The 115,343-nt window shown below is 43.1% G+C and carries 104 protein-coding genes, 4 tRNA genes and 1 pseudogene (2 of these 109 only partly in view); 53 read left to right on the top strand and 56 right to left on the bottom strand.

Annotated elements, in window-relative coordinates:
* Together glgP and P0M11_RS07920 are read right to left on the bottom strand one after the other, a co-directional pair.
* A protein-coding gene (glgP, locus tag P0M11_RS07925) for an alpha-glucan family phosphorylase (RefSeq protein WP_275625189.1) crosses the window boundary here: on the bottom strand, positions 1–952 show its 5' portion. 716 nt of this gene lie to the left of the window's left edge; the window shows 952 of its 1,668 coding nt (coding positions 1–952); the start codon lies at positions 950–952; its stop codon lies off the left edge, out of view.
* 82 nt (positions 953–1,034) lie between these two features.
* Positions 1,035–1,874 (bottom strand): DUF3667 domain-containing protein, encoded by an 840-nt coding sequence (locus tag P0M11_RS07920; RefSeq protein WP_275625188.1) that lies wholly within the window; start codon positions 1,872–1,874, stop codon positions 1,035–1,037.
* 288 nt (positions 1,875–2,162) lie between these two features.
* Here P0M11_RS07920 and P0M11_RS07915 point away from each other — a divergent pair, with 288 nt between their 5' ends.
* From P0M11_RS07915 to P0M11_RS07905, 3 genes are all read left to right on the top strand, one after another.
* On the top strand, positions 2,163–2,732 hold the full coding sequence (locus tag P0M11_RS07915; protein ID WP_275625187.1) for a hypothetical protein: 570 nt from the start codon (positions 2,163–2,165) through the stop codon (positions 2,730–2,732).
* Between the two features lie 123 nt (positions 2,733–2,855).
* Positions 2,856–4,205, top strand: coding sequence for a tRNA (N(6)-L-threonylcarbamoyladenosine(37)-C(2))-methylthiotransferase MtaB (gene mtaB, locus P0M11_RS07910; protein WP_158063523.1), 1,350 nt, complete (start codon positions 2,856–2,858; stop codon positions 4,203–4,205).
* A gap of 111 nt (positions 4,206–4,316) precedes the next feature.
* The gene (locus P0M11_RS07905; RefSeq protein WP_158063524.1) at positions 4,317–5,831 is read left to right on the top strand and encodes an FMN-binding glutamate synthase family protein; all 1,515 of its coding nucleotides are present in this window, start codon (positions 4,317–4,319) and stop codon (positions 5,829–5,831) included.
* Positions 5,832–5,935: 104 nt separating this feature from the next.
* Here P0M11_RS07905 and P0M11_RS07900 read toward each other — a convergent pair whose 3' ends face one another.
* Complete coding sequence (locus P0M11_RS07900) at positions 5,936–6,664, bottom strand: hypothetical protein (RefSeq protein WP_275625186.1); 729 nt, start codon at positions 6,662–6,664, stop codon at positions 5,936–5,938.
* Positions 6,665–6,720: 56 nt separating this feature from the next.
* On the opposite strand from P0M11_RS07900, the gene P0M11_RS07895 reads away from it, so the two are divergent.
* A complete protein-coding gene (locus P0M11_RS07895; RefSeq protein WP_275625185.1) occupies positions 6,721–7,158 on the top strand; it encodes an RNA-binding S4 domain-containing protein in 438 nt (145 codons plus the stop codon).
* On the opposite strand, the gene P0M11_RS07890 is transcribed toward P0M11_RS07895, so the two are convergent.
* A complete protein-coding gene (locus tag P0M11_RS07890; protein WP_275625184.1) occupies positions 7,155–7,667 on the bottom strand; it encodes a shikimate kinase in 513 nt (170 codons plus the stop codon). The genes P0M11_RS07895 and P0M11_RS07890 overlap by 4 nt on opposite strands.
* A 101-nt stretch (positions 7,668–7,768) precedes the next feature.
* Between P0M11_RS07890 and P0M11_RS07885 the strand changes: the two genes are divergently transcribed.
* From P0M11_RS07885 to P0M11_RS07875, 3 genes are all read left to right on the top strand, one after another.
* A tRNA-Lys gene (locus P0M11_RS07885) sits at positions 7,769–7,841 on the top strand.
* 36 nt (positions 7,842–7,877) lie between these two features.
* Positions 7,878–7,960: transfer RNA gene (locus P0M11_RS07880), tRNA-Leu, on the top strand.
* A gap of 39 nt (positions 7,961–7,999) precedes the next feature.
* Positions 8,000–8,072, top strand: a tRNA-Lys gene (locus P0M11_RS07875).
* 99 nt (positions 8,073–8,171) lie between these two features.
* Here the strand turns inward: P0M11_RS07875 and panC are convergent.
* Entirely contained in the window at positions 8,172–9,020 is an 849-nt protein-coding gene (gene panC, locus P0M11_RS07870) for a pantoate--beta-alanine ligase (RefSeq protein ID WP_275625183.1), read from the bottom strand.
* Between the two features lie 193 nt (positions 9,021–9,213).
* Here panC and P0M11_RS07865 point away from each other — a divergent pair, with 193 nt between their 5' ends.
* The 9 genes from P0M11_RS07865 to P0M11_RS07825 all read left to right on the top strand — a co-directional run bounded on the left by P0M11_RS07865 (position 9,214) and on the right by P0M11_RS07825 (position 19,465).
* Positions 9,214–9,984 carry a glycogen/starch synthase gene (locus P0M11_RS07865; protein ID WP_158063529.1) on the top strand — a complete coding sequence of 257 codons (771 nt, stop codon included), beginning with the start codon at positions 9,214–9,216 and terminating at the stop codon, positions 9,982–9,984.
* Between the two features lie 10 nt (positions 9,985–9,994).
* The gene (locus P0M11_RS07860) at positions 9,995–11,503 is read left to right on the top strand and encodes a DUF4270 family protein (protein WP_275625182.1); all 1,509 of its coding nucleotides are present in this window, start codon (positions 9,995–9,997) and stop codon (positions 11,501–11,503) included.
* Between the two features lie 19 nt (positions 11,504–11,522).
* On the top strand, positions 11,523–13,373 hold the full coding sequence (gene glmS / locus P0M11_RS07855; RefSeq protein ID WP_158063531.1) for a glutamine--fructose-6-phosphate transaminase (isomerizing): 1,851 nt from the start codon (positions 11,523–11,525) through the stop codon (positions 13,371–13,373).
* A gap of 105 nt (positions 13,374–13,478) precedes the next feature.
* A complete protein-coding gene (gene gldK / locus P0M11_RS07850) occupies positions 13,479–14,903 on the top strand; it encodes a gliding motility lipoprotein GldK (protein WP_275625181.1) in 1,425 nt (474 codons plus the stop codon).
* Positions 14,904–14,939: 36 nt separating this feature from the next.
* Positions 14,940–15,644 (top strand): gliding motility protein GldL, encoded by a 705-nt coding sequence (gene gldL, locus P0M11_RS07845; protein WP_275625180.1) that lies wholly within the window; start codon positions 14,940–14,942, stop codon positions 15,642–15,644.
* A gap of 43 nt (positions 15,645–15,687) precedes the next feature.
* On the top strand, positions 15,688–17,277 hold the full coding sequence (gene gldM, locus P0M11_RS07840) for a gliding motility protein GldM (protein WP_275625179.1): 1,590 nt from the start codon (positions 15,688–15,690) through the stop codon (positions 17,275–17,277).
* A gap of 29 nt (positions 17,278–17,306) precedes the next feature.
* A complete protein-coding gene (gene gldN / locus P0M11_RS07835; RefSeq protein WP_275625178.1) occupies positions 17,307–18,242 on the top strand; it encodes a gliding motility protein GldN in 936 nt (311 codons plus the stop codon).
* A gap of 53 nt (positions 18,243–18,295) precedes the next feature.
* Entirely contained in the window at positions 18,296–19,333 is a 1,038-nt protein-coding gene (locus P0M11_RS07830; RefSeq protein ID WP_275625177.1) for an FAD-dependent oxidoreductase, read from the top strand.
* A gap of 45 nt (positions 19,334–19,378) precedes the next feature.
* Positions 19,379–19,465, top strand: a tRNA-Ser gene (locus P0M11_RS07825).
* Between the two features lie 112 nt (positions 19,466–19,577).
* Here the strand turns inward: P0M11_RS07825 and P0M11_RS07820 are convergent.
* Together P0M11_RS07820 and P0M11_RS07815 are read right to left on the bottom strand one after the other, a co-directional pair.
* On the bottom strand, positions 19,578–20,117 hold the full coding sequence (locus P0M11_RS07820) for a hypothetical protein (RefSeq protein ID WP_275625176.1): 540 nt from the start codon (positions 20,115–20,117) through the stop codon (positions 19,578–19,580).
* Positions 20,118–20,302: 185 nt separating this feature from the next.
* Positions 20,303–21,328 carry an asparaginase gene (locus P0M11_RS07815; RefSeq protein ID WP_275625175.1) on the bottom strand — a complete coding sequence of 342 codons (1,026 nt, stop codon included), beginning with the start codon at positions 21,326–21,328 and terminating at the stop codon, positions 20,303–20,305.
* A gap of 126 nt (positions 21,329–21,454) precedes the next feature.
* Here P0M11_RS07815 and P0M11_RS07810 point away from each other — a divergent pair, with 126 nt between their 5' ends.
* On the top strand, positions 21,455–22,420 hold the full coding sequence (locus P0M11_RS07810) for a L,D-transpeptidase (protein ID WP_275625174.1): 966 nt from the start codon (positions 21,455–21,457) through the stop codon (positions 22,418–22,420).
* Here P0M11_RS07810 and P0M11_RS07805 read toward each other — a convergent pair.
* Together P0M11_RS07805 and P0M11_RS07800 are read right to left on the bottom strand one after the other, a co-directional pair.
* A complete protein-coding gene (locus P0M11_RS07805) occupies positions 22,404–22,943 on the bottom strand; it encodes a hypothetical protein (protein ID WP_275625173.1) in 540 nt (179 codons plus the stop codon). The two genes, P0M11_RS07810 and P0M11_RS07805, sit on opposite strands and share 17 nt — an antisense overlap.
* On the bottom strand, positions 22,940–24,277 hold the full coding sequence (locus P0M11_RS07800) for a PDZ domain-containing protein (RefSeq protein ID WP_275625172.1): 1,338 nt from the start codon (positions 24,275–24,277) through the stop codon (positions 22,940–22,942). Before P0M11_RS07800 ends, P0M11_RS07805 begins: the two co-directional genes overlap by 4 nt.
* Positions 24,278–24,764: 487 nt before the next feature.
* Here P0M11_RS07800 and P0M11_RS07795 point away from each other — a divergent pair, with 487 nt between their 5' ends.
* Positions 24,765–26,477, top strand: coding sequence for a tetratricopeptide repeat protein (locus tag P0M11_RS07795; protein ID WP_275625171.1), 1,713 nt, complete (start codon positions 24,765–24,767; stop codon positions 26,475–26,477).
* On the opposite strand, the gene P0M11_RS07790 is transcribed toward P0M11_RS07795, so the two are convergent.
* A complete protein-coding gene (locus P0M11_RS07790) occupies positions 26,478–27,017 on the bottom strand; it encodes a hypothetical protein (RefSeq protein WP_275625170.1) in 540 nt (179 codons plus the stop codon).
* A 76-nt stretch (positions 27,018–27,093) separates the two neighbouring features.
* Positions 27,094–28,407, bottom strand: a complete 1,314-nt coding sequence (ahcY, locus tag P0M11_RS07785; RefSeq protein WP_158063544.1) for an adenosylhomocysteinase — start codon at positions 28,405–28,407, stop codon at positions 27,094–27,096.
* A gap of 224 nt (positions 28,408–28,631) precedes the next feature.
* Between ahcY and P0M11_RS07780 the strand changes: the two genes are divergently transcribed.
* The 3 genes from P0M11_RS07780 to P0M11_RS07770 all read left to right on the top strand — a co-directional run bounded on the left by P0M11_RS07780 (position 28,632) and on the right by P0M11_RS07770 (position 30,310).
* Positions 28,632–29,219 (top strand): hypothetical protein, encoded by a 588-nt coding sequence (locus P0M11_RS07780; protein WP_275625169.1) that lies wholly within the window; start codon positions 28,632–28,634, stop codon positions 29,217–29,219.
* Between the two features lies 1 nt (position 29,220).
* Positions 29,221–29,553 (top strand): hypothetical protein, encoded by a 333-nt coding sequence (locus P0M11_RS07775; protein ID WP_275625168.1) that lies wholly within the window; start codon positions 29,221–29,223, stop codon positions 29,551–29,553.
* A 97-nt stretch (positions 29,554–29,650) separates the two neighbouring features.
* Positions 29,651–30,310, top strand: coding sequence for a 4'-phosphopantetheinyl transferase superfamily protein (locus P0M11_RS07770; RefSeq protein ID WP_275625167.1), 660 nt, complete (start codon positions 29,651–29,653; stop codon positions 30,308–30,310).
* On the opposite strand, the gene P0M11_RS07765 is transcribed toward P0M11_RS07770, so the two are convergent.
* From P0M11_RS07765 to porU, 3 genes are all read right to left on the bottom strand, one after another.
* Positions 30,307–32,577, bottom strand: coding sequence for an FUSC family membrane protein (locus P0M11_RS07765; RefSeq protein WP_275625166.1), 2,271 nt, complete (start codon positions 32,575–32,577; stop codon positions 30,307–30,309). The two genes, P0M11_RS07770 and P0M11_RS07765, sit on opposite strands and share 4 nt — an antisense overlap.
* An 81-nt stretch (positions 32,578–32,658) precedes the next feature.
* Complete coding sequence (gene porV / locus P0M11_RS07760; RefSeq protein ID WP_275625165.1) at positions 32,659–33,828, bottom strand: type IX secretion system outer membrane channel protein PorV; 1,170 nt, start codon at positions 33,826–33,828, stop codon at positions 32,659–32,661.
* Positions 33,829–33,872: 44 nt separating this feature from the next.
* Positions 33,873–37,745, bottom strand: a complete 3,873-nt coding sequence (porU, locus tag P0M11_RS07755; protein ID WP_275625164.1) for a type IX secretion system sortase PorU — start codon at positions 37,743–37,745, stop codon at positions 33,873–33,875.
* A 163-nt stretch (positions 37,746–37,908) separates the two neighbouring features.
* On the opposite strand from porU, the gene gldJ reads away from it, so the two are divergent.
* Both gldJ and murF read left to right on the top strand, forming a co-directional pair.
* Positions 37,909–39,519 (top strand): gliding motility lipoprotein GldJ, encoded by a 1,611-nt coding sequence (gldJ, locus tag P0M11_RS07750; protein ID WP_275625163.1) that lies wholly within the window; start codon positions 37,909–37,911, stop codon positions 39,517–39,519.
* Positions 39,520–39,585: 66 nt separating this feature from the next.
* Positions 39,586–40,857 carry a UDP-N-acetylmuramoyl-tripeptide--D-alanyl-D-alanine ligase gene (murF, locus tag P0M11_RS07745; protein ID WP_275625162.1) on the top strand — a complete coding sequence of 424 codons (1,272 nt, stop codon included), beginning with the start codon at positions 39,586–39,588 and terminating at the stop codon, positions 40,855–40,857.
* On the opposite strand, the gene P0M11_RS07740 is transcribed toward murF, so the two are convergent.
* Positions 40,854–41,462: an NUDIX domain-containing protein gene (locus P0M11_RS07740; RefSeq protein WP_275625161.1), complete on the bottom strand. Its 609-nt coding sequence runs from the start codon at positions 41,460–41,462 to the stop codon at positions 40,854–40,856. The two genes, murF and P0M11_RS07740, sit on opposite strands and share 4 nt — an antisense overlap.
* A 32-nt stretch (positions 41,463–41,494) precedes the next feature.
* Here P0M11_RS07740 and P0M11_RS07735 point away from each other — a divergent pair, with 32 nt between their 5' ends.
* Positions 41,495–41,887: an SRPBCC family protein gene (locus tag P0M11_RS07735; RefSeq protein WP_275625160.1), complete on the top strand. Its 393-nt coding sequence runs from the start codon at positions 41,495–41,497 to the stop codon at positions 41,885–41,887.
* 80 nt (positions 41,888–41,967) lie between these two features.
* On the opposite strand, the gene dnaK is transcribed toward P0M11_RS07735, so the two are convergent.
* The 3 genes from dnaK to P0M11_RS07720 form a co-directional block, all read right to left on the bottom strand.
* Positions 41,968–43,866 carry a molecular chaperone DnaK gene (gene dnaK / locus P0M11_RS07730; protein WP_158063554.1) on the bottom strand — a complete coding sequence of 633 codons (1,899 nt, stop codon included), beginning with the start codon at positions 43,864–43,866 and terminating at the stop codon, positions 41,968–41,970.
* A 189-nt stretch (positions 43,867–44,055) separates the two neighbouring features.
* A complete protein-coding gene (locus P0M11_RS07725) occupies positions 44,056–44,403 on the bottom strand; it encodes a hypothetical protein (protein WP_275625159.1) in 348 nt (115 codons plus the stop codon).
* Between the two features lie 32 nt (positions 44,404–44,435).
* The gene (locus P0M11_RS07720) at positions 44,436–44,822 is read right to left on the bottom strand and encodes a c-type cytochrome (RefSeq protein ID WP_158063556.1); all 387 of its coding nucleotides are present in this window, start codon (positions 44,820–44,822) and stop codon (positions 44,436–44,438) included.
* A 143-nt stretch (positions 44,823–44,965) separates the two neighbouring features.
* Here P0M11_RS07720 and P0M11_RS07715 point away from each other — a divergent pair, with 143 nt between their 5' ends.
* The 8 genes from P0M11_RS07715 (at position 44,966) to P0M11_RS07680 (ending at position 51,959) form a co-directional block, all read left to right on the top strand.
* Complete coding sequence (locus P0M11_RS07715) at positions 44,966–45,448, top strand: cytochrome c (RefSeq protein WP_275625158.1); 483 nt, start codon at positions 44,966–44,968, stop codon at positions 45,446–45,448.
* A gap of 29 nt (positions 45,449–45,477) precedes the next feature.
* The gene (gene nosZ / locus P0M11_RS07710; RefSeq protein ID WP_275625157.1) at positions 45,478–47,475 is read left to right on the top strand and encodes a Sec-dependent nitrous-oxide reductase; all 1,998 of its coding nucleotides are present in this window, start codon (positions 45,478–45,480) and stop codon (positions 47,473–47,475) included.
* Between the two features lie 62 nt (positions 47,476–47,537).
* Positions 47,538–48,107: a hypothetical protein gene (locus P0M11_RS07705; protein WP_275625156.1), complete on the top strand. Its 570-nt coding sequence runs from the start codon at positions 47,538–47,540 to the stop codon at positions 48,105–48,107.
* Between the two features lie 35 nt (positions 48,108–48,142).
* Positions 48,143–48,553 (top strand): nitrous oxide reductase accessory protein NosL, encoded by a 411-nt coding sequence (locus tag P0M11_RS07700; RefSeq protein WP_158063560.1) that lies wholly within the window; start codon positions 48,143–48,145, stop codon positions 48,551–48,553.
* Positions 48,554–48,560: 7 nt separating this feature from the next.
* Complete coding sequence (locus tag P0M11_RS07695) at positions 48,561–49,787, top strand: nitrous oxide reductase family maturation protein NosD (RefSeq protein ID WP_275625155.1); 1,227 nt, start codon at positions 48,561–48,563, stop codon at positions 49,785–49,787.
* Between the two features lie 33 nt (positions 49,788–49,820).
* On the top strand, positions 49,821–50,534 hold the full coding sequence (locus P0M11_RS07690; protein ID WP_275625154.1) for an ABC transporter ATP-binding protein: 714 nt from the start codon (positions 49,821–49,823) through the stop codon (positions 50,532–50,534).
* A complete protein-coding gene (locus P0M11_RS07685) occupies positions 50,531–51,298 on the top strand; it encodes an ABC transporter permease subunit (protein WP_275625153.1) in 768 nt (255 codons plus the stop codon). Before P0M11_RS07690 ends, P0M11_RS07685 begins: the two co-directional genes overlap by 4 nt.
* 109 nt (positions 51,299–51,407) lie before the next feature.
* Positions 51,408–51,959, top strand: coding sequence for a fasciclin domain-containing protein (locus P0M11_RS07680; protein ID WP_275625152.1), 552 nt, complete (start codon positions 51,408–51,410; stop codon positions 51,957–51,959).
* A gap of 75 nt (positions 51,960–52,034) precedes the next feature.
* On the opposite strand, the gene P0M11_RS07675 is transcribed toward P0M11_RS07680, so the two are convergent.
* Both P0M11_RS07675 and P0M11_RS07670 read right to left on the bottom strand, forming a co-directional pair.
* Positions 52,035–53,249 (bottom strand): hypothetical protein, encoded by a 1,215-nt coding sequence (locus P0M11_RS07675; protein WP_275625151.1) that lies wholly within the window; start codon positions 53,247–53,249, stop codon positions 52,035–52,037.
* Positions 53,249–53,845, bottom strand: a complete 597-nt coding sequence (locus P0M11_RS07670; RefSeq protein ID WP_275625150.1) for a Crp/Fnr family transcriptional regulator — start codon at positions 53,843–53,845, stop codon at positions 53,249–53,251. The genes P0M11_RS07675 and P0M11_RS07670 overlap by 1 nt, the downstream gene beginning before the upstream one ends.
* Before the next feature lie 251 nt (positions 53,846–54,096).
* Here P0M11_RS07670 and P0M11_RS07665 point away from each other — a divergent pair, with 251 nt between their 5' ends.
* The gene (locus P0M11_RS07665) at positions 54,097–55,509 is read left to right on the top strand and encodes a T9SS type A sorting domain-containing protein (protein WP_275625149.1); all 1,413 of its coding nucleotides are present in this window, start codon (positions 54,097–54,099) and stop codon (positions 55,507–55,509) included.
* A gap of 81 nt (positions 55,510–55,590) precedes the next feature.
* Here P0M11_RS07665 and P0M11_RS07660 read toward each other — a convergent pair whose 3' ends face one another.
* Complete coding sequence (locus tag P0M11_RS07660) at positions 55,591–56,022, bottom strand: DUF1801 domain-containing protein (RefSeq protein WP_275625148.1); 432 nt, start codon at positions 56,020–56,022, stop codon at positions 55,591–55,593.
* Between the two features lie 503 nt (positions 56,023–56,525).
* On the opposite strand from P0M11_RS07660, the gene P0M11_RS07655 reads away from it, so the two are divergent.
* Positions 56,526–57,308 carry a type 1 glutamine amidotransferase domain-containing protein gene (locus P0M11_RS07655; RefSeq protein WP_275625147.1) on the top strand — a complete coding sequence of 261 codons (783 nt, stop codon included), beginning with the start codon at positions 56,526–56,528 and terminating at the stop codon, positions 57,306–57,308.
* A gap of 188 nt (positions 57,309–57,496) precedes the next feature.
* Here P0M11_RS07655 and P0M11_RS07650 read toward each other — a convergent pair whose 3' ends face one another.
* On the bottom strand, positions 57,497–57,790 hold the full coding sequence (locus P0M11_RS07650) for an antibiotic biosynthesis monooxygenase (protein ID WP_275625146.1): 294 nt from the start codon (positions 57,788–57,790) through the stop codon (positions 57,497–57,499).
* Between the two features lie 400 nt (positions 57,791–58,190).
* Positions 58,191–58,967, bottom strand: a complete 777-nt coding sequence (locus tag P0M11_RS07645) for a copper resistance protein NlpE (protein WP_275625145.1) — start codon at positions 58,965–58,967, stop codon at positions 58,191–58,193.
* A 502-nt stretch (positions 58,968–59,469) separates the two neighbouring features.
* Between P0M11_RS07645 and P0M11_RS07640 the strand changes: the two genes are divergently transcribed.
* The 7 genes and pseudogenes from P0M11_RS07640 to P0M11_RS07610 form a co-directional block, all read left to right on the top strand.
* On the top strand, positions 59,470–59,616 hold the full coding sequence (locus P0M11_RS07640; protein WP_275625144.1) for a hypothetical protein: 147 nt from the start codon (positions 59,470–59,472) through the stop codon (positions 59,614–59,616).
* 162 nt (positions 59,617–59,778) lie between these two features.
* Positions 59,779–61,185, top strand: coding sequence for a TolC family protein (locus P0M11_RS07635; protein WP_275625143.1), 1,407 nt, complete (start codon positions 59,779–59,781; stop codon positions 61,183–61,185).
* 33 nt (positions 61,186–61,218) lie between these two features.
* Positions 61,219–62,175: a biotin/lipoyl-binding protein gene (locus P0M11_RS07630; protein WP_275625142.1), complete on the top strand. Its 957-nt coding sequence runs from the start codon at positions 61,219–61,221 to the stop codon at positions 62,173–62,175.
* A gap of 26 nt (positions 62,176–62,201) precedes the next feature.
* Positions 62,202–63,455 (top strand): ABC transporter permease, encoded by a 1,254-nt coding sequence (locus P0M11_RS07625; RefSeq protein ID WP_275625141.1) that lies wholly within the window; start codon positions 62,202–62,204, stop codon positions 63,453–63,455.
* Positions 63,456–63,580: 125 nt separating this feature from the next.
* Positions 63,581–64,579 carry an alpha/beta hydrolase gene (locus tag P0M11_RS07620; RefSeq protein ID WP_275625140.1) on the top strand — a complete coding sequence of 333 codons (999 nt, stop codon included), beginning with the start codon at positions 63,581–63,583 and terminating at the stop codon, positions 64,577–64,579.
* 82 nt (positions 64,580–64,661) lie between these two features.
* On the top strand, positions 64,662–65,222 hold the full coding sequence (locus tag P0M11_RS07615) for a Crp/Fnr family transcriptional regulator (protein WP_158063574.1): 561 nt from the start codon (positions 64,662–64,664) through the stop codon (positions 65,220–65,222).
* Between the two features lie 205 nt (positions 65,223–65,427).
* A pseudogene (locus P0M11_RS07610) lies at positions 65,428–65,580 on the top strand (transposase); the annotation flags it as partial.
* Here the strand turns inward: P0M11_RS07610 and P0M11_RS07605 are convergent.
* Entirely contained in the window at positions 65,581–65,859 is a 279-nt protein-coding gene (locus P0M11_RS07605) for a GIY-YIG nuclease family protein (protein ID WP_275625139.1), read from the bottom strand.
* A gap of 53 nt (positions 65,860–65,912) precedes the next feature.
* Between P0M11_RS07605 and P0M11_RS07600 the strand changes: the two genes are divergently transcribed.
* Positions 65,913–66,266: a transposase gene (locus P0M11_RS07600; protein ID WP_275625138.1), complete on the top strand. Its 354-nt coding sequence runs from the start codon at positions 65,913–65,915 to the stop codon at positions 66,264–66,266.
* A 282-nt stretch (positions 66,267–66,548) separates the two neighbouring features.
* Here P0M11_RS07600 and P0M11_RS07595 read toward each other — a convergent pair whose 3' ends face one another.
* From P0M11_RS07595 to P0M11_RS07515, 17 genes are all read right to left on the bottom strand, one after another.
* Positions 66,549–66,992, bottom strand: a complete 444-nt coding sequence (locus tag P0M11_RS07595) for a hypothetical protein (RefSeq protein WP_275625137.1) — start codon at positions 66,990–66,992, stop codon at positions 66,549–66,551.
* Positions 66,993–67,168: 176 nt separating this feature from the next.
* Positions 67,169–67,549 carry a hypothetical protein gene (locus tag P0M11_RS07590; RefSeq protein ID WP_209815118.1) on the bottom strand — a complete coding sequence of 127 codons (381 nt, stop codon included), beginning with the start codon at positions 67,547–67,549 and terminating at the stop codon, positions 67,169–67,171.
* Positions 67,550–67,956: 407 nt separating this feature from the next.
* On the bottom strand, positions 67,957–69,162 hold the full coding sequence (locus tag P0M11_RS07585) for a HEPN domain-containing protein (RefSeq protein WP_275625136.1): 1,206 nt from the start codon (positions 69,160–69,162) through the stop codon (positions 67,957–67,959).
* Positions 69,163–69,296: 134 nt separating this feature from the next.
* Positions 69,297–70,298, bottom strand: a complete 1,002-nt coding sequence (locus tag P0M11_RS07580) for an AAA family ATPase (protein ID WP_275625135.1) — start codon at positions 70,296–70,298, stop codon at positions 69,297–69,299.
* On the bottom strand, positions 70,291–70,920 hold the full coding sequence (gene pnuC, locus P0M11_RS07575) for a nicotinamide riboside transporter PnuC (RefSeq protein ID WP_275625134.1): 630 nt from the start codon (positions 70,918–70,920) through the stop codon (positions 70,291–70,293). The genes P0M11_RS07580 and pnuC overlap by 8 nt, the downstream gene beginning before the upstream one ends.
* Positions 70,920–72,917 (bottom strand): TonB-dependent receptor, encoded by a 1,998-nt coding sequence (locus P0M11_RS07570; protein WP_275625133.1) that lies wholly within the window; start codon positions 72,915–72,917, stop codon positions 70,920–70,922. Before P0M11_RS07570 ends, pnuC begins: the two co-directional genes overlap by 1 nt.
* A gap of 222 nt (positions 72,918–73,139) precedes the next feature.
* Positions 73,140–73,565: a hypothetical protein gene (locus P0M11_RS07565; protein ID WP_275625132.1), complete on the bottom strand. Its 426-nt coding sequence runs from the start codon at positions 73,563–73,565 to the stop codon at positions 73,140–73,142.
* A 338-nt stretch (positions 73,566–73,903) separates the two neighbouring features.
* Positions 73,904–74,401 (bottom strand): tyrosine-type recombinase/integrase, encoded by a 498-nt coding sequence (locus P0M11_RS07560; RefSeq protein WP_275625131.1) that lies wholly within the window; start codon positions 74,399–74,401, stop codon positions 73,904–73,906.
* A 430-nt stretch (positions 74,402–74,831) separates the two neighbouring features.
* Entirely contained in the window at positions 74,832–76,016 is a 1,185-nt protein-coding gene (locus P0M11_RS07555) for a hypothetical protein (protein WP_275625130.1), read from the bottom strand.
* Positions 76,017–76,101: 85 nt separating this feature from the next.
* Complete coding sequence (locus P0M11_RS07550; protein WP_275625129.1) at positions 76,102–76,932, bottom strand: GMP synthase; 831 nt, start codon at positions 76,930–76,932, stop codon at positions 76,102–76,104.
* Positions 76,933–76,966: 34 nt separating this feature from the next.
* The gene (locus P0M11_RS07545; protein ID WP_275625128.1) at positions 76,967–78,094 is read right to left on the bottom strand and encodes a carboxylate-amine ligase; all 1,128 of its coding nucleotides are present in this window, start codon (positions 78,092–78,094) and stop codon (positions 76,967–76,969) included.
* 57 nt (positions 78,095–78,151) lie between these two features.
* Entirely contained in the window at positions 78,152–79,111 is a 960-nt protein-coding gene (locus P0M11_RS07540) for a hypothetical protein (protein ID WP_275625127.1), read from the bottom strand.
* A gap of 252 nt (positions 79,112–79,363) precedes the next feature.
* Entirely contained in the window at positions 79,364–79,492 is a 129-nt protein-coding gene (locus tag P0M11_RS07535) for a four helix bundle protein (RefSeq protein WP_275625126.1), read from the bottom strand.
* Positions 79,493–79,675: 183 nt separating this feature from the next.
* Entirely contained in the window at positions 79,676–80,410 is a 735-nt protein-coding gene (locus tag P0M11_RS07530) for an alpha/beta hydrolase-fold protein (protein WP_275625125.1), read from the bottom strand.
* A gap of 54 nt (positions 80,411–80,464) precedes the next feature.
* Positions 80,465–81,676 carry an ATPase gene (locus tag P0M11_RS07525; protein ID WP_275625124.1) on the bottom strand — a complete coding sequence of 404 codons (1,212 nt, stop codon included), beginning with the start codon at positions 81,674–81,676 and terminating at the stop codon, positions 80,465–80,467.
* A 139-nt stretch (positions 81,677–81,815) separates the two neighbouring features.
* Complete coding sequence (locus P0M11_RS07520) at positions 81,816–83,237, bottom strand: leucyl aminopeptidase family protein (RefSeq protein WP_275625123.1); 1,422 nt, start codon at positions 83,235–83,237, stop codon at positions 81,816–81,818.
* A gap of 8 nt (positions 83,238–83,245) precedes the next feature.
* A complete protein-coding gene (locus tag P0M11_RS07515; RefSeq protein ID WP_275625122.1) occupies positions 83,246–84,382 on the bottom strand; it encodes an alpha/beta hydrolase-fold protein in 1,137 nt (378 codons plus the stop codon).
* A 167-nt stretch (positions 84,383–84,549) separates the two neighbouring features.
* Between P0M11_RS07515 and glgB the strand changes: the two genes are divergently transcribed.
* The 7 genes from glgB to apaG all read left to right on the top strand — a co-directional run bounded on the left by glgB (position 84,550) and on the right by apaG (position 95,496).
* Entirely contained in the window at positions 84,550–86,838 is a 2,289-nt protein-coding gene (gene glgB / locus P0M11_RS07510) for a 1,4-alpha-glucan branching protein GlgB (RefSeq protein WP_345774357.1), read from the top strand.
* A gap of 102 nt (positions 86,839–86,940) precedes the next feature.
* Positions 86,941–88,350, top strand: coding sequence for a glycogen/starch synthase (locus P0M11_RS07505; protein ID WP_275625121.1), 1,410 nt, complete (start codon positions 86,941–86,943; stop codon positions 88,348–88,350).
* A 57-nt stretch (positions 88,351–88,407) separates the two neighbouring features.
* The gene (locus tag P0M11_RS07500; RefSeq protein ID WP_275625120.1) at positions 88,408–89,676 is read left to right on the top strand and encodes a glucose-1-phosphate adenylyltransferase; all 1,269 of its coding nucleotides are present in this window, start codon (positions 88,408–88,410) and stop codon (positions 89,674–89,676) included.
* 90 nt (positions 89,677–89,766) lie between these two features.
* Positions 89,767–90,807 carry a polyketide cyclase gene (locus P0M11_RS07495; protein WP_275625119.1) on the top strand — a complete coding sequence of 347 codons (1,041 nt, stop codon included), beginning with the start codon at positions 89,767–89,769 and terminating at the stop codon, positions 90,805–90,807.
* A 121-nt stretch (positions 90,808–90,928) separates the two neighbouring features.
* Entirely contained in the window at positions 90,929–93,730 is a 2,802-nt protein-coding gene (locus P0M11_RS07490) for a 2-oxoglutarate dehydrogenase E1 component (protein WP_275625118.1), read from the top strand.
* A 30-nt stretch (positions 93,731–93,760) separates the two neighbouring features.
* Positions 93,761–95,029, top strand: a complete 1,269-nt coding sequence (gene odhB, locus P0M11_RS07485; RefSeq protein ID WP_275625117.1) for a 2-oxoglutarate dehydrogenase complex dihydrolipoyllysine-residue succinyltransferase — start codon at positions 93,761–93,763, stop codon at positions 95,027–95,029.
* A gap of 80 nt (positions 95,030–95,109) precedes the next feature.
* On the top strand, positions 95,110–95,496 hold the full coding sequence (gene apaG, locus P0M11_RS07480) for a Co2+/Mg2+ efflux protein ApaG (RefSeq protein ID WP_187695257.1): 387 nt from the start codon (positions 95,110–95,112) through the stop codon (positions 95,494–95,496).
* Positions 95,497–95,504: 8 nt separating this feature from the next.
* Here apaG and P0M11_RS07475 read toward each other — a convergent pair whose 3' ends face one another.
* From P0M11_RS07475 to P0M11_RS07450, 6 genes are all read right to left on the bottom strand, one after another.
* Positions 95,505–96,062 (bottom strand): 3'-5' exonuclease, encoded by a 558-nt coding sequence (locus P0M11_RS07475; RefSeq protein ID WP_229723841.1) that lies wholly within the window; start codon positions 96,060–96,062, stop codon positions 95,505–95,507.
* A gap of 16 nt (positions 96,063–96,078) precedes the next feature.
* A complete protein-coding gene (locus P0M11_RS07470) occupies positions 96,079–96,855 on the bottom strand; it encodes an alpha/beta fold hydrolase (RefSeq protein ID WP_275625116.1) in 777 nt (258 codons plus the stop codon).
* Between the two features lie 2 nt (positions 96,856–96,857).
* Positions 96,858–98,141: a hemolysin family protein gene (locus P0M11_RS07465; RefSeq protein WP_275625115.1), complete on the bottom strand. Its 1,284-nt coding sequence runs from the start codon at positions 98,139–98,141 to the stop codon at positions 96,858–96,860.
* Positions 98,142–98,190: 49 nt separating this feature from the next.
* Positions 98,191–99,051, bottom strand: coding sequence for an alpha/beta fold hydrolase (locus P0M11_RS07460; protein WP_275625114.1), 861 nt, complete (start codon positions 99,049–99,051; stop codon positions 98,191–98,193).
* Positions 99,052–99,127: 76 nt separating this feature from the next.
* A complete protein-coding gene (locus P0M11_RS07455) occupies positions 99,128–100,096 on the bottom strand; it encodes a glycosyltransferase family 2 protein (protein WP_275625113.1) in 969 nt (322 codons plus the stop codon).
* Complete coding sequence (locus tag P0M11_RS07450; RefSeq protein ID WP_275625112.1) at positions 100,093–100,995, bottom strand: lysophospholipid acyltransferase family protein; 903 nt, start codon at positions 100,993–100,995, stop codon at positions 100,093–100,095. The genes P0M11_RS07455 and P0M11_RS07450 overlap by 4 nt, the downstream gene beginning before the upstream one ends.
* 81 nt (positions 100,996–101,076) lie before the next feature.
* Between P0M11_RS07450 and P0M11_RS07445 the strand changes: the two genes are divergently transcribed.
* Positions 101,077–101,631, top strand: a complete 555-nt coding sequence (locus tag P0M11_RS07445) for a thioredoxin family protein (protein ID WP_275625111.1) — start codon at positions 101,077–101,079, stop codon at positions 101,629–101,631.
* A 50-nt stretch (positions 101,632–101,681) separates the two neighbouring features.
* On the opposite strand, the gene P0M11_RS07440 is transcribed toward P0M11_RS07445, so the two are convergent.
* The 5 genes from P0M11_RS07440 to porQ form a co-directional block, all read right to left on the bottom strand.
* Positions 101,682–102,179, bottom strand: a complete 498-nt coding sequence (locus P0M11_RS07440; RefSeq protein WP_275625110.1) for a phosphoribosyl-ATP pyrophosphatase — start codon at positions 102,177–102,179, stop codon at positions 101,682–101,684.
* Positions 102,179–102,493: a phage holin family protein gene (locus tag P0M11_RS07435; RefSeq protein WP_158063602.1), complete on the bottom strand. Its 315-nt coding sequence runs from the start codon at positions 102,491–102,493 to the stop codon at positions 102,179–102,181. The genes P0M11_RS07440 and P0M11_RS07435 overlap by 1 nt, the downstream gene beginning before the upstream one ends.
* A 67-nt stretch (positions 102,494–102,560) precedes the next feature.
* On the bottom strand, positions 102,561–102,941 hold the full coding sequence (locus tag P0M11_RS07430) for a YtxH domain-containing protein (RefSeq protein WP_158063603.1): 381 nt from the start codon (positions 102,939–102,941) through the stop codon (positions 102,561–102,563).
* A 93-nt stretch (positions 102,942–103,034) separates the two neighbouring features.
* Positions 103,035–103,706 carry a (d)CMP kinase gene (cmk, locus tag P0M11_RS07425; RefSeq protein ID WP_275625109.1) on the bottom strand — a complete coding sequence of 224 codons (672 nt, stop codon included), beginning with the start codon at positions 103,704–103,706 and terminating at the stop codon, positions 103,035–103,037.
* Positions 103,707–103,775: 69 nt separating this feature from the next.
* A complete protein-coding gene (gene porQ, locus P0M11_RS07420) occupies positions 103,776–104,765 on the bottom strand; it encodes a type IX secretion system protein PorQ (protein ID WP_275625108.1) in 990 nt (329 codons plus the stop codon).
* A 162-nt stretch (positions 104,766–104,927) separates the two neighbouring features.
* Between porQ and pyrH the strand changes: the two genes are divergently transcribed.
* Positions 104,928–105,635 carry a UMP kinase gene (pyrH, locus tag P0M11_RS07415; RefSeq protein ID WP_275625107.1) on the top strand — a complete coding sequence of 236 codons (708 nt, stop codon included), beginning with the start codon at positions 104,928–104,930 and terminating at the stop codon, positions 105,633–105,635.
* Positions 105,636–105,659: 24 nt separating this feature from the next.
* A complete protein-coding gene (gene frr / locus P0M11_RS07410) occupies positions 105,660–106,214 on the top strand; it encodes a ribosome recycling factor (RefSeq protein ID WP_275625106.1) in 555 nt (184 codons plus the stop codon).
* A gap of 78 nt (positions 106,215–106,292) precedes the next feature.
* Here the strand turns inward: frr and P0M11_RS07405 are convergent, their stop codons facing one another.
* From P0M11_RS07405 to P0M11_RS07395, 3 genes are all read right to left on the bottom strand, one after another.
* Positions 106,293–107,753 (bottom strand): LptF/LptG family permease, encoded by a 1,461-nt coding sequence (locus P0M11_RS07405; RefSeq protein ID WP_275625105.1) that lies wholly within the window; start codon positions 107,751–107,753, stop codon positions 106,293–106,295.
* 67 nt (positions 107,754–107,820) lie between these two features.
* Entirely contained in the window at positions 107,821–108,468 is a 648-nt protein-coding gene (locus tag P0M11_RS07400; RefSeq protein ID WP_275625104.1) for an outer membrane lipoprotein carrier protein LolA, read from the bottom strand.
* A gap of 86 nt (positions 108,469–108,554) precedes the next feature.
* The gene (locus P0M11_RS07395) at positions 108,555–111,065 is read right to left on the bottom strand and encodes a DNA translocase FtsK (RefSeq protein WP_275625103.1); all 2,511 of its coding nucleotides are present in this window, start codon (positions 111,063–111,065) and stop codon (positions 108,555–108,557) included.
* A 273-nt stretch (positions 111,066–111,338) separates the two neighbouring features.
* On the opposite strand from P0M11_RS07395, the gene ccsA reads away from it, so the two are divergent.
* On the top strand, positions 111,339–114,632 hold the full coding sequence (ccsA, locus tag P0M11_RS07390; RefSeq protein ID WP_275625102.1) for a cytochrome c biogenesis protein CcsA: 3,294 nt from the start codon (positions 111,339–111,341) through the stop codon (positions 114,630–114,632).
* A gap of 163 nt (positions 114,633–114,795) precedes the next feature.
* On the opposite strand, the gene P0M11_RS07385 is transcribed toward ccsA, so the two are convergent.
* Positions 114,796–115,343, bottom strand: the final stretch of a protein-coding gene (locus tag P0M11_RS07385; RefSeq protein WP_275625101.1) for an acyl-CoA dehydrogenase family protein. It continues 634 nt past the right edge of the window; 548 of the gene's 1,182 nt are visible here — the last part of the coding sequence; its start codon lies beyond the right edge, outside the window; it ends in the stop codon at positions 114,796–114,798.

The raw sequence follows: 115,343 nt of genomic DNA, 5'->3' as shown, positions 1-115,343 counted from the left end.
CGTGATCGTTATTTTGCCTGGCATCGTAAAGAGGTTTGTCTGACCAGTACCTGAATTCCTGGGCATTGGTAATGGACGTTATTTCGCAGATTCCCTGATACTTGCCCCACATGGCGCGCGAAACATGACCATGCAACTCGGAAACTCCGTTGGCGATTCTTGCAAGCCTAAGCGCACAAAGTGAATGGTTAAATAACTCAGGATCACTACCTCCCTCTATCTCTTTTACCTTTTCCTTACTGAGACCGGAAAAATAAGACATGTCATAACACATCTGGAAGTTGTGCTTTTCATTACCTGCTTCTTCGGGGGTGTGGGTAGTGAAGACCAACTTTTCCTGAACCTTGCCAAGATCACCACCATATTTTTTCAGCAGGTGAAAAGCAGCGGGCAGTCCGTGTGCTTCATTCAGGTGATAGACATCTCTGTCAAGATTCAGTTCTTCCAGGAGTCGGGCCCCACCTTTACCAAGTAAAATATACTGCGCGATTTTTGTGGATTCGTTGGCGTCGTACAGTCTGTGACAGATCGTTTTTGAAAGATGATCGTTTTCCGGCACATCTGTAGAAAGAAAGAATATGGGCGCGGTGTTAAAGATTTCAGGATCCAGATAAAATACTTTAACCCACACCTTGGCCGAATGTATTTCGATCTGGAATTTCAGTTCGGTGTCTGTAAGAAAGGTGTACATTTTCCGGGTCCACGTGGGCTGAAGGGTTTGGTCGTGATTTCTTGCCTGATCGTAATATCCGAATTTCCACAGGATTCCTATACCAACGAGATTCTGTTTCAGGTTGTACGCACTTCGCATATGGGAGCCTGCAAGAAAACCAAGTCCACCGGAATAGATTTTAAGCGCCTGGTCAATCGCGAACTCCATTGAAAAATAGGCTGTCTTTTTCGAGTATTCGCTGTTTACCTCATACGGTATTACGTAGTTCTTAAAATCCATAGTTCGGTTCTTTTGTGTAATTAGACCTGCAAATATAAATAATTAATGGAGCCGGCCGCTTTAGAATGCGACTGTACACTGGTTACCATGTCTTAATAAGTTCGGGAAGCAGTCCCGTATATCCGTAACGCAGTAAGCCAATAAATGCCAGGAGGAAGATCGCCAGAATAATATAAATTAAGGCAATGATGTAGGAAAGGAACATGGACCAGAACGACCGCAAAACGATGTAGCGTTTTTTGGTACCTTGGCAGAACTGAATCAGTGAAGCCGTAATCAGCAGCCAGGAAATAAAATAGAACCAGAATATGCTGATGCCTGCGAGCACTCGAAAAGGTATAAAGAATACATACACAGCCAGTGACTGCGCTGTAAGGAAGAGCAGGATTAACAGCCACTCTGCGTAATTATATTTATATTTCCGGAATCCCAGATAGAATCCAAATGCTGCGGCGGGCAGCATCAGTAGGACGGTAATGGCAAAATGGCCGCCCAGCCAATTGAAAATTTCTCTGAAATATTCAATAAAACCCTGGAAGTCCATATAATCGCCCGCAGAATTCTCGGTAATTTCCGTTGTGATCAGGTCATTGTCCTCAACCTTCGATTTTTCAGGTTTAAGAAGATATTGAATAAGAGAACAAAGGGATCCCAGAATGACCACTAGAAGCAACGGTTTAAAATGCTGCTGTCTTTTGCCGTTCAGATAATCCCTCAGCATATGTCCGGGCCGCGTGAAAAGCTGTTTCAGGGTATAGAAGATACCGCCGTCTACGTGGAAAATTCCGTGCTGAATTTCGTGAATGAGAAAATGAAAATCAATGCGTTGTGTGGAAGTCTTTTGGCCGCATTGGTGGCAGAACTTCTGATGCAATAGCAGGTGTTGCCCACAATTCTTGCATCTTTTTTCAGGTTGGATCATCAGTTTGTTTTTATCAAAATTAATAAAAGTGATGCAACACTGTTGTGATATTTTGATGAATTATGGGATTATAATGAAGATTAATCAGTAATGCAGTTATATAATAGGTTCGGAAAGGATACATTTTTGTGTCATCAGCTCACACCGCCCCGGTCTTGCCTGAAATGCGCCCCATGTCTGGTCGGTGAAATTGACGTGTTGATAAATATCACAACTGATTTAAATCACTAACTATTAAAGTATTATGAGAGGCTTCAGCTGTAAATTTACATACCTAAACCTGTAGCAATGAAAAGTGCTGAAAAGAGTGTGCGCCTGGCAGAAATTCTCGGGCAACTCGCAGACCGCGCCCCACAGGATTTTGAGGAATTCTGTAATATGTTTTTGAATCTCAGTTATGCTGATTTTGATGACTGCTATGGGCTGTCTGACATCAGTATCAAAACTGAAGAATGCCTCGCGGTTCCGGTTTTCCGTGGTCCCTATATCGCTGAGGTGCTCCTCTGGGGTCCGGACGCTTATACCCCTGTTTTCGATTTCCGCAAATTCAAATTCAGAATTATGGTGCTGCAGGGTGCAATTACAAAAGTGCGCTATCGTAAAAATGAAACCTATTTAGACTATGACGGTGTGGACTCCTGGTTTTGCGGTCAGCGTTTCCAGGTAAACGGTAATTTCGTACAATCCCTTCTGAACAATTTTTATGGAAGGTCTGTCACTCTTCATTTGTATGATACCTCTGAATTTAACCTGTCTGATATACGGGTTTTTGATACTTTACAGAGGAAGGTTTTTCAGTTAAGTGGCGGGTCCTTTTCCTGTCCGTGGTATCAACCCGATGCTTTAACTGCAACCTAGCTGCCTTTTGAGGTGGATCAGGTTGTTAATGTGAATGTTAGGCCAAATTGACCATTGTGCTGTTTTTGTGAGATATAAGGTGGTGAATAGAGAATAAATTGCTAAATTTGCAGTCCAGAAAGAATGAGGTCCATGATCACCAAAACAGCAGCGTATCATACATTGGGTTGCAAGCTCAATTTTGCTGAAACATCAACGATAGCCAGGCAGCTTACGGCGGCAGGTTATACGCGGGTGGATTTTGACCAGGCGGCGCAGGTCTATGTTATTAATACCTGCTCTGTTACGGAGAATGCGGACCGCGAATGTAAACTGCATGTAAAGCGTGCTATGAAAGCCAATCCGGAAGGTCTGGTGGTTGTGGTAGGTTGCTATGCACAGCTTAAGCCCGGGGAAATCTCACGGATAGATGGAGTAGACCTCGTTTTGGGTGCGCGCGAAAAATTCAATATTCTGAGTTATCTGGATGATCTGCAGAAAACTGCACAGGAAGGTATTGTACATTCCTGCGAAATTGAAGAGGCAGATTTCTTTATCGGAAGCTACTCCATCGGCGACCGTACGCGTGCTTTCCTGAAGGTGCAGGACGGCTGCGACTATAAGTGTACTTACTGTACCATCCCTCTCGCTCGTGGCATTTCCCGTTCTGATACCATTGAGAATGTGGTGCGGAACGCTGAAGAGATTTCCCGCCGGGGGATTAAGGAAATTGTTCTTACTGGCGTTAACATTGGCGATTATGGAAAAGGTGAATTCGGCAATAAAAAACACGAACATACTTTTCTGGACCTTATTTCGGAACTGGACTGTGTGGACGGTATTGAAAGAATTAGGATTTCATCCATCGAGCCCAATTTACTGAAGGATGAGAGTATTGCGTTAGTGGCTGCCAGCCGCAGTTTCGTACCGCATTTCCATATTCCGCTGCAGTCGGGCAGCGATGACGTGCTGAAGAAAATGAAGCGGCGTTATCTTACCGGACTGTATGAAGACAGAATAAACAGCATCCGTAGCCTCATGCCCGATGCTGCAATAGGTGTGGATGTTATTGTAGGCTTCCCCGGAGAAACCGAGGCTCATTTTATGGAAACATATCAGTTTATAAACAGGTTGCCGGTGAGCTATCTGCATGTGTTTACCTATTCTGAAAGAGAAAATACCGAAGCTGCATCAATGGAAGGTGCAGTGCCCGTACAGGAACGCAAAAGACGTAATAAAATGCTCAGAATCCTTTCTGAGAAAAAGAAGATGGCTTTTTATGAAAGTCAGCTTGGGAAGTCCTTCCCGGTGTTGTGGGAGCATGAAGAAAAGGACGGAATGATGTTCGGTTTTACCGAAAACTATATCCGTGTAAAAAAACCGTTTGACAAAAACTCTGTTAATCAAACAGAGACTGTAAAACTGTTCAGAACAGAACAGGATGGAACAGTTACAGTCATTCCGACATTCGAGAATTTCCTGGTCAGCGTTTAAAATTAATTTATTTACTTTTATTCCGCTGGACTATACCAGCGGAATTTTGTTATATACCAAAACCATTCAATGAAAATCAGTTTATTAATCAATACCAATTTTATTTAAATCATGAGAGATAAGTTTTTAGTCTGGGGAGCCGTACTGGTAGTCGGAACACTGGTAGTATCACTGCTGATCCGGGCACATTACTGGATTCCCATTTTGCTGTTGTGCTTATATCTGCTGGGGCTGTATAATATTACCCAGTCCAAACATGCCATACTGCGTAACTTTCCTGTTTTGGGTTATTTCCGTTATTTTTTCGAGGGTATTTCACCGGAAATGCAGCAGTATTTCATCGAAAGAGAAACAGATGGAAAGCCTTTTCCGCGCAATGAGCGTTCAGCTGCTTACCGCCGGGCCAAAAACCTGGGTGATACCGTTGCATTTGGAACACAGCTGGACATCAACCACAGAAAATATGAAGGTATTAAGCACTCTATCTATGCAAAATCGCCTAAAGAGGAACTGCCAAGGGTTATTGTAGGTAATGAACAGTGCTCAAAGCCATACAGCGCTTCACTTTTCAATATTTCCGCAATGAGTTTTGGCTCGTTGAGTGACCGAGCCCAGCTTTCCCTGAACAGAGGAGCAAAGAAAGGTCAATTTTACCACAATACCGGTGAGGGAGGTATATCATCGTATCACATGGAAGGCGGCGACCTTTGCTGGCAAATAGGTACCGGCTATTTTGGATGCCGGGACGAACATGGGAAATTCTCGCCTGAACTTTTCGCGCAGAAGGCCAGTATTGAAAATGTAAAGATGATTGAAATTAAACTGTCGCAGGGAGCCAAGCCTGGTCATGGTGGTGTTCTTCCCGGAGTTAAAAATACACCGGAGATTGCAAAGATCAGACACGTTATGCCGGGTATGACCATTATTTCGCCACCGGGACACTCTTCCTTCTCGGATGCTGCCGGTCTTCTGAGGTTTGTGCAGCAGCTTCGTGACCTTTCCGGAGGTAAACCTATTGGTTTTAAACTTTGTATTGGTGATACAAAAGAGTTTGAAGACATCTGTGTGCAGATGAACGAACTGAAAATTTATCCGGATTTTATAACCGTAGACGGCGCGGAAGGTGGAACGGGAGCAGCCCCACCGGAATTTTCCGACGGTGTGGGAATGCCTCTGGAGCCTGCTCTTATATTCGTAAATTCTACACTTACCAATTTTGGTTTGCGTGATAAATTAAGAATCATTGCCAGCGGTAAGGTGCTTACCAGTCTGGATATCCTGCGTGCAGTAGCCATGGGTGCCGATATCTGCAACAACGCGCGCGGTTTTATGTTCGCGCTGGGCTGTATACAGGCGCTGAGATGTAATACGAATGCTTGCCCTACTGGGGTGGCTACACAGGATAAGATGCTTATTAAGGGTCTTGATGTTACGGATAAATCCGAGAGGGTATATCACTTCCATAAAAATACCTTGAGAACCTGTAATGAGCTTATAGCAGCTGCCGGCCGTGAAACCTACGAAGAGGTGGATGCCAGCATGTTCATGCGCGGTGATGAGTTTGAACATCTGTCCGATATTTATTTCCCGGATATTTTGGGTAATGTGAAGAAGAGAAACCACTGAGAAGTTTATTCTGCTCTAGACAATCCCAGGTAAATGAACCTGAGAGTAAATAAAAAAGGCTGTTTCACCCGGTGAAACAGCCTTTTTTATTTACATATTGTTGCTTAAGGTCTTGGCGTGGTTTTATACACCTGGAAATTGAAAACGACACTGCGGTTACGCATAGAATACCCGCTGTGGTTATAATGTGGATCTCTTGCAAAAGCCGCGCGCGAAGGAACAATAATGACACCCTGCAGATTATATCCGCTGTCATCAGTGAGGTCAAAAGCTCTGAAATGCTGCAGTGCCTCACGGAATCCTTCAATCTCATAATAGCTTCTCTGCTTTGCTACATCAGCAGTCGCGGCATCCAGCACCGACTGTTTAACATAGTAGTAGGAGGGATCAACCTCAGGCACACCTGCGCCGTCTATTGTGCTTTTAAAAGAAAAAGGTGAAGCAAACGTTACATTTCCATCGGTGCTGATTCCCACATAGGAAATGGATCGGGACATCAGTCTGATAATATCTGAAGAACCAATGGCTGTGCCAGGATCAGGCTGAGCGCCTGGACGAACAATATATACCACACCAGACGGGAGGGTCACGGGGCCCATATCGCTCAGTTTGGTGTAATTATCGTCAGCCGCATCAGTCTCGCTAAAAGCTTTAATGTTTCCCTGAGTGTCCAGATAGTGAGCGGTCAGGAATTTCTGAATGGCCTGATCGTCATAGGAATTCTGAACTTCCAGAGATTCGGGTTCCTTATAGGTTTCCGTAGGCTCATCCTCTTTTCTGCATGAGGATAGGGCCAGCAGGAGCGCAGTACAATATAACAGGATTTTTTTCATTTTAAATTATTGGTTAAATTGCTGAAAATTTGTTTGACACAAAAGTATAAAAAATAATGAGAATCGATAAGTTTTTGTGGAGTGTGCGCTTTTACAAGACCCGGAGCATAGCGGCAGATGAGATAAAGAAGAACAGAGTTTCCGTGGGGGAGAATATTGTAAAATCTTCCCGTGAGGTGAGGGAAGGCGATGTGATAAAAATCCGCAAAAATCAGATAAACTATAAGATTAAGGTGCTGCAGATTCCTAAAAGTCGCCTGGGTGCAAAGCTTGTACCGCTGCATATAATAGACCAGACGGATAAACAGGAATACGAATTGCTGAAACTCCGGCGGGATGAGCAGAATTATTACCGATTAAAAGGTGAAGGAAGGCCAACCAAAAAAGACAGACGGGATATAGACGGATTCACTGTGGACGACAGCAGCAATTCTGAGGATACCGAATGGAACGACTTCTTCAGCGGTTTGGAAGATGATGGAGAAGAAAATTAGAAAACCAACGAGGTAATCTCCTCTGATATCTGTTCCGGCGTTTTGGAAGTACAGTTTACAATGTATCTGGCCTGGCTGTAGTAGGGATTACGTTCAAAAAGATGTTTGGCAATGAATTCCTGCAAATCTTCATCAGGTATATTTGCAATCAGAGGTCTTTTGTGTTTATGTCTGCGCAGGCGCTCAGCAAGTACAGGTACGGATGTCATAAGAAAGAAGCTGAGGGAACCGTGATTTATTGCTTCCATATTATTGTAGTAACATGGTGTTCCGCCACCCAGGCTGAGTACGGTGTCTGTTTTGGAGGCTAAAAGTTCCTCCAACACCTCCCGTTCCTGTTTGCGGAAGTATATTTCACCTTTTTTTTCAAAAATCTCACTTACCGGCATCCTGTTCTTTCTGGATATTTCAAAATCAAGGTCCACATACTCAAAATCCATTTTTTTGCTTACTAATTTGGATATGTGAGTCTTACCGCAACCCATGTAGCCTAGCAGACTTATGATCATATTTTTAATTTGTACAAAGTTGTAAATTTATTTTGAGAGTTTAAAAAAAATCATATCTTTGCACCACTTTTTAGAACAGGATATCTGTGATGAAAATGGAAGACTTGGTAGCTCAGTTGGTAGAGCAATACACTTTTAATGTATGGGTCCTGGGTTCGAGCCCCAGCCAAGTCACAAACAGGAAATTCCCGCAGTAATAACGGATTTTTTGCCTGTGTGGTGAAATTGGTAGACACGCCATCTTGAGGGGGTGGTTTCCTATGGATGTGCTGGTTCGAGTCCAGTCGCAGGCACACAAATAAAATGACGGTAAACCGTTCAGATTACAGACCGACCTGGTAGCTCAGTTGGTAGAGCAATACACTTTTAATGTATGGGTCCTGGGTTCGAGCCCCAGCCAGGTCACAGATTTGCTGCAAAGTAAATTTTTTTCATATTAATATTTTGTGATTTGGTGTTCAAAAGCCTTCCTAACGGGAGGCTTTTGATATTTTGGTACTTGATTTAATCCAGATGCATATTGTCGATTAAGCGTACATTCCCTACAAAAACAACGATGAACGCACGGTAGGAACGGTCCCTGTAAAAGAAATCTGTTTCCCTCAGTGTTTCCTCATCCGCAATCATAAAATATTCCATCACCATGCCCGGAGTACTGTTAAAAATGTCAGTTACCCGGCTGTTTATTTCGCTTACACTTACCACCCGGAACCAGTCTTTCACCTTAAGAAGGGTTTCATAAATGATTTTGGCTGCGTCGCGCTGCGCTTCTGTTAGCCTGGTGTTACGCGAACTCATGGCGAGGCCGCTCTCATGTCTTTGTGTGGGTATGCCTTTTATTGTTACCGGCAGGTTTTTCAGCTTTACCAGTTTCTTTACGATTGCCAGCTGCTGAAAATCTTTTTCTCCAAAATACGCATTATCCGGCTGTACCTGCCGCAAGAGTTCTTCCACCACGGTACCAACACCGTCAAAATGTCCCGGCCGTGAAGCGCCCTCCATCTGGTCCTCAAGACCGTCAAAGGAATAATGTTTACTTACTACGCCTCCGGGATATATATCCTCTGCTTCCGGCAGGTAAACCGCGTGAACAAATCCCGAATTTTCGAGTTTCTTAATGTCCGCCTCAACGGTGCGCGGATACTTTATAAGGTCTTCATTGTTATTGAACTGTGTAGGATTTACAAAAATGGAAGAGATCACCAAATCGTTTTCTTCGGCTGCTGCCGCATACAGCGAAATATGTCCGTCATGAAGCGCACCCATAGTAGGCGCAAATCCAACTACTTTTCCCATCTCCCGGTTTCTTTCTACATAAGCAGTAAGCTGTGATCTGTTTCTGAATATTTCCATAGTTTTTAGTCTGGAGGTAAAAATATAAAATAATTGGAAATTGAGGATGTCTGTACTGCAAAATTGAATCTGCCTTAATTATAAGGCCGGAACAGTATTAATATGTGTTAATAAAAATGTTTTAACTCAGAAATTTGTAAATTTGCAGAATAACGTGTTTTGAAACTACTCAAGGCACATACGAAAAAAAATTATGCCCAATCAGAAAATTTTGTACATTACGACCGAAATGTCTCCTTATCAGGAAGATAGCAATATAGCGGCTATGGCCAGCAAGATGGCGCTTAAGATGCATGGTGCCGGAAATGATGTACGGGTCTTTATGCCCAGGTTTGGAATTATCAGCGAAAGAAAATTTCAGCTTCATGAAGTAATCCGGCTGTCCGGTATGAATATCATTATAAACGACCTCGACCAGCCGCTCATCATCAAGGTGGCTTCCCTGCCGGGTGAAAGACTGCAGGTGTATTTCATCGACAATGAAGAATACTTTAAGCGGAAGACCTTCTACAAGGATGAGGATGGTCAGAATTACGAAGACAACGGCGAACGTGCGATATTCTTTGCCCGCGGTGTAATTGAGACCATTAAGAAGCTTAACTGGGTGCCGGATGTTATTCACCTTAATGGCTGGATGTCTTCCATGATTCCGATCTACCTGAAAACCTACTACAAAAACGATAATTATTTCAAAGATACCAGGATAGTAATGTCCCTTTATAATGAGGAGAATTTACCGCTTGAAAACAATCTTGCCGAAAAACTGAAGTTTGACAGTATCTCCGACTTTGATAAATTGGAGGCACCTGCATTCAGGGACGTTGTAGTAGAGAGCCTTAAATATGTAGATATGGTGATCAAAGGGGATGAGTTTCTGGATGCAGACCTTAACCAGGCGTTCGCCGATACTAAAACCGAAAAATCTGAATACCTGGATTCGCAGTCCATTGAAAATATATACTAAACCTGAATTGATGATAAGTACTATTAAAAACATTACAAAAATCGCTTCTGTAATTGCATTCGGAAGTGTTTTTTTATATAGCTGTGAACCCGAAGCAGATAACCTGGGCGAGCAGCTCTTCTCCGGAGCACAGCTGAATGAGGAGAACTTTGATGTGATTGCCTATAACATTAATAATAATGACACCATACGCACCGATGCGTCCGAACTGAGTCTGGCGCCGCTGGGTGCTTTCTCGGAAGCTTCATTTGGCACACAGAAGGCTGCTTATGTATCTCAGGTCAGACCCATGGAGTACAATCCGGTGTTTGGAGACAATGCGGTGGTGGATTCTGCTGTACTGGTCATCAAGCCCCTGTTCGCCTCGGATTCATCGTCCGTAACTACAGACGAGAATTATCTGTATTCAGAAGAGAACATCCCTGCCAAGAAAGTGGTTACTTCTTATCCGGTATTAAAATATGGCAAGCACAACAGGGACTTAACTCTTCGTGTTCATGAAGTGGCGGACTTCCTTGGTGGAGCAGAGCAAATGAGTTTTTCTAACAGAGCGGTGGCTTTGGGTGCCGAACTTGGCTCTAAGGCCTTTAAAGGAAGAATCAGTTCTACGGTAATTACCAAAGATTCTGACAACAGCAACCTATGGAGCAACGATGCAAGTCTAAGGATACCACTAAGCGCTTCTTTTTTTCAGCAGAAAATTGTTGACGCAGAAGGATCGGCAGACCTGAAAGATGCGGCAAGTTTCATAAGATATTTCAGGGGCGTTAGAATTTCAGTAGATGAAAATGACGGTTATATCTTCAGGTTCACACCAACCAATGCTGAGATCGTTTTATATTACAAATATGACAAAGTGGAGAACGGTACTACAACACGTCCGCAACTCACGAAAAAATTCACCCTTGGCGATCCTAATGTCCGTTTTGGGCAATACACCTTCAACCGTACTGATGCACCTGTGAGCGCGGCGCTGGCATCCAGCAATTCTGTAACCGGCGATTCCAGACTTTTTGTGCAGGGAATGGGTGGTCCCGGTTTCGGCTTCAGGATCCCGGATTCGGAAATTGCAGTTCTGAAAGAGAAATTCAGTAAAGACAAAATCGGAATCATGGGTGCGAAAATCCGAGTATATACAGATGAGACCATTTGGAACAGCAACTACGACAAACCTTCGGCCTTTGTATTCCTGCAGAAAGATGCTACAGGCTTCCTGCCTGAGCTCAGCGCACTCTCAGCTGTACCTAACTTCAGCCTTGTGAGCGCTTTTGACCTTAAGAAAAATCCGGCTTATTATGAATTCACGGTAACCAAATCCTTAAAAGACATCGTGGAAAGTGAGGCGGCCAATAAAGATTTTGTGGTAAACGTGGGTGCCTTTAAATCCAGTGAAACCAACCAGCTGCTGGGTTACCGTGCAGACACGCGCTCTTTTGTGCCGAACAGGGTAGTACTTGTGGGGACAGATGCTTCCCGTGCCAACAGAATTCAGCTCAAAGTAATTTACGGAACCAAATAATAAAAAAAAACTTATAACTATGTGTGGAATTGTAGGATATACAGGATTTCAGGACGCTTATTCTGTAGTAATCAACGGTTTGCGGAGGCTTGAATACAGAGGATATGACAGTGCAGGCATCGTGCTGGACGGAGATTCAACTTTTAAGATGGCCAAGACAAAAGGCAAGGTTGATGATCTGGTGGCCGTCTCAGAAAACCTTAGAGGTACAGCTACCATTGGCATGGGCCATACCCGTTGGGCTACACATGGAGTGCCCAGCGACCGAAACAGCCATCCTCATTTGTCCAATAACGGCAAGATCGCATTGGTTCATAACGGGATCATAGAAAACTATGATACCATCAAAACCATGCTTACGGACAAAGGATTTGTTTTCCATTCTGAAACAGATACGGAAGTTCTCGTAAACCTTATCCAGTATTTTATGGATGTGGATCCTGCCATCGATTTCCCAACCGCAGTGCGTTATGCACTGAACGAGGTGTACGGTGCGTATGCCATTACGGTAATGCATGATGATTTTCCGGGTGTCCTGGTTGTAGGCCGTCTCGGTTCTCCTCTGGCAATTGGTCTTGGTGATAAGGAGTACTTCATCGCTTCAGATGCCTCTCCGTTTGTTGAATTTACCAAAGAAGCAATTTATCTGGAGGAAGGCCATATGGCTACAATTTCCCTTGAGAACGGTGTAGATATCCGGTCCATTACTGATAATGTTAAAATAGTTCCTGCCATTCAGGAGCTTAAGCTAAGTTTGGAGCAGATTGAGAAGGGTGGTTATGAGCACTTTATGCTGAAGGAAATTTTTGAGCAGCCAAAATCTGTTCATGACACCATGCGCGGCAGGCTGCTGGTGGAAGAAGGTATTATAAAGATGGCCGGTATCTTTGACCATCTTGAAAGATTTAACAATGCAGGCAGAATTATTATTATCGCTTGCGGTACCTCATGGCATGCAGGTTTGATTGGGGAATACCTGATTGAGGAGTTCGCCAGGGTGAATGTGGAGGTAGAATATGCATCTGAATTCAGATACCGTAACCCGATCATTACAGAGAAAGATGTGGTAATTGCCATTTCTCAGTCGGGTGAAACTGCAGATACAATGGCTGCTCTGAAACTCGCAAAAGAAAAAGGAGCCTTTATCTATGGGATTTGTAATGTTGTGGATTCATCAATTGCCCGTATTACCGATGCCGGTTCCTATACACATGCAGGTCCGGAGATTGGCGTGGCTTCCACGAAAGCATTTACTGCGCAGCTTACCGTACTGTCGTTAATCGCTCTTAAACTGGGTAAGCACAACGGGGCACTCAGCAATTCAGAGTTTATGAGTCTGATCACTGAACTGGATTTGCTGCCGAAAAAGATTGAGGAAGCCCTGCAAAGTACTCACGATATTACTAAGGAGATTGCTAAAGATTTTGTACAGACGCAGAACTTCCTGTATCTTGGTCGTGGATATAATTTCCCGTCGGCGCTTGAAGGTGCACTTAAGCTGAAGGAAATATCCTATATCCATGCAGAAGGTTATCCTGCCGCCGAAATGAAGCACGGTCCCATCGCGCTTATAGATGAAAACATGCCGATTGTTATTATAGCTCCAAAGAAAGGACATTATGACAAGCTGGTAAGCAACGTGCAGGAAATTAAAGCGCGTAAAGGGAAGGTTATTGCGGTTGTAAACAAGGGAGATGAGCAGGTAGCTGCTATGGCAGATTATGTGATCGAGATTCCTGAAACCTCGGAATGCTTCTCGCCAATAGTTGCTGCAATCCCGCTCCAGCTGCTGGCCTACTATGTGGCTGTTTACAGGGGTGCCAATGTAGACCAGCCCAGAAACCTCGCAAAATCGGTAACTGTCGAATAAAATTGGGGCAAACAAAATATTCTAAGATTTTTTTCGTTTTTCAAAAAAAATCTTAAAAGTTTCTTAAAAAAATTATATATTTACGGCTTAATTATAAAAATTAACATGAAAAGGATATTTCTTTTATTATTATCAGCGTCAGCAGTATCTGCAACGGTATCTTGTTCAGGCGGAGGTAGCTCCGCAGGTAAACCGGGAACAAAAGGAGAATTGATACCAAAGGAAAGATCAAGAAGTTTTGTTGCACAAAGACCTTACGGAATGGTTTCTATTCCCTCCGGATCCTTTGTTGTAGGTCTTGCAGATCAGGATATGACCAACCAACCTGAAAAAGCACAACTTAGAACCGTTACTGTGTCTTCCTTCTTTATGGATGAGGCAGAAACAACAAATGCGGAATACCGTGTATTCATTAATTATGTACGTGATTCCATCGCGAGAACTTTACTGGCTGAGGCAGCTGGTGAAGGTGGTGACGGCAGCGGTAGAGGCGAGAGTATCGGAGATTACGCATACAAAGCTTATCAGGAAGATGAAGAAATGACTCCTTATCAGGAATGGCAGGAATCTCAGGGTGGCCGCGACGAGTCCGGTTATGATGCCAACAGAAAGTTGGACTGGAGCATTCCTTTGCACTGGAGTACTGCAAAATATCCGGATGTGGAATATGCTGAAGTTTTAGAATCCATGTACTTGCCGGCTTCCCAGAGAGTTGGGAACCAAAGGGTGATTGATGCTTCAAAACTGAGATATTCTTATGTTTGGGAAGACCATAATACAGCGATTGCTGAAAATGCAAGAGGAGCTAACTTCCTGAAGAGAGAAAGCCTTGCTATTTACCCGGATACTACGGTGTGGGTTAGGGATTTCCATTACTCTTATAATGAACCACTGTTCGAGCAGTATTTCTGGCACAACTCCTACAAGGATTATCCTGTAGTAGGTGTAACCTGGGATCAGGCAAGAGCTTACTGTGATTTCCGTTCTAAACTGAAAAGTGATTACAACGAAAGTCTTAAGAGAAAGAAGCAAAGACCTCTTAGATTCCGTTTGCCAACCGAACAGGAATGGGAATATGCCGCAAGAGGAGGCCTGGAGAATGCGCCTTTCCCATGGGGAGGTCCATACCTGATGGACGACAGGGCTTGCTATCTTGCAAACTTCAAACCGAAAAGAGGTAGCTATATTGAAGATGATAAACTGGGAACTTATACTTATACTGCACCGGTTAAAAAATTCAGAAAGAACGGATACGGACTGTTTGATATGGCCGGTAACGTCTCAGAATGGACAGAGTCCGATTTCAGTAACTCATCTTACGGTTTTGCCAATACGCTTAACCCAACTACAAAAGGAACTGCGGATACAAGAAAATCTGTACGTGGCGGATCCTGGAAAGACATAGGTGCAATGCTTATGGTGGGTGCCAGAGATTGGGAAAGAAAAGATTCGGCAAGAAGCTATATCGGTTTCAGAACTGTACAGGATATTCCGGAATCTGCAGTAAAGCCTAAGAGAAGAACGAACTAATAACTAATTGAATTCTAATATTAAAAAAGTAAAATAATGATCGGAAGAGTTTTCGGAACAAAGGACGGTATATATAACTTTGTCTATTCATTTGGTGCCGCTATTGTAATTTTAGGTGCCTGGCTAAAAATTACCCACCTTAGCTTCGGACCCATCACGGGAAATGTTGCCCTTACGGTTGGTCTTGTAACTGAAGCTATTATCTTCGTAATTTTTGCCTTTGACCCACCTAAGTCTGAGGAAAGCTATGCCTGGGAAAATGTATATCCGGAGTTGCTGGACAAGCACGCCAAGCCAAACCCGCTTCATGCCAATGTTGGTGTAGGCAACAAACAGCAAATGATGCTGGATATGGAAAATTCACTGAGCAGCAAGCTTGACAAAATGCTGGAAGAGGCCCGACTGGACGTAGGTCTTTTTGAGAGACTTAGAGCAGGTATCGATAAGTTTTCCAACTCTGTAGACCAGATTAACCAGACTGTTGACGTTTCTGCTTCTACACACAAATATAATGAGCAGCTGAACAGAGCAGCTTCACACATGGAAAGTATGAACCAGCTTTATGCTATGCAGTTGGAACAGGGTCAGAAGCAGGCTGAATACAACAGAAGATATGTAGCGGATCTTGAGAAATCAGCTGAGCATTCTGCTAAGTTTAACGAAGAACTACACGGTCTAACTTCTAATCTGAACAATCTTAATAGAGTTTACGGAGGTATGCTTACTGCAATGAAGTCCTAATTTCCGGTACATTTTAACTTATATTTAAATAACGAAAGAGAAAATGGCACAAGGAAAACAGACTCCACGTCAGAAAATGATTAACCTGATGTATTTAGTGTTCATCGCGATGATGGCGTTAAATATTGATGCGGAGATCATCAGATCCTATTATGAGTCCACTCAGTCACTGCGCGATACTCGCCAGCTTACTGAGACCAAGAATACTGAAATCTTTGAGGTAACTCTTGAAGCCAAAGCGGCTGCGGTTCCCGATACCTATGCACAGCCCTGGGAGCAGTACAAGGTGCTGAAAGGTAAGATTGATGATCTGGTCGCTCATGTTGATCAGGTGAAAGATAAAGTAAAGAAGGATTCAGAATTTTTTGAATTCCATCCTGAAACCAATCAGCCTATTGATATCAGTGAGAACTTTACTGCCCTTAATAACAATACAGCTACAACCCAGTATTTCTTTAATGATGGTGATGAGACTGTTCCGTCTAACAACGCGAACGTTCTTAAGCAGAAGATGGATGATGTGCGTAATTACATCACACAGACATTTGGTAATAACACCAATATGAAGTCTTTAGTAGACCGTGCAAATAAATCATTGAGAACCGAATACCCAAAAGACAGCAAACTTGAGGATAAAACTTGGTTGCAGTCTAAATTCTACAATCAACCGCTTATCGCTGCAATCTCCAATCTGGAGATCATTCAGAATGATGCGCGTAATGTTCAGTCGGACGCCTTGGCTCTTATGCTGCAGGAAAAAGTGGATGCGAGTATTAAATTCAACCAGTATGACGCGATTGTTAAAGCACCTACTGATGTGGTACAGGGCACAAAAGCTGAAGCTACTGTTTATCTTGCATCTTACTCCAACAGTGACAAGATTCGTATTTCCGGTGTTAACAGAACGGAGAATGGAAAAGGTATTATCGGTTTGAACACCGGTGGGCTTGGTGAAAGAAAAATTGGAGGTACCATTACGGTACAAATGGCGAACGGTGAACCTGTGTCTATTCCTTACACCCATACATACAACGTAATTGCGGGACAGAAGGAAGTTCAGTTTGAAACCGGCGCAACAATATCTGCGGATAAGATGAACGTTCTCTACCGTGGACTTGAAAACCCGATTTCAGGAGCGATCCTGGGTGTGGATAATTCCAGACTTTCACTTTCAGCACCTGGTGCCAATGTGAAGAGTGCAGGAGCAGGAAAGTGGATTGTTACACCTACTACAGGTACAACAATCAAGCTGACTGTTTCCGGTACCGGTCCAAGAGGCACACAGTCCAAAACATTCGATTTCCGGGTGAAAGGTGTACCTGCAGCTCAGGGTCAGATCAGGGATAAGAATGTGGTTAGTATGCCTGCATCATCAATCAGCAAGCAGTTGGTTACGGCGACTATTCCGGACTTCGACTTCCCGGTTACATTTACCGTGACAGGTTTCAAGTTCAAAGTAGCAGGACGTGCCGCAACTTATATTACAGGAAACAGTCTTCAGTCTGTTGAAGGTATGACTAAGACCCTGCGTTCCGGAGATGCTGCCTGGATTTTCGATATCGAAGCTACGGCAAGCGGATTGGGTAACCAAAGGTTGAAGAATATCACCCCGGTTGTAATCAATGTTCAGTAAAATTTTTAAATTGTATTAAATTCATTAACATGAAAAAATATATTAGCAGTTTATTAGTAGTAGTTTCAGGGTTTGCATTTGCCCAGACTATTCTTAATGCTAAATCGCCGGAAGAATTCAGAAAACTCCGGGACGATAATATGCGCATCGTAGGAGACAGTATTGTTTCCGCTGAAATAACCCCGCTATCCTATGGTTATGTAGATGAAAAGGATATTTTGAAAAGTGTGTATGTTTGGGAAATCATAGATCTTAACGACAAGGTAAACCAGCCTTTCTACTATAATACTGAAATTGGTTTCAGCAATCAGACCAAGTCTATGTATCAGGTTTTGCTGGATGCAGCTTTATCCGGCCAGATCACTGAAGTGTATGAGGAGGAAGATTTCCTTACCAAGCTTTCACCTGAAGGTATCCTTAAGAGACTTGAGTCTACAAGAGTAGATGATGCCCTTATCGATATTTACAACTCCGGCAGAACTCCGACTCAGGAAGAAATTGAAAGATATACGGACAGAATACGTACCACTTCTGATAAGGTACAGCTTCTGAAAGTGATGGGTATGTGGTTTATAGACAAAAGAGACAGCCAGATGAAGTACAGACCTCTTGGTATTGCCGCTATGGGTCCTGATCCGGCAACTGCTGGTCAGCTTGGTCCGGACGGACAGCCTATCGGTGGTGATGATGCCTATATCGACCTGTTTTGGATCTATTATCCTGATGCCCGTAAAGTACTTGCCAACAATATGGTTTTCAACAAGAAGAATACCGCTGCTGACTTAAGTTTCGATGACCTGATGAACGCAAGAAGATTCTCTTCTGTGATTTATAAATCATCTAATGGTTTGGGTGAGGGTACGATTAAGGACTATATTCCAAGAAATGCTGAAGAGCAGATCGAGGAGAGCAACCGTATCAAAGGTCAGATCCTTGCAATGGAAAACGAAATGTGGCATTATTAAGAAAGCACTTTCAAATCAATATAAACCTGAGTATCTTTACTCAGGTTTTTTTTATGCAGAAAGTAGATTATATAATAGTTGGTAACGGTTATGCCGGGATGTTTTTCGCGCATCAGATTATTATGGCCGGTAAAAGTTTCATGATGTTCGGGAGCAGCTCTTCCGGTGCCTCACATGTTTCGGCGGGTGTCGTGAACCCTGTTGTACTCAAGAAATTCACCAGTTTTTGGCTGGCGCAGGAGCAGATTGACAGTTTAAAGAAGACGTTATCTGAAATGGAATCCTATACGGGTGAGATTTTCTATGTGGATGAACCCGTACGCCGGATCTTTCATGATGATAATGAAAAGTCGCTCTGGGAAAAGAAAACAAACACGGAAAGCCTAAGTCCATTTCTTTCTCCGCAAATCACCAGGTTAGATGGGGTAAATAATGAATATGGCGTAGGTACGGTGATGCAGTCCGGGCGGCTTGATGTACAGAAATTCTTTACTTCACTTTCAGATTTTCTTTATAAACAGGGAGTCCTGTTTAAGGAATCCTTTAACTATAATCTCCTTGATCCATTATCCCGCAAGTATGGAAACCTGGAATATGGCACAGCTGTTTTTTGTGAAGGGATGGCTGTACTCAATAATCCCTTCTTCAGCAGTATTCCTGTGCTGCCTAATAAAGGACATCATTTAAAAGTAAACTTAGCTTCTGATCTGAACCTTTCCTCAACGTTAAAGAAAAAGCATTTTCTTTTCCCGCTGAGTAACGGTAAATATTATTATGGCGGAACTTATGACCGTCACCGGTTGGATCAGGGAATTGACCCGTCTGCTGTAGAGGAGTTAAAAGCTGGTCTGAGACTTCTTTACCCTCGTGATTTTGAGGTCGCTGAAGTGAATTTCGGGTTTCGGCCGACTGTGAGGGACAGACGTCCTATTTTAGGTGTTCATCCTGATTATAAAAATTTGTTCGTGTTCAATGGTTTGGGTGCCCGTGGTATACTCAATGGAAATTATTTTGCAGAAATCCTGTACAGACATATCGAGTTGGGGACAGATATTCCGGTGGAAGTAGATTTAAAAAGATTTACACAATAATAATTTTGTTTATATCTAAATTAATCCTATTTTTGCCCACCATTAAGAGAGGTGTCCGAGTGGTTGAAGGAGCTAGCCTGGAAAGCTAGTATACGGGTAACTGTATCGAGGGTTCGAATCCCTTCCTCTCTGCAGTAAGCATCCTGCCGTATTATACGGCAGGATTTTTTTTGCTCATTAATTTATTAAAAAACAGCCCGTACAAAATGTACAGGCTGCTTTTTTGAAAATATTTAAGGTAATGTTACAGTCTTGCTTCTGTATCATCGTTATACCAACGGTCGTATGTATAGCGTGCATCTTCTTCATTTCTTGGCTTATAGCCCATGTAGATACCGCCATCCTTAATTTCAGACTCGTAACGAGCGGCCTCATCTTCAGGAACACCTGCACCTGTAAGGGCTCCTACCAGACCACCGGTTGCTGCACCGGCACCGGCACCTGCAAGACCTGCAGCCAACGGACCTGCTACAACAAGTCCAAGACCTGGAAGAAGTACGTTGGAACCAATCGCAGCTACTGCGCCTACTACCGCGCCAATTCCGCCGCCGATCAGTGATCCTGTTCCTGCGTTGTCTGCAACTTTGTCGCCAAGAGCAGTATCGCGGTCAGTGTTGGTAAAGTAAGTATCACGTGTTTTATCAGACATCAGCACATTTACATCATCCTTGCTGTACCCTCTTCCGTGAAGATCTTCATAAGCTCTGTCGGCCTCCTCTCTGGTTCTGAACACTCTGGATACATAATCGTTTCTGAATTCTGGTCTGAATGGTTGATTTTCCATAATAGTAAAATTTTAAATGTTAATATTTTGTTGTGCTACCTAAAATCCAATTACGGTGCCACAGGACCGCGTCTTAACATTGTTTAACACTATAAAAAATCTGCATAAACTGCCTGATGACCGTTATTCAAACTTGCAGTATGTTTGTGCTTGCTTGCAACCCACACGTTGACAGAGATATCTGATTAGTTTGTTACTTCGCTGAATTCACCACTCAAACATTTGGTAAAGTTTTCGGAAAACGACCCGGAGTAATTGGGATTGTCCAGCAGGTGCATTGCCTTCGTAATTGCACTTTCAGCGGTCATATCTTGTCCACTTATGGCTCCTATCCTGTTAAAGATATTACTGTTCTCGTATTTCCCGAAACTTATACCTCCCGAGATACACTGTGTAACAACCACAATCTCTGTCCCGTTCTCCCTAATTTTACGCAGTGTGCGTTCAGTTTTGGCACTGCTGAAAATGGTACCGCTGCCAAAGACCTGTAAGATCAGCACCTTCATTTTCGGTATCTCAGTAAAATAATCCAGTGTCATGCCCGGAAAAATTCGCCAGAACAGTACTTCACGGGAGATATGCATATCTGCAGAAAAGGGAAGTTCAGCCGGGCTGCGGTATAGAGCATCCTTATCTACCTTCAGATGTACACCGGATTGTCCCAGCATAGGATAATTTGGACTTTGATAGGCGTCAAAGTATTCAGCTGAATATTTTAAGGTGCGGTTCCCGCGCAGCAATTTATATTCAAAATAAATGGCCACTTCCTGAATAACGGCTTCCCCGTTTTCGTATAGGCTCGCGTAATAGAGGCCGGTGAGCAGATTTTCTTTTGCATCGGTACGCAGATCTCCAATTGGGAGCTGGGAACCTGTAAGGATAACCGGTTTTCTCAGGCCTTTCAGCATGAAACTTAAAGCTGAGGCGGTATAGGACATGGTATCTGTTCCGTGAAGGATCAGGAATCCGTCATAGCTCTCATAATTTTCCTGAATATACCCGGCCACTTTTTTCCATTCCTCCGGGCCCAGGTCAGAGGAATCGATTGGCTTACTGAAAGCCTTTACTGAGATCTCACATTCAATAAGGCTCATTTCCTGGATTTTGCTGAAGATATTTGAAAAATTAAAGGGAACGAGCGCTCCGGTTTCATAGTTTTTTTCCATTCCTATGGTGCCACCCGTATAAATCAAGAGTACATTGCGTTTCATAGTCGTAAATTTACGGTAATTCAGCCTAAACTGAAATAAGTGTAGATATACCCGTTATTCTTTTTAAATCGTAAGTGTGCTAAATTTGGTATTATTCTTGGAACTGTGAGCGCAAAGATGACGAATATGAAGGAAGTATTGGGGAAACAGGGAACGGCCCTATTAGCAGGGTTTGTGATGATGAACCTTATAAACTGTACAAAAAGTGATACTATGCCTGCCCGGGAGAACCAGGTCGTAAAGCAACATGACCGGAAAATTGAAGATTCACTCCGCCGTGAGGCAGAACGTGTGAAATATACATATTTCCTGTTTCCGAAAAATAAGAAAGATTCCGCAATGGCGGCTTTTAAAGAGAAATTCAGCGACAGTGAACAATATACGGTTTTGGCTTTGAACCGACTTGATAAAAAGAACAGCTGGAGGGCAGATTCACTGATTATTCCGGACAAATTTGCGGATGATTTCCTTCAGTATTCCCCCTTTCCGAAAACGCTTGATTCATTGAAACAGGTGGACAAGATGGTTTTTTTCTCTTATGCGATACATGCTTACGCACTCTATGAAGGTGGCAGTCTAATTAAATGGGGGCCGAGCAGTATGGGTAAAAAAGACACACCTACTAAAAAAGGACTCATGTTTGCCAACTGGAAAAAGGAAGAAGCGATTTCCACTTCAAATTCAGAATGGATATTAAGGTGGAATTTCAATATTCACAATACCCTGGGCATAGGTTGGCACCAATATGACCTTCCGGGCCACCATGCGTCGCATTCATGTCTCAGGCTGCTGGAGGAAGATGCCAAATGGATGTATTCCTGGGCAGACACCTGGATCCTTAAGGACGGAGGGCAAACCTTAGCTGCCAAAGGTACGCCTGTAATCGTATTTGGCGAATCTGATTTTAAAAGCCGTCCCTGGCTTAAACTGCCGTCAGATCCGGCAGCCAACGAAATTTCTGAAGCTGACCTGAACCGCGTTTTCGTACCTTATCTTCCGGAAATCCTTAAAGAGCAACAGAATGCAAAGTCCTTGAGGAACAAATCCTTATCAGCAGCAAAAAAAGAGGCTGACATTATTCCGCGGGCTTAATTTCTTCAGCCTCATGCGGCAGGGTAGAACTGATGGCGAATTTCCTGAGCAGCTTCATTTCGTGAGCTGCTTTTTTCTGACCCCATAACGACGCCAGATAGGTGAGTATGATGAGTGCCAGAGTTAGAAATGACACCGGCAGTGCCCATGTGTAGTCATCAATCTTAATTTGTACGCCTACAAACCAAAGGGTGATGAATACCATCCATAGTATTCCAAACAGGAAATACAGAAACATAAAGAATGTCCAGACTGCTGCACTTGGACCAAAGATGCCTCTGACTGTTGTCCTGCCATCCTCCAGTTCGGTACGCAGTGCAAGGTTAGGCTTCCAGTAATGGTCATACTCTGTTATTACCGTAATGACAGCCGTTTGCGGATTGATGTTGCCTGCAAAGTACTTACCGTGCTTTTTAAGATATGCTTTCAGGTTCTGCGAGTACTCTTCAGGACTTAGGGAAGTATACATTTTAAACCGGGGTCTGGACCTCATACGGTCCATGGTTGTTTCTTCAGTATTCATTGTATATCGGTGTATGGTACAGGGTCTTCCAGGAAAAAAGTGAATTTTTGGAATTTATCTTCTCTGATAATCTCAACTGTAATTTTTTTGCCCGGTTCAGACTTTAACAGCTGCATAATGTGATCCAGTTTCATCTCCGCTGTATTTCTGTTGTTCAGTTTCATGAGTTTGTCACCCTTCCTTAAGCCTGCAAGTGATGCGGGCGATCCTGCACGGATTCCCGCTACCGAATATTCCGGTTTCAGGGTAAACTTATAGCGGAATTCATTGGTGGCAGCAGCATATCCGCCGGCGGTTTCAGAATGGCGCGGCGAGGGATTCTCCACTTTAACGAGTTCCTGGCTCCAGGTCATGCCGTCATGTTTCACTTCCAGACCACTCATATTCAGGTGAAAGGGATCATAATAAAAGCGGTTTTTCTTTAAGTAGAGCTTATTCATGGGATAATCAAAAATAAGGGTAAAACGCCTCAGCAGGTCATTGCCAATTGAGCCTTTTCTGCCCGGCACCAAGGTAAGATGCCGCACAGACTCAGCATCAGGATGCGCGGCCAGGGGTTTTTCGAAAGTGAATCTGTCCAGATACAACCGATGGATGCGACTCCTTTTACCATAAATATCTCCATTAAATCCGCGGCCCAGGAAATCGTCAATATTTGGTCGGTTATACTGGAATCCGTCAATTACTTCGGGAAAAAGCCAAAGTGGATCACTGTTTCCCAGGTCCAGCAACAGTTTGGAATCCTGCCGAAAAGCTACCTGTTCCACTCCCGCCATGACATAAGGCTTATTACTTTCAATCGTAATGTCCAGCTCCGCAAATGATTTTCTGGGAATTTTATAGTTGCTGTGTTTCCGGTAAACGGTAATTTTTTTTGCCTGATAATCAATTTTGACCTGATGGTTACGGAAAAAGGGATAGCCTATAATGCCGTTCACAGGAATACCGACATGTGAGGAGAAGTTAAACTCTTCATCCAGAATAACAAAAATGGTATGATTGCTGTCCGCGAAAGTACTGCCGATCTGCACTTTATTATTTACTGATTTCAAACCTTCAATTTCAACTGCACCACCCAGTCCTGAAAATTTTACTCGTTCGGTATCCTGCAGCACGAGCTCGCTGTCACCCACACTGAATAGCAGTGTTTCCGCCACTCCGGTGTCCAGCAGGAAGGTAAGCTCCACTCCGTTTACAGTGATCGGAATAAAAATGAGATTATTGATTAGTTGAAATGAAATGGTTTCCTTCTTCGTATTCTGATCCAGCAGTAAACCGTCCTGCGCACGTACGTAGGAAAGGGTTAAGACCAAAAGGATCAACAGGGATTTCACCTCATGAAGTTACAAAATCTTTCAGCTGCATTTGTACTCTTTTTGGTAGGGAGGAAAATCCGCGCATTATTCCAGACCAAAAAAAATCTCCGGAAGCGGTTCCGGAGACTTATGCAGCAGAACTTTTTCCCATCATTTGTGTTTTCATGGTTAATGGATAATATTTAGATGTCCTGCTTTACTTTGCTAAATTAATATTATGAACATTCAGATAAAAATTTAATGAGGGGACAAAAGGGGGACAATTCGTCTGATGTTTTTAAAGAGCTGATATTCAGTTTTATAGCTGTTGAATCCCTTCGCCGGCTGTTCTTTGTATGTTAGCGCTTAAAGATACAACTGAATCAAAGACAGTTGGTCTGAGGGGAAATTGTTGCCTGCATAATAAAAAAAGGGTGCAGTGAATTTTGTAAAGCGTCGCGGATTTTTGTAAATTGTTCATTATACATTTCCCTTAGATGCTTTTCACGAAGTTTTAAATGATTTAATGACGCTACGGTATATTTTTATTCTGCTTTTTTGCTCTCAGTTCACACTGGCAATGTCCGGGCCGGTTTACAGTTCTGCTCGCATACAGGAATATGAAAACAGCATACGCACAAGTGAGCATCTGATTAGAGATACGGCAGCTTTGAGAAAGATATGGCAGCAGGAATCTTCAGTACACCGCATCATCGCAGAAACACTGTTGGCAAAAGGATATGCGAATTCACTGGACCGGATAAATGCAAAAAGCAACTTCCATTATAAAAACTCTATAAATAATGCCACAAAATCAGGTGATGTTGCTCTACTTCTATGGGCAGAACTTAGCTACGCCGAATATCTGTACAGGTACCGCGAGATGACGGGGGCAATGCCTTTCTTTCTGAAAGGACTTCATGCCACCGAAAAACGCAGTGCGCGGGAGTTAATTGATCCGTGGTGGACTTATAAAACAATAGGATATTATTTAGGAACTATTGGCGATTATGATGAAGCCATAGTCATGTTAAAGAGAGCACAGCACCATACCACCGAAAATTCGGCACAATACGCTGAAATTCTTGACAATATCGGACAATACCATTATCTCTCGGGCAAGTTCGGCCAGGCAGAGAATTATTTTAGGAGCGCGCACGACTCTGCTAAAGAAGTTAATGACTTACTCCGGTATGCCAAAACGCTCGGAAATCTGGCACTTATCAGTGAAGAAAAGGGTGATTATAAAGAGGCCGTTGCCCTTCTTCAGAAAGATATAGAAATCTCGAAACAGTTGGGAGCGGCACAGAATACCATGTTTGCACAAATTGCGTTAGGTCGGGTGCTGATGAAAGCTGGTCATATACAGGCATCGGAGCAGGCGCTGAAGCAAGCCCTTAAGATAGCGGTCAGCCGGCCCCATTTCCTGAATTCCCGTAAGCAGATTGCCGAGATAAAGATAGATCTGTATCAGATGATGAACAGGGAAGGTGAATTGCAGAGACTACGGCACGAGCTCAGTAGTTTAGAAGATTCATTACGCCTGAAGGATGGGGAGCAGCCACTGAGCAGGGCCAATCTTATAACTCAGAAAGCACTTTTCCGTCAAAAAATGGCTCAAGCTGATGAAAAAATTCGGGGAAGAGACCGGCTTCTTCTAGCCGTGGGTGTCGCAGCAGCGGTGGGATTTGTGCTGGTGGCACTTTATCTGATGCGGCTAAAAAGGAAAGAGGGGCGGCGAAAGCAAAGGTATAGTGCAATGATCCGTAAACTCAGTCGCGAAAAGGAAACCTATGAACGCAGGCTAAATGAAACCAGGCAGACTGTGCAGGATCAGATTGAGTATCTGAAAAATAAGAAGGAACATATTGCACAACTGAATGCGGAGATGGAAAAAATCCGGCGGTCTGAGGCAGCTCACCTGGAAGAGGAGGAAGGAAAACTGGAACAAATATTACAGTCCCACCTGATGACTGAGGAAAACTGGCAGAACTTCAGGAAGCAGTTCAGGAAGGAGTATCCGGAGTTCTATGAAATCCTGAAAACGGAGTTTCCCGATTTAACGGCTGCGAATCTCCGTATCATCCTCCTGCAGAAACTGGGATTCGGGCCGGCTGAAATCTCCGGTCTCCTGGGAATTACACAGGATGCTGTAAAAAAATCGCGTCAGCGTTTAAAGCGCAGGCTTGGCGAGAAATATGAAAAACTCATGGACCTGGTTAATTCCGGAGTTTACTGATTATAGCCCGTGCGCTACCTTCACGAGCTCGCCGTTTTCAAAAAAATAAAGGCTGCCTAACCACTCATTCTTAGTTTTGCGTGGTTGCGCGCGGAGGTCATTTTCAAAGTATTTGCTGAAATTCCAGGAAAACCTGGAATTGTAATAGTCTGCATCCATTGCGTAAAGCGGTGCTGTGAAAACTGGCGAACGCTGTTGCACAGTTTCATTGAGGTTCCCAAAACCCTGCATCACCAAAAACAGCTGATAACCGTTGTCTCGGGCATACTTTTCATACGTGGACATGGGTAAACAGTATTCCGATTTACACCCATTCGTAAAGGTGTAAACCAAAGCACGCGGATGTTTCTGAATTTCCTCCCTGAGTTGCTTTCCGTTTACTTTATAAATATGATTGTTATCGGTTTCTGTAAATGCGACCAGCGGCACTACCTTCTGTTGCTGTTCTTCAGAAAGTTTACGGTAATCATCGGTTACGCCGTAAACCGTACAGGAACTTGAAACAAAGAGCGAAATCAGCAGGAGGAAAATTTTATTCATGGCAAAGTTGGTTTGTTCAAATATAAAAAAAACTCTCCGATTTCCGGAGAGTCTGTGACTGTTTAAAAAAACAAGTTTAGTATCTGTAATATTCAGGCTTATAAGGTCCTTCAACCTCTACACCAATGTATTTTGCCTGCTCTTCAGAAAGTGTTTCCAGTTCCACACCGATTTTTTTCAGGTGAAGCATAGCTACTTTCTCATCCAGTTTCTTTGGAAGTGTATAAACTTCATTTTTGTATGCAGCAGAATTGGTCCAAAGCTCAATTTGTGCCAAAGTCTGGTTAGAGAATGAGTTGGACATTACGAAACTCGGGTGTCCTGTGGCGCAACCCAAGTTTACCAAACGGCCTTCTGCCAGGATGATGATGTCTTTTCCGTCAATATTGTAAAGATCTACCTGAGGCTTGATCTCGTTTTTGGTATCGCCGTAATTTGCGTTCAGCCAGGCCATGTCTATTTCATTGTCGAAGTGACCGATATTACAAACGATGGTCTTGTCCTTCATCTTTTTGAAGTGTTCGCCTCTTACAATGTTGAAGTTACCTGTAGTTGTAATGATGATGTCGGCAGTTTCGATTACGCTGTCCAGTTTCTTCACCTCATAACCTTCCATAGCGGCCTGAAGCGCGCAGATCGGGTCAATTTCCGTAACGGTAACAATGGATCCGGCTCCTCTGAATGAGGCCGCAGTTCCTTTACCTACGTCTCCAAATCCACAAACGATCACTCTTTTACCTGCAAGCATCACGTCGGTAGCCCTTCTTACCGCATCTACTGCAGATTCACGACATCCGTATTTATTGTCAAATTTCGATTTTGTAACAGAGTCATTTACGTTGATGGCCGGCATTACAAGAGTTCCGTTGGCCATTCGTTCGTACAGACGGTGTACACCTGTCGTAGTTTCTTCAGAAAGACCTTTGATCTCTTTCGTAAGTTCCGGATAACGGTCGAAAACCATATTGGTGAGGTCGCCACCGTCATCAAGGATCATATTCAGAGGTTTTCTGTCTTCACCGAAGAATAAAGTCTGCTCAATACACCAGTCGAATTCCTCCTCGTTCATTCCTTTCCAGGCATAAACAGGGATTCCGGCAGCAGCAATTGCAGCAGCGGCGTGATCCTGAGTGGAAAATATATTACAGGAAGACCAAGTAACATCGGCACCCAGAGCGACCAAAGTTTCTATAAGAACAGCAGTCTGGATAGTCATGTGCAGACAACCCGCAATCCTTGCCCCTTTCAGCGGCTGGCTTGGACCGTACTCCTCGCGGATAGCCATTAAGCCCGGCATTTCTGCTTCGGCAAGCATTATTTCCTTTCTTCCCCATTCAGCTAATGAGATATCCTTAACTTTATAAGGGACGTATTGTGTGGTAGTTTCCATCTTATTGAAAATATTTGTGCAAATTTACGAACTAATTCCTTTACCGCAAAACATGCCTTTTTACCAGGATCTTACCGGAGAAAAGGCTCCTTCGTCTTTGCGATTCTCATATTATTGCGCGCAGTTCATTCTGGTGTTATCACTCAGTTGAGGATCTTATGACCGCAATCATACAAAGAGATACTAATTCTTACTAACTTTAAACAATTCAAAAACAAAATATTATGAAAAATTTTATATTACTTTCTATCCTTGCCATTTTTTCCGCAAGTTGCGGCAGAAACGCTTTAAACGACATTCCAGAAGAAAACACTTTGCCGCCCATCACCCAAACCGGGGCTAATACCTTTGGCTGCAAACTGAACGGAGTAGTCTTTCTGCCAAATGCAGCAATTGGTTCTACAGTTGTTGAGAAACCAATGCATTTTTATGGATATTATATTGGAACACCAAATCATTCGAACAAATTATCTGCAAAGCGTGGCAAGGATGTAAAAAATCTATTCACAGTGGAACTTTATATGTACAAATTTTCTATAATCGGAAATGGTGAGTACACTTTGAATGATGCATATTTTTACAATGATAATAACCAGCCATTTAACTCATATATGAAATGTTATGCAAAAAGTCCGTCAACAGGGGAATGGAAAAACTATGGAAGTTTCATAAATTCAGGCAAAATTGTTGTTACCAGGTTTGATAATAATGGCTGTTCCGGAATCTTTGATGGTAAATTAAAGGAAGAAAATGGAAATGAAATAATTGAAATTACTGATGGTAGATTTGACATTAATTATAGCACATTGTAATATGAAGAAAATCTTACAATCTTTATTCGTATTTCTTGCAACATTTTGTTTTGCGCAAGAAGATATTACATTAGATCAATTACTGATAAACTCCGGCCAGTTCACACAAGCTGGTCTTAACAATAGGGTTTTATATCAGCGTTCCATTATGTATGCCGATATTCCACATTTCAACAGTGGCACAAACACAGCAACTCATCCCTATTTCGAGCAGGCAATTTTAGAGTTATATGCTGCTTCATCCCAGCAGTACTTCGCAAATCCCTCATCTCTGCTCAATTTTGAGGATGTGGCAGAGTATGCTTCAGAAATACCCAGTGAGATGATAAGTTAAGCGAGAAAGTCATAGCCGAAGTATGTTTTGCGATGCAATCCATTTTTTCAGCTGCTTAAACTGTTTTTTTATTAAATTTGCTTACTTACGACTACCTATGCCTTTTTACCAGGATCTTACCGACGAAAATGCCTCCATTCTTTTCTGGAAATATAACGAAGAAGATACCTTTGATCACAAGGCACTTATAGAGCCGGAGAATTTTGCCAAAGTGGAGCATTATCATCCAAAAAAACTCATCGAATATCTGATGATCCGCCAGATGCTGAAGATGCTGAAACCGGATCATAAGATTCTTTACAAAACGATCGGCCAGCCCTATCTTTTTCCGAAGGATGCATTTATTTCCATCAGTCATTCTTATCCTTTTGCTGCTCTTGCTATCTCGCAGAAGAGAGTTGGGATTGATATGGAGCGAATCCAACCCAAGATCGTTAGGGTAAAACACAAATTCCTGAATGATGCTGAGCTTTCCTGGACCGAAACGGAAGATGAAGTGGAACTCCTGACCGTAATCTGGGCCGTGAAGGAGGCACTCTACAAACTGCATCCTTCTAAGCTTTGGTCACTGAAGAAACACTATCAGGTTGAAGCATTTATTCTGGACCAGCTATCCAATTTAAAGTGCCGTGTATTTGATGAAGATTTTGAAGACTGCTATACAGCGCGCGTCATAAAGATGGAAGATTATTATTTCGCCGTAGTGGAGGAGGATCATATGCTGAATTACAAAGTTCTGACCTCCAGTCCCTTTTAGGATAAAGCACAGGATGCGGACTCAATCTGAAGTCTGCTGTATTGCTCGGTTACTTTGCGCTGTTCATGAACCACATCAAAAATCAGTTCCAGGATCTCACTTATACTGCTGAGCACGGTAAGGCGTGTTATACGGTTCGGATCACGGTTATCATAAAATTCATGTTCGGAAATTTCAGATTTTCTTTTTTCAATCAGTTCATCTACCGTGCCGTGCGGCTTCAGCCTGCTGTGGGCTATGCTGTCTTCGTCCTGTTCATCATTATTCAGTAAAGATAATATGCGGTTCAGTTCACCGGTAATCTTCAGTTTCCACGTTTCCGTATCAATTTCCGGAAAACCGTCATCTGTACTGTTATATTGTGCCAGAGAAGCGGTATAGGCAGTAAGCAGGTGGGCCGTAGTCACAAACTGATGCAGGCTTTCAAGCTGTTTCTGTCTGTTTTTAGGATCTGAGAGCATCCGCTGAAAATTATCCGAAAGGTTGGCCAGACTGATTATAGCTTCCTTGCGCTGCAGGCGGTAGTTTTCGTCATTTACGTCGCCCACCTGCCTGATTTTGTTGATGACCGTCTGGAAGTAGCGGATATTTGCTGCCGTAGATTTTTTCATCAGGTCCGCATTCTGCGTATGTTCCCATACAGGCAATATAAAATAGGACACCAGGAACGCAATCAAACCCGCAATGAGCGTATCCAGGATACGGTCTTTAAATAGCAGGTTTACATTCCCCGGATTCAGGAAGTTAAAGGTGATGAAAATATAGAGTGTCATAAAGAACACAGCCCAGGCATATTTTTCCTTCAGCAGCGCAAAACAAAGGATCATTGATGTGAAAAGAACAGTTAGGAGTAAAGCCTCATTTGTTACAAAGATCAGGATGATGTACGCCGCCACAGCACCTGCCACAGTGCCGTACAGGCGAAGGAGGTTCCGGTATTTGGTGGTGCTGTAGGCCGGTCTCATAATGGCTATGATTGTAATCAGAATCCAGTAGGAATGGCCGATGTTCAGAAAACTCAGCTTAGCAATGGTAAAACCCAGCAAAAGTGCACAGGTGATACGTACCGCATGCCGGAAGTGCGCCGATTTCAGCGACAGATTGTTCACCAACACACCAATGTTAATACGCTCCTGTTTGGGCACAAATTTATCAAAATCAAGTCCGGTGGAAAGGCTTTTGGCATTACGAAGGTCTTGGGTAAAAACCTTGTAGATAACAGAGACATCATCGCTGATGTCCTTCACCCGGGCCAGGATCAGTCGCAGTGCCATGAAGCTTTCCAGGGTGCCGGCATTGAGTTCCCGGTTCCGCAAATCAAAATACTTTTCATGAAGTTCTTCCAGTTGTGTTACAAACGGGTGCAGAGGTCTGCTTTTTACGCCGCCTTGCAGGGCGATACCGATATTTGATATTTCTTCGGACAATAAAAGCAGATAAGACTGTATTTCCTGCAGAATTTCAGCATCGTCAAAACTCTCGTGTATTTTCCTGTAGTCCTGATCGGAGGTAAAAAGTTTCTCAAAGAGATCAACTGAGTTCAGGAACATCAGCATTAGCAATCTGCTGGTGGTGGTACTTTCATTTACTATGGTCCGTGTCTTGAACACTACTTCGCGCGTTTCTTCCTGAAGATTTTTAATAATCACCTGATGTGCTATCACCTCACGATACAGGTCGTCTATACGGGCTCCCTGTCCATAAAATTTGGCTTTAATCTTAAGGTATTCTGCAAGTTGCAGATAGTTTTCACCGATCATCTGGCTGGCAAGCTTGTAGGGTTGCAGCCGGGAAACCACCAGAAATATAAGCAGAAACCAAATGCACCCGGCAGTGAAGATAAGCAGATCTTTCAGTGGCCGGTCGCCGGAAAGGTTGCCGTCAATAAAAATCGAGAAAACCACCAGGGTCAGACCTCCCACGGCGGCCAGTCTCTGCCCGTAAACTCCAATCATTGAAAAAAAGATTCCGATGATAATGATTTCCAGGTAGGCCAGGGGCAAAAGGTTGTGTGAAGCTATGCCTAATGCAGCTACAAAAGTAAAAGTACAGACAGCAACTGCCAGGGCGTTACGCCGGCGGACAAACGGTCCGGCCATATCGGTAAGTCCTACGAAACTTGTACCCAGCGGGAAAAGGAAGTACTCTTTCAGCAAACCAAAATAAGCCAACACCATACTCGGAATCACAATAGCCAACGCAATCCTTACTGCAGAGTAAAGATACTGACTGGTGATGAATTTGCGAAGTTCAGAAGTGTAGTTCATTGTGTGGAAAGGTGACCGGACGGCCGTTCAGCAAATAAAAAAGACCTCACTGGGAGGTCTTAGTAAAATTTATGTTTCCGATTAATAATCAGTAGCATTCATTGATTCATCGCCAATATTCCAGGTAAGACCAAACCTTAGTGTATTGTCCAGCGCCGAATTCAACTTGGACATATTGATCAGATAAGACACATCCAGTGCAAAAGCGTTGTACTTAAGGCCGATACCGGCAGTGGCAAACTGTCTTGCACCCTGCTCTTCACTTTCATGAAAGTAACCGCCGCGGACAAAGAAAGCATTGTCATAGGCATATTCCAGTGCACCGGACAGCATGATGCTTTTTGGATTGTTAAATGATTTACCGATACCTTCCATAACACCTACGTTAGGCACTTCATAAACAGCCTGCTGTGTAAGCGGGTCAATTCTTGTAATCTCGGCACCCGGGACCAGCAGTTTGGATCCTTCCACAGAAATACCTACACGGTTCACATCATCTATGAAGACATCATATCCTGCACCCAACCTTGCTATAGTAGGCAGGTAAGTCCTTGAATCCTCATCACCCGTATAATCCAGTTTAGGACCAAGGTTTTGGATAGCAAGACCCGCGTTGATTTTATTGTCCATGCCTCCAAGGCCTGAAAAACGTGGAGTGGTATAGTAGGAAGATATGTCTACCGCAAAGGAGTTTGCAGGCTTCAGTGTCGTGTCTGTGTTGAATCCTCCGGAGAGGTCTGAGCGGATAAATCTACCGGTTACCGCCATGGAGAATGAATCTGCAAGTCTCAGAGCGTAAGATACGTCGATGGCAAACTCATTTGGTTTAGCTGTTCCTTCGTCGGCAACAGCGTTGTTATCTACCAGTCTGGTTAGGTTTACCTCACCCATGTTGAAGTAATAGATACTGGCACCGATGGTGGATCTTTCCTCCTCACCAATAAACCGGTAATAGGAACCGTAGAGCAGAAATACATCATTGGTCAGTTTTCCCATATAAGGAGTGTAATTTACACCCACTCCCGATAAATTTCTTGAGAAAGGATATTTTGCCGCGTTCCAGAACTGAGAATAGACATCAGCAGAAGTGGCAACCCCCTGATCACCCATACCTCCGGAACGTGCATCTGGAGCAACTCTCAGGAAAGGCGCACCGGTAAGTACCGGCCTGATTTTACTTAAATCCTGTGCAAAAGCAGTAATGCCTACACCTAAACCTAATCCTAAAAGAAGTCTTTTTGTAAAATCCATATAGTTATATTTAATTTCCAAATATATAAATTATTTTGATGTTTTTATCTCAATAATACCATTTTTTCTACTGCTGTAGCTCCTCCTTTGCATTTTTCCTGATTCTGGCTGCGCGCAAATATTTTAAAGATGTAAGTGCCCTTACCTACAGCATCGCCATAATCATCCAGTCCGTCCCACTCAATTGCCTGTCGGGGTGTGCGGAAGCCCTGCAGGAAAGGCTCGGCCACCACAGGTTGGCTCAGCGTGCGTACCAGCTTACCGGTAATGGTGTAGATCTGCACGTTTACATCAAGTATATCATCACAGTTATGCTCAAAATGGATATAGGTTTTGTTGGTAAACGGATTCGGCCAGTTCAGCGGTCTGTTGATCACCAGGTTCTGGTTGGTTTCATCCTTCACTATAAAGCGTAACGTTTCCGTAGTCGAATTATTGTTGATGTCCCAAACCTTGAACGTTAGCGTATGCTCGCCGGGTGCCAGGTTGCGGAATGGGTAAGTTACATTGCCTTTCTGGTAATCGGCCAGTCCGGGATTTACACAACCGTTGCCGTCACCGCTGGAATAGAAGTCGTTCAGGACAACAGTATTAATAATCTGTCCGTCCAGGTAAGTCACGATATCATGACCCACACCCGCACCGGTGGAGTTGATTCCGGTATCATCTGTAATACAGGCCAGCAGCATCGGATTTTGATCCGTTATGCCTCCGTCAGCAAAATTGGTGTTATTCATATAGAGTTTCACCTTCGGCGGCTCACTGTCATTGATGCCGTTGGGGTTTATACCGCCGATCTGTACCGGCTGGTTAATGAACACATCTTCCACTTTATTGTCGGCATAGGCCAGCATCCTACCGGTTCCCATGGTGTAATTAATATCGTTGGGAACATAAAACTCAACGGTGAACACACCGTTTACTGCGGTCCCGGAGGCCTTAACAATCGGGCTTCCTTCCTCAGTATAGTTGAGTATCGGTGTAAGGCTGCCGTCATTATTCAGTGTTGTTTTATTCAGTCGCTTGTCGTAAATATTGATAACCACGCGGCCGTTAAAGTTCGTATTCAGTGTTCCGTTGGCATTATTGATGTGGCCGGTAATCTTCACAAAGTCAAGCGCACGTATCTGTCCCGGCACGGGAGTTTCTACATTATCTATGGCCAGAAGTTTTTTCGGACGGCTCAGTTTCATAGCCGGGTCGCCCAGAAAATTTACCTTAAGGTGATTTGGATTTCCGCCAAAATCAAATTTAGCCTGCAGGAATGCATTTCCAAGGGTATCAAAGTCACCGGCATTAAGTTCAAAAATGCTTTTGGTAAAAGTGTCTGTAAACATTACTCCATAATTCACATCAATCGCACGGCTGGAGGTAATCATTGTTGCAGCACCACCCGATGGCAGTTTTATGAACTGCTCTCCTGCAGAAAATGTTCCGGGTTCGTCCCAAAGGGTAAATTCACAGGTTATGGTTGAAACCAGTGGGAAGCGGCTGTATACATTGGAGAAATTGTTGAAATCCTCAATCTCATCGGAAGTAAGGATCCGTTCCTGAGCCCAGCCATTGATGCCCCCATGTCCAAGATAGAACATATACAGGCTGTTTCCTACATCGTTTGCGATGGCCTGGTTGACCTGGGGGTAACGCTGTCCGCCGGCCGTATTGACTGCCGGGAATGCATCCATGTACAGTTTACGTACATTGTACTCAGGTTTGTCGGTAGCTGCCTCAAAAAGATCCTGTAAGGTTTCATCCATAATGGTGTGGAATGGGGTGCCTCCATCTTTGTCATCATCAGCCACGAAATCAAGTTTCATTCTCCAGATACCAAAGGGCGAAGACTGCCCCGGCAGATTATTATAGTATGCAAGGGTTTTGTCAACAAGCAGTTTTGCTTCCTGAATGTTAGCGGCAGGCAGCCTTCCCACAGGTACGTCGGCCAGCATGCTTGGCAGGTGGGTTGCGGTTTGCGGGCTTGTCATCCCGATATAGTCATCCGTCACAAAGGAGCTTACGTAATTTCCGCTTTCCTCACTCTGGTAAGCAGGCACAATATTATGGTTATTCGGAATCCTGTTCTTGAAATCATATGTGGTATCGCCCAAAATAAGCACATATTTCAGCGTACCTGCCGGACTGTTCAGATGGGTTACGAAATCCCGGATGGCAGTCAGGTCTTTTCTGCCGCTGCTGAACTCATTATAAATTTTATTGATGTCAACCACTGCAGTGGTGAAATTATTCCTGGTTTGGTGATGGCTGGCCATTCGCTGGGCATGGGTCATCATTTCAGGAGAGGTCAATACCAGATAATCAATATTTTGCAGTGCGCTGAGGTTCTGGTTATCTGTCTTGCCTACATAAGTAGGAGTATAGGCAGCATCGGCACGGAAAGCCACAAATTCATTGTTGAAGTTGGGATCATTGGCGATATAGCCGAAACTATAGGTACTGCTGCCTGTGTTTTTGTTGATGGCCCGCTTCGCATTGGTGATGTCGGTTACGTCCCAAACCTGTTCCGCGGCACTGGCATTGCTCATAGCAAAGCTGTAGGCCTGACCCGAGCCGCTCTGCAGTGAGAAATCGCGGAAATTCATCTGTCCGCCGTTGAAGGAAAGGTTTTCCCGGTATTGGATTTCCAGATAATCAAAAAAGAAATTTCCGTTTGGATTTGCTGATATATCAGGGGTAAAGTTAAAGCTAAATGTATTGCCTGATACATTATTCAGTGTACCCTGGAATCTCATCTGTACAAAGTCAAGTCCCCCGGGCGCCGCAGACTGCACCGAATTGTTTTGATTATTGATGTTGAAGGCTAGGGTATTGCCCTGGGATTTATAGGCCACCACCTGTGTGCGGTAGGTAATTAGGTCGCCGGGTTGTGCCGGGGTCTTGGTGGTGATGGTATAGGTTTTGGGTGCAGTAAAGCCCGGCTCATCTACCCAAATCTTACCGAGTTTAAGCAGATTCCTTTCGTCATCATTTATAACCTGATAGTCATCATACCTTGTGATCGGATTGGCGGTAAGCGGCAAGTCTGAATCCTGGACACGTTTTCCCGGACCCTTATCGAAATTGATAAAATAGTAGGAGAAGTCATCATACAGATTCTTCACATTATTGCTGCGGTCGGTGCGGGTATCGGTCCTTTTGAAACCGTTTCCGTTTGTGGGATCATAAAGGTTATACCCATTAGGTCCCTGCGCATAGAATAGGGCATAATCACCGTCATTCCAGACACCGTCTGCCTCGCCCACCACCTGGATTGCATTTTCCTGCAACGCATCATATTTTGTGTCCTGGTTAAATTCAGACAGCATAATACCGCCGTTGCCGTAGATCCGGAAATTTTTTGGGTTGATGTTGGCCGGGTTGAGTCCATTGGCCTGCAGGAAATCTTTTGTGATCCTGAAAATTCCTGAACGGTCCACCTTTATTTTATAGAAATTCCCGGTGTTCAGCGGATTGTTTGTGGTGCCCACTTTCTGGGTGTTGGGATTAAGTTTTGCGGTTTCCTCTATATTAAAGGACGAAAGTCTCAGGATTCGTCCATTCTCCGACTTGAAGAGTGAAACATTGATATGCGCAGTCCTTGTACCTTTGTGGTTGGTATAGGCCACATCTTTAATTTCAAAAGGAAGGATGTTGTCTTTCTGAAGGTCGTAAAGGTCCCTCGCAGAAACTGTTTCCCACTGCATGCCGGAGATTTTTAAATCTTTTTCGCCTGCGCTGTGTTTTATATTGATAAAAATATTATTTTGGTCAAATGAAAAGCCGGGATTACTGAAGGTGGGAAGGTTCATATTTATCTCCCCGTAATCGCGGATCTTAGCTCCTTCCCAGTTAATGCTTATCTTCTGCGAAAAAAAGCAGGCTGTGAAGAGGAAAATGAACAGAAAAGAAAGGTTGCGGATCATTATTTTTGAATTAATTTTCAGGAATACAAATTAAACGAAATTTTTAAAAAAATCCTGCGATACAATAAAATAAAATTGCTTTCGTTTCAAAAAAATCAAAACATTACTTGATTAATTAATAAAATTATTATTTCTTTGTACTTTGAAAATATTTATACCGACTATGAAAAAACTAAAGTTGTTTTCATTAATTGCATTAAGTTCAGCTTTCGTCCTTACCAGTTGTGGAGGGGGATCCGGTAAAGGTGGCGGAACGAAAAGTTTCGTATCCAAGACCGGGTGGAAACCCAACGATAACAGAGGTTGGTTTTACGCAGGCAAGCAGCAAAAACTGAAAGGATGGCCAGGAATGGTATATGTGGAAGGCGGAACTTTTACAATGGGATTAGTGAAAGATGATGTAATGCATGACTGGAATAACTCGCCCCGCAGAATGCAGGTAAGTTCATTCTTCCTTGGTGAAACTGAGATTACAAACTATGAATACCGTGAATATCTGACATGGCTTAAGTATGTTTTCCCACCGTCTGATCCAAGCTTCAGGGAAATCTACAACGGTGCTCTGCCGGATACACTTCTTTGGGACAATGAACTTTCCAGAAATGACTATTCTGAAACCTATTTCAGATCTCCGGAATATGATTACTATCCGGTAGTGGGTGTGAGTTGGTCTCAGGCGAATAAATATTGCGAATGGCTTACGGACAGAGCTAATGAGAAAGCATTGATGGATGCCGGTATCATTGCTAAAGATCTTTATATAAACGAATCCAACAACCAGGGTGGATCTGCTTTCAATATGGATAAGTTTAAATCAAACGATCCGGATATGCAGGCCTATATTAACGAGCAGAGACTGGCTCAGAAATCCGGTATGAACAGAAATGTCAACCAAAGGATTTTGGCTGCCAACAGGTCTCCTGCAGCTCCACTGGTGCAAAAGTTCAGACTTCCTACAGAGGTTGAGTGGGAATTTGCAGCATTGGGAACAATGAAAAACAGGGAATATAACAATATTCTTGGAAAAACTCCGGAGATTGAGCGTCTGAGAGGTCAGAAAGGCCGTAATGAGGGTATGTTCCTGGAAAATTTCAAATACGGAGCGGGTGATTATTCCGGTGTTCCGGGATGGCAAAATGACGGGTCCGCAAGAACTGCCGATGTGAAGAAATACCCGGCTAATGACCTTGGACTTTACGGTATGTTTGGTAACGTAGCCGAATGGACTGCCGATGTATACCGTCCGATTATCGATTCCGATTATAACGACTTCAATTACTACAGAGGTAACGCGCCACAAAGAATCCTTAGAAATGGTGACGGAACTTATGCTCGTGTAGACGACGGAAGTATACAGTATGACACTCTTGCTGACGGCAGACTTCTGTATAAAAACCTGCCTGGTCAGTACCAGAGAGAAACCATCGCAGATTACAGTAACTTCAGGGATGGCGACAGACAGTCTTCACTGAACTTCAGAGCTGGTGATGAAGACAGTGCAGCAAATGCAAATTTCAACATGTACAATGCACCGCGTAAGAATTTCTTCGTGGACGGTAGCGGAAGAGTTGTAGTACAAAAGGATAACGCATCCAGAACTTCAGCCATCACAAACGAAATCAGAGTTGTAAAAGGTGGTTCATGGCAGGATACAGCATACTGGCTGGATCCGGGACAAAGAAGATTCAAAAGCCAGAGCGGCGGTTATGGATGGATCGGTTTCCGTGTAGCGCAGGATGCCCGTGGCGCACAGAACAACAGATCAAGAAGATAACATTAGTTGTAATAAATAATAATAAATCCTTCCCTCATACGGAAGGATTTATTTATTTTTGAACCCATGAATCCAGAACTATTCTATCCCTATCTCCAGCAGTGTAACAAGGTATCCATCGACTCCAGAACAGTAGGGTCGGGTGATATCTTCTTTGCATTCTCCGGCGAGAATTTTAATGGTGCCCTTAAGGCCTCAGAAGCTGTAGACAACGGAGCGCTTGCGGCAATTGTAGAGAATAAGGATTTTGAAGATTCTTCGCGCAATATCTTCTATGTGCCCAGCACCCTTCAGTTCATGCAGGACCTGGCACGGGTGCACAGGAAGAAGCTTACCATCCCCGTGATTGCTTTAACAGGAAGCAACGGAAAGACAACCACTAAGGAACTAATAGCTACTGCACTTTCAGCAAAGTTCAACGTCCTGTACACCTTCGGAAATCTTAATAACCATATCGGTGTTCCCCTCACGCTGATGTCCGTAAAACCGGAGCATGAAATCGCGGTCATTGAAATGGGTGCCAATCATCAGAAAGAAATCGAATTACTCTGCTCCATTGCTCAGCCGGATTATGGCTATATTACCAACTTCGGAAAAGCGCATCTGGAGGGTTTTGGAGGCTTTGAAGGCGTGATTGCCGGCAAATCGGAGTTGTATAATTATCTGAAAGCAAATGGTAAAACGCTGATCGTTAATAACGAAGATCCTTTGCAGGTTGAAAAGACCCAGGGATACCAGCCTGCCATCAGCTTCGGTACTGTCAATGCCGATTATATATTCTCACCTTTGTGTAAGGGCAATTTTGTGGGTCTTGGTTTCGACAGTACAGAAATAATGAGCCAGCTAACCGGAATTTTTAATTTCAGCAACCTTAGTGCAGCCGTGGCTTTGGGACTTCATTTTGGCGTTCCGGAGGAAAGAATAAAAGCGGCAATCGAAGATTATGAACCCACCAATATGCGCTCGCAGGTGATGGTAAAAGACGGCCGAACCATGGTGCTCGATACCTATAATGCCAATCCAAGCTCGATGGCAGGCTCACTGCGGAATTTCAGTTCGTTTAAGGGCTCAAAAACCATCATCATCGGAGATATGCGTGAGCTTGGTGCTGAGAGTCTGGCTGAGCATACAGCAATACTCAATATGGCCCTACAAATGGAATTCGACCAAATCATTACAGTGGGAGAGCAGTTTCAGGCGGTTGCCAAATCACCTCTCTCCTTTCGTAACACAGCAGAACTCACGGATTATCTTATAAACAATCCGGTTACATCGAAGAATATTCTGTTAAAGGCCTCCAGAGGAATTGGTCTGGAGAAGGTGCTTGATGTTCTTTAGAGATTTTTCTCCCAGACTTCGTTCAGGATCATCCTAATATTGTGGAAGGTAGACGGGAAAACTTCCTGCCTGATCCGGGCATCGCTTTTCCAGTCTACAGCTGTAATACCTTCTTCCAGTTGGGGTTTGGCATTGCCCGTACCTACATAACTCATCTTGAACCAATAAGTAGTCTTCAGTACACGGTCACCATTTCTCTCGGTATAAATGTGGAAGGTATTGTTGATGAAGGATTCAAGTATCAGTTCACTTAAACCGGTCTCTTCTTCCACTTCACGCAGTGCAGCCTGCTCCAGGGATTCCCCTTTTTCCACTTTACCTTTTGGGAGGTCCCATTTACTGAGTCTTTTAATGAACAGGGTCTCTTTGTTGGCATTGGTTACGATTCCCCCGGCTGCCTCAATTACATGAAACATATGCGTGAAATCTTCCCAAAGTTCTTCAATATTTTCTCCGTAGACATTAATTTCGGGGCAGGAGGTATTCTGCAGGAGGTCTACGGCGATTTCCAGAGTTGCAAAGCCTTCGTAACGCAGGTTTTTTTCAATATCCTCGGGATACTTACTTATTGTTAATTTTTTTTCGTTAACAAAAACTTTATACATTTGTAAGACTTTAATCTTACAAAAATAGAAAAATGAATTTAGAAGGACGAAAAATATTACTTAATAAACCGGTGTCCGAAATCGTGGATTTGCTTAAGGATCCTGAGAATTATAAGCAGTTGATGCCGGAGGGCCTTCAAAAATTTGATGCCACTGCAGACGGGTTTAAATTTTCCCTGAAGGGCATGCCGGAGATCGCGCTTAAGCTGGGTGAGGTAAGTGAACAGAAGGCGGTTTTGCGGTCGGCAAGTTCCAGTATGGATTTTGAACTTACTACTAAAATGAATGCTGTTTCCGATACACAAACGGAGGTTCAGATGTTTTTTGAAGGCAAGTTCAATCCGTTTATCAAGATGATGGTTGAGAAGCCGCTTCAGAATTTTATGAATGCGCTTACGGACAAGATAGAGACGATGTACGCATAAAGCGTGACTGATTTTTTGTTATTAAAAATAACAATCCCCGGGTGAAATCCCGGGGATCTTTGTATTAGGACTGGAAGTAATTACTTCACCTCTTCAAAATCAGCATCCTGAACATCATCAGCACCTGCATTTCCTGTAGGGTTACCCTGTGCCTGCTCGGCTCCCGGCTGTCCCTGCTGTCCCGCAGCGTACATTTCCTCTGAAGCTGCCATCCAGGCGGCATCCAAAGCTTCAGTTTTTGTTTTGATGCTTTCCATGTCTTTAGCATCAAAAGCGGTCTTCAGTTCCGCTGCCGCAGATTCAACAGCTGCTTTCTTGTCAGCCGATAGCTTGTCACCAAATTCTTTCAGTTGCTTCTCGGTCTGGAAAATCAATCCGTCCGCTTTGTTCAGTACTTCCACTTCTTCTTTTTTCTTGGCGTCAGAAGAAGCGTTTTCTTCAGCTTCACGCTTCATTCTTGCGATTTCCTCTTCAGAAAGACCTGAACTTGCCTGAATCTTGATGGACTGCTCTTTACCGGTTCCTTTATCTTTAGCAGAAACATGAAGGATACCGTTGGCATCAATATCAAAAGTTACTTCAATCTGAGGAACACCTCTTGGTGCCGGCGGAATGTCTGTAAGGTCAAATCTTCCGATTTCTTTGTTATCGTTGAACATCGGCCTTTCACCCTGACCCACTCTGATGGATACTGCAGGTTGGTTGTCGCTCGCCGTGGAGAATGTTTCAGATTTTTTAGTAGGAATAGTCGTGTTGGCTTCAATCAGTTTGGTGAACACAGAGCCCATAGTTTCAATACCCAATGAAAGCGGAGTTACATCCAGAAGAAGTACATCTTTTACATCACCTGTAAGTACACCACCCTGGATAGCTGCTCCAATAGCCACAACCTCATCCGGGTTTACCCCTTTGGAGGGTTTCTTACCGAAAAATTTCTCCACTTCTTCCTGAATAATTGGGATTCTGGTAGAACCACCTACAAGGATCACCTCGTCGATGTCTGAGATGGAAAGTCCAGCGTCAGAAAGGGCCTTTTTACATGGCTCCATAGAACGTCTTACAAGGTCAGCGGAAAGCTGTTCAAATTTAGCTTTGGTAAGTGTCTTCACCATGTGCTTAGGACCTGTAGCCGTAGCAGTGATATAGGGAAGGTTGATTTCTGTCTGTGTGGAAGAGGAAAGCTCGATCTTAGCTTTCTCAGCAGCTTCTTTCAATCTCTGAAGGGCAATTGCATCAGATTTAAGGTCTACACCTTCTTCAGCTTTAAACTCATCTGCCATCCAGTTGATGATCACATCATCAAAATCATCACCACCTAAGTGCGTGTCACCGTTTGTAGAAAGTACTTCGAATACACCATCGCCAAGGTCAAGGATAGAAACGTCAAAAGTACCGCCACCTAAATCGTATACTGCGATTTTCTGGTCTTTGTGAGCTTTGTCCATACCATAGGCCAGTGCTGCGGCAGTAGGCTCATTGATGATTCTTTCAACCGTCAGACCTGCGATTTCGCCAGCTTCCTTGGTAGCCTGTCTCTGGGCGTCGTTAAAGTATGCTGGAACAGTTATAACCGCACGGGTAACTTCCTGACCCAAATAATCTTCCGCTGTTTTCTTCATTTTCTGAAGAATCATCGCTGAAATTTCCTGTGGTGTATATTCTCTGTCGTCTATCTTTACTTTAACAGTATCGTTAGGTCCGGACACCACTTTATAAGGTACTCTGCTGATCTCGCTGGCATCGTCCTTGAAATGTGTTCCGATAAATCTTTTGATAGAGTATACCGTTTTCTCCGGGTTGGTTACAGCCTGTCTTTTAGCGGGATCTCCCACTTTTCTTTCGCCGTCTTCAGTAAAAGCCACGATAGAAGGGGTGGTTCTTTTACCTTCAGCATTAGGGATAACTACTGCATCCTTACCTTCCATTACTGCAACGCAGGAGTTGGTAGTACCCAAATCAATTCCGATTATTTTACTCATAGTATCTATTTTTATTTTTTACAATTTGAGGTCAATTTCTCTAAATCTGTACCAAGCAAAAAATTGTGACAAATTGACATTTCAGCGGCAGTTTTGCCAATCAATACCATTTTTTGGGATGATGACGACCTAACAAAAAACAAAAGCACCACCTGAACGCAGTGCTTAATAAAGTTATAAATGTAGTTCTTACCTGTAAATGCAGTCCGAACCGTCTTTGTGTGTAAGCCGTCCTGCCTTGCCGTCTTCCAGCAATTCCCAGGTATAGGTGTTGTTGCCAAAAAAGGGATCACCATTCTGATTGGTGCCACGGGCGGAAAGCTTTTCTTCTTTTTCCTGATCCTTTTTAATTTTCACGGCCACCATGTCTCCATCGGCAAAATAAATGGCTGTAAGCGTACTTCCATTTTCACATTTAAGAATTTGGGCTTCCTGCTCGAGTGAACTTTCGGCATTTTCTGTATTATTGTTTTCAGGCTTTGAGCAGGCAGTGAAAAGAGCAGAGGCTAATGTTAGGACCAGGAAGCAGTTTTTCATATTATTTTTTTGTTTAATGTAATTGGAGTGGATTATTTTTTTAATGTCATAATGTATTCCACCATTTTCTTTGCATTCTCACGGCTCATGCCGGCATGCGGAGTCATCGGTATTTCTCCCCAGTTGCCTTTTCCACCCTCAATAATCTTGGTGGCCAGCATTTCCAGGTCACCCTCCGTGTATTTATCTGCTACCTCCTGATAAGAAGGACCTACAAGCCTTGCATCTTCTTTGTGACACGTAAGGCAGTCCGCACCTTCAATAAGGGCAAGGCCGGGATGTTTACCCGCTGCGGCGGAATCAACAGTTTTGACAACCGGTTCTTCCAGCATTACATTACTTTCTGCATCAGTGTTAACCGGTTGTTTACTGCAGGCTGTGACTGCGAGCGCTGCAAATAGTGTGACATACTTTTTCATTTTGTAAATTTTTTATCAAATTTATTTATTAACTCCTGTCTTATGACATCAAATATGGAGATAAATGTCATACAAAGTATATGACTGTAATCATATTCTTAATCGGGCAGATGTGGCTACATTTGGGTATAAATAATTTAAATATGAAAACTATTCACTCAATTGCTGCTGCGTTTCTGGCCCTGGGACTGGTGTCCTGCGGCGGCGACAAGAAAACTGATTCAGTGCCCACTGCCTCCACCGAAACAACTGCAACCGCAGAAAGTTCGGGCACCAATGCTTATGATCCCAAGAGAGGTATTGGTAAGCATGAGAATGTAGATGTAAGTACTTTTGACCCGGCTATGGCCGCCGAAGGCCGTAAACTTGCCGAGGTGAAGTGTACCTCCTGTCATAAACCCACAGAGGAGAAACTGGTAGGCCCCGGCTGGAAAGGGGTTACCCAAAGACAGACTCCGGAATGGATCATGAACTTCATCTCTAACCCGGACCCTATGATCGATGTGGACCCGGAACTTCAGAAACAGCTGGAACTTTGTTTGGTAAGGATGCCTAACCAGGGCCTAAACGATACGGAAGCCCGCCAGATCCTGGAGTACATGCGCGAAATTGACGGCGCCAAATAAATCAAAAGGAAACCCCTCAACTATCAATAATGAAAAGTCTTAAATTTTTTGGACTCGGATCCTTAATGGCTTTACTTCTGGTCTCAGGATGTAAACCCAAAGGAACAGAAACCGCTGTAACAGGCGATGCTGCCGAGAGAGTGTATGTGGCACCCGGCAAATATGATGAGTATTACAACTTTGTAAGCGGTGGCTTTAACGGCCAGGTAAATGTGTACGGTCTGCCAAGCGGAAGACTGCTGAAAGTGCTCCCCGTTTTTTCTCAAAACCCTGAAAACGGCTATGGTTACAGTGAAGAAACCAAACCCATGCTGGAAACCTCACATGGATTCATACCCTGGGACGACCAGCACCATTTGTCGCTGTCACAAACCAATGGTGAGGTGGATGGCCGATGGCTTTTTGCCAACGCCAATAACACACCACGTGTAGCCAGGCTGGATCTAAAAACCTTTAAAACAGTAGAAATCCTGGAGATTCCGAACTCCGCCGGTAATCACTCCTCACCATTTCTTACCGAAAATACTGAATATGTGGTGGCAGGGACACGCTTCGCGGTACCAACGGACGATCAGAGCGGTGATGTCCCTATTGAATCGTTCAAATCCAATTTCAAAGGCGTCCTCTCCTTTATAGGAATCGACAAGCAAAGTGGCGAGATGGACCTTTCTTTCCAGATTGAAGCGCCGGGTATTAACTTTGACCTTTCGCACGCCGGCAAGAAAAAGTCCGGCGACTGGTTCTTCTTTTCCTGCTATAATTCCGAAAAAGCAAACACGCTTCTGGAGGTTAATGCATCGCAGAATGACAAGGATTTCATTATGGCTGTAAACTGGAAAAAGGCAGCTGAACTGGTGAAAGCCGGTAAAGGCCGGAAAGTGACGACTGATTATGCCCACAATAAATTCGATGAGAGCACCCACACTGCTACTTCAACAATGAAAAAGGAAGTAATTGTACTGTCGGTGGAGGATATGAAGGACGCCATGTTCATGATTCCATGTCCGAAATCTCCCCATGGTTGTGATGTAGATCCTACCGGTGAATATATTGTAGGTTCCGGTAAACTGGCCGCACTTATTCCGGTATTCAGTTTTGACAAAATGATCAAAGCGATCGCAGATAAGAACTTCGCCGGTGAATTTGACGGTGTAAAAGTAATCAAATATGAAGCTGCCCTTCACGGTGAAGTACAGAAACCCGGTTTGGGACCGCTGCACACTGAATTTGACGGCAAAGGTAACGCCTACACCTCCATGTTTGTTTCCTCTGAAGTGGTGAAATGGAATATTAAGGACTTAAAGGTGCTGGACAGACAGCCTACCTTCTATTCCGTGGGTCACCTCATGATCCCCGGCGGCGACTCCGCCAAACCCTTCGGCAAATACCTGGTGGCTTATAACAAAATCACCAAGGACCGCTACCTGCCCACGGGTCCGGAACTGGCACAGTCGGCACAGTTGTACGACATCAGTGGCGACAAGATGAAACTGCTGCTGGACTTTCCGACTTTTGGCGAGCCACATTATGCACAGGCTCTGCCGGGAGACATGCTTAAAGATCAGGTAAAATTCTTCCGGATTGAAGACAACAAGCATCCCTACGCCACCAAAGGCGAAGCCGAAAGTAAAGTGGTAAGGGAAGGTAATAAAGTCCACGTATATATGACCTCCATCCGTTCGCACTTTGCACCGGACAATATTGAAGGCATTAGAGTGGGCGACGAAGTTTACTTCCACGTCACTAATCTGGAACAGGACTGGGATATCCCGCACGGCTTTGCCATCAAGGGTGCCCAGAACGCCGAACTCCTTATTATGCCGGGTGAGACCTGTACCCTAAAATGGATGCCTAAGAAACCAGGTATGTACCCAATGTACTGTACCGACTTCTGCAGCGCGCTGCATCAGGAAATGCAGGGATACGTCCGGGTATCGCCGGCCGGAAGCAATACGCCGCTCATCTATTCCCTGAACAATAAGAAGGACAATGCACAAAGCCCCGTGAAAGCCGGAGAAACCAAATAATGTTAAATAAGAGGGCAGAGGTTTCTGCCCTTTTTAATTTACCTGAAATGAAAAACAATTCATTGAAAAAGATAACGAGGATTGCACTGGTCTTTTGCGGCTGCGCACTGATTGTCTCTATCTTCGTGCCGCTGTGGTCTATTTATTTAACAGCTCCACAATATCCCGAGGGTCTCGCCATGTATCTATGGCCTAACAAAATTACCGGTGAATATGAAATCATAAACGGTCTGAACCACTACATTGGTATGAAGACAATCCAGCCGGAGGATTTCTGGGAATTTAAGGTTTTGCCCTATGCGCTTGCATTCTTCGCTTTGCTTTGTTTTCTTACTGCCTTATTCAACCGTAAACTGTGGCTTTTTATCACTTTGGTCCTCTTCCTCATCTTCGGTGTGGCGTTTATGGTGGATTTCTGGCTTTGGGAATACGATTACGGACATGATCTGGACCCCACGGCGCCCATCGTTGTGCCCGGCATGTCCTATCAGCCTCCTTTGCTAGGTTATAAGCAACTTCTGAACTTCGGCGCTTATTCTTACCCCAACGTTGGCGGTGCAATTATGTTTGGCGTTGCTCTTATTTTGGCTATCTTAGCCTGGGTTGAGTACCGGAAGACCTCAGCAACCTGATCTTTTTTGTTCAGTTTAACCTAAAAAATAAAAAAATGAAATTCAGCAAAACGTTATTTATTACAGCCTCAGTACTGGCTATTATGTCCTGCCAAAAAAGTGGTCCTAAAGACATCGCGGTTGGTAAAGACCAGTGCGATAACTGCCGCATGACTATTACGGACGTGAAGTATGCTGCCCAGTTGATTACAGATAAAGGCCGCGCCTATAAGTTTGACGACCTGAGCTGCATGACGATGTACGAAAGTTCAAATCCTGACAAGGCCGCCAATGCCAAAACCTATGTGGTGGATTTCCCCAGCGGACAGTTCCTGGAAAAATCGCGTGCTGTATTTGTTAAAGGCGGCAGCATAAAATCGCCTATGGGTGGCAATACTCAGGCTTTCCGTGATAAAGCTGCAGCCCAAAAGGCAGCGGCAGCCACCGGTGCAAGTTTAACTAAATAATCTGTACATGCTTAGGCTGATATTTCTTCTCCTACCTGTATTTATCTTTTCAAAAACCCTTCGGGTGGGTAAAGGTGAGCGTTATCCCACCATCCGCCAGGCTGTCGCCGCTTCAGCAAGCGGAGACAGTATTTTGGTGGGCCCGGGAATTTACCGCGAGGGAAATATCAGCATTACGCATCCGCTCTCGCTTATCGGCCATGGGCTGCCGGTTCTGGACGGAGAGATGAAGTACGAAATCCTTTCTTTCCGAGCTAATCATATTTTGCTGAAAGGTTTTAAAATCATCAACTCAGGCGAGGACGAAATCAGGAACATTGGTGCCGTGCGGCTATATGACAGTAAGTATTCCACCATCGAGGACAATATCTTTGAAAATAATTACTTTGGAATTTATATCCAGCGGGGTTACAGATGTCTGATCCAGAACAACCGGATAACGTCTGCACGTGCCCGTTCAGAGGAACGCAGCGGCGATGGCATTCATGCGTGGGTGAGTGAAGAAATCTGGATTAAAAACAATTATATTCAGGGTCATAAGGATGGTATTTACCTGGAAAAAGTGACTGACTCTTACATTTACCGTAACAATTCGGTTCGTAATTTAAGGTATGGCCTTCATTTCATGTCGTCCAATGACTGCGTATATGTAGGAAATACCTTTGATAAGAATAATGCCGGCGTTGCTGTGATGTACAGCAATAATGTTGGGATGGTGGGCAACAGATTCATCAACAACTGGGGCGATTCCAACTACGGTTTGCTGCTGAAGGACATCAGTTTCAGCAAAATTAAAAGCAACAGTTTCCGGAATAATACCACAGCCATCTTCCTGGACGGCGCCACCAAAATTGATCTTTTCCGCAATACCTTTGAGGACAATGGCTGGGGCATGAAGATCAACTCCAACTGTATGGAAAACCGCGTGGTTAATAATAACTTCATCAACAACACTTTTGATGTGAGTACCAGCGGATCCATGACGATGAACGATTTCCGCAGAAATTACTGGGACAAATATGAAGGTTATGATCTGGACAAAGATAAAATCGGGGATGTCCCCTTTCATCCGCTGAGCCTCTATTCGGTTCTGGTGGAAAACAACCCTTCCATCATGCTGCTGTTCAAAACCTTTTTTGTGGACCTGCTGGACAGGACCGAAAAGGTGATTCCCAGCCTGACTCCGGAAAATTTTGTGGATGAGCAGCCTTTGATGCGAAAAGTGCAAAACTGATGCAGCTGTTCCTTTTGGATTTAACTGAAAGATATGATAGAGATACGAAACCTCACTAAGAAATTCAACAGATTTACCGCACTCGAAAACCTGAATCTATCGTTTACCAACGGTAAATCGATTGCGCTGATTGGGCCTAACGGCTGCGGTAAAACTACCCTTATAAAATGCATCCTGGGACTTAATGTTATTGAAACTGGCGACATTCTGGTGGGTGGCAAAAGTGTAAAAGAAGATTTCCATTACCGAAAAGACATTGGCTATATGCCGCAGATCGGAAGGTATCCTGAGAATATGACCATTAACCAGACCATCAGTATGATCCGCGATACCCGGGAGAGTCAGGAATCAGATTTGGACACAGAACTTCTGGAAGCCTTCGAGCTCAGCAAAATATTTGACAAGAAGATGGGAAACCTCTCCGGAGGAACCACCCAGAAGGTGAGTGCGGTGCTGGCGTTTATGTTCGATCCTAAAATCATCATCCTGGACGAGCCTACTGCGGGACTGGACCCTCTGGCGTCAGAAATTCTGAAAAACAAGATCATTATGGAAAGGAGCAGGGGCAAACTCATCATCATCACTTCCCACCTGCTTAGTGAACTGGATGATATCGTGAGCGAAATTGTATTTATGAATGAGGGTAGGGTAATTGTACAGCAGTCCGTGGAAGACCTTATGACTGAGCATAAATCGGAACGGATATCAGAGTCCATCATCAGCATCCTAAAAGAAATGAAAAAATGAACAAGATCGCACGCTTCATCCTTTTTGATATCCTAAAGAACAAAACCGTTATCTTTTACACGGTCCTGCTTTTCATTATTTCCTGGTCGGTGCTGGGGCTGGAAAACAATTATACCAAGGCTACGCTAAGCCTGCTTAATGTGGTTCTTCTGGTCGTACCACTGGTAAGCATTATTTTTTCAACAATTTATGTGTACAACAGCAGTCAGTTTATCGAACTGCTCCTCAGTCAGCCCGTTTCGCGGGTGAAGGTTTGGTCCAACATCTTTCTGGGCCTTTCCACTGCGCTGGTGCTGGCCTTCCTGCTGGGCTGTGGGATACCGATCCTGCTGTACTCCAGCATACAGACCGGCTTTTCATTAATTCTCATAGGAATATTACTTTCTGTGATCTTCACCTCGTTTGCCATGCTGGCAGCAATTGGCAGTCGGGACCGTGCCAAGGGTATCGGAATATCCATCTTTATATGGATGTTTTTCAGCATTATTTATGACGGCATCCTGCTGATTATGATGTTTCAGTTTGCCGATTATCCTATTGAGGGCATCATGGCCACACTGGCCGGACTTAATCCTGTAGGATTATCACGTATTTTCGTTCTTCTTCAGCTTAATATATCAGCCATGCTGGGGTATTCCGGTGCGGTTTTCCAGCAGGTTTTCGGCTCGGGAGGCGGTATGGGTGTATCAATGCTTGTACTCCTTATCTGGGCTACCGTACCCTTTGTTTTGTCACTGATAAAGTTTAACAAAAAAGACTTGTAGCTGATGAACTGAAAATCATGATAAAGATCACGTTTTCAGCAGGTGATTATGACTCCGGTCATGTGAACAGCAAGAGAATTCACCGTAAATTTATATAAAATTTAAGGTGATGAAAAAAAGTATTGCATTAGGGTTGCTCGCATTCGCAGTGATTTCCTGCGTAAAAAATGAATCCGCAGCAACGAAAACTGAAATTTCCGGCAGTGAAATCACGGGCGCGGGGCAGGAGGCCGTAACGGACGATGTTTCCAGTCCGAATATTGTACAGTTGGCTGCCGGAAATCCCGACCTGTCCACGCTGGTTACAGCCGTAAAGGCTGCAGGTCTTACAACTTCTCTGAGTAACGCAGGACCCTTCACTGTTTTTGCGCCATTAAACTCGGCTTTTGATAAGCTGCCCGCCGGAACGGTGGAAGGGCTGCTGAAACCGGAGCAGGCAGATGACCTTTCGGATGTATTGGGTTATCATACCTACGTGGGTGTAATAAAAGAAGAATATATGAGTGACGGACAGACCCTGGGAATGGTGAACGGAAAAAGCATAAAAATAACAATGGTGGACGGTAAACCGGTGATTAATGGCAAAGCGCGCATTGTGGGGGCGGTGCCGGCCTCCAACGGTATTGTATATGCCGTGGATGAGGTTTTACTCCCTGAATAGATTTTTCGTAGTGTATATTTAATGTTGTGGCAGCTTTCATAATTCTGAAAGCTGCTTTATCATTACAAGGAAGTGCTAAGCTTCCTGTCTTTTTTTCATTGACACGAAAATAATGAACAGTGCAACAAAAATCAGCACAGAAAAGACCAGCAGAAAATGGTTGGCGTAGGGCACTGCTATATACTTTATTGAAAACACGCCCATCAGTCCCAGCATCAGTTCGTTCAGGAAAATGCCTGCCAGGAACAGTTTGAGGCCTGTGATCAGACTTCTGGAAATAATGAAAAAGTTGGTAGCCAGCACCTGGCTCAGAAGGTAAGTGGCGATACACATGAGCAGTACCAGATGAAGATAGGCAATAACGACATTCCTGAAACCGAAAGCAAACTGGCTTATTGCCGGTACATTAGAAGCCAGCTGAAGCAGGATTTTAACCGCGAAGGCGAATCCTGCAAAGATCAGCACAAAACGCTGCACTGCAGACCATTTCAGGATGAGGTGTGTCCAGCTGCGCCTCACAATGCGGAAGAGCATAACTGCGCCATACGTCTGCGCCAATGAAGCCAATATGATAAGTGCAAATACGGGCATGGAAAGTTTAAGCCACAGCACTGATAGGCCAAAGCCTATAAGGCATCCGAAAAACATGAGCCAAAACATCAGTTTATTCTCCTTTTCGCTAATGAGTGAACCCGCCTCTTTCAAAGAATACAGCAAAAGACCTATGCAGGCGAAAATGAAAAATCCGTTGTACTGAAAGTGCAGGAAGAAGTATTCGGAAGCCAGATAGAGGTCCTGGGTGATGTTGCCGGAACTTTTCATATACGCCAGATTAAAAACCCCTGCCGAAGAAATTACAGCAAAGAAGAGTCCGCCCAAAAACCATTTCTTCGATGCCTCCCTCAGGTTTTTTACATCTATAACAAAGAAGAAAGTAAATGCAAATGACGTGAGCAGTGCCACGGTAGAGGCTGCAATGGAACCCCAAAAATAGCCGCCGTAAATAAAGGTGGCAATCATGGCATAGGAAGCGATTATGTTGGTGATAATCAGAATATTGTATTTGCGTAGCGAAATTTCGGGCCTTGCTTTGGACAGATAGATGACCATCAGCACATACAGTACATTGGTGATCCAACCGTAAAAAGCGAAATGAGAATGTGCCTCCTGCAAATGTTTCTGGTCCAGGAAGGGTAGGGAAAAGAGGATTTTATAGCGCATTATGACGCCCAGAAGTGCTACCAGTACAAAGTTGAAAACCGAAAACTTAAGCCAGAGTGTGCGGGACATCAGAAGTAGATTTTATGGTTGATGAGTTCAATTTTGTTTTCCCTTTCCATTCTTTTTACGGTGCGGATGACGGTTTCAATGGCCAGCCCCGTAGAATTTGCCAGCTCCTTGCGTGTGACATCGATGATGGTTTTCTCGTGCTCTTCAATGCCGCAGCTCTTCTTATGGATTCTGAGGAAAGCGGTAATGCGTTCGCAGGGATTCTGGTGCACGATTGATTTTAACTTGATGGTCTTGTCGTAGGCCTTTTTCGCAATTTCCTTCAGGAATTCAAACTGATACCCGGGATTGTCATCCAGAAATTTCCGGAAGAGTTCCTGGCTGAAAATATAGACAAGTGCAGTATCGCTGGCAATATTGGCCGTTGCCGGATACCTCTCGTTCAGCAGGAAGGGCGGTTCGCCCATGAACTGGTGGTCTGTCACCTTGGTAATCAGGAATTCCTTGCCTTCGCAGTCTGTATTATAAATCTTAACCTCGCCCTCCAGCAGGTAGAATAGGGAAGAAGCCCGTTCATTTTCCCGGAAAAGGACATCCTTTTTTTTATAGATATGCTTTGGAATCTTATTTTTCTGGAGGATTTCTTTGGTGAACATAGCTAAGCTTTTAACCCAAATCTACAAAAATTATGTGACTAAACAGGATGAATTGGTCTGATATAATAGTAAGGATTTGTCATAATCGGTATTTCTTCTCACAACATAGACAATTCTTTTTTTCGCGGACAAAATGATTTACTTAAAAAAAAAGAATTATACAGTCTGTATTAAAAATTTATTTTATTTGATAAGTTGATTAGTAAATCTCATCATTTGCATATATTTGATAATAACTCAAATACAGCATTATGATAAAAAAACTACTTTCTTCTTTCTTCATTACCTGCTTACTTCACCCTGCATTGGGTCAGTTTAACTGGCACCATATGAATACGGTATATCCTGCCACGGCGGCTAATGCAACGATCAATTACAGTATTGCGGATCAGCAGGTGGTCTGGGCCTGTCACTGGAACGACCAGGGTAAAGTGGCTTTTACCAAAACTACGGATGGTGGGGCTACCTGGCAGGCGGTTCCAAATCTGCAGAATTATAGTGACCAGTTTTTTGCCGTCTCAGATTTACACGCCGTGTCTGAAAATTTAGCTTATATGGGTACCAGGTACCAGTTAAACACCGGCAAGGGCCGCCTGTACAAAACCCAGAACGGCGGACAGTCCTGGACTGTGATTAAGGAATTTCAAACAATCCTTACCTACGTTCATTTTTGGGATGCAAATACGGGAATTGTGGTCTGCTATCCGGATAATAATCCCAACGGTTCTAAAAAGATAGAAATTTTCCGTACAGCTGATGGTGGTGCTACCTGGGTTGCCAAAGGCGGTGCGCTTCTTACTGCATCTAAACCTAACCAAATCCCCCGCTATATCCACGATGATCTGGGAGATTCGTTTTGGTTTGGCAGCAGTGAGGGCGAGATGATCAGAACCAATGACAGGGGCGTTACCTGGACCGTTACGCAGACTCTGTACGATTCTTCCCATTATGAATTCGGAGCCAAAAGTTTAGGTCATTTTCAGATTACCGGGGCAAATTCGGCAATTTATACCAATTATAACGACGGCAAACTGTACAAAACTACGGATGGCTTTGCCACCGAACAATACGTGGGAAATCCGGGTTTTGGGCAGCAGACTTATCTTGAGAAAATACCGAATACAGACATTCTTCTGGCTACCGGCGCTTCCTACGGACCCAACAGTTCGCGTGGTTCCAGGTACAGCACCGATGGCGGCGTAACCTGGCACCTCATCAGTAATGTAGGCAGGGCTTTCCCGAGATCCGCTGGTCTAAATATGACGATTGCTCATGGTTGGGACGGTACCGGCGGAAATGATGATTACTGGCGAATCGTAAAACTTGGCGGAGGACTCCCTACCTCACCCGGAACCCCTGGAACCCCTGGAACTCCAGGAGCGCCAGGAACACCCGGACAACCCGGCACAGGCCCGGCTCAGCCTCCTACAGCTCCGGAGGAGTTTCACTTTGGAATTTATCCCGTGCCAACGCTGGATTATCTGTATTTTAATTCCGAACGTGACCCCATAGATTTTACTGTTTGGGATTCGGCGGGCCGACTGATACTGACGGGAAACACTGTGGAAGGAAAGCTGGATGTTTCCTATTTTCAGAAGGGTGTTTACCACATCAAGGTGAGGCACGAAGGTCAGGACTATATTAAGAAATTCATTAAAAGATAAAAACGAAGTGTAAGCAGAAAAGTTTAAGCTCAAATCATAATCTCTTTTTTGGAAGAGATTTTTTTTGTGTCACAATGCCCTTTACTTTGGGTCGGTTCCTTTCACACCGTCCTGTATTGCTTCCATTAAAATTTCACTATTGATATCCTGAAGTTTTTTGAATTTAATGCAGTATCCGGTTACGGTGGCCTTGCCAATGGTGCCTGAGTAGGTGCCGGGCAGGTATTTTTTATCCTTCAAACCCATGATATAGACTGAAATCCCGGTAGAATTGGTGCTGAGACCAATCTGAAAGAATTCTTTCTCTTTCCCTTCTGCATACTTTATCGTTTGCGAGCCGTATCCAATCTGAGCATTGGCGACAACTTTTCCGTTTTCGTCCCGGCCGTCAAAAAACCACAGTTTTGCATCAGGCATTAGCTTTTGAATTTCTGCGTGCAGCATTTCCACGTCGCGGCGTTTCAATTCCGGCTGGCTTTCTATGAAATGCTTGATTTGCGAATCTAAGTCCATCTTAAATCTGTAAACTATTCTGGAACCAACATGAGCCGTGTGGCAGCTAACGGCGTTTGCGTGTTTTAATTCATTTAAAGATACTCAAAAATTCAAATTACAGAATAAGAAGAGAGGATTGAGTTCTTGATGCATTAGAATCTACCGAAGTACTTACTTTGTCTCTCTATAACCGGGAGAAACTCTGTGCAGATATGCATAAAATAGAACATTTTTTCAGAAAAAAGTCTAATAATTGTTATATAGCGCTCCAAAGAAGAATTTTGTCTCTGCTGAACAGCAATGCCAAAGAACGCTATGAACAATTTATAGCTCAATTTCCCACACTTTTACAACGATTGCCCAAAACATTAATCGCTTCATATTTAGGTGTTTCCAGAGAAACCTTGAGTCGGCTTTCGGTGTAATGTGATAGGTCACAAAAAAGTTGTGCGGTAGGTCCTGTTGTTTGTGGGGAGCTGCATTTACCTTTGCACTATCAAATCATTAAATTCAATAGTATAATGAATCACAACAAGTTTTTATCCAAAATTATTTTCTTAACCGGTTGTATTCTTTTTTTAGGGATTAATATGATAAATGCACAAACAATAAAATCTAACAAAATGAGCAAAAAAGTATTATTCGTGGTTACGAGCCACAGCGAATTAGGAAACACTGGCGAATCTACCGGTTATTATTTAGGTGAAGTTACGCATCCCTGGGCTGTATTAGTAGATGCTGGTTACGAAATAGATTTCGTGAGTCCAAAAGGTGGAAACCCGCCGTATTATGGAAATACTCCAGATGATAAGGTTAATGAAAGATTTTTGGCAGATGAATATTATCAAAATAAAATTCAGAACACCATGACGCCTTCAGAAGTAAATCCTGATGAATATGTAGGGATTCTTTATGCTGGAGGTCACGGTACGATGTGGGATTTTGCAGATAATGAAGAATTGGCAGTAATCGCACAAAAAATCTACGAAAAAAATGGAGTAGTAAGTGCGGTTTGTCACGGTCCTGCCGGATTGGTGAACATTAAACTCAGCAACGGAAAATACTTGGTAGATGGCAAAAAAATCAATGCTTTCACCAACGAAGAAGAAGCTGCTGTGAAATTAGATGAAGTGGTTCCATTTAGATTAGAATCTAAATTAATAGAACGCGGAGCCAAATTTGAAAAATCTGGTTTATGGCAAACTCACGTTACCGTAGACGAAAGAGTGGTAACAGGACAAAATCCTCAATCTGCTCATGCAGTTGGCGAAGCTGTTTTAGAAGAGCTTAAAAAACTTCAATAATTAAGAATACAAAAGAGACTGTTTTCAGTCTCTTTCTTTTTATGCTAAATTGAAATTTTATTTGAAAAATCAAGATAAATCTTGTATACATAGCAAAGGTTCAACCTTTGACAAAATCATATAAAAAAAATGGAGCCGGGGAAATACCTGGCTCCATTTAACTCTATTAAAAATTTGTGTTCGATTGCTTACTTTACTGCTAGCAGATCTACTATTTCAAGTACAGGTTCTTTAGCAAGTAATTCAGATGCATTGGCCATTAAAGCCTTCGCAATCTCACCATTCAAGTGAGCATCTCTTGCATCTGTAGTTCCGAACGTATCGAATATACCAAAAGTAGAAGGGCCAATTTGTAAAGCATACCATCTTACGGTACCTGGCTCACCTTCGGCAAGCGGTAAGGCAGACTTTAGGAATTCCAATACGTCATTCTCCTTACCCGGTTTTGCTTCTACTCTTGCTAATATTGCAAACTTTTCCATAATTTAAAATTTTTAATGTTATTGAGAGTTTCTTCAACTCTTTCTAACAAAAATAAGTTTTCCTTATCAAACTAAAAATACAAAAGATGTTAAATAACGGTAATGTGCATCATCGCAAATCAGCATCATTTGTTCTGGCCACCTACAATTTGTTCAGCAGAAAGTAGTATAGACAATTCCTTGGGTAGCTAAAATTACTCTAGAAAGTTAATAAAAATAACGGATGAAAACGACGTACAAATAAACAGACCTTTCAACAAGTCTCTTCAATTTTTTTAAAAAAATTTACGGTAAAATCTATAGTGCTAAATAACCATCCGTTCAACAACAATTTCATTATTGGACTACCAGAGATCCACCGAAGTTTTTTATCGGTCAGCTACTGATAAAACCCTTAATATTATTTTTTATAATAATCTCCGGCTAAACTTGCACCGCCGCCACAAAAGTAATTTAATGCCAATCTATCTTCAAATTTCGAAGTAAATACTTCAGCTGTTTTATCCTTAAATAAAATCGTCATCGTACCGTTTAAATCTTTATTGATGGTTTTTAAATCAACATCAATCTGATTATTCACTAATTTTCCTTTGCCTTCAAAAGTACACCCTTTCACAGCGCCGGTAAATGAAATTCTCACTGAGTATATACTGTCATTTTCAGATTTCAATTCCAGAATTTGGTTGTATCCTTTCCCACTGGCGTTGGTGTTATACGTACCATTCAACTGAGCCGGCATATATGCTATTACTTCTTTAAAAATATAATTTTTGGCTAATTCTCCGCTTACTTCTTTCTTGTCAGCATCCAATCTTACCAAGGTTTTGTCGGGTTTTACCAGATAATATTCCTTCGGCGAATTTGGGATGGATACTTCAATAATATCATCATTCTTTGTCCAGGTACCATACTCGTTTTCAGAAGTACCGTCGCTGTCTAAATACGATGTACTTTTAACCGCTTTGTTGTCTTTTTGAAAGGTAATATAAGTTTCGATTCCCATACAATCTGCGCAAGGCAATATTGCCGTGTAGATACCTGAAGAAAAATCATTATTCTGCTGCGCCTCTGTTTTTGTCTGCTCTTTATTTGCAGTGTCAACGGTTAATTTACTGTCGCTGCAAGAAACAAAAATGGTGGTTAGTGCTGCTACGGTTAAAAATTTAAATGTGTTCATTATTTTTTTTTGATTAATTTAAAATGTTTGATGACCTAATTAATGATTTTAAAAGACCCAATAAGGCTTTGCGGAGTACTAAAACAGAAGAATATGAAGTTATTATTTTTGAGAAAAGAATAAATTTCCATCGAAAAACAGCTCTTATTGTTGCAGGTGATTTCCCATTGTGCAAAAAATAACAAACTTAATTTTTGGTAGCTTGACTCGCACAACTTTGTAAAGATCAATTAAAAAAGGCTGCAACTGACTTACAAAAAAGAGACCATTATAGAGGTCTCTTCATCTCTTTAAAACTTTTTACAATGAACCCATAATTTCTGAAAAGCTCCCGAAGCTTCCCTCCAACAGGCGTTTATCTCAGCGTTTTTATTTATTTATTTCGGTCCGATGATTTTCCAATTCATTATTGGCTTTGCAAGCCCAACGAAACGCTGGTAATTAAAGCAACAAAACCAAAATTCCAGTATTTGATAGTGAAGTACAGCAGGAGATTCAGCCGGTGAAACCTAAACTAGCCGATGCCGGTATTGCAAACACGGTTGAAAACAAATATATGACCTTCACCACGACGCCGACGGCAAAAACTTTGAAAATAATGGTAAGCGTCGAAGATGAAAAAAAGGCATTTGAAATCATTGATGCATAGCTTCAAAAATCGGATAATGTTAAACCCAAAACAATTTCATGATTTTAAATTTTAATACACAGACCGGAACATTTGGGGTTCCGGTTTTTTTTGACATTTGTCAAAGGAATCTTTCTCCAGCTGCCGGAAATTTGCACGTATAATTTTACAAACAAACAGAAAATGAAAACTATACACAGATTCCTTATGGGCGCAGCTTTTTCGTTGCCGCTCACGCTTTATGCGCAGCAGGAACCTACGCTGCAGGAACTTATCAGAAGTGCGCTGCAGAATAATGAAACGCTGAATCAGCAGGTTTTAGAAAATAAGTATACGAAACTCGACGGCGAAAAGCTGAATGATGTGTTTCTCCCAAAAGTGGAGATTACCGGGAAAACAGGTTATATGTACACGTCGGCGCATATCAGTTCACCGGAAATACAAGTTCCGGCGGTGCCTCCGGTTTTTCCGGGAGCCGTGGTACCTGAAGGACAGCTGAGCAATAATCTCAACATTTCCGGTCTTTCCGCCTCTGCAAAGGCCGAAGCAAGTATGGTGATTTATTCCGGCGGAAAGGTGAAATATCTGAAAGAAGCCAATCGCGAGAAAAATCTTTCGGAAGAAGTGATAATGCAGAAAACCAAGGACGACGTCATTACCGAAATTTCCAAAGCATACGACCAGTTGTCGCTGGTTTACGAATCCAAAAAAGTTCTGGATCAGTCTAAAAAACGTTTGGAAATCAATAAAAAAACTGCCGACAAAGCCTTGGGTTACGGTTTGATTACGCCTTACGACCACAAAAAAATAGAACTTGCACAGGCCACTTTGGATTCCAAAATGGTTGAATATGAAGGTAAAAAGGATCTTCTGATCACCCAGATCCATCTGTTGACAGGAATCGAAAGGGAGCGTATTGCCCTGATCGAACACGATCTTCAGCCGATAAACTACGATGTTCTGAACGAAACCGTAGAAAACAGAGCAGAGATTAAAGCACTTCAACACGGCATTAACGCGACAGATTTCAAAATTAAAGCCGAAGAGAGATGGTGGGTTCCGAAAGTGCAGGCGCAGACTTCGCTCTCGTATTTCGGGCTTTACAATAACCACATTTCAACCTCGGATGAAATTTTTCCCGGCACGGGAAAAAAACTCGATTTGCATCCGAGTGCCATAAACGTATTTCCCATGTTTACCGCAGGAATTGGCTTTAAATGGGAGGTTTTCGACGGTAATGAAGGCAAACATGCCATTGAGAAAGCCAAGATAGATAAGGAAATTCTGGAGAGCAAACAGAAAGACGCGATTAAAAAATTGAACTTAAACCTCGCCAACAACCAAACCAATTACAACATCGCGAACGCACAAATCAAACTGAAAGAAAAGGCAAGACAGATTGCAGCAAAAGGTTTGGAACAGGTGGAAAAGGAATTCAGATACGGCACCAAAACTTCCGCGGTACTTATCGAAGCAGAAACAGATTTACAGAATGCCGAACTGGAACTGCACACCGCGATTTTCAATCAGAGAGTTTCCGCCATTGAACTGATGAAATCTACACAAAACCTTAATCCTGAAAATCTTTAATTATTTAAAAAAATTAAAAAACAAACAAACGAAATGAAATCTACATCAAAAATACTTTCTGTTCTTACCCTGTTAACTTTGGTCAATTGCAGCGACAAGCCCGCAGAACGTGCCATTGAAGGTAAAACCAGAAAAGAACTCGTCACTTTTTCACCAAAAGTAACCGGCCGAATCCTGGAAATTTATGTGGAAGAAGGGCAAACCGTAAAAGCCGGTGATACGCTTGCAAAACTGGATGTACCTGAAGTTTCTGCAAAAATCGCACAGGCAAAGGGTGCAACTTCCGCAGCCAGAGCACAGGCTCAAATGGCAAGAAACGGTGCTACCACCGACCAGATGCGACAGTTGAGAGCCAAACAGAAAGGGCTTCAGGAGCAGTACCAGTATGCGCAGAAAGCCTACAACAGGGCTAGGAATATGTACCGGGACAGCCTGCTTTCGCCACAGAATTATGATGAAGCCTTCGCGAAATATCAGGGCGCCAAGGCACAGTTGGATGCGGCAAATGCCGAACTGCACGAAGTTCAGATTGGTACGCGGTACGAAAAAATAGAAATGGCGGAAGGACAGGCGAATCAGGCGATGGGCGCATTGCAGGAAGCGAATGTGGCTTATTCTGAAAGATATGTGATCGCTACAAATGATATGGAAATCGAAACGGTTTCTTTGAACAAAGGAGAACTCGCGACTGCCGGTTTTGCGCTTTTTTCAGGCTATATTCCCGACACGACTTATTTCAGATTCACCGTTCCGGAAAGTAAAATTTCAGCTTATGAAAAAGGGAAAACCGTAAAGATGGTTGTGAATTACAACCAAAAAGAAATTACCGGGCGCATTGTTTCCATCAAACAACTGGCAAAATACGCCGATATCACGACGGCTTTTCCGGATTATAATCCTGAAGATGCGGTTTATGAGATTAAAGTAATTCCGGATAATCGGGCCCAGTTGGGTACTATTCTGGTGAACTCCAATGTGGTTTTAAAATAAGTGACGGAATTCTTATTATATTAAAAATGAAACAGTTAAGATATTTACTGAAAAGAGAATTCCGGCTCTTTTTTACCAATAAAACCATGCTATCGGTGTTTTTTATGGCACCGGCATTCTACGCGTTGCTCATCGGTTTCACGTATAAAAAAGGGAAAGTTGAAAACATTCCGGTGATCCTCATTAACCACGATAAAACGCCGCTTTCCGACCAGGTAACCCAAATGTTTGAGGATAATCACACCATAAAAGTCCTGAATTATATTGATGAACCGGCTCCCCTGAAAGACGAGGTCATCAAGACCGAAGCTGCCGCTGTAGTCATCATTCCGGAACGGTTTGAAGCGCTGATGCTTCAGAAAAAGTATCCGGAAATTACGGTTTACGTCAACACGTCCAATGTCCTCACCGCGAATTTTGCTACGAAAGCGATTCAACAGATCCTGGGAACATTTTCGGCAGGTGCAGAGATCAAGGCGCTGCAGAAAAAAGGCATGAATGTAGAAATTGCGAAAACCCAGTACGAACCGTTTAAAGCCAATTACATCACGCTGTTCAACACCACGAGTAATTACCTGATTTTTATGTGGCCCGCGATGATGGCGGTGGTACTGCAGCAGGTCATTTTGATGGCAATGGCAGTGACTTTTGCTGAGGAGTTCAAGCGCGACAGTTTTAAACGTGATTTTGCCGGTAAACACAAATATGCGGTTTTGGTGATGGCTATAAAATGCCTTCCGGTGTGGATTTTCGCCAATTTCAACATCCTGTTTTTCTACCTGTGCAGTCTTTATTTTAAAATTCCGTCACCGGTGAATGTGCCCAACTTTTTCTTGCTGACCGCAGTTTTCGTGGTGGCATCAACCAATTTGGGCGTGCTGTTCAGTATTTTGGTTCCTGATGCGCTGAAGGCGACACAATATTTGATGGTGATTGCTTCTCCGGCGTTCATTGTAAGTGGATTTACGTGGCCAACTTCGGCGATGCCGCAGCTTGTGCAGTATTTCAATTCTATTATTCCCTTGACCCCTTATCTTGAGGCATTGAAAATTATGGTTGTGGAACGTGGTTCAGATTATTTAACCCAAAAGTACTTCTTCCATCTTTTGATTTTGGCGTTAGTGTATTTTGTATTAGGCTGGATTGCGCTTAAAATTAAAATCAATTCACTCTACAAAAAGTACCAGCTCTCAGAAGATGATGAAAGCGATGATTTTGATGAGATTACAGAATCAGAAAACAATCTCAACGAAAACGGCTCAACACCGCAAGAAATATAAAGTTTTCATTTCTTTATAGTTTGTTTGTTCGTCCGGGAAGCAATTTCCCGGACGTTTTTTTTTGATAAATGTCAAAGCCAAAGTTCAAAAGAAGCCGGAACTTTGCCTTAACAAACAACTGGACAATGAAAAAGAACTTTTTACTGCTGTTCATTTTCCTTTCGGGGTTTTTGTACTCGCAGGCATATTCGCCGGATATTTTGGGAAACGGTTTTGAGCAGAAAACATTGAATTTTCCAAACGATTACGAAGGAAAAGTTACCGCAACAGTCATTCGCAAAAAAGTGGAAAGTCCTACCCATAAAGCTGTGTTGTATATTCACGGGTTTAACGACTATTTTTTTCAGAAAGAAATGGCCGAAAGATTCAATGAAAAAGGGTTTGACTTTTATGCTTTGGACTTAAGAAAATACGGGCGTTCGTATTTGCCCCATCAAACTTTTAATAATGTCAGAAACCTGGACGAATACAATGCCGAAATCGATGAAGCTTTAAAAATTATTGCTGCAGAACATCATAACAAAATTCTGCTGGCAGGGCATTCAACCGGCGGGCTGATCACGACACGATATATGAAATATCACACTGAAAACCCTAACATTGCCGGACTTTGGGTGAACAGTCCCTTTTACGATTTCAATATGGGGTTTCTGGCAAAAAAAATTGGGGTTCCCATCATCAGTGGTTTGGGAAAACATTATCCTGACACGAAAATTGGCGGTGGATTTTCTCCTTTTTACGGCGAAAGTCTGCATAAAGATTTTAAAGGTGAATGGAATTATGATTTAAAACTGAAACCCAATGCGAATTGGAAAGTGAATTTCGGATTTATCCGTGCGATTCATCGGGGACAGAAAGACATCCGCAACGCAGAACTCAAAGTTCCGGTATTGGTGATGCATTCTGAAAAATCGGGCTATCCAAAAGACTGGAATGAGGAAGTGACTTCCACCGATATCATCCTGAACGTGAAGGATATTCATAAAAATGCTGAAAATTTAAAGGGAAATGTGACGATAATTCCCTTTAAAGGCGGCATTCATGATTTGGTGCTTTCCAAAAAACCGGTGCGTGAAAAAGTGTATGACGAACTTTTCACTTGGCTACAAAAGATTGATTTTTAATAGTTTATTTTTAATATTCAGTTTGTGAATAATGCCTCATTTTTTGGGGCATTATCTTTATTTTTGTACAAATTGAATCTTGATGACTTTTCCCGAAATGCTTGCCACCTACATCACCATCGACGATGATATCCGCAGTTTTCTGAACACCCAGACCGAAAAAATATCTGTTAAAAAAGGAACCGTTATCAGCGATCAACACACTTTAAACCGGAAGGTGTATTTTGTAGAAAAAGGGCTTCTGCGCTCGTTCTATTTTGAAAAAGGAAAAGACATCACCACTAATTTTTACCCCGAAAACAGCATTCTCGCAAATAAAGACACCATTTTTGAGAAAATTCCGGCACGGCATTCCATTGAAGCCATAGAAGATAGTGAGATTGTCTTTTTCCGTTACTCGAAAATGGAAGAACTCTGCGAAACTTCGCTCACCATAGCCAATTTCAGCCGCCGTGTTTTGGGACTTCTGATGACGAATATGGAAAGGCGCATCAATTCCTTGCAGTATATGACGGCAAAGGAAAAATATATTCAGCTTTTAGAAGATAATTCGGATATACTTTTGCGTGCACCGCTGGGGATGATAGCTTCTTATCTTGGCATTTCTCAGGAAACTTTGAGTAGGATCAGAAGTGAGGTTTAGAAAAGTTATCAAAGTACAGACAGAGATGCTGCTTGAGCGGCGGTGCGAGAAAAAATTTAGCCTTTTTAATAAAGATTTTATTCTTCAGGCGGGATAAAAATATAACCAGGCACAAAAAAAAGACACCTTTTTCAAAATCTCTTTTACAATCAAACTGAAAGGTTCCAAAAACTTACAAGACTTTCTTTCAACAGGAGCTTCATTGTTCAGAGCCAAGTTTGTGGCGCTGCTTCGGGCCTTAGGAAGCGTTGATGGAGCGTTGATGAACACTTTGTTCTCCAAAAACTGGGTCGTATATGCCAAGCGGCCTTTTGGCAGCCCAAAACAGGTGATTGAATATCTGGGACGTTACACGCATTCACCCCGTTGGATTTTTTAGGTATTCCGTCAATCTATTTCTAAGATAAATTTTTCCATTTCCAGACTTAAGATATTTCTCTCTTCTGGTCGCATCTTGCTGATTTAAAAAGCCTTCCCAATAAATCAATTTGAAAGGCAATCTTCTTGCAGTAGACTTAACCTCTCCATTATTGTGTTGTATCAATCTATTCTGCAAATTAGAAGTGTATCCTGTATAAAACAATCCATCTTTTTCGCTAAGTAAGACATATATAATAAAACATACTCTTTTTAGCAAAGTTAGAAATCCTACGGGGTAAAGTGGCGATCAGCAACCACCGCATAAAAAAAGTGACGGATGAACAGGTCCGTTTTGAGTACAAGGATTACCGAAAAGGCGGGGCGAAAAAGGAAATGACCGTGAGCAACCAGGAGTTTATCCGGCGCTTCAGTCTTCATATTCTGCCGAAAAGATTTGTAAGGATCCGCCATTACGGCATCCTGAGCAGCAGCTGGAAACGAGGGAAGTTGCAAAATCTGCAGTCAGATTTAAAGGTCCGGAAAATAGAAGCAGCACCAAAAATAATGCTCAATAAATGCCGGTGTTGTAAGGAAGGAACCTTGGTCACCATTGCGGTCTTTGGGCAGCGCGGTCCGCTGCAGGAATATCTTTTCGTCATCCAACAACCTTTGTCTGCGAACTAAACTTTGTGGGTAAGGGAATTTGTGTTTTGCAGCGAAGAAAACCCGTAGAAAACACTCATAAAGGCTACCAAATGCCACAAAAAAAAGCAGTCCTTCTAAAAAACTGCTTTACGATCCTAAATCCTAATATCGACAACTCCATAGACTGTCAAAAAAGCTCCCGAAAGTGAGCCTGTCCAGAGCGCAGCGAAGGATTTAACGGATTTTCATCTGCCTTCGGCGAATCTTCGATTTCGTGTCCTGCGGACAAGACGAAAGCTTAGTTATTAACTGCAGGTGTTTCTATTTATCATCCCAATCCACAAAGTTTTTTAAATAAATTGGACTGTGAATTTTGTCGTACCCAGTTTTCCTCCAAAAGATAAAAGTAATTTTCATTGGCTTGATTTCGGGATTTTTGTTTACAAATTTGTATCTGACAAATTTTCTTTTTGTTCCGAAAATAATAGTGTCCTGTATTTTAACTTCATTAAGGGGTGTTATTTGAGATTTAATTTTTGGATAGTTTTTTTTCAACTGGTAAAATTGCATTGACATCATACCATAATATTCACTTCCGTAAGTAAATAGTTCGACGGATTCGTTGAAGTGGTTGTGATTAAAACATTCCCAATATTCAGCAACAGTTTTTCTAATCTGTCTTTCAGGAGAGTTTAAAACAAAAAAATAAAAGAGTAGTGCTAAAAATAAAGCAATTGATAGGGTAAGAAGATATTTATTTTTCAAAATCTCAATGTTGGCGGTTTGTTATGGCTTGCAGATAATGGTTGGGTATTTCTGTTGGCTGGGGTTATTGTAACTGGTTTTTGTAAATATAACAAAACGAACAATTAGCAAAATCTTTATCATGTAAACTTCAACCCCGCTAATAGAAATACCAGGTTATTATCTACTGTCCTTTTTTACTCGTATGCTTGTAAGTAAAACTTATATGGATATTTAGGTTTCCAAATTTCATTTTCCTTTACGTAAATAAAATTTTTTTCACTAATCGTATCGTGATATATTTCAATATTTGCATTTATAACTTTAGCAAGTTTTAACACTTCATTTTTATACTTCTCATTTTTAGTTACAAAGTATTTTTCATATAGGCAATTTGCAACTACGACTTGAGCATTTGTTTTATTCCAAAGTTTTGTAAGAGAATCTTTCGTTGGTTCTGAATAATCTTCTTTGCAATCCTGAATTTCTATAGTTGCAATATTTACTTTTTCACAGCTAAAAATGCAAAATAATGAAATACAGATTTGCATTAGTATGTTAAAAATTCCTCTTTTCATTATTATACTTTTCTAATATTTTTTTTCAGAGTTTTTTATGCGCATTTTTTGGGATAGCAGATAATGACCGCCCGGCTTTGTCGTCGTTTCGGGGAGGAGCCCATAGGCTCCGCACCGGAATGCGTCAAAGCGGGGCAGTTGGGAAAACGTCGTGCGAATGCAACGATGGTTTCCCGACTGGCGGTGTGTATTAATTCTTTTAAAGATACTCAAAATTTTAAATTACAGAATAAGAAGTGAACAGCTACAAAAAAAGCAGTCCTTCTAAAAAACTGCTTTGTTACCTTAAATCCTAAAATCGAAAACTCCATAGACTGCCAAAAAACTACCGAAAGTTCCGTTCTCCGCCGCGGCGGATCATCTCGTGTCCTACGGACAGAACGAAAGCTTAGTTATTAGCAGAAGTATTATCTGAATTTTAGGTTTGTAATTTCATCATTCAGTTGATCTATAGTCGAAAAACTACAATATGGTTTTTTTGTAAGTAGTTTTATTATTAACATTTTCGAAAGTTGAAACGCTAAAGTGAGGTCTTCTAATTCGATGGTTTTTTGATTTCCATGCGCTATAGAGGATCTTTCTTTATATAGCTTTTTGAAAAGCTTTGAAATTTCTTTTCTTTTTTCAGTTTCATCTTCTAAAATAAATGCGATCGATTCACTTAATTGACTTACAATTGAAGGAGAAATAAATGATTTTAAATCATATTGCAACATTCCTTCGATTGCAAAAATGAATTGCAGAAGAGCTTTTGATGAACTCGTATCATAAACGCCATTGCCAATCCAAATTATAGACTTCAAAATTCTTTCTTGAATTTTTGTTTTATTTTCATTATTTAATAAATCCCAAATTTGTCTATTTCCATTTGAGGATGTTAAGAAGTGGTCATCGTCAATGTCAATTAATAATTTGATTTCACTTTCTGAACTATGATTTATACTTTTCTCATTACAAGTAATAATTTCACGAGATATCCAATTTCTATAATTTAAAATTCCAACCATTCTTAAATGCTTCAAGTCACCAATCATGTAATTGAAAATATTTTCAACATATTCACATATTTCAAATGAAATTTCTTTTGCCTTTAAATGATCTCTTGCTTTTATTTTAATTCCTATAAAATAGTCACTTTTTCTGTCTTCAAAATAACGATTATAGTCTGAACCAAAAATGTATTTGTTTTTTAAAATTTCTTCAGATAAGGTGATATTATAAATAGAAAATTTGCCAAAATTCTTTTCAGGAATGTTCAATATAATGCCAAAAATTTCATGAAATACTTCATGTTCAATAATCGGTGATTCTAGAAAGCGATTTATTATATTCTGAAAATCTTCATTAGTTGATTTTCTATTTTCAGTAATAAGGTATTTAACTAATTTAATTAATTCTTTCTCAAAATTCTTATATGAAATTGTATTTGAAATTTCTTTATTATAGTTATATAAATCATCTAAAGTATTTCTAAGAGAGAAATAATTATCAGTCCCGACAAATGCTATTTGAATAGGAAAACCCGTAAATACTCTATAAACTTTTTCTTTACTTCTATCGAATTCTAAACTAGCAATTTTAACAAGCGTGTTAATTTTATCATGGTTTGTCATAATATTTCTGCTAACGGTTTGCGGCTATAAGAAGTTGGCGATTTCGAAGCACAAGACTGTCAACTTGCAGAAAAGTTTCATTGGAAAACTGAACTTCATTTAACCACTGAACCGCCAATTTCTTATAGGTGCTGTTATGCCCAGTGCTTCTTTCCATTTGTTGCGATTAGTTTGTTTATTTGTTCAACTGCCTTTTCAAATCTCTCGTCCCAGTCGCCCTTTACTTCTATAATTTCTATATTATGGTCTTTCAAAATTTGTCTGTGTGAAATGTCTAACAAATTTCTTTCGCTTTCGCTTAAACGTGTTCCGTCCTGCACATATTCCACATCATTGTTGAGATAAAGATATAAGTCCGCATTGTTGGAATTATAGATTTTGCTCTCAACGTCAAGTGTTTTGTCAAACGTGAAATTGGCGTATGATTTTGTTATGTGTATGTCCGTGTCAATGATGATTAGCGGACCTTGCTCTAAAACTGCCTTGTCAATTCGTTTAGCGTGTTCGGAAGCAACAAGATGTAAGTCGTCAAATTCAAATGAGTTGGAATTAGCAATTAAGTCCCTACCTGCTTCTTTTACAGGACTACAATTAAAATGTTTGGCAAGTCGTTCTGTCAATGTCGTTTTTCCTGTGCTTTCTGTGCCAAGCACCACAACTTTAATTGCAAAGTCGGGTTTTACGCTGTCGGGCAAAAATTTCCAATTTGTAAAAATGTCCTTGCGAACGGCAGAAGCTGAAACAGGAAATAATTGCTTTGGGATGTCAAAAGCAATATGTTCTATTTTCATAAATGAAGCAACATAATTTCCGTATTCTTCCGAGGTAATTACTAAGTCACAATCGGGGAAAAATTCATTGAATATAGCCGACCAAACTTTTGAAACTTCTTGCGAAGATTCGGAAGTATTGGGCAATTCACTTTCCAAATAATTGTAACTTTTTATTTCAATTTTATTTTCCCTTTCAAAAGTTTTTTCAATCCATTTTTGTCTTGTCGGGACAGGAATATTTTCTTTATCGCTACAACAAACTAAAACCGTAAGAAAATCACACTTCGTCAAAGCAAAATTTATCATCGCTTCATGTCCTTTGTGAAAAGGCAAAAACTTTCCGAATACAAATGCTTTAACCATTGTTTAATTGCTTTTTCCAATTCAACAATCCATAAGTTGCCAATCCAAGAAAAACAAGATATTCTAACGCTAAAAAGACAATTCCTTTTTTGTAAAACAAGAATACACAAACTATATCTACTACAATCCATAAATACCACGTTTCAATTTTCTTTTGAGCAAGCAGAATTGTCGCAACTATGCTCAATACCATTACAAACGAATCGGCATACGGATATGATGCTTCGGTTTTGAAATATTGAGGCAAGTACATATGAATATTTGAAATAAGGAAACCAACTATAACTGTTCCCACTACAATTGCACATAAAAGCCAAATTTTTGTTTTCAGTTCGGTTTTAGTGATGCTGTTTTCTTTCGGTATTTGCTTCCAATTATACCACCCGTAAAGCGTAACAGCAAAAAAGAAAACCTGCAAAAACATATCTGAATAAAGCTGAACCTGAAAGAATAAAATGAACAAAAACAACTCATTGATTATTCCTGTTCCCCAAGTGAGAATATTAGCTTTTGTTGCAAGATAAACTGATATAAATCCAAACAATGTACCTATCAGTTCAACGTAGCTGATTTGATAGCCGATTATTTCAAAAGCGATATTGTTGATGTCAAAAAATGTCATTAAAAACTATACTGAATTGATGCGTAAAAATTTGTTGGTGCTTGCACAAAATACTTTTTGCTTCCGTCAAAGTCCACATATCCGTGATTAAAGTATTTTGCGTTTGTAATGTTGTTCAGGAATACGGAAAATTGAAAACCTTTAATGCTGTAACTTGCTCTGCTGTTCAAAAGAAAATAACTATTCACTTTTTCTTCATTAGCAAAGTCAATGAATGAATGATGCTGGTATCTTGCTGATAATGCGATTGCAAAATTATTTTTAGAAAAAACAGCTTCTTGATTTATGATGATTGGTGGTGTAAGTATTGGGCTGAATGTTTCTGTTTGTTCTTTTATGCGACTGTAATTGAAAGATGAATTATTTACAAGCGAAAAATGTTTTGAAACTTTGTAGTTTACACTTAATTCAAGCCCTGTTCTAAAACTCTGCTCTACATTGTTGGTAAGAGCCAAACCATTTGGACCAAATTTTCCGTCCAAAACAATTTCGTTTTTGAAATCCATATAGTAAAGGTTTACATCGAAATTCAGTTTGCTTTTTTTAAACCTGAAACCCAATTCGTGATTAAGCACATATTCGGGTTTTGTGTTGAACAAAACTGCGTTGCCCAAACTGTCCGCCAACAAATCGTCATTACCGCCAAACATATCGTTTCTTGTTGGTTCTCTTCCTGTGTATCCTAAGCTGTAATAAAGCGAGTAATTTGGCTTGACTGCAACACTCAACCCCGCTTTTGGATTGATGAAATTCCATTCTAATTTTTGCAAAGCAACCGAACCTTTGTAATCAAAATTGACATAACGATATTGTACGTCTGCAAAAAATGTAAGCATTTTAAACGTATAATCTGCTTTTGTAAAAAAGCTCATTTCATTTTTATATCCTGTGTTTTGATAAAGCTGCCCCAGTGCTTTTTCACTTCCTGTGTGTTGTCTGTTGTAAATATTTCCGTGAATTCCTGATGTCAGATTAAACTGTTTTTTTGAAAAAGTATAGTTGCTGAAAATACCAACGAAATTTGATTGAACAGCATAGTTATACAATTCGTTTGTGGAGGGCATTCCCAAGAAATTGTTTAGGTCAAAGTCATAATTCCCTTTTAGGAAAGTATAGTAAACACTTGATTGAAGCGAAGAAGAATGATTGATTTGCCAATGATTTTGTAATTGGGTCAGCATTTGAAAAAAACGGTCTTTTTCTTGTTTGTGGTTTCCGTTTGTTTGTCTGTCGATGTTGATTAAACTATCTGAAACTCCAATCCAAGCCATATCATTTTGCTGATTTCCTGCCAAAAAGTTGAGTTTCCAGGTAAATTTGTCGTAAAAAAGTCCGCCACTTAAAAATACAGATTGCGAATTGTTGGAAGAATGATACTTGTATCCGTCCGAATAAACTTGTGAAGCTCTGACATAAAGGGCTTTTTTGTTTTTTATTCCGCTGTTGTATTCGCCAAACACTCGCATACTATTGAAAGAACCATAGCCTAAACCAAATGTTGTTTTAGTTGTATCGGCAAGGTTTGGTGAAAATAGTTGAACGCTTCCCCCATAACTCGCCACTCCGTTTTTAGTTGTTCCTACACCACGTTGGATTTGAATTTTACTGACCGAATTAAGAATGTCAGGATAGTTTGAGAAATACGCCCCTTGGTCTTCGGGTTCGTTCATTGGCATTCCGTCAAATGTCGTGTTAATTCTTGTTTGGTCAATTCCCCTAATTCTGTAATAAGAATAGCCCTGCGAATTTCCACCGTCAGAATAGTTGGTAATTGAAGGTGTTTCAGAAAGCAAGAATGATGGTTCTTGCCCAGTTGATTTTGCTTTTATGTCCTTTGAGTAAATGTTCTGAAAGGTCATTGGCGTTCGTTTGTCTGCCTGATAGGTAATAACCACTTCCTTTAAGGTTTGCAAAGTGTCAAGTCTTAATGTGTCTTGGGCTTTAAGTTGTTTACTGAGAAAAATTGTTAAAATGAAAAGTGTTAAATATTTTGTCATTCTTGATGGTCATTTTAGTCTATGATTGCTCGTTTTCGAGCTGTCATTTTTTTGGTTGCAGTGTCGTTTTAGCATTGGGCATAACGGTTTGCAGCTACAAGCAGGTGGGATTTTTAGCACTGAACTTCATTAAAAGTACAAAACTTTGATTTAGCACTTCACTTTCATAGAAGAACTGAACCTCCACTTGCTTGTAGCTGCTGTTATAGCCAGTTTTTCTTTTCATTTCGTGTCAATTTGAGTTCTTCTTCGCTTCCATTCTTTCCACATCATTTCGTATCCCGTTCTGTCGTAATTGTCATCAGGCATTTGTTTAGGTTTACTTTTCTTATAAAATTCTTCTACCTTGTCAACAAAATTTATTATTTCGATTTCGTACTCTTTCTTCGGTATTACAATTTCTGTTTTTGATTCCGTTTTCAGCTTAACATTTTGGTCAATATGCTGAACCCAATAATTGATTCCTGTAAAGCAACCTTGAATATGAAAGTCTGTATTATTTTCAAGGTGGTCAATATGGTGTCCGCAGCAAGGAATCAAATGTTCACCAACTAAACTATCTGGGTTGTGATTGTTGTCAACTGTTCTTAATAAATGAACTGACATTGCACTTAATGTCCAGTGATTTTCTTTTTTCTCTTCGGTCAACAACAATTTCATTTCCAATTCTAACTTTCACTTGACCGTGAGCACATAAGTCAATTTCTTCAGGGGTGTCTTCCAACCAATGAATGTCTAAAAGTTCTATTTCAAATTGTTTGTCTTGCATTTTGGTGTGTCATCCTAAAATTGGCTATAACTTACTTATATGTATCACGTTATGATACATATCCAAACAATTTTGCGGGGATATGTATCACAAATGTGATACTTATCTCTTTCTCAAATATATTACAATTTGTTCACAAGTCATCAAATGGACTTTTAATCTGCTGCAAACTTTTGGTACTTACATGCGTGTAAATTTATTCAAAAATCGCATTTTTTTAAAAGGTTTTCATGAACCGAGGATGCTCGGTTTCAGTGGTCCTGCTGCTGTTATGTCCCAATAATTCCTGTATATATCTTAAGTCTGTACCGCTCTCCAGCAAATGCGTAGCATAGCTGTGGCGCAGCCAGTGCAAAGTGACAGGTTTCTTAATATAAGCTTTTGCCAATGCCTGTTTTAACACATGCTGTAAACTCTGTTCAGAGTACATGCTTCCCGGCTCCTTTCCTTCAAAAAGCCAAACTTTTGGTTTGTAATCTATATAATAGGCTCGAAGGAGGGGAAGGATTTTCGGAGATAATGGTCTTATCCGGTCTTTTTTTCCTTTCGACTGCTTTATAATGACAATATTTCTTTTGGAATCAATATCTGTCAGTCTTAAACTAAGGAGTTCACTTCGCCGAAGACCGCAACTGTATATCAGGGACAACATCGCTTTGTGTTTTATGTTGTTATGTGCTTCCAGAATGGCTTTCACTTCTTCTTTGCTCAGCACATTGGGCAGGTTCTTTTCCCTCCGCGGCCTATGAACTTTTCTATGTCTATATTTTTTTCCTGTACGGTTTTAAAGTATAATTTTATAGCGTTCACGATTTGATTCTGATAAGAAGAAGACAGGTTGTTCTTCAGTATATAATGGGTATTATAGTGGATGAAATCATCATTGGTGATCGTAGAAACTTCTTTTTCATTATTGAACAGCAAAAAAGAACGTAAGGCATCTGTGTAGGTTTTAACAGTATTTGGACTATAGCGCCTTGAAAACAGATGTGCTTTGAACTTTTGAAGCTCTGTTTCTGCTTCCTTGCTGGTCTGTCTGATCGACTTTCTGCCTGCAATGAGTTCCAGGTTTAAAGTTAAAACGTACTAATGCTTCCATCTGGTGTAGAGTTATCAGGTTTCCCTTTGTGCAGGATTTAGTAAGATTATGGTTCCCCAAAAAACGCCGTACTCGCTCCAATCCAGATGGCGTCTTTTTTATTGAAATCCACATTTACCATATCGGCTTTGGTCATGCGCACCAAGTGCTCCATAAGTTGGGGGCGGTCTTCGCCTTGGTGCCAGATGTAGAGCAGGCGGATTTCGGCTTTGGCTAAATCGCCGTTGATATCTTTAAACAGGGGTGCGTAATTTACCTTTCGCTGCAGGATGTAATTCTCCGGGTCGGTGATTTCAGAAAGGATTTCCTCGGTGGGATTTAAATTTACACCCGCACCGGCAAAAGAAAAGAGTGGTTTAAGTACAAAGTCTGAGAGGTTTTCGGTGTCGGGGAAATCAGTCAGGAAGTAGCTTTTGGGTGCGTATTTGTGGTTGAGTTTTGGCAGGAGGAATTTGGAAATCTTAAAGAACCAGTTGGGGTGGGTAATCCATTTTACATCAACATCATCGCGGAAGTCAAATTCAGTAACTAAATTGTCCATACGGTCCAGCTCGTCAAAGATCACGCGGTTATAAATCCGCTTAATCTGAACGAGCCGCCCGTCTTTTTCGTAAAACAGTTCGCGGCCTTTTTTCTTTACTTCGGTAAGACAAACGGGCCTGATGCCCAGCTTTTTTTCGGTGATGTAGAAATCAATACTGGTTTTCTGCTCTTGCGGGTGGATTTCCAGCAGGATTACGTTCTCAGGATTTTCATTGCCGATAAGCAGTTTGTTGAGTTCGCTGTAGTATTCCTCATCGGTCATTTCGGGTTTTAATTCATTCAGGAATGTATAGACTTCACAGAGGGTGTTCTGCAGTTCGCGCTGGAAACCATAAAGAGTAGGGAAGGCCTGAAGTTCAATGAGCTGTGGCTCCACCTCGCCCTGTTCATTTTGGCAGATACCAAAGTCAATGGTGAAAAAATGCGGCTGGGCGGTATCGTTAGCTAGGTGATACTTTTCAGGAACAGCTTTGCTCAGTTCGGCTTCAGACATATTTTTAATCTGCGCGATAATACTGTCGCATGCCGACTGCAGTTTGGACCGGAATTCTTCCGTCAGGAAAACGGGACTCTCGGAAACCCGGAACGGAGGTTTTATGCCGCCTTTTTCGGTAAGACTTTCTATAACCTGATTGTATTTTTCCGCATTGAATTCCCTGTTGAACTGTTCTCTGTATTTTGCGATCATCCTTTGTGTTTTTGGTACTTAAATATATGGATTTTTAGCTTTCAGAATAAAAAAAACCGGCTTTAGCCGGTCATTTTCAATAGAGTTACGCTGTAGTGAGGTCGCGGATGATTTCCTTTGCCGCATGTTCCAGAAAGCGGGGCAGGATCTGGGTCTGTGTAAGCAGGATTTTATCGGGATCGTTCATGCGGTCCACGGTTTCCAAATACTTTTCCATACCATAATTTTCAATCATAGCCTCGCGGTTTTTGGCTATTTCCAGACTTTTAATCATTCCTTCAGGATTTGCTTCGGGATGAAACTGCGTTCCGAAAATCTCATCAGAAAAGCGGATGGCCATTACGGCGCGTTCCAGGTGGATGTGCGGCCTGACTTTTTCCAGAGCGACGATTTTCATATCCAGTTCTTCCATTTTGCGCAGGTTGGGTTCTATAAACTGATAGGCACGACTGTCCACTCCATAAAAAGGTTCCGGCAGTCCTTTCAGCAGGAAATCCTTTTCACCATGATCATTTTTATGGATAGGCATAACCCCGAAAGAATAGGATTTACGCTTACAGATGTTGCCCAACTTAAAATGAATGGCGGCAAGCTGGAAAGAGTGGCAGATCAGGAAAAGGAATTTCCGGTCTGCGCTGTTTCTATTGTATTCCCAGACTTCGGTAAGGAAATCCGCATAGGGTTGTTCCCAGGCATGTCCCTGGCGGTGCGGATTTCCGGGACCGCCGGAGGAGATAAAGATGTCAAAATCCTCTACCCGCGGCATTTCATTTTTGTACCGCACGTCGAAAAGCTCAATCACCACGTCCTCATCCGAGTTTTGTTTGAAGGTTTGGGCAATCTCCGTAATATTCCGCATTCCCTGGTTTGCGTGGTTATTGTTCATGTCCAGCAGGGCCAGTCTTATCTTTTTCATAGGGGTGCAATTATTAGGACCTGCAAAATTACGCTTATATAATTAATTGAGGGTCATTGTGATGCGTAATCCCGTACTCCGTTTCGGCAATCATATAATCCACCACGGCTTTCAGGCATCCGGTTTCCTCATAAACCTTCAGTTGCCGGTCGGCGCCGGTGCCGTTTTTCATAATTTCCCAGGCATATTCCACCTCCGTGCGGCAGCCCAGGTCGTCCACCACATCGTCAATGAACTCCAGTAATTCCTTTAGTAAATCCACATAGGGAACACTTGTTTCCTTGCCAAAATCAATAAGATGCGCATGGATACCTTCCTTTGAAGCGCGCCACTTGTTTTCGGTAAGCAGCAGCCGCCGGTAACTGCGGAAACTCATGTTCTGCTGGTGAAGTTTGTAAATCTTGGCCACCAGGCACTGCATAATGGCAGCCAGACAAACGGTTTCCTCTATGCGCATCGGCATATCGCAAATCCTGAATTCAATGGTAGGGTAGAATGGGTGAACGCGCAAATCCCACCAGATTTTCTTGGCATTGTCTATAGTTCCGGTCTTGATCATGAGGTTAATATAAGCGTCAAATTCGGCCACACAACTAAAATAGCTGGGGATCCCGGTACGCGGGAATTTTACAAAAACCTGTTGGCGGTACGATTTGAACCCTGTGTTGCTGCCTACCCAGAAGGGCGAATTGGTGGAAAGGGCGTACACGTGCGGCAGGAAATAACGCATGACATTTTGGATGCGGATACCTTCTTCACGGTCCGGAATGCCGATGTGCACGTGCAGTCCGAAGATGAGGTTGGAGCGGGCCACATCGCCCAGGTCACTCACAATCTTGTCGTAGCGTTCTGCTTTGGTTATGGGATTGTCTTCCCATCGTGAAAAGGGATGTGTGCCGCCGCCGGCTACACGCAGATTGTTTTCGTGTGCCACCTTAATGAGGCGTTTGCGGAGATCAGTAAGTTCGGCCTTGACTTCCTGGATATTGTTGCAGATGCCGGTTTCCATTTCCACCACGCTTTCGTGCATCTCATGTTTCAGGTGCTCCTCCAGCGTGGCTTTTCCGCCCTCAATGATTTTGGATACGTGTGAGACCAGGTCGCGGGTTTCGGCGTCAATGATCTGGTATTCCTCTTCGACGCCAATTGTAAATTTATGCATGATTTGTGTTTTTTGTGATGCTAATGACTGATTTCAAGAAAGTTGGGATCAGCCGGATTATTTTTTACCAAGCCCATCTTTAACAAAATTTCCCCAGGCGATATTGGTTTTGCCCGGCACATATTCATTGGCCTTTTCAATGGCCAGTTTGGCGGCATGTTCTACGATCCAGGCGAAGTTTTCCTCGCCTACAGAATTGCGGTCGGCATCGGGCGCCGGATTGCAGAAGTCGATGGCATAGGGAATTCCGTCCCGAACCGCAAACTCCACTGTGTTGAAATCATAGCCCAGTGCTTTGTTCATTTTCAGGGTAAGATCCGTAATGGTTTTAAGCAGTTTTTTGCGCTGTGCGCCCTGGGTCTGATGTTCGGTGGCATAGCGCAAATGGTGGGGATTGCGGGGTTCATAAGGCATAATGTGCACGTATTTCTGCCCCAGGCAGTACACTCGGTAGTAATCATCAAAGACGATCTCTTCCTGAACCATCATTACAAGTTCGCCGGTTTCGCTCAGCTTCTGCCAAAGGTCCTCCCTGTCGGTGCAGCGGTACACGTTGCGCCAGCCGCCACCGTCATGCGGTTTCATATAGCAAGGGAAACCCACATAATCAAAGATGTAATCCCAGTCCAGCGGGAATTTCATATTCCTGAAAGATGTTTCCGAAGTTTCCGCCGGCCTGGAGCTTGAAGGCAGCAGCACAGTTTTAGGCAACGGCACACCAATCTTGGACATAAGCGCATTGTTAAAGAACTTCTCATCGGCACTCCACCAGAATGGATTGTTGATGACATAAGTCCCGCATATGGCAGCATTCTTCAGGTATGCGCGGTAAAATGGGACATCCTGCGAAATCCGGTCTATAATCACGGCATAACCGTAATCGGCGCCCTGTTCAAGTTTGTCTATCATCACGGGTTCGGCGGTTACTTCACCATTACCCAGTTCGTTTACTTTATTGATGAATTCCCATGGAAAGGTGTCTTCCATCCCGAATAATATTCCTACTTTTTTTGCCATAATATTTGTGTTTTAGGTTTATTTTATTTGTTCTAATGTTCGAATTTTTGAGGGGTTTGAGCGTTTATGAAGGAGTTGAAAAAAAATTGTGATAAACTTTCCGCTCCATTATTGTTTTTTGTATTTAAAGCATTTTAGGTCTACTGTTTTTAAATATTCAATAAAACTCCTAAACTTCACGCATAATACTTCATGTCTTTGTAAAAGGTCAGTAAGCTCTTTTTTAGTTATGAATTCCTGATTATTCGCTCTCTAAAGTTGCGATCTGATTCCCCAGGCTGAACCTCTGCTGATGTACAGTGTTTGATTAAACTCTGCATTGCCTTCACGTTCAAATCTTTCAGCAATATTGTCCGTCACTGAACCGCTTGCGGCGTTCATCTGACTTTTTAATCTGTAATCCGACTTAAAATATCTCGGTCAGCAATTCTGCATACCTCCCTGCTAAGTTCCCGCGCGGTCTGCCATATCTCAAGATCTTCAAACCTGCTTATCGTTGCCATCTGTTTTAATTTCAGTGAATGAAAACTTCCTGTTATCATTTTTGAAAACAAATTCACATCATCAAACTTCCTCCAGCCTGTTTCTCCCAAAAAACTTTCCCACAAACGTAGGAAATACCATACGCCAAAGCGGCCAGTCGTGCGAAATCCACTTTTGCTCGTCGTACCAGTGATCAATCTGTTTCTCACTGAGTATAGCTGACATTTCCCGTGTCTGCTCCAGACAGATGTCCTGGTCGGAGGTGCTTAAAACTATATGCATATGTCTGTATTTCCAGGCTTCATCATAAGGTACAAACTCACGCGGACAGTTGAAGTAGACAAGGTTACTGTTGTAACCGTCCATAAAATTCCGGATGGTAAAAGCGCCGCTAAGGCAGAACAGATGCGAAACGAGATCCGGACGCCGGAAGGCCAGGTTCGCCGCATGATAGCCGCCAAAACTCGCGCCTGCCAGCGCCACCCTTGCGGTTTGATGTGACTTTTGGATAAAAGGAATGAATTCGAGGCTCATAAACTGCACCCAAAGGTCATAGATATAGATCCTGTCCTGGGGACTCAGGGTTTTATCATAGAGGCTTTCGGAGTCCAAGGTTTCAATATTGTAGAGTTTTACCTTGCCGCTGCTCACCAGAAAATCGATGCTTTCATTCAGCTTAAAGTCATGATTCTGGGTGTATGAGCCGCGGGATGTGGGAAACATAAGAATGGGATAACCATAATGTCCTGTCACTTCTACCTTCAGGCTCATGCCCAGGATATGAGAGTAGTAATCTGTATGTTCGGTGCTGGTCATATCATTTGTTTTAAGCAGATGGCTAACGGATTCTGTAACTTATGAGCATCATTATTATGAAGTCGGTTTGTCTTTTGGCGGTATAACCGAGAGGTACTGGCTGGTCACTTTCTCAGCGGTTTCATCCAGACACTTCCTCACCAGTTGGTCGTCGTTGGACCTGTATACAATTCCGATATGGTTTTCAATAGGGAGAAACTTGTACACGGCATCGCACATAAATTCGGCATACTCCGGATTTCTTTTATTTGTAAGTGCCACCAGGAGACCAGCGGCAAAAGCGGTAGGTTTCTGAATTTGATAAGGTATGTTTTTAAGCAGATGATCCTCCATACGGGCCCATTCACGCCAGATGTTGATGCCTGTGGACGCTTCCACCAGATCCGGAATGTGCGCACCGCCCACACGTGACGAAGTTTCCAGAAAGTACCATTTGCCGTCAGCTTTACCTTTTATAAACTCACTGTGTGTAGCACCGTTCATAAGTCCAAATCCTAAAAGCAGTATTCTGTTCAGTGCTTCCAGTTCTTTAAAGTCCTTTGTTGTGTGGTTCAGTGTCTGCGAACGGAATACACCACCATCATGAGCAACCTGCATAGGTGGCGAGAGGTATTTGGAAGCGGATGTGAAAAGCACTTTGCCCTGATAGGTAAGGCTGTCTACATGATAGACATCGCCGGGTTTAAAACTTTCCAGCAGAAACAAATATCTTTCTTCCCCCAGACTATTGACGGTTTCCCATAAATGGTCACGGTCACTGATTTTCTTGATTCCGGTAGCTGAAGCTTCCGAGCGGGGCTTCAGTACCCACGGGCCCGCCACTTTGGCAACGAAACCGTTTATTTCGTCATCATTGAAAATAGCGGTGAATTCCGGTACACTGATATTATTGTGCAGAGCGCGCTGCCGCATGGCCAGTTTGTCGCGGAAATAGCGGTGCGTGGTTTGACCCATGCCCGGAATGCGGAAATTTTCCCGTATAAGTGCTGCTTTCTCTACATCATAATCATCCAAGGCCACCACGGCATCCACTTTTGTACTCCGCATCAGATGTGAGAAACCCTGCACAAGATGGTCCAGATTCCAGACTGAATAGCTTTCTTCCTTCATGTAAAAAGATTCAGTAATCGCATGCCAAGGCCAGGCCCTGTCTTTCAGATGTTCTGAGGTAATCAGAATAACCTTATTGCCCAGCAGATGGAGCTCGTCCATGAAATCGAACCCCTTGAAATAACAGGAAATGCAGACAATTGTTTTTGTTTCCATGTGCAGTGTTTTACTGAAATGACTGAGATAAACGAAATAAAACAACCGTTTATATTTTAAATCACCATCTTTTTACCTGAAAACATGCTGATTTATAAATATATCAATAATACTGCTTTTTTTTAAATTATGGAAGCAGTTAACTTATATTTTCCATAAAGTTAATGAGCAGCTGTACGCCATAACCCGTGGCGGCTTTTTCTTTAGCATAGGGAACAGACCCGAAAGCAACCCCTGCAATATCCAGGTGTGCCCAACTTGGGTGGCCACCGATGAACTGTTCCAGAAATTTGGCGGCTACAATACAGTCACCTACGGGTTTCAGCGATATGTTCTTGAAATCGGCAACATCTGACTGAAAATCGTCTAACCAGACGTCCCACATGGGCATGTTCCAGAGGCGTTGATTGGTACGGTCACCCGCCTCTTGAAGGCGAGCTCCAAGTGAAAGGTCATTTGTAAATAGAGCGCCGCAGGTTCCGCCAAACATCCGTACCGAACTGCCGGTAAGAGTAGCCAGGTCGATCATGATATCGGTTTTGTAATTTTCCGCCAGATATGAAAGTCCGTCGGCAAGGGTCATGCGGCCTTCGGCATCGGTGTTGATGACTTCAATGGTCTTACCGTTATAAGCGCGTACCACGTCACTTGGAACATAGGCGCTGGCCGAAACGGCATTGTCGGTTACCGGAAGCACAGCGATAATATTTACAGGTAAATTTCTCTCGCCTGCCGTGATCAAGGCACCAATAACTGCAGTAGCACCGCCCATATCGGATTTCATATAATGGAGATTGTCGGATGATTTGATGGAAATACCGCCGGTATCGAAAAGGACGCATTTGCCTACCAGTCCAATTGTTTTTGCATCCGCTACGCCACAATTATATTGAAGAATGGTAAATGCACAATCCTGTGCACTGCCCTGGTTTACAGACAGAAATGCACCCAAGCCCAGTTTCTCACATTCTTCCCGGTTAAAGACCGTTTTCTTCAGTCCATATTTTTCCGATATTTCAGATAGAAACTGTGTTAAGTGATGCACCTTTTTATGGTTCTGAGGTTTGTTCAGCCATTCCCGACAGGCAAATTCGCCTTCGCATAAAGCCATAACTTCCACTTGAACAGTATCAGGCAGGTAGGTGTCTGCATCGCAAATTAACTGGAAGCGTTCAGCAAGAAACGGATGCTGGCTATTGAAGGGATATTCATAGGTGCCCAGGAAGAGGCCGGTAATCACAGTTTTAATATGATCATTCGATTGGTTGAGGTAGGTGAGTTGTGTAGGCTCAGATTTTATTTTGTTCCGGAAACTCCACGAAAACCGGGCTGCGGTTTCCTGCACTTCATAGTCCTTAGGGTCATTGCCAAGACCTATGAAGAAGGTCACTTTATTATCACTGACCGTAGTGAAAGTTTCCTCTTTCTTAGCTGAAAACTGGTCACCGGTGGATTTTTGATAAGATTCACCATGTTCTTTCCACTGCTGTTCCGTTACGAAAATAAAGTGCTGACCGATGTTTTTTTGGTCAGCGCCCTGTTTTTTAATAGTAATATTCATGAGTGATATTATAAATTTTCTGTGTCTGTATTCGCAGCTGATGCCGCTTTTTCGGCAAATTCTTTTGGATCGTCACCGGAATCAAAGAAAAGCCATTCCACGGCCCGCGGAAATTCCTGCGACCAGTAAAATTCCTGATGTGCACCTTCCGGGTTGAAGCTCATCCTGAATTCAAACTGGACGGAGTACTGATTCTCCGACCATTCCATGCGCTTTTCAAATTCCTTCATCCGCTCCGCCATCTCCCCACCTTCCTTCAGCCCTCCATACATGTAGATCCTGGTTTTGTAGGGCGATTTAAAGTTCATCATCGGGAAATCATAATCGGGGTTTACCCAAAGCGAGGGAGAGAAAATCATCAGTTTGGAATAAACTTCCGGATAGAGAAATCCACCATATATGCTGATAAGGCCACCCAGCGAACTGCCGCCAATTCCCGTGAATTCGCGCTCCGGTTGGGTGCGGTACCTTAGGTCTATATAAGGTTTAAGGGTGTCGGCGAGAAAACGTATGTATTTTTTACCTTCCGCATCTTCAGCAAGAGCATGGGGCTCCAGGATGTACTCGTTGATGCGGTCCTGACGGCCGTTTTCAATGGCAATGATGATGACTTCGCCGCGGCCGTATTCTGCCAGAAGAGATAATTTCCTGTCTATTTCCCAGTTTCCGAATTCAGACCCTTCGTGGAACAGGTTCTGTGCGTCCTGAAGATAAAGAACAGGGTAGCGGCGGTTGGTTTTATAATAATTATAGGGAAGCAATGCCCAAATCTTGCGGGTTTTCTGCAGCTGGGGTATGGCAAATTCATCACTGATAAGTTCAATGACGGGAAAATATTCTTTTTTGAAAGGAGCCCAGTTTTCACGCCATTTCTCAACAATGTCTTCTGTTTCTTCAGCTTTTTGGATCTTTCGGTTATGCGTGATATTGCCGTAACGGTCAATTTCTACATTTTCCCAGCCGCCTTTTGTAAATTTATATTCGATGTTCTCCGGCAGAAGGTGGTCCGGAATGACTATGGTGTATTTGCCATCAGCCAGGAGCTCCAGCTGAAAGTCCCCGTCACGGGGATCCCAGTTGTTGAAGTTGCCGGTAATATAGACAGGCCGGCTGTCTTTTTCGGCGGAAATAAGGTTGAATTTCATCAGCTGCTGTTACAGTTTCAAAAGTAAAGATAAAAAACCGTTGCAGAAGATGATGCTGTTTGTTAGCACATCTCAGTTTTGCAGCAAAACCTGGAAATTTTAATGTATTTTTGAAAGAAATACTTCAAACCGGTTTACGGCCTTTCAGCAACCCTAGTACTATAATTATGCAGAATGTATATCCCTACTCACGGTTCACCGCGCATGACATTTACCTTTTTCGTGAAGGCAAGCATTGCCGGTTATATGATAAGTTCGGTTCCCATGAAACTGATCAGGACGGCAAGTCCGGAACTTATTTTTCGGTTTGGGCACCACATGCTGAGGAAGTGTCCGTAATTTCGGATTTTAATTCGTGGAATCCGGAACTGCATAAGCTGTTTCCCAGGTGGGACGGCTCCGGTATTTGGGAAGGATTCATCCCGGGCATTAAATGGGGTATAAAGTACAAATATGCCATTCGGACCAAAACCGGTGCATTGCTGGAAAAGAGTGATCCTTATGCGCTTAGTTTCGAACAGAATGTGCAGGCAGCGTCACTTGTATCAACCACCTGGTACGAATGGAATGACGCTGAATGGATGTCGCGAAGGTTTAAAAACAACTGTCTGGACGCGCCGATTTCTGTTTATGAAATACATTTGGGTTCATGGATGCGCGGTACAGACGATCCCGAGCGTTTCCTGAGCTACCGTGAAATAGCAGAAAGGCTGGTTCCATATATTACTGAGATGGGTTTTACCCATGTGGAACTGATGCCTGTAATGGAGCATCCGTATGAACCCAGCTGGGGGTATCAGATTACAGGTTTTTTTGCTGCCAATTCGCGTTTTGGGGCACCTCAGGACCTTATGTTCCTGATCGATGAGCTTCATAAAAACAATATTGGGGTGATCCTGGACTGGGTGCCGTCCCATTTTCCCGGCGATGCCAACGGACTCCACCTGTTCGACGGCACTTATCTGTACGAGCACGAAGATCCGCGCCAGGGTTTCCATCCGCAATGGAATTCACATCTGTTTAATTACGGCCGTCCCGAAGTGAAATCTTTCCTCGTTTCCAATGCCATGTTCTGGCTGGACAGATACCATGCAGACGGTCTTCGGGTAGATGCAGTAACCTCGATGCTTCATCTGGATTACGCACGCGAACCGGGTGAATGGATTCCCAATATGTTCGGGGGAAATGTGAACCTTGAGGCCAAAGCCTTCCTGCAGGAGTTTAATACAGCTGTTTACCGGGATTTTCCGGACGTGCTTACAATTGCCGAGGAAAGCTCGGATTTTCCTCTGCTTACAACGCCTGTTCATGACGGAGGTGTTGGTTTTGGTATGAAATGGATGATGGGCTGGATGCACGACACCCTGAAATACTTTAAGGAAGACCCCATTAACCGTAAATTTGAACACAATAAAATTACTTTCTCGTCGGCTTACGTTTTCAAGGCCAATTATATGATGCCCCTGTCGCATGATGAGGTGGTTCATGGCAAGGCGAGCATGATTTATAAAATGCCGGGCGATGAATGGCAGAAATTTGCCAACCTTCGGGCACTCTACGCCTATATGTTCACGCATCCCGGGGCCAAACTGCTGTTTATGGGAAATGAGTTCGCACAGACCGCCGAATGGAAGTTTAATGCTTCACTGGACTGGCATTTGCTAGAGCATACTTATCACAAAGGAATGCAACAGCTGGTGAAAGACCTCAATCTGCTTTATCGTGCTGAGCCCGCGCTGCATAAGAATCAGTTCGCTCCTTCCTGTTTTGAATGGGTGGAAGCTAATGACGGTGCCAACAGTGTTTTTGTTTATCTGCGCAAAGGTCAGCCGGATGAAGAGGTGCTGATGACCGTGTTAAATCTGACGCCCAGGGTGATGGATTATAAAATTGGCGTGAATGAGGGTACCTCCTGGGAAATTGTGATGAATACCGATGACCCGAAATATGGCGGCAGCGGCGCGCCTGCGCTGGTATTGGACGAAGAGGATGATGAGTGGATGTACCGGCCCAATGCCATCGTATTAAGTTTGCCCCCGCTGGCGGCGGTAATACTTCGCCAACAACAAAAACCATCAGAGGTGCGTCGGCGGCGCGCTTTAAGTAAATCTGACAAGAAAATTAATACTTCAGAAAAAATGACAGCACCTAAGAAAGATAAAAAGCCGGGTTTGTTTGCCGGTTCCGAAAGTACAGCCGACAGTGAAAAGAAAATCGATGCGAAGACCATTGAACTTCAGCAGGCTAAGAAACCTGCCCGTCAGGCGAAATCAACTGCTGCAAAAACAATAAAAAAACCGGTAAAGAAGAGTATGGCTAAGAAGCCGGGCTCTGCGGTGATTTCATCCAGCTCAGTTCTGGGCGATAAGACAGAACAGAAAATCGATTCAAAGACGCTTGAAGATAACCGCACTTCCGGCTCGCCGCAGGTTTCTTCTGAAAAAGAAAAAAAATAAGCCCGCAAAGGCTGCCAATTCAAGTAATTCCGGCAAGAAAAAGGAATGAATCACAACGGTCCGGCGTAATCCGGCAACTTAATTAAACACGAAAAAGATTATATGGATGTTTATCATCTCTCCATGGAATGTTTTCCCATAGCCAAAGTGGGCGGACTGGCTGATGTGGTGGGCGCACTGCCCAAATACCAGAACAAATTGCCCGGTATTACTGCAAGCGTGGTAATGCCCTGGTACAATAAACCTTACGTGCATGACGGTCACTTTACTGCTGTATTTGACGGTCACATCTATCAGGGTCCCAACCAGCTGCGAATTCATGTACTGAAGGAAGAAGGCGATAGGCTTGGTTTTGGTTTGTATCTGATACAGATCCCCGGGTTGCTGGACCGTGACAATCCCTATGGGTACCATGATGAAAGCTATCAGTTCCTGGCCTTTCAGCAGGCGGTGCTTCATTGGTTAACTACAGCCAAAATCCGACCGGACGTACTGCACTGTCATGACTATCATACCGGCCTTGTTCCATTCATGATTGAAAACTGCCCCGAATTTTATTTCCTGAAGGGGGTAAAATCGATTGGCACTATACACAACGGTGAGTATCAGGGGCAAATGAGGTGGGAAATGCTTGATTACTTCCCCTGGATAGACAGCAGTACCGATCTGCGCATCCTGGACTGGGATGGATTTATCAATCCGCTGGCGACCATGATTAAATGTTGCCATGCCTTCAATGCTGTTTCAAACGGATATCTCGGTGAGCTCTACCAAAATTTTAGAGGTCTGGAAAGTCTCGTTCAGCAGGAACAACAAAAAGCCTACGGAATCATCAACGGAATTGATACCGAAGTCTGGAACCCCGCCACGGATGAGTATTTGGATAAAAATTACAGCACTGCCAACGCTGTTGCTGGCAAATGGGAAAACAAAAAGAAACTCTGTGCGGAGTACGGTTTAAATCCTGATTTACCTCTGATTGGCTTCATTGGCCGCTTTGCCGGCGAAAAGGGAGCAGATTTGCTTCCGGATATCATTGTTCAGAGTATTCAGGAAACCTACGGAGCTCTAAACATCATGGTTCTGGGTTCGGGTGAAGATCATACCGAAATGAGGCTTAGTGATTTGGCTGTTCACTTCTCTAATTTTGCGCTGGATCTCGGATACAAAGAATATCTGTCTCACAAAATATATGCTTCGGCCGATTTCCTGCTAATGCCGTCCCGGGTTGAACCCTGCGGCCTGAATCAGATGTACGCCATGCGCTACGGGACTGTTCCTGTGGTAAGATATACCGGAGGCCTTCGGGACACGGTTCAGGATATCACTACCGGCGGTGCCGGTCTTAATTTTGGGGAGGCAACTGCCGGGGCCGCAGTGCACGCCATAAAGCGTGCGGTGCATATGTATCACGACAAAGAACTGATGCGGCATTTAATAAGTTCCAATATGAATTTCAATTTCTCCTGGGACAAGTCTGCGGAAAATTATGTAGATTTATACAGAAAATAGGTTCTCTTGAACCGGCATGAAAAGCTGAGTTAAAGCAGCTGAAAAAAACAGATAAATATGAAAGCAAATGTAATATCAATCGTGTTGGGAGGAGGTCGCGGTACCCGCCTGTTTCCACTTACGGATTCCCGGTCAAAACCTGCAGTTCCTATTGCGGGTAAATACAGGTTGGTTGATATTCCGATCTCCAACTGCCTCAATTCCGGTTATAATAAAATTCTCGTCCTTACGCAGTTTAATTCGGCGTCCCTCAATTCTCACATCAAGAATTCTTATCATTTTGATATTTTCAGCAAAGGTTTTGTGGATATTCTGGCTGCAGAACAGAATGTAGGCAACGAGAACTGGTATCAGGGCACCGCGGATGCAGTACGGCAGTCCATGAAGCACCTTAGCAAGTATGATTATGATTATATACTTGTACTGTCGGGTGATCAGCTTTACCAGATGAATTTCCGCCACATGATCGATTTCCACTGCGAAAATGATGCTGATATTACCATAGCCACCATTCCTGTGAACGCGAAGGATGCGACAGGATTCGGGATCCTTAAATCCGATGACGGCGGTAACATTACCTCTTTTATTGAGAAACCTTCGCCGGAAATGCTGGTTGACTGGAAATCTGAGGTGTCAGAAAAAAGCCACAGTGAAGGCAAGGATTACCTGGCGTCTATGGGTATTTATGTTTTCAGCAAAAATGTTCTGCGTACACTGTTTGAGGAGAATTCTGGCGATGATTTCGGTAAAGACATTATTCCGGCTTCCATTGGAAGGCTCAAGATGATGAGTTATCAGTATGAAGGTTACTGGACTGATATCGGAACCATTCAGAGCTTCTATGAAGCTAATATTGACCTTTGTCAGGATTTCCCGAAATTTAATCTGTTCAGTACCTCACCGATTTTTACCCGGGCACGCATGCTTCCGCCATCAAAAATTATGGGTTCCTATGTGAGCAAAGCCGTCTTTGGTGACGGCTGTATCGTAATGGCTGATAAGATTGAAAATTCAATCGTCGGCAACCGTACCCGTATTGACAAAGGAAGCACAGTGGTCAATTCCTATATTATGGGTACTGATTACTATCAGCCTACAGATGAGATTGTAAAAAATGATCAGCAGGGCCGGCCTAACCTGGGTATTGGGAAATATTGCTATATTGAACGCGCTATTATTGATAAGAACTGCGCAATTGGCGATAACGTCCGCATTATCGGCGGGCATCATGTGCCGGACGGCGATTTTGAGACCCATTCCATCAAGGAGGGAATAGTAGTGCTTAAAAAAGGTGCTGTGATACCCGCCGGGACCCATATTCCATAAATCTTTTTTTCCGGAAGATTCACCTCCCGGTTCATAACCGGAAGGTAGGTCAGCATGTCTTTTTGCCTGAAAAATTACCTATTTTTGCGCATGCGAATTATCAAATTTGGTCTCCTTGTTATCGTTCTGATTCTGGGTATCTATGCTGCCGTGATGTATTACTTTGTTGAAGAAAGTAACAGCTTCAAGGTAGAGAAAGAAATTAATTATCCCGTCGAGAAGGTTTTTCCGCAGTTTAACCGTCTGCAGAATTTTACGCGCTGGAATGATTACTTTTCCTCGTCCCGGACCATGAGAATTGAATATTACCGGCCTTATGAGGGCAAGGATGCTGCGATAAGTTTCAAAGATGAAGCAAATGACAGGAATGGTGAGCTGTTCATCAGGTATCACAACCCGGAACGCACCCTGCGCATGCAGGTTTTTGAGGGCAAAGAAAGCAATCCCACACTTATCGACATAAAATTCATCAGATCAGGGCCGCAAAAAACACGCATCATCTGGAACATCCATACGCCCAAACAGAAACTGTTCACGCGGATCACCAACCTGTGGACAGAAGATGAATTCACAGAAAATCTGAACAGAAGCATGGCCAACCTCAATGGTTTGCTGAGCAACAAGGTGGAGAAGGATGAGCTGATCAGCAGTATAAAATATGACAGCCTGATGGTGGAACAGCAGGAGGGCCAGCTTTTACTGGGAATCAATGTTTCGTCCTCCGGCAGCAAAGATGCGCTTTTCCGCAATATTGTGCTTAACCACAACAAAATATATAATTTTGTGCTGAATGACCTGGATAAACGTGACGATGAGTTTGGATATGCGGTTCTGATTACCGACGCCGATAATTTCAAGGACAAGGACATCTCTTATTTCCTGGGCATTCCACTTTCTAAAAGAGTAGGCATCTCGGACAACAGCTTTTCTTTCAGAACCCTTCACGAAACCTTGTCTTATGTAATTTATTACGAAGGTTCTTACAGCGGACGCGTGCGTGCCATACAAAAGCTGCTTCAGAACGCAAAAACAGAAAATGTCCGTCACGGAGATCTTCAGCAGGTGTTTTTGGAGATTCCCGAAACGGAAAATAACGTACGGATGAAGCTGATTTTACCAGTATTCAGGTAGCAAACGAAGGTATACCGCCACGATAGATAAATTTGATTGAAAGCGGTTTACAACTCGCTTTTTTTTATTAAATTTGACGTTTATATTTTACTATAAACACTAACACAGATTTACTGTCATAATGGATAAATTTTCATTCCTGAACGCTGCTCATTCGCAGTTAATTGAAGACCTGTACCAACAATATTTAAAATATCCCGATTCTGTAGAACCCTCCTGGAAATCCTTTTTTCAGGGCTTTGATTTCGCGCTTGAGAACTATGCGGATGAAGAAGCAGGTATGGAGCAGGCAGCGCCGGCAAGTGTAGCAGCAGTTTCCGGCGGAATTACCGGTACAGAAATCCCCGAAGACATCAAAAAGGAGTTTAAGGTCCTGAATCTGATTGACGCTTACAGGCACCGTGGACATCTCTTTACCAATACCAATCCGGTACGCGAAAGAAGACATTATGAGCCAACTCTCGATATTGAAAACTTCGGACTTACACAGGCAGATCTGAACGTAAAATTCAATTCGGCGGCCGAGACAGGACTCAGCGGCGCGGCTACACTGCAGCAGATCATAGACCATCTGCGGAAAATATACTGCGAATCGATCGGTGTGGAGTATATGCACATCAATAATGAGGAGGAGAAGAAGTTTATCCGCGAATGGCTTCAGGTGAATGAAAATCATGCGCAGCTTACTGCCGAAGAGAAAACTGAGATCCTTCACAAACTTAACCAGGCTGTAGCCTTCGAGAACTATCTTCATACCAAATTTGTAGGTCAGAAAAGATTCTCACTGGAAGGGGGTGAATCATTGATCCCGGCGCTGGACCAGCTCATCAGCCGGTCTTCCCAGTTAGGTGTGGACGAAGTGGTACTTGGTATGGCGCACCGTGGCCGTCTGAATGTACTGACCAATATATTCGGTAAATCTTACAAGCAGATTTTCTCCGAGTTCGAAGGTAAAGAATTTGAGGAAGATGTATTCTCCGGTGACGTGAAGTATCACCTCGGATCATCCAAAAAAGTGAAGACTGCTTCCGGCGAGGAAGTTTCCATTAACCTGACACCCAACCCTTCGCACCTGGAAACGGTTGCGGCTTTGGTAGAAGGTATCTGCCGGGCCAAAGTGGATGATAAATACAAAGATTACAAAAAAGTACTGCCTATCGTTATTCATGGCGACGGTGCTATTGCCGGACAGGGAATCGTTTATGAAATCGCCCAGATGATGACTCTGGATGGATACAAAACCGGCGGAACGGTTCACATAGTGGTGAACAACCAGGTTTCCTTTACCACAAACTATCTGGATGCACGTTCATCTACCTACTGTACAGATATTGCCAAAGTAACCGAATCTCCGGTAATGCACATCAATGCCGACGATGTGGAAGCTGTAGTTCATGCCATGCGCTTTGCGGCCGACTTCCGTGCCCAGTTTGGAAAAGATGTGTACATAGACCTGTTGGGTTACAGAAAATATGGTCATAACGAAGGCGATGAACCCCGTTTTACACAGCCTAACCTGTATAAATCCATTTCCAAGCATCCTAATCCAAGGGAAATCTATAAGGCTGAGCTTAAAAAGGAAAATATCGTTTCCGATGAGGTGCTGAAGAAAATGGAAACTGAATTTAAGGCACTACTTGATGAGGATTTTGATGCATCCAAGGAGATTGAAAGGAATACCATGGACATCTTTATGGAAGACGACTGGAAATCCTTCCCGCTTTGTCCGAGAGGCGGAATGCAGAATTCGGTGGATACGACTTATGACCTGGGTCAGCTGAAGGAACTGGCGGTTAAGATGTCAACACTTCCGTCAGATAAGAAATTCATCAACAAAATTACCCGTCTTTACGAAACACGTAAGAAGATGATTGAAGCCAACTCCCTGGACTGGGCACTGGGTGAATGGCTTGCTTATGCCACGCTTCTTACAGAGGGCAACAATGTACGTATCTCCGGTGAGGATGTGGAAAGAGGTACCTTCTCCCACCGTCACGCCGTAGTGAAAACGGAAGATACTGAGGAAGAATTTATCCCGCTGAAACATATTTCTGACAGCAGATTTGACGTATTTAACTCGCACCTTTCCGAATATGCTGTTTTAGGTTTTGATTACGGTTATGCCATGGCCTCTCCAAATACACTGACGATTTGGGAAGCCCAGTTTGGTGACTTTGTGAACGGTGCACAGATTATTGTAGACCAGTATCTGGCGGCCGCCGAGGAAAAATGGAAAATCCAGAACGGTCTCGTGATGCTTCTGCCACACGGATCCGAAGGTCAGGGTGCCGAGCACTCTTCGGCGCGTTTGGAGCGTTTCCTTACCCTTTGTGCCAATGAAAATATGATCGTAGCCAACTGTACGACACCTGCCAATTATTTCCACCTGCTTAGGAGACAGCTGAAATTCAATTTCCGTAAACCTCTGGTAGTAATGACGCCAAAGTCGCTGCTCAGACATCCACGCGTTGTGTCGCCGCTGGAAGATCTTGCACAGGGAAGTTTCCAGCCCATTCTGGATGATGCCCAGGCCGAAGCTTCAAAAGTGGAAAAACTGGTGCTTTGTACGGGTAAGCTTTATTATGAGCTTCTGGCCAAGAAAGAAGAACTGGCCTGTGAGAATATAGCACTTGTAAGACTGGAGCAGCTTTATCCGCTGCAACAGGATAAGGTGGAAGAAATCCTGGCAAAGTACAGTAACCGCAAACAACTGATCTGGGCTCAGGAAGAGCCCGAAAACATGGGTGCCTGGACGTATATTTTAAGGAATTTCCGCGAACAGGGAATTGAGGTCATTGCACCGGTTCCAAGCGGTACACCTGCTCCGGGAAGTCACAAAATGTTCGAAAGAAATCAAAATACTATTATAAACAGGGTTTTTGACCGTAAGGACGAACCTGCAAAAAGACCGGTAACCGCCTAATCGATTTAAAATTTAACAAAAATATCAACGATGTCAATATTAGAAATGAAAGTTCCCTCCCCGGGAGAATCCATCACCGAAGTTGAAATTGCAACCTGGTTGGTTCAGGACGGCGATTATGTAGAAAAAGACCAGCCTATTGCAGAAGTAGATTCCGATAAAGCTACATTGGAACTTCCTGCAGAACAGAGCGGTATTATTACGCTGAAAGCTGAGGAGGGGGAAGTAGTTCAGGTTGGGCAGGTTGTCTGCCTTATTGATGTGGATGCTGCCAAGCCTTCATCTGACTCGCCGGCAGCTGCAGACAAAACTGCGGAGAATGCTGAAGCTCCAAAGGCTGAACAGAAAACCGTTGAAAAACCTGAAATTGTACAGGAACCCAAGAAAGAGGAAAAACCTGCTGCTGCATCTTACGCTACAGGAAGCCCGTCTCCGGCAGCAAGGAAAATTCTTGATGAGAAGGGAATCTCCTCCTCACAGGTTTCAGGTACAGGAAAAGACGGCAGGATCACCAAACAGGACGCAGAAACTGCTGCCGTTCCTGCAATGGGATCGGCCTCATCAACCGGTGGAAGCCGTGCCGCCAGCAGAACCAAACTTTCTATGCTCAGAAGAAAGCTGGCAGGAAGACTAGTTTCCGTAAAGAACGAAACGGCCATGCTTACTACCTTCAATGAGGTGGATATGTCTGAAATTTTCAGAATCAGAAAACAATACAAGGACGAATTCAGTCAGAAACACGGCGTAGGTCTGGGCTTTATGTCTTTCTTCACGAAGGCGGTTACCCGAGCTTTGCAGATGTATCCTGATGTGAATGCTTCAATAGACGGTGATTTCAAGACCAACTATGAATTCTGCGATATTTCAATAGCGGTTTCCGGTCCGAAAGGTCTTATGGTTCCGGTACTGAGAAATGCGGAGAACATGACCTTCAGAGGTGTTGAAGCCAACATCAAATCATTGGCCGATAAAGTAAGAGAAGGTGGCATCAGTGTAGATGAAATGACCGGCGGTACTTTTACCATTACCAACGGTGGAGTATTCGGTTCCATGCTAAGCACACCCATCATCAATCCGCCCCAGTCTGCGATTCTGGGAATGCATAATATTATCCAGCGTCCGGTAGCTGTAGACGGGCAGGTGGTTATCCGTCCGATGATGTATGTTGCCATGTCCTATGACCACAGAATCATTGACGGCAGGGAGTCAGTAGGATTCCTTGTAGCAGTGAAGGAGGGTATAGATAATCCGGTGGAGATCCTGATGAACGGAGACGAAAGAAAGGCTCTGGAACTTTAAGATATCAGCAAAAACCATTAAATATCAAATCCCGCTACCTAAAGGCGGGATTTTTGTAATATGTAGTGAAAGTAGTTATCATGTACTCAAAAATTACTTCTGAAATAAAGGTGACCGTACTGCCTGAATATGATGCGAAGAACAGTTTCCCTTCGGATAACCGTTTTGTTTTCCGATATAATATCACCATTGAAAATCTGAGTCCGCACCCCGTAAAACTCCTCAAAAGACAATGGCTTATTTATGATGTGGGCTTTGGTTTCACCGAGGTTAACGGAGACGGCGTGATTGGACTGACTCCGGAGATTGGAGTAGGTGAAGAGTTTAAATATTTCTCAAACGTCATGATCCGTTCGGGCGTAGGAAATATGACCGGAAGATATTACTGCATCAATACGGAAACGGGGGAAGCCCTTGAAATTGATATTCCGAAATTTAATCTGATGGCGCAGGTACTCAGTAACTAACCAGGTGGTTACAGAACTTTGATGCTTTTTTTCATCACTTCATGAATTTCATCATTGCGCGTCACCATCAGCTTATTAAATGCAAGCAGCGACAGTTTCGCGCATACTTCAGCATCATCGCCGGCGCGGTGATGGTTAAATGAAAGCTGATGCTGCTCGGCCAAACTTTTCAGACCGTAACGCGGCAGGTTTTTCCAGGATTTTTTTGCTAGCGAAATACTGCACAGGTAGTTCAGTTTAGGTTTAAAGAAACCATAGTAATCCAGGCAGCTCCGTAGAACTCCCGCATCAAACGAGGCATTGTGCGCAATCATGAGATTACCGTACATCAGATTTTCGGCCTCGTGCCAGATCTCCTCAAAGGTGGGGGCGTCCTGAACATCCTCCGGCGTAATTCCATGTACATCAATATTACGGGGGTGAAACCACGGAAAACTTGGCGGTTTTATAAGCCAGGTCTGCGTTCTTACAATTTCACCATTTTCTACCACGCTTATGCCCATCTCACAGGCCGAATTCCTCTCATGAGTTGCCGTTTCAAAATCAATGGCGCAGAAATCTATCATGTACGGGTTTTTCTTGTTATTTTTTTTGCTGAAGAATACGTTTAATTTCAGCCTGATATAGGGGCGACCGGTCCAGATCATCATGATGTCCTTCTTCAATTTCAATAAATTTTTTCAACAGGTCAGGCTGTGCAGAGTTCAGGACGTTGAAAAGTTTTTTACCGGAACTTAGAGGAACAATATTGTCCTTAGTGCCGTGGAAATGATAAAGTGGTGAAGATATCTGCTTTATATATTTATTGGACAGGAAATGATAAGTCATCTTTGGCGATACCCTGTCTGTTACCTTTCCGGGGAGCCAGCGGTTCACTACATCCTGCAGATTGTAAAAAGCGGCTTCCAGGATCACTGATGCCGGTTGGTTGTCGGCAGCCATCTTAACGGCGAAAGCTCCGCCAAGGCTGCGGCCATAAACCAGCGTATTTTCTTCACCATAAAGGTTTCTCGCATAGTCATACACAAACTGTGCATCCGAATAAAGGATCTTTTCGCTGCGCCTGCCTCTACTTTTGCCGAAACCCCGATAATCCATAACCACAACATCATATCCATAATCTGTAAGTTCCTTGGCAATACCTCCCCAGCGGGCCAGGTTGTCAGCATTACCATGGTAATATACTATAACTCCCACAGGGTCTCCGCTTCTGAAATGAAGGGCATTTATAAGTCCTCCAAATGGTGTATCCCAAAAAAGTTCCTCAAAAGTTACATCAAAACTGTAGGTATGATCCCTTGGCAAGGTTGAAGGTAGAAAAACGATTTTTTCCTGGAAATATTGAAGGAGCCTGGTCATTGTTATTTCTTGTTCACTCTTGTGATCATAATTTTATCAACCCGCTGGCCATCCTTGTCAATGATCTCCAGTTCGAGGTCTTCGATCCTGATCCGGTCGCCTACATTTGCAGTTCCATTGTTGGCATTCAGGAACAAACCTACCATTGTAGTATAATTGTCACGGTTGTCGAATTCAAAATCAAGGTCAAAATATTTCAGGAATTCCACGATGGGATACTGCCCATCGGCCAGCCATGAGTTTTCATCCCTTTCAGTAATCCGGTAATCAAAATTATCAATGGTTACCGTATCGCCCACCAGTGCATCCAACACATCACCCAAGGTAACCATACCTACTGTATTACCATATTCGTCAATGACAATTCCATAATGGTTTTGCTCTTTTCTGAATATTTCCAGCACTTTATAGGCATAGTAATTTTCATTCAGGAATACCGGCTGTTTAAGATATTGCTGCAGACTGAAGGTTTCCGGATCATCTATCGGAAACAGGTCTCTCAGCAGCACAATACCGATAATATCATCGATATCATTGTCTCTCGTAACAGGATAAGCTGCATGTTTGTCCTCACGTATGGCTGCTAAAATCTTCTCCAGGCTGTCATCCACATTAAAGAAGGTCATCGCCGTACGGTGTGTAAGCAAAGTATTGATTTTTCTGTCGCCAAGTTCAAACACCCGCTCTACGATATTATGTTCAATCTGCTCAATTTCCCCTTCCTGCGCACTTTCTTTTACGATTGATTTTATTTCCTCTTCCGTGATAATACTGTCCGAATTGCTCCGGATTCCCAAAAGATTAAGGATAAGGTTGTTGGATGCGCTTAACAACCAAACGAATGGGGAAGTTATTTTGGACAGCAAGTCCATAGGTTTTGCCACCATGGTGATGATGCGCTCCGGAAAAGTCATGGCAATGCGCTTAGGCAGTAATTCGCCCAGCAATATAGACAGGTAGGTGATAAATACGACAATGCCGGTGGTAGCCAAAGGTTTGGAATAGGCTTCCAGGGCAGGGAATCTCGCCAGGAAATTCTGGAAATCGGTGGTCAGGTTTTCGCCGGAGTATACACCCAACAGAATTCCGATCAGTGTGATACCGATCTGTACCGTAGAAAGAAATTTAGTAGGATTCTCCGACAGCTGCAGTGCTTTTTTGGCGCCCCCACTTCCCTTTTTGCCTGCATTTTCCAGTTTGAATTTGCGGGATGAAACCAGAGACATCTCAGACATTGAAAATATTCCGTTCAGGATAACAAGAAGAATAATGATAAGAAGCTCCATTCAGCGATTTTTGATATGCAAATATAATTGTTTGAATCTGCTTTCCGGTTTATTCTTTCCTGTGTGAATAGGATAAACTGGTCTTGCCGGCATCAATAAAGACCTTTCTTTCCTCAAAGATCTCTTCCATGACACGGTGATACTCCTCAAACTGATGCACATCAATATGTCCGGCGCGCAGGATTACATACAACCGGCTAAGTTCCGGATTGATTTCGGACAGGTCTACGGCGGTACTGATAGGCACCAGACGGTCATCGCTGCCATGAATAATTTTTATTGGACAGCGCACATTTTTCAAATAGTGGTAGGTGGGTAAATTATAACGGAGAAAAGGTTTGGCGGGCATGAAGGGCAGATAGCGCTGAATTGCCCGCTGCAGGGAGTAAATAGGGGAGGTAAGGATCAGCATCCTCGGATTATTCTTAGAGGCCAGACGTGCTGCAAAACCGCTTCCGAGAGAACGGCCGTAAACGATGATTTTATCTTCAGAATATCTTTTTTTGGCAATCTCATAGATAAATTGCGAGTCGCGCTTCATTGCGTCCGAAGTGCGGCGGCCTGTACTTTTCCCAAATCCGCGGTAATCCATCATAATGACTTCATAATTCAGGCGGGTAAAATCGATGGCGAATTTGCCCCATCCCTTAATGCTTTTGGCGTTTCCTTTCAGATAGAGTACCACCCCCTTTGGTTGTTCCACATGAAAATGAAGGTAGCTGATGACAGCACCCGGTTCAGGTGATACAGACATCTCTTCCGCATCCAGATGCTCATAGGCGAACTTGAAGTCAGGCGGAAGTTTTTCCGGCTGGAAGAAAAACCGGTGCTGAAAAAGGTAGATGAAGATGCCGAGAGCCAGGATAGCTACCGTAACAGAGGCAACAACAAAATAAACATCTACATTCATAACTTATATAAATGTAGATAAAAATATCTGTTCTTACACAGGAAAAATGTAGTTGCCTACACGTAATATGCCACGTTTATTTTGTAAAGTGGCGGAAAATAAGCCATTTACTCTGAAAATAAGTGCCTATCTGCCGGTTTTGCCTGCGCTTTAAGGTACCTGGAATATGCGTATAAAATGAAAAGTGAGCGCGGAGCACGGCCCAGAAATGAGCCGGTCCCTGCCTGATAAGAAAATAGAAAGCTGCAAATCCGTCCAGGATCATCCGGACAGGCAGCACCCAAAGCAGCTGAGAAAGCGGTAAATTCTTCAGCAGCATGGTGAGGTTATTACGGATATTGAGATAGGTTTTCATTGAACTCTGCTTGTTCAGGGTGCCGCCCCCTACATGATATACCGCCGAAAAGCCTGTGTACCAAATTTTATAACCCTTATTCTTCAGTCTCCAGCACAAATCAATTTCTTCCTGATGCGCAAAAAAACGTTCATCAAAACCATTAACTTCCCAAAATGCTGAAGACCTTACAAACAGACAGCAACCGGAAGCCCAGAATATTTCTGTTTCATCGTTGAACTGCCCATGGTCTGTGTCTGTATCCTCAAATACACGTCCACGGCAGTAAGGATAACCCAGATTGTCTATGAGACCGCCGGCAGCACCGGCATATTCAAAAGTAGTAGGCGTATTGTAATCGAGAATTTTAGGTTGGATGGCTGCAATGTTTTCATCTCTTTCAAAAAGTTTCAGGACCGGCAGCAACCAGTTTTCTGTTACTTCAACATCAGAATTCAGCAGGCAGTAAATGTCCGCTTTTATTTTTTTTAAACCTTCATTATATCCGCCGGCAAAACCATAGTTCTGGCTATTACAGATTATGTGAACTGCCGGAAAATATTCACGCAGATAATTTACGGAGTGGTCTGTAGAAGCGTTATCAATTACAAAAACATCTGCACCGGCGGAGTTTTTTATTACAGTCGGCAGGAATTGCTGCAGCCAGTTCCTGCCGTTCCAGTTCAGGATGACAATAGCTAAATTGCTCACGCGGTTGATTTGTTTAGGGAGTCCGTTTTCAGGAGGCTCTTTATGAGCCCGGAATATTTCCACTTACGGTGGGACCAAAGATAGTTGTCAGGATTTTTTTTGATGGTGTTTTCCAGCATTTTATGGAACTTTAAAACCACTTCATTTTCCACGAATCTTTCTCCATCGGGTTCAATTGTGTGGTAGTTTACCTGATAGAAGCCTCTTTTAACCTTCTTCATTTCGCAGTAAACAAACTGAAGGTTCATGCGGGTGGCCAACTTGTCATACCCACGGAAAACCGGTGTAGACTGGTTTAAAAACCCGATGCCAAGGTCCACCTGATGATGATTGGGGGTTTGGTCTGCCACAAACATATAGATCGTATCACCGTTATTGGGAGTTTTCAGTACATCACGTATTACTTCGCCAGCCTCCAGAGACAAATTTCCGTGGGCATTCCGTATGGATCTTATTTTTTTGTCCCAAAAAGCATTCTGCATCCTCCTGTATACTGGGCGGCAGCTGCTTTGGGGAACCATGGTAGCCAGAGCTGTAAACCATTCCCAATTAAAAATATGGCCGGTGAGCATAATTATATTTTTGCCTTCGGCGTGCGCCTTGCGGAAAACATCCCGGTTAATGTGCTGCACCCTTACCTTAAGTTCAGTGGTGGAAACGGTAAAGGCTTTAAGGGTTTCTACCAGATAGTCTGAAAAGTTGCGGTAAAACTTTTTTCTTATCGTTTTGAGTTCTGCTTCACTTTTTTCGGGAAAGGAATTTTTCAGGTTCTGAAGTACGACAGCCGTTCTGTATCTCACTATGTAGAAGATGACAAAGAAAATGACATCCGAAAAGAGGTACAGAACCCTCATGGGTAACCTGGAAAAGAGCAGAATAATGTTAAAAATGAAATTCATGGGCGGTTTGCAAATGTACTACTTAAAAGGGAAATGGACAGAAATTTGCAGGTACATTAGTTTTCAGTTAATTTTATACTCATGAATATTAAAAATATCAGTGCCATCGCGCTAACGGTACTTCTTTGGTCCGCCTGTACTAAAAATACAGAAGCGGATAAAACAGTTAAAGATGTTGAAGTGGCAGACAGTACAGTCGCCGCTACCGAAAAAATGAAAGCAGAGGCCGAAAAAGGTAAGCTTCCCAAACCATATCGACCTGAGGAGGACGCAGAAGCCCGTATAGCGGAACTGATTGCACAGGCACAGAAGGAGGACAAAAATATTATTATGCAGGCGGGTGGAAACTGGTGCATCTGGTGCCTTCGTTTCAATAATTATATCCAGACAACGCCGGAACTCAAGTCTCTTGTTGATGAGAATTACCTCTATTATCATCTTAACTATTCACCAGAAAACAAGAACGAAGAGGTATTCAGTAAATACGGAAATCCTGGTGAAAAGTATGGCTACCCGGTTTTCATTGTTCTGGATAAGAACGGCAAGCTAATCCATACCCAGGACAGTGCGGTACTGGAGGAGGGTAAAGGTTACAGCAAAGATAAAGTGATGGCGTTTCTTGATAAATGGAAATAAAAAAAGGCGGCTTCCAAACTGAAAGCCGCCTTTTTTATACTTTTTATGAATCAAATCAGTTGTTCCATACTTGAAACACTTCTGTTCTTTTGATATTCTTCGAGTTTCCGGCGTACAAATCTTAAAACAAACGGAGCTAAGTAAATTAGGGCTGCACCGATAAGTTTGTTTTTCCAGCTGGTACTGCGGAGACTCTTCCGGGCATAATTTCCCACCAGGGCAACTACTCCCAATTTCAGTGCATCTTCCACAGCCCCGGACTTCGCAGCAGTATCGGCAAAACCCAATACCGCATTTCTGCTAAGTAGCTGTTCTTTCACACCGGTGCTTATCCGCCTCATTATCTCTTCCTTTTTTATTGCAACAGTGCGTTCGCCGTTTTCATCTATTTCCTCTTTCAGGAACTGATCGGTGAACCCATTAGTGAAGGCGCTCAGACTTTCTTTGGTGTTGTCAAAAGTGAGCAGGTCTTCCATTTCGGAAACCTCTTTCTTCAACAGCGCCTTTTTTCGCCTTAGTTCTTCCAGATTGCTGTATTTCGTACTCATTAGTCCGGTGTATTAAACATTTTTATCAGTTTATTGGAAATCATATCCTTGATGGATTTTCCTGCAAATACCAATACAAGTATAATCAGGAGATAAAATCCCGCCACGATCAGGAATCCATATGCATAACTGTCCAAAGCGGCACCAATTAAAAGTGCTATACCGATATTGAGCAGTATTAGAAAAAAAAGTGCAAAAACAGCCATCACTACCGCCAGAATAATGGTCGAGACTGTAAGCACACCTTTTTCGGTTGCTTCCATCTTAAGCAGGTCAACACGCTTCAGGGCGTAATCTTTTAAAAGGTCCAGCATAATAAATGGGTTTCAGTTAAAAAAAAAGGAACATTTCTGTTCCTTTTATAGCGGAGTTGTAAACGTGTTACTTAAGACCGTCCAGTTCAGTTTCAACATCTTTTACAACGTCTGTAGCCTGAGCCATTGCCTGGTCTTTATATTTGTCGTAGCCCTCACGTACTGTGTGCGCCACATTATCTACTGTTTCCTTGAAAGTGGAAGAAATGTTACCGTATTGGTCTTTTACCAAACCAGACACTTCAGTATACTTCTCCTTCGCTTTTTCTGTAACTTTACCGTACTGGTCTACAGCCTGATCTTTCAGGTCATTAGCTTTCTCCTTGATTTTCTTTCTGGTTTCCTTACCTTCTTCCGGAGCATAAAGCATTCCCAGTACCACACCTGCTGCAGCACCTGCCAGTAATCCTGCTAATACCGCTGCTGCATTGTTACCTTTTTTTGACATCTTATTTAATTTTAAATTGTTAGTGTATTAATTGAACAATTCATTTTCAACAATATACATACCAAATGATATTATGTCACTCATAAAAAAACGTTAAAACTCCTTGATGTAGGAGGTTATAAGAGATATAGTCTCTTCCTTATTCAGATCTGTGTTGTCTATCAGTATGGCGTCTGCCGCTTTTTTCAATGGCGCTGTTTCGCGTTCGCTGTCTATCCTGTCACGTGTTACCAGATTTTCGCGGACTGCCATTTTGTCGATGGTGACTCCCTGGTTTGTCAGTTCCAGATGCCGGCGGTTGGTACGCTCGTCTACACTGGCGGTCAGGAAAAACTTGTAATCTGCATCCGGCAGAACCACAGTTCCGATGTCGCGGCCATCCATTATTATGCCTCCGGCCGCTGCTCCTTTACGCTGCAGGTCCAACAGGTAGTTACGGACTTCGGCCTGTTTCGCTACCAGACTCACAAAACCTGATATCTCCGGTTCACGGATTTCCGCAGTAATATCCTGACCGTTCAGAAAGAGAACCAATGTGCCGGAAATATTCCGGAATTCCAGATTTATTGAAGGAAGTTCACTGATCAGGCAGCCGAAATCAATCTCCTCATTGTAAAAGCAATGATGAAGTGCATAGTAAGTTACCGCCCTGTACAGTGCACCGGTATCCATATGTATGAGTCCCAGCCGGGCAGCGATTGCTTTGGAGATGGAGCTCTTTCCTGTAGACGAAAATCCGTCTATCGCGATTACAGGTTTTCTCATGATGCAAAAGTCGGCCAAAAATTTATATTACGGAAATAATAACAGTTACAATGCGGGCGCGGAAGGTGCTTAGTACCTGTTTCCGCTCATGTCCAGCGAAATACCCAGCATATTCATATTCCCGGCAGCATGATAGCGAACATGGGAATAATCGACACGGAGACTGTTGAATTTTACACCGAAACCCGCGCTCAGACCTGCAAAGCTGCGCTGGTCCACGACAGAAAGTTCGTTGCCGCGCTTGACATTATAACCCAAACGGATATTAAATGTGCTTTCGGGAAAAATCTCGGCACCGAAGGAAATATGATCAAGTATTTTTCTGCCAAAACCGGTTTCCTGACCGTTGCTGTTATATTCGGATGAAATATCAAACTGCTGGAGATCATGTGCGGTGATGGTGATTGCCGCTGGAAACTTTTTGAGGATCCGTGTGTATCCCAGGTCTACCCGGAAGGGCAGGTTTTCCCTTTCTCCATTAAAGGACTTGAACTGGTAACCAAAATTTCGGGCTACCACACCTATGGTCTCATTGGTTTTTTTGAAATGATAGCTTACGCCAAAATTTCCGGCGACAGCCATGGAAGTATAGCTGTCAATTTTTGCATTCACGAGATTTAAGCTGGCGCCGATGGTCCATTCATCTTCAAACTGATATGCGTAACCTGCGCCGATCGCGGCGTCATAGGCCCCGAATTCACCGTTTTCAAAACCGGCTTCATCAGTCCTGGGCATACGGCCATAATCCATGTATCGGGCATTGGCAGTAATCAGATGGCCTTCTTCAAAGGCATGTGCGTAATTTACTGTACCGTATTTGGATCCTGCCAGATAAGTTGCAGCATTGACCGAAATCTGTTTATGCATGTCCAGATTTAGAAGTGCAGGGTTCACTGCAGCAAAATTGACATCATGGTCACGGATTGAAACGGCATCTCCTCCCAGGGCGGCCTGCCGGGCAGAAACCGGAAGATTGAGAAAAGGATATACATTCTCACCCGTTTGCGCGGAGACAGTAATGCCCACCAGGAGCAACGCAGAAATTATAATCTTCTTCAAAATGCGGTTATCTATTGCAAAAATAATTCTTTTCTATACTTATCAAAATTTTTAGCAAATTATTTGGTCTAATCTGATGGATTTACCAACTGTTTTATAGTCATTTCGTTATATTTGCAGCACGAAAACAGAGTTATAATCCCACCTGAGACCCTATTGGAAATGAAATATAAAAGAATCTTGCTGAAACTGAGCGGTGAAGCCCTTATGGGAAACCTACCCTACGGAATTGATAATGAAAGGCTGAAAGAATATGCACAGGAAATTAAGCAGGCCGTAGATGTGGGCTGTGAAGTAGCAGTTGTAATAGGTGGGGGAAATATATTTCGCGGTGTAGCGGGTGCTGCCAAAGGTATGGACCGCGTACAGGGCGACTATATGGGCATGCTGGCAACCGTGATAAACGGTATGGCACTTCAGGGTGCACTGGAAGATGCCGGTGTGAAAACGCGTCTTCAAAGTGCCATCGAAATGGATAAAGTGGCTGAACCTTTCATTAAGAGAAGAGCGGTGAGACATCTGGAAAAGGGTCGTGTCGTAATTTTCGGTGCCGGTACCGGGAATCCATACTTCACCACCGATACTGCAGCAACCCTGCGTGCAATTGAGATCGGTGCCGACGTTATTTTGAAAGGAACCCGCGTTGACGGTATCTATGACAGTGATCCGGAAAAGAACTCCGATGCGAAAAAATTCAACTCACTTACATTCGATGAAGTGTTCGACAGGAACCTCAAGGTCATGGACATGACTGCTTTCACACTCAGTCATGAGAATAAGTTACCGATCGTAGTGTTTGATATGAACCGCACCGGAAATCTCCTTAAGATTGTGGAAGGTGAGAGAATAGGTACGCTGGTTGATTTATAGATCATTAAACTAAAATATTTTATTATGGAAGAATTGGATATGATTAAGGATATGGTGAAGCAGGAAATGGATGCAGCAATTAAGCACCTGGACCATGCTTTCCAGAAAATCCGTGCCGGCCGTGCCTCCACATCTATGGTGCAGGATGTAATGGTAGAATACTATGGTGCCTTAACACCGCTGAACCAGGTAGCCAATGTTTCCGTACCGGATGCCATGACCATTTCCATACAACCCTGGGACAGAAGCGCTGTAGGTGCCATAGAAAAGGCAATTATAAATTCCAACCTGGGCTTTGCACCGTCCAATAACGGAGATACTATTATCCTGAATGTGCCGCCGCTTACCGAAGAGAGAAGGCGTGATCTTGCCAAACAGGCCAAAGGGGAGTCCGACCAGACTAAGATTACAGTCAGAAATGCGCGTCAGGACGGTATGAAAGAACTGAAAAAACTGGACGGGGTTTCCGAAGACCTTATTAAGGACATGGAGAGCCAAATTCAGGACATGACCGACAGTTACGTTAAACTTTGTGACGAACACCTGAAAACAAAGGAGGCTGATATTATGAAAGTCTGATATAATCAGAGGTTATTATTAAATAAACCTGGCGGAGCTGCAAATTGTGCAGCTCCGCCAGGTTTATTTTACCGTAATTTACTGATAACGCTGATGTTCCTTTTCTTTGCTGAAGATCCTGATCAGCGGTTTGAAAAATGACCTGTACTTCTCCGCATCAAATAACTGTGAGTCAGTAAGGGCTTTGTAGGTGAGCCAGATACTGAACGGAAAGAGAATCATATTAGGAATCCAGGCGGCCAAAAATGGGTTCAGCGTGCCGTTCCAGGCCAGATTTTCCACCGAGATATTCATTACATAAAATACAATAAAGATGATGATGGCAATGACTACCGGCAAACCCATACCTCCTTTCCGGATAATGGAGCCCAAACTGGCACCAATCAGAAAGAAAATGATGCATGTCACGGAATAGGCAATGATCCGCTGCTGATAGAGCACTACCCGGCTAAAGCTTTTAATAGTGGGAAGCATTTGCTGCTCGCGGTTCTGAATGCTCACTTTCAGGGATTCAATTTTCTGGTATGCCCCTGCCAGTGCCCGCAGCTGGACGTCCTGCTTCAGCGTATCCATCCTGACCTGTGCCTTAAGCTTGCCCGGCGGCACCTTTTTTTTGTCAATGTAGCTCATATAAGGGTTCACCTGGCTCACGAGGTCCACATTGATGTTGTTGAACATCCTTGTATTTTCGTCCTTCGTCTTGTTTATAGTTGTGGTAAGCTGGTTATAAGTCTGGAATCTGTAGTCATCGGTGATCTTTTCTTCTTCAATGGCTTTGTTTATGATTTCGCTGATGTCGAAATGGGAGGTTAGGGTATCAAACTTAATGGCCTGGTCCGGCTGTTTGTTTCTCGCCTCAAAATTCTGGTTCGCAATTTGGTCTTCGAAAACATATCCGTTAAAGAGAATCAGTTTAAGGTAGTTCTGGTTTTCAGTAGAAGGTGCCAGCTTGCCGCGGTGGGCGCGTATGGACTGCTGGTTTTCGTAGGAATTGGCTTTTTTGTGGATGTAAATACCCTCCAGATTCTCACCGTTCTCACCACTGATTTTGTCAAATTTTACAAGATAACCCGGAATCTGGTCTATAAACTGCCCGGGTGTAAAGTTCAGAGCCGGCCGCGACTGTACAATATTATAGAGCATATTTTTGGCCTTCCGCTGGAAGTCCGGAGTAATATTATTCTGAAACAAAAAAAGTATAATTGAGAGAAAAACCGACACAAAGAAGAGTGGGGTCATTACCCGGGTCAGTGATATTCCGGCAGCTTTCATTGCGGCCAGTTCATAACGTTCGCCAAGTTCTCCAAAGGTCATTATGGAGGAAAGCAGGATAGTAAGCGGCAGCACAAGATTGATGACTCCTACACCATAGTAAAACAGCAGCTTGATAATTTCCCAATAGCTAAGGCCTTTGCCCATAAATTGCCCAAGCTGTATCCATACGATGTTGACGATGAATATAAAAAAGAGGACGCTGAATATAAAAAAGAACGGACCGAAAAAAGTTTTTATAATATAACGGTCTAATAATTTAAACATCCTTCAAAATTAAGAAAAAGCCACAAAGAATTGCTTTGTGACTTTCAAATTTATGATTGTTATTTAATTACAGTTCGGTGATTACGTAATTCTGGAACTTCTGTCTGTTGAATGTAAACATGTCCGAAGCCAGGTTTTGGTTATCTTTATACTCCTTGATGGCTATTACCGCGACATCTTTGTTGGTACCGTGCTGTTCCAGCTTAACCAGTTGCTTATTGGCTGTATCTACATACAGGTTCACCTGTTTCAGACCGTTTGCTTTTACCGGTGTCAGTTTTATATAATCGGTATTTACGCCGTTTACTGTTCTCTTACCCGAATAAGTAGCATTAAAATCTTTCTTATAGGAAGTTAGGTAACTTGTAGGCGAAAACATCACATCGCTGCCGTTGGGCTTGGCTATGGTTACTTCCTTGTCGTCATCATTGATATTGTATATCCTGTTACCGTCAAAGATTTGCTCAGTACCCATGATTTTCAGTTTGTATTTGGGTCCTTCTGCATAGTAAATTCCGGTTTCGGTCTTGTTTACCTGCCCGTTAATGCCGGAACCAAAGGTAAATTTGAAATAAGAATTTTTCTTGGCTTTATAGTTAGCTGTAACCGCATCCAGGATCTGTCGGGACTTAGTGTCAATTTTCTGAGCCTGCATCATTGCGGCAGTACCTACTACCATTGCACCTACGGCCAGCTTCACAAATATATTATTCATTTTTTGTCTGTTTATAAAATTAAACTTTTGTTTGAATCTCCACTATAAACTCAAAAAGTATTCCATTATTGCCAAGGCTGTATTTTCTAGTTTTTCAAATCCTGCAGAAACTGCTCCAGGGAATTCAGGTCAGTAATCTGAACTTCACGCGCTTTAGCGCCATTAAATCCACCCACAACGCCGGCCGCTTCAAGCTGATCCATAATCCGGCCCGCGCGGTTATATCCGAGTTTCAGTTGCCTCTGCAGCATGGAAGTTGAGCCCTGCTGGGTGGAAACTACAATTCTGGCCGCCTCTTCAAACAGGGCGTCTTTTTCGTTAGGGTCAAAGGCAGCAGGCCCGCTTTGGCCATCTTCCGCCGGAACTTCCGGCAGCATGAAGGCTGATGCATAACCTTTTTGTGCACCTATATAATCTACAATTTTTTCTACTTCAGGAGTATCTACGAAAGCGCACTGCAGGCGCAGAATCTCGTTTCCGTTAAAATAAAGCATATCTCCTTTACCAATAAGCTGGTCTGCACCTGTAGCATCCAGAATTGTACGCGAATCGATGCTGGAAATTACGCGGAAGGCTGCCCGTGCCGGAAAATTGGCTTTGATCATCCCCGTAATTACATTTACAGACGGACGCTGCGTGGCTACAATAAGATGGATGCCCACGGCTCTGGCCAGCTGGGCCAGGCGCGCGATAGGATGTTCCACCTCTTTACCCGCGGTCATAATAAGATCGGCAAACTCATCCACTACCAGAACGATATAAGGCAGATAGCGGTGTCCGTTTTCCGGGTTTAGTTTACGTTCTTTAAACTTGCCGTTATACTCTTTGATTGTACGGCAGAAGGCATTTTTCAAAAGCTCATAACGTGTATCCATTTCTATGCACAGGGAATTAAGGGTATTGATCACCTTGTGCGTATCGGTAATAATCGCATCCTCAGAATCGGGCAGTTTTGCCAGATAGTGCCGTTCAATCTTCGAGTACAGCGTCAGTTCCACTTTCTTGGGATCCACCATTACGAATTTGAGTTCACTCGGGTGCTTTTTGTACAGTAGTGAGGTAAGGATCGCGTTAATACCTACAGATTTACCCTGACCTGTGGCACCGGCCATAAGAAGGTGGGGCATTTTTGCCAGGTCGGCCATGAAGATTTCATTGGATATCGTTTTACCGAATACCACCGGCAGGTCCATATCCGTATTCTGGAATTTCTGGGAAGCCAGTACGCTTCTCATGGAGACCATTGTGGGGTTTTTCCTGGGAACCTCTATACCTATGGTTCCCTTACCAGGCATGGGTGCAATAATCCGTATCCCCATGGCGGAAAGGTTAAGCGCTATATCATCCTGAAGTTTTTTGATGGCAGCAACACGTATACCCGCTTCAGGTACAATTTCATAGAGGGTAACGGTGGGTCCGATTGTAGCCTTTATTTCGGCAATGCCCACATTGAAATTTTTGAGCAGTCCTACAATCTTATTTTTATTTTCCTCAAGTTCTTCTTTATTGATGGAGATTTCCTCGGAGCCATAATCTTTAAGCAGATTGATGGTGGGCATCTGGAATTTAGCCAGGTCAAGAGTGTGATCATACAGCCCATGCTGTTTCACCAAATCTGCCGACCTTAGGTCGGTTTCATCTTCCGGCTCATCGGTCTCCCGTGCTACTTCCACTTTAAATTCAAAACTGTCCGGTTCCTGTTTAAAGGATGAGACCGGCGCCGAGGCGGTAACAGGAGTGCCGGGCGTGAGAGTCACAGTGTGGGTTGCCGCTTCGTCCAATTCCTCAAAAGAGGTGTTATTGGGCGTAGTTATGGTTTGAAGGCCGGTATTCACTTCTACTTCAGGAAAACCTTTCGGCAGCTCGGTTATTGTGCTGATGCGGCGGGGTTCTTCGTCATCTTCGGCTGAAGTTGTGGTGGGTGGTGCATCTCCATTCCCTGCCGACTCCTCCAATTGGGTATCCGCTTCAAAATCTTCAGATGAACTGGGCATCATGCCTTTTATTTTGCCAAGTGTTTTGTCGTTAATATCATTCAGTCTACTTTTTATGGCACTGGGACGCATATTGAATTCCAAGATAAAATACATGCCTATGCTGACGCCTATAACTGCCCAAAGTCCCACCATTCCTATTACTGAGATCAGAAAATCAACAACCTGGAAACCGTACACCCCGCTCAAGGTTCCGACTCCCTGCGTAACTGCGCCAAAGAAAATGGGCAGCCAGCAAATGAAGAACAGGGAATGACCGATGGTTTTCCAGGGTTTGAAATATTTTTTCTTCAGAATGAGCATGCCCACCACAAAGAAGAGAAAGGCCACGATAAATGCCGCCACACCAATACTGTCGAAAATAAATATTTTTCCAAACCAATCGCCCAGTTTTCCAAAAAGGTTTGAAGATTTTACACTGCGGTCCAGCATCGTTCCAGCCTGACTTTGATCCGCTTTCCAGTTCATCAGGTATGAAGCGAAGGACCCTGCCATTACAAGTGACAGTACCAATAATATAATTCCAAAAAATATTCGCGGTTTTGAAAGTATTCTGCTGTTTTCTGCCACGGCAGCTGTTGTGTTTTTTGTGTTCTTTTCCATAGGTCAGTGCCGGCAAATTTAGTAAAAAATAGGTATGATTTGCTGTCGCGGCGCTGCAAATGAAACTGTTTTTGCCGTCCTATGGTGAAGCACGAAACTTCACGCTCAGCATCAGACAGGATTTCAATATTAAATTAATGTTAACAACAAATTCAATTGATAAATATCAGCTATCGGATTGGCTTTTCTAATTTATTGCGTGTATTTTTGCTGATTGATGCACTAAAAAATATTATTTCAGTCTTTTAGCGCTGAAAATTTAACTGATTTACAATGAAAAAAATCCAGAACATCCTTATCAATACACGTACGATGGCAGTGCTGATGCTGGTGTACGCGGCTGCGATGGGATATGCCACCTTCCTTGAAAATGATTACGGAACACCTACCGCAAAAGCCCTTATCTATGAAGCCAAATGGTTTGAGCTTGTAATGTTTCTTCTCATCCTGAATTTCATTGGAAATATATCGCGCTACCGACTTTGGAAACGTGAAAAATGGCCGGTGCTGATCTTTCACCTTTCTTTTGTACTGCTCTTCATTGGCGGAGCCATCACCCGTTATATAAGTTATGAAGGAATCATGCATATCCGTGAGGGCGATACTTCGAATGAGATTGTAACTGATAAGCATTTCCTGAAGATTCAGATAGAAGACAAGGGAGATGTACTGCGTTATCAGGACATTCCCTATCTGATGTCTCCTCTTAATAAGAACCTGAAAGCTTCCTATAACTTCCACGACCAGAAAATATCTGTTAGGACCATTGACTTTGTACAGCGTAAGAAAGACAGCTTGGTGGCAGATCCCAATGGCCTGGAATACCTGCATTTTGTATCGGCAGGAGATAAAGGCAGGGTTAACTATTACCTGAAACCCGGCGAAAGTAAATCACTGGGCGGCACACTGGTTAGCTATAACCGGCCCATAGACGGCGCCATTGAATTTAAAAGCGAGAACGGAAAACTATTTATTAAAACACCTGTGGACGCAAACTATATGGTTATGGCTACGCAGGATAGTGGAAATGTAAAACAGAATGTTTACGAGCCGCTGGCACTTAGAAGTCTCTACACCATCAACGATATCCGTATAGTTGTACCGGAGGGCCTGAAAAAAGGCAAACTGATCGCTTTTGAAGGGGATAAGAAGAAGGATCAGTCACTACCCGATGCGCTGACAATGGAAGTGCAGGGACCCAAAACCAAACAGACCGTAGAATTGGTTGTGGAGCGGGGAAATCCAAATTTATTCAAACAGATCTCAATAGACGGGCTGAACATCATGCTGGGCTTCGGTCCGAAAGTGTATACAACACCTTTCGCACTGCGTCTGGAAGATTTTGTTATGGAAACGTACCCCGGAAGTTCTTCGCCAAGTGCTTACGAAAGCCACGTTACCATTATTGACGAAGGCAAGGAAACCCCTTACAAGATTTATATGAATAATGTACTCAACCATAAAGGGTACCGTTTTTTCCAGGCCAGTTTTGATGAGGACAGACAGGGTACAGTACTTTCCGTGAATCATGACTTCTGGGGAACTCTTATCACTTATATAGGTTATTTCTTCCTCTTCACGGCTATGTTTGTCATCTTCTTCTGGAAGGGAACCCATTTCTGGAAACTCAATAAAATGCTGAAGAACATTAACAAAACCCGCACAGCCAGTGCTGTGGCGCTCTTTATAATGCTGGGTCTTAATGCCCAGAAGATAGAAACGCACAGTACGAGCGATGGAAGCCGCGAGAGGGTACAGGTACAGCATTCGGCAGACGATGGCCACAACCATGCACCCGGGGAAAGCCATGCAGTGACAGCTCCAGCTCCGGAACAGCCTTCACAGAATTCTGTGGCACGCTCATTCAGCACGATGAAGATGATCAGTGCAGACGAAGCAATTGCCAAAACCCGCATCTCCCGCGAACATGCGGAGAAATTTGCCTATCTTCTTGTACAGAATTATGACGGCCGTATTGTACCTATGAGCACGCAGGCTACTGACGTGCTCAGGAAACTTTATAAAAAAGATAAATTTAAAGGAACGGGAGATAACTACCTGACGGCTGAACAGTGGTTTCTGTCTGTAAATACAGATACGCCAAGCTGGACCATGGTGCCGCTGATCAAAATAGGAAGCAAAGGTGGTGAAGAACTTAAAAGAAAGACAAAAGCCAACGATGACGGTTACGCCAGCCTGATGAGTCTGTTCCCATCTGACGCATCCGGAAATTTAAAGTATGTTCTTGAGGAAGACTATAACTTAGCTTTTCGGAAAAAACCAGCTGAGCAAAGTAATTATGATAAGGAGGTAATTGCCGTAAACGAACGCGTCCAGATTTTCAATGAATTCTTTAGCGGGCAGTTTATGAGAATAGTTCCTGTAAAGAATGATCCTAACTCTACCTGGCATTCCTGGCTGGACCAGAACTTCGAACCGGATATGGAAAGCCAGAAAGTAATGGGACCGTATTTTGCAGCGGTCGTAGCGGCACAGCAAAGCGGTAACTGGTCTCAGGCCGATGCAGAACTTAAGAAGTTAAGTGATTATCAGCAGAATTGGGGAAAAAATGTAGTTCCAGCCAAATCCAAGGTGGACCTGGAAGTCTTCATGACAAAAGTTGACATTAATTTCCGTCTGTTGATCTTTTATACTTTTATCGCGCTCATCCTTATAGTTCTGGGCTTTGTACACCTGTTCCGCCCAAGCCGAGTGCTGGATAAAATCATAAAAACAGTACTTATTATTGGTCTGATAGGTTGGGTACTTCAGTTACTGGGTCTTATGGGCAGATGGTATATTTCCGGGCACGCACCGTGGAGTAACGGATATGAAGCCATTGTATTTATTTCATGGGTTGGTATTACCTCCGGATTGGTTCTCTATAGGAATTCCAATGCACTTATCCCGGCAGCCGGATTTACGGTAGCCGTTATTATGATGGGCTTCGCACACGGTGGCTCTGCGCTGGACCCTCAGATCACACCTCTTGTTCCTGTACTTAAATCATACTGGCTTATTATACATGTGGCAATCATCACATCCAGTTATGGTTTTTTCGGCTTGTCCTTTGTAATAGCGATAATCTGCCTGATTTTTTACATTCTGGCCCGTAAGAAAGATTTCAAAGCACACAACGACCGAAGCCTGAAAGAACTAACTATAGTTTCAGAGATGTCTCTTACGATCGGACTGTATGCCCTTACGATAGGAACCTTTATGGGCGGCATTTGGGCCAATGAAAGCTGGGGAAGATACTGGAGCTGGGACCCTAAGGAAACGTGGGCCTTTATTTCGGTGATGGTTTATGCTTTTGTGCTGCACATGCGTTTGGTTCCTGGGCTCAGGAGCCGTTGGGCCTACCATGTAGCTACCATGTTTGCTATTTCAAGTATTGTGATGACCTATTTTGGAGTGAACTATTACCTGAGCGGTCTTCATTCCTATGCAGCGGGTGATCCGATTCCCGTGCCGGCCTGGGTGTATATAGGATCTGGAGGAATGCTGCTGCTGGCTCTGGTTTCCTATCTGAAATTCAGGACTTTTGATAAGTCAAAGAAATCATAAGATCATTTATAATTATAACAGAAGGACCTCAGACAGGTCCTTCTGTTTTTTTGGATGAATCCTGCAGACTCACAATCTGCGGTTCAATTATTTTAGTATGCGACAAAAAAGGCTGTCACACTCGCGTGCGGCAGCCCTGCTTTATGCTCTGTTTGCTGTTTTTCTAGGAAAAAGCATTGAATCCAGTAATGTCCAGACCCGTAATCAGCAGATGAACATCGTGTGTTCCTTCATACGTAATTACTGATTCCAGGTTGGCTGCGTGGCGCATCATCGGGAACTCACCCATTATTCCCATTCCTCCCAGAATCTGACGGCTTTCGCGTGCGATGTCAATAGCCATCTTCACATTGTTTCTTTTGGCCATTGATATTTGGGCAGGTGTTGCTTTATGCTCATTTTTCAAATTACCCAATTGGAGACAGAGAAGTTGTGCCTTGGTAATTTCAGTAAGGAATTCAGCCAGTTTCTTCTGCTGCAGCTGGAATCCGCCAATAGGTTTACCAAACTGCTTTCTCTCTTTGGAATACTGCAGTGCCGTGCAGTAACAGTCGATTGCCGCTCCGATAACCCCCCAGGAAATACCGTAACGGGCAGAATTGAGACAGGAAAGTGGTCCTTTCAAACCCATAACATTTGGCAGCAGGTTTTCTTTTGGCACCTTTACATCATTGAATACAAGCTCACCGGTTTTTGAGGCCCGTAAACTCC

The sequence above is a fragment of the Kaistella sp. PBT33-4 genome (assembly GCF_029194425.1).
In the GTDB taxonomy this organism is placed as follows: domain Bacteria; phylum Bacteroidota; class Bacteroidia; order Flavobacteriales; family Weeksellaceae; genus Marnyiella.
Note: the sequence above shows the minus strand (reverse complement) of the source record. Positions and strands in the feature narration are given on the sequence as shown.

Coding starts and splice junctions, on each gene's coding strand:
- P0M11_RS07580 (WP_275625135.1), bottom strand. CDS start 70,298: ATGGTTAAAGCATTTGTATTCGGAAAGTTTTTGCCTTTTCACAAAGGA.
- P0M11_RS07660 (WP_275625148.1), bottom strand. CDS start 56,022: ATGGACTTAGATTCGCAAATCAAGCATTTCATAGAAAGCCAGCCGGAA.
- P0M11_RS07890 (WP_275625184.1), bottom strand. CDS start 7,667: ATGATCATAAGTCTGCTAGGCTACATGGGTTGCGGTAAGACTCACATA.
- odhB (WP_275625117.1), top strand. CDS start 93,761: ATGTCAATATTAGAAATGAAAGTTCCCTCCCCGGGAGAATCCATCACC.
- P0M11_RS07625 (WP_275625141.1), top strand. CDS start 62,202: ATGAAACAGTTAAGATATTTACTGAAAAGAGAATTCCGGCTCTTTTTT.
- P0M11_RS07495 (WP_275625119.1), top strand. CDS start 89,767: ATGCGAATTATCAAATTTGGTCTCCTTGTTATCGTTCTGATTCTGGGT.
- P0M11_RS07735 (WP_275625160.1), top strand. CDS start 41,495: ATGAATTTAGAAGGACGAAAAATATTACTTAATAAACCGGTGTCCGAA.
- P0M11_RS07680 (WP_275625152.1), top strand. CDS start 51,408: ATGAAAAAAAGTATTGCATTAGGGTTGCTCGCATTCGCAGTGATTTCC.
- P0M11_RS07860 (WP_275625182.1), top strand. CDS start 9,995: ATGATAAGTACTATTAAAAACATTACAAAAATCGCTTCTGTAATTGCA.
- P0M11_RS07445 (WP_275625111.1), top strand. CDS start 101,077: ATGAATATTAAAAATATCAGTGCCATCGCGCTAACGGTACTTCTTTGG.
- P0M11_RS07620 (WP_275625140.1), top strand. CDS start 63,581: ATGAAAAAGAACTTTTTACTGCTGTTCATTTTCCTTTCGGGGTTTTTG.
- P0M11_RS07545 (WP_275625128.1), bottom strand. CDS start 78,094: ATGCATAAATTTACAATTGGCGTCGAAGAGGAATACCAGATCATTGAC.
- P0M11_RS07470 (WP_275625116.1), bottom strand. CDS start 96,855: ATGACCAGGCTCCTTCAATATTTCCAGGAAAAAATCGTTTTTCTACCT.
- P0M11_RS07725 (WP_275625159.1), bottom strand. CDS start 44,403: ATGAAAAACTGCTTCCTGGTCCTAACATTAGCCTCTGCTCTTTTCACT.
- P0M11_RS07585 (WP_275625136.1), bottom strand. CDS start 69,162: ATGACAAACCATGATAAAATTAACACGCTTGTTAAAATTGCTAGTTTA.
- murF (WP_275625162.1), top strand. CDS start 39,586: ATGAATCCAGAACTATTCTATCCCTATCTCCAGCAGTGTAACAAGGTA.
- porU (WP_275625164.1), bottom strand. CDS start 37,745: ATGATCCGCAACCTTTCTTTTCTGTTCATTTTCCTCTTCACAGCCTGC.
- P0M11_RS07395 (WP_275625103.1), bottom strand. CDS start 111,065: ATGGAAAAGAACACAAAAAACACAACAGCTGCCGTGGCAGAAAACAGC.
- gldK (WP_275625181.1), top strand. CDS start 13,479: ATGAAAAGGATATTTCTTTTATTATTATCAGCGTCAGCAGTATCTGCA.
- P0M11_RS07400 (WP_275625104.1), bottom strand. CDS start 108,468: ATGAATAATATATTTGTGAAGCTGGCCGTAGGTGCAATGGTAGTAGGT.
- P0M11_RS07405 (WP_275625105.1), bottom strand. CDS start 107,753: ATGTTTAAATTATTAGACCGTTATATTATAAAAACTTTTTTCGGTCCG.
- P0M11_RS07450 (WP_275625112.1), bottom strand. CDS start 100,995: ATGAATTTCATTTTTAACATTATTCTGCTCTTTTCCAGGTTACCCATG.
- P0M11_RS07905 (WP_158063524.1), top strand. CDS start 4,317: ATGAGAGATAAGTTTTTAGTCTGGGGAGCCGTACTGGTAGTCGGAACA.
- P0M11_RS07550 (WP_275625129.1), bottom strand. CDS start 76,932: ATGAAAAAGATAAGACTGGCCCTGCTGGACATGAACAATAACCACGCA.
- P0M11_RS07530 (WP_275625125.1), bottom strand. CDS start 80,410: ATGACCAGCACCGAACATACAGATTACTACTCTCATATCCTGGGCATG.
- P0M11_RS07765 (WP_275625166.1), bottom strand. CDS start 32,577: ATGAACTACACTTCTGAACTTCGCAAATTCATCACCAGTCAGTATCTT.
- gldJ (WP_275625163.1), top strand. CDS start 37,909: ATGAAAAAACTAAAGTTGTTTTCATTAATTGCATTAAGTTCAGCTTTC.
- P0M11_RS07440 (WP_275625110.1), bottom strand. CDS start 102,179: ATGAGTACGAAATACAGCAATCTGGAAGAACTAAGGCGAAAAAAGGCG.
- glmS (WP_158063531.1), top strand. CDS start 11,523: ATGTGTGGAATTGTAGGATATACAGGATTTCAGGACGCTTATTCTGTA.
- P0M11_RS07690 (WP_275625154.1), top strand. CDS start 49,821: ATGATAGAGATACGAAACCTCACTAAGAAATTCAACAGATTTACCGCA.
- P0M11_RS07630 (WP_275625142.1), top strand. CDS start 61,219: ATGAAATCTACATCAAAAATACTTTCTGTTCTTACCCTGTTAACTTTG.
- P0M11_RS07520 (WP_275625123.1), bottom strand. CDS start 83,237: ATGAATATTACTATTAAAAAACAGGGCGCTGACCAAAAAAACATCGGT.
- P0M11_RS07780 (WP_275625169.1), top strand. CDS start 28,632: ATGAAAAATTTTATATTACTTTCTATCCTTGCCATTTTTTCCGCAAGT.
- P0M11_RS07635 (WP_275625143.1), top strand. CDS start 59,779: ATGAAAACTATACACAGATTCCTTATGGGCGCAGCTTTTTCGTTGCCG.
- P0M11_RS07920 (WP_275625188.1), bottom strand. CDS start 1,874: ATGATCCAACCTGAAAAAAGATGCAAGAATTGTGGGCAACACCTGCTA.
- P0M11_RS07805 (WP_275625173.1), bottom strand. CDS start 22,943: ATGAATACTGAAGAAACAACCATGGACCGTATGAGGTCCAGACCCCGG.
- P0M11_RS07535 (WP_275625126.1), bottom strand. CDS start 79,492: ATGAACGCCGCAAGCGGTTCAGTGACGGACAATATTGCTGAAAGATTT.
- cmk (WP_275625109.1), bottom strand. CDS start 103,706: ATGAGAAAACCTGTAATCGCGATAGACGGATTTTCGTCTACAGGAAAG.
- gldL (WP_275625180.1), top strand. CDS start 14,940: ATGATCGGAAGAGTTTTCGGAACAAAGGACGGTATATATAACTTTGTC.
- P0M11_RS07645 (WP_275625145.1), bottom strand. CDS start 58,967: ATGAACACATTTAAATTTTTAACCGTAGCAGCACTAACCACCATTTTT.
- P0M11_RS07490 (WP_275625118.1), top strand. CDS start 90,929: ATGGATAAATTTTCATTCCTGAACGCTGCTCATTCGCAGTTAATTGAA.
- pnuC (WP_275625134.1), bottom strand. CDS start 70,920: ATGACATTTTTTGACATCAACAATATCGCTTTTGAAATAATCGGCTAT.
- P0M11_RS07770 (WP_275625167.1), top strand. CDS start 29,651: ATGCCTTTTTACCAGGATCTTACCGACGAAAATGCCTCCATTCTTTTC.
- P0M11_RS07815 (WP_275625175.1), bottom strand. CDS start 21,328: ATGAAACGCAATGTACTCTTGATTTATACGGGTGGCACCATAGGAATG.
- P0M11_RS07775 (WP_275625168.1), top strand. CDS start 29,221: ATGAAGAAAATCTTACAATCTTTATTCGTATTTCTTGCAACATTTTGT.
- apaG (WP_187695257.1), top strand. CDS start 95,110: ATGTACTCAAAAATTACTTCTGAAATAAAGGTGACCGTACTGCCTGAA.
- P0M11_RS07540 (WP_275625127.1), bottom strand. CDS start 79,111: ATGGCAAAAAAAGTAGGAATATTATTCGGGATGGAAGACACCTTTCCA.
- P0M11_RS07525 (WP_275625124.1), bottom strand. CDS start 81,676: ATGGAAACAAAAACAATTGTCTGCATTTCCTGTTATTTCAAGGGGTTC.
- P0M11_RS07590 (WP_209815118.1), bottom strand. CDS start 67,549: ATGAAAAGAGGAATTTTTAACATACTAATGCAAATCTGTATTTCATTA.
- P0M11_RS07895 (WP_275625185.1), top strand. CDS start 6,721: ATGAGAATCGATAAGTTTTTGTGGAGTGTGCGCTTTTACAAGACCCGG.
- panC (WP_275625183.1), bottom strand. CDS start 9,020: ATGGAAATATTCAGAAACAGATCACAGCTTACTGCTTATGTAGAAAGA.
- gldM (WP_275625179.1), top strand. CDS start 15,688: ATGGCACAAGGAAAACAGACTCCACGTCAGAAAATGATTAACCTGATG.
- P0M11_RS07615 (WP_158063574.1), top strand. CDS start 64,662: ATGACTTTTCCCGAAATGCTTGCCACCTACATCACCATCGACGATGAT.
- porV (WP_275625165.1), bottom strand. CDS start 33,828: ATGGATTTTACAAAAAGACTTCTTTTAGGATTAGGTTTAGGTGTAGGC.
- frr (WP_275625106.1), top strand. CDS start 105,660: ATGGAAGAATTGGATATGATTAAGGATATGGTGAAGCAGGAAATGGAT.
- P0M11_RS07430 (WP_158063603.1), bottom strand. CDS start 102,941: ATGTCAAAAAAAGGTAACAATGCAGCAGCGGTATTAGCAGGATTACTG.
- P0M11_RS07505 (WP_275625121.1), top strand. CDS start 86,941: ATGGATGTTTATCATCTCTCCATGGAATGTTTTCCCATAGCCAAAGTG.
- P0M11_RS07670 (WP_275625150.1), bottom strand. CDS start 53,845: ATGTTCACCAAAGAAATCCTCCAGAAAAATAAGATTCCAAAGCATATC.
- P0M11_RS07865 (WP_158063529.1), top strand. CDS start 9,214: ATGCCCAATCAGAAAATTTTGTACATTACGACCGAAATGTCTCCTTAT.
- P0M11_RS07820 (WP_275625176.1), bottom strand. CDS start 20,117: ATGGAAAATCAACCATTCAGACCAGAATTCAGAAACGATTATGTATCC.
- P0M11_RS07740 (WP_275625161.1), bottom strand. CDS start 41,462: ATGTATAAAGTTTTTGTTAACGAAAAAAAATTAACAATAAGTAAGTAT.
- P0M11_RS07650 (WP_275625146.1), bottom strand. CDS start 57,790: ATGGAAAAGTTTGCAATATTAGCAAGAGTAGAAGCAAAACCGGGTAAG.
- P0M11_RS07500 (WP_275625120.1), top strand. CDS start 88,408: ATGAAAGCAAATGTAATATCAATCGTGTTGGGAGGAGGTCGCGGTACC.
- P0M11_RS07810 (WP_275625174.1), top strand. CDS start 21,455: ATGAAGGAAGTATTGGGGAAACAGGGAACGGCCCTATTAGCAGGGTTT.
- P0M11_RS07665 (WP_275625149.1), top strand. CDS start 54,097: ATGATAAAAAAACTACTTTCTTCTTTCTTCATTACCTGCTTACTTCAC.
- P0M11_RS07790 (WP_275625170.1), bottom strand. CDS start 27,017: ATGAATAAAATTTTCCTCCTGCTGATTTCGCTCTTTGTTTCAAGTTCC.
- P0M11_RS07465 (WP_275625115.1), bottom strand. CDS start 98,141: ATGGAGCTTCTTATCATTATTCTTCTTGTTATCCTGAACGGAATATTT.
- P0M11_RS07795 (WP_275625171.1), top strand. CDS start 24,765: ATGACGCTACGGTATATTTTTATTCTGCTTTTTTGCTCTCAGTTCACA.
- nosZ (WP_275625157.1), top strand. CDS start 45,478: ATGAAAAGTCTTAAATTTTTTGGACTCGGATCCTTAATGGCTTTACTT.
- P0M11_RS07555 (WP_275625130.1), bottom strand. CDS start 76,016: ATGATCGCAAAATACAGAGAACAGTTCAACAGGGAATTCAATGCGGAA.
- pyrH (WP_275625107.1), top strand. CDS start 104,928: ATGAAATATAAAAGAATCTTGCTGAAACTGAGCGGTGAAGCCCTTATG.
- P0M11_RS07475 (WP_229723841.1), bottom strand. CDS start 96,062: ATGATAGATTTCTGCGCCATTGATTTTGAAACGGCAACTCATGAGAGG.
- P0M11_RS07515 (WP_275625122.1), bottom strand. CDS start 84,382: ATGAAATTCAACCTTATTTCCGCCGAAAAAGACAGCCGGCCTGTCTAT.
- P0M11_RS07570 (WP_275625133.1), bottom strand. CDS start 72,917: ATGACAAAATATTTAACACTTTTCATTTTAACAATTTTTCTCAGTAAA.
- ccsA (WP_275625102.1), top strand. CDS start 111,339: ATGAAAAAAATCCAGAACATCCTTATCAATACACGTACGATGGCAGTG.
- P0M11_RS07435 (WP_158063602.1), bottom strand. CDS start 102,493: ATGCTGGACCTTTTAAAAGATTACGCCCTGAAGCGTGTTGACCTGCTT.
- P0M11_RS07675 (WP_275625151.1), bottom strand. CDS start 53,249: ATGTCCCGCACACTCTGGCTTAAGTTTTCGGTTTTCAACTTTGTACTG.
- P0M11_RS07830 (WP_275625177.1), top strand. CDS start 18,296: ATGCAGAAAGTAGATTATATAATAGTTGGTAACGGTTATGCCGGGATG.
- P0M11_RS07720 (WP_158063556.1), bottom strand. CDS start 44,822: ATGAAAAAGTATGTCACACTATTTGCAGCGCTCGCAGTCACAGCCTGC.
- P0M11_RS07685 (WP_275625153.1), top strand. CDS start 50,531: ATGAACAAGATCGCACGCTTCATCCTTTTTGATATCCTAAAGAACAAA.
- P0M11_RS07715 (WP_275625158.1), top strand. CDS start 44,966: ATGAAAACTATTCACTCAATTGCTGCTGCGTTTCTGGCCCTGGGACTG.
- P0M11_RS07915 (WP_275625187.1), top strand. CDS start 2,163: ATGAAAAGTGCTGAAAAGAGTGTGCGCCTGGCAGAAATTCTCGGGCAA.
- P0M11_RS07700 (WP_158063560.1), top strand. CDS start 48,143: ATGAAATTCAGCAAAACGTTATTTATTACAGCCTCAGTACTGGCTATT.
- P0M11_RS07460 (WP_275625114.1), bottom strand. CDS start 99,051: ATGAATGTAGATGTTTATTTTGTTGTTGCCTCTGTTACGGTAGCTATC.
- ahcY (WP_158063544.1), bottom strand. CDS start 28,407: ATGGAAACTACCACACAATACGTCCCTTATAAAGTTAAGGATATCTCA.
- glgB (WP_345774357.1), top strand. CDS start 84,550: ATGCAGAATGTATATCCCTACTCACGGTTCACCGCGCATGACATTTAC.
- P0M11_RS07695 (WP_275625155.1), top strand. CDS start 48,561: ATGCTTAGGCTGATATTTCTTCTCCTACCTGTATTTATCTTTTCAAAA.
- P0M11_RS07900 (WP_275625186.1), bottom strand. CDS start 6,664: ATGAAAAAAATCCTGTTATATTGTACTGCGCTCCTGCTGGCCCTATCC.
- mtaB (WP_158063523.1), top strand. CDS start 2,856: ATGAGGTCCATGATCACCAAAACAGCAGCGTATCATACATTGGGTTGC.
- P0M11_RS07655 (WP_275625147.1), top strand. CDS start 56,526: ATGAATCACAACAAGTTTTTATCCAAAATTATTTTCTTAACCGGTTGT.
- dnaK (WP_158063554.1), bottom strand. CDS start 43,866: ATGAGTAAAATAATCGGAATTGATTTGGGTACTACCAACTCCTGCGTT.
- gldN (WP_275625178.1), top strand. CDS start 17,307: ATGAAAAAATATATTAGCAGTTTATTAGTAGTAGTTTCAGGGTTTGCA.